Genomic DNA, 114,699 nt, shown 5'->3' with positions numbered 1-114,699 from the left:
GAGCCGTTCGCGGATGTCGTCCGCCGACGGCATCCGGAAGGGGATGTGCGCCGCCTTGATCTTCGCCTTCGCGCGGGTGATCCGTCGCGCCATCGTGGTCTCCGGCACCAGGAAGGCGTGGGCGATCTCTGCGACAGTGAGCCCGCCGAGCAGGCGCAGGGTCAGCGCGACCCGCGCCTCCATGGCGAGGGCAGGATGACAGCAGATGAAGACCAGCCGCAGCCGGTCGTCCTCGACCGGCCCGGTCGGCTCGTGTGGAGTGTCGTCGGACAGCATCTGAGCCGCCTGGTGTTTGCCTTCGCGATGGGACTCGCGACGCAGCCGGTCGATCGCCTTGCGCGTCGCGGTGGTGGTGAGCCATGCGCCGGGGTTGGGCGGTACTCCGTCGCGCGGCCACCGCTCCACCGCGGCGACGAATGCCTCGGCGGCTGCATCCTCGGCGAGATCGAGATCGCCGAAGCGACGGGCGAGACCGGCCACCACCCGCGCCCACTCCTCGTGATGGGCGCGGGCGATGGCCTTCTCGACGCGGGATCCGGTCACGACTCCCGCAGAGCCCGAGCGGATGCCGGGAGCCGCGCCGGACGCGATTCGACAGCACCGAGCTGTACGTCCTCAGCCGGCGCCAACGCGGACTGGATGCAGCGGGTCATCGTCATTCAGCCACGCGCGATTGCCGTTCGATGATCTCCGAGACGTCTGACGGGAATCGGTGCACCTCCTGCGGCCAGTCCAGTGCGACGGCGAGTCGCCCTGCCCAGTAGCGTGCGGCCTCATCGTCCGGCACTTCCACGACGGTGAATCCGCCGAGATGCTCCTTGCTCTCGACGAACGGCCCGTCGGTGAAGACCGGCTTCCCGTCCTTGCTCACGACGCTGCAGACTGCGGTCGAGGCATCGATTCCGCCATCCGCGTAGAGGAAGACGCCCGCCTCCTTCATGTCGTCGAGGAGGGCTCGCGAGGCCTCGCTCTTGGCGCGCAGTTCGTCGGGGGTGTGCTCGGGCACCCACTCGTCGTTGAATGCGATCAGATACTTCGTCACTGCCGTCTCCTCTCATCGGGACGAGAGCCATGTCGTGGCTCCTCGGTCGCGGCGACCCGGACGGGGTCGCACACCTGATCCACGAACGGCGACGCTCGGATACGACACTATCCCCGAGACATTCTCAGGATCGGCACTCCTTGGGTTGCGGCCAGGGGCTTGGTTGAGCGGCAGGTTCGTCCCGGTCAGGCTGGGGTATGGCGAGGGGCGGCGGCTCCGAGAAGCTCAGCGATCGAGACCGCCCACGCGTCGATCGCGTCCCATTCGCGAAAGTCGCCCTCGGGCAGGACGTCGCGAATCGCGGGCATCCACGCGACGATCCGGTCGGCTCCGCGGATCTTGTCGTGGTGGTATGCCCCGCGGAACACCTGCGCGCCCTTCGGGTGGAGAAGGTCCGCGAAGTCGGCGAACTGCTTGGGCTCGGCTCCTTTCAGAACGTCCTTTCCGTCCGCATCGACGGTCTCCGTGCCGAGCGGCCCGCTGCTGAAGAGCCAGGTCGGGCGGGACGAGAGCACGCCGGCATTGCGGGTGACGAACGTGCGGGCAGCCTTCCGCCAATTGAACTCATAGGTCGCCGACCCCACCACGAAGGCGTCGTAGCCCGAGACGTCGGGCACTTCGCTGCAGCGGATGACGTCAGCGTCGAGATCGCATTCGCGCAACGCTTCGCCAATACGCTCCGCGATGCCTTCCGTTGCGCCGTACTTGCTCTCATATGCGACGAGTACCTTCATGGTGAATCTCCTTGACTCGCGTTCTGTGGCTGAAGAGCCGAGGCGGAGCCCGCCTGTCGGGTCCCGTGAGTGCTGTCTGCGGAGAAGGCCCCCCGCGGGCGCGGCCCCGACTCAGCCTGTGCGGCAGGGGCACCGACTGCAGGGCCGAAGGTCCTGCCGTGCGCGATACGACACGACGCGCGCGTTCTCGCTCCGTCATGCTCGTGGGAAAGCACTCTCAGTGTCGTAGGTATGTTCTAGCCTTGGAGCATGTTCACCGATCCCGACATCCCCTACCAGGTGTTTCCGGATGAACTCGATCTGGTCGTCGAGGCAGCCACCATGATGACGGTGCTCGCCGCGCAGCGGCTCGAGCGGATCGATGCGATGCGGCGCGAGGCGCTTCGCGATGCGACGCGCAACGGCCGGGTTCTGACCGAGGTCGTAGAGCGGGGCGTGCGGCTGGAGCTGGCGGCCGCTCTTCGGATCACCGAGCACGCCGCGGGCGAGCTGCTGACCTTCGCCGAGGCGATGGTGCACTCCTACCCGGCGGTGCTGGTCTCGATGGAGCGGGCACAGATCACCGAGGTGCACGCGCAGATCCTTGTCGCCGCGGTCAACGAACTCGAGCCGGAGTTCCGTGCCCAGGTGCTCGAGTCGGGCATCGTGCTGGCGGAGTCGGAGGCGGTCGGCACCTTCCGCCGCAAGCTGCGCACACTGATCGACAAAGTCCGCTCGGCCACCCTCACCGAACGCTACGAGAGGGCTGTGACAAGGCGACGGATCGCGGTCGAGCCCGACGATGGCGGGATGGGATGGCTGCACGTCTACGCACCCATGGTCGCCATCCACGCCGCCGTCTCTCGGGTGACCGCGATGGCGAAAGCCATGAAGGTCCGCGATGGAGAGACGCGCACCCTCGACCAAGTACGCGCCGACGTCGTCCTCGACCTGCTCATCGACGGCGCCACCGAGATCCACCCCGACCACGCCCGCGGTGCGCGGGCGACGGTATTCGTCACCACACCGGTTCTCGCGCTCCTCCACGACTCCGACGCATCCCGCGCCGCGGCGGGGATCGACCCGCCGGTCGTGGAAGGCATCGGACCGATCCCGCTGCCCGTGGCGCGGGAACTCGCGGGCGGTGCATCCGGGTGGACGCGAGTGCTGACCCACCCCGAGACGGGCATGGTGCTCTCCGTCGGCCGCGACCAGTACCGGCCGCCACCCGCACTTCAGAAGCTGGTGAAGTGGCGTGCCGATCGATGCATGGGACCAGGCTGCGGGATGCCGGCCTCCCGGTGCGACGTCGACCACAACGTCGACTGGGCCCTCGGCGGACACACCGAACTCACCAATCTCGCACCGTTGTGCGAAGGCCACCACACCGTCCGACATCACACCGACTGGAGCATCGAACAAGTCCCCGGCTCGGGCGGCGCGATCCGATGGACTTCGCCTTCCGGCCGCCACTACCTCGTCAAGCCGGAGCGCGCGGTCCCCGTGTTCCGCTCCACCGAGAGTTCCGACGCGCCGTTCTGATCGCACGACCGCCGCGCCCCGACCGAGCCAAACGGATGGTCCGGCACGTTCGCTAGCCTGCTGCTGATGAGTTTCGATGTGGAGACGTGCGGCGCGAACGCCGTGACCTGGGCGCTCGCGCGCGAAGGATCGACGGCGTACGCGACGCGTTGCCTTGCGTTCGTCGAGGACGCGATCGAGCGCTCGAACGACCTCGAGTTGTTCGGCGGCGACGACGCGGCCGAATCGGCGCGCCTCTACGCGGCATCGGTGAACACCGGCGAGCCGCCCGTCCACGCCCTGGCGTTCTACGAGAGCGTCGGGGAGATCTTCGGCGAGCGCCGCGACTGGGGACATGTGGGGCTCGGCCTCGGCCACGGCCGGGTCGTGCACGCGTGGGACCGGGTGCGCGTCGACGACTACCGCGATCTCGAAGCGCTGACGCCCGCGCCCGACTGGGAGCCGCTGCGCTGGATCGGCTGGGTGCCGCTCGCCCGCGCACTCGAGGGTGCGCAGCCGCGCGTGTGGGACGAGGATGCCGCCACCGCAGCCATGCGGATGCAGGCGGAGCGGTTCGGCGGCTGAAGAACCTCGGCGCGAGGCATCCGTCGTTCTAGGCGGTTCGCAGGATGCGCTCCGTGACACGCGCCGAGAAGTGCAGCGCGTCGACGGGGACGCGCTCGTCGGCCGCGTGGAACTGGGCGAACACGTCGAAGTCGCGGGGCACCCGCAGCGGCACGAAGCCATAGCCGTGGATGCCGAGCCTCGCGAAGTGCTTGTTGTCGGTGCTCGCCGGCAGCAGGTACGGCACGACGACGCCGTCGGGGTCGTCGTGCGAGATCGCGTCCTGCAGGATGCCGATGATGGGGGCGTCGACGGGCGCCTCGGTCGCCGACCACCAGCGCCCCTCGCGGATCTCGATGCCGTCGCCCACGACCTCTCGCAGCCCGGCACGCAGCGCCTCGTCTTCCCCCGGGAGGATGCGGATGTCGAGGCGCGCCGAGGCCTCGGCCGGGATGATGTTCGTCTTGTCACCCGCGGCGAGCACCGTCGGCGTCGCGGTGTTGCGCGTCGTCGCGCCGACCAGCGACGACACGAACCCGAGGCTCTCCAGGTCGGCGGCGAGCGACTCGTCGGTGAACGCCAGCCCGCGCGCCTCGCCGAACACATCGAGGAACCGCTGCAGCGCGGGAGTGCGCACCACGGGGAACCGATGAGCGCCGACCGCAGCGACCGCCTGGGCGAGGCGCACCACGGCATTGTCGGCGGTCGGCCGAGAGCCGTGCGCGGCATGCCCTCGGGCGCTGAGCGTCGCCCAGGCGACGCCCTTCTCGCTCGTCGCGACGAGGTGCGCGTGCACCAGCAGGGCACCGGCATCCCGATCGCGTCCGGGGATGCGCGCAATGAGCGACCCGCGACCCGGGCGCGATTTCCACGAGCTCGGACGCGATGTCGGCCTCGGCCAGGCGCTCCTGGACGTACTGCGCGGCACGGGTCTCGCCGTCGCCGATGGTCGCGAGCACTCCTGTGTTCACCGTGTCGATTCGGATCAGTTCCTGCACGAACAGCAGCGCCTCGTCCTCCAGCAGCGTCGACACGAGATCATCCTCCAGCTCGGGCGGCGGACGTTCCACCGCGCCCGAGGGTAACCCGACGACGGGCGCCGGTGGCGGCACCCGCGCCACGCCGAGTCACACCGCGACACGACACGACCCGACAGACCCGGATCGGTATGGTGTGCGCATGACGCGTTCTCGGGCATGGGCGACGGTGTGGACGGTGCTGCGGCTGGCGATGGCGGCGGTCACCGTGGCGGCGATCACGGCGCAGCTGTCGAAGTCGATCGGCACGGCGGCCGAGCTCGGCCGCGACGTCACCACGACGATCGCGAACTTCTTCAGCTTCTTCACGATCCTCTCGAACGCCCTCGCGGGGATCGTGCTCGTGTGGGCGGCGGTGTGGTACTTCACCCGCGGACGCAGAGCGATCGCCGAGCCCCGGGCACTGGCCGTCGCGCTCGCCTGCGCGAGCACCTTCATGATTATCACCGGGATCGTCTACAACGCACTGCTGCGGGGCATCGAGCTGCCCCAGGGCAGCGCGCCCATCCCGTGGTCGAACGAGGTGCTGCATCTGATCGGCCCGCTGTTCCTGCTGGCCGACGTCTTCGTGGGCCCGCTGCGCCGGTCGCTGCCGTGGCGCAGCCTGTGGGCGGTGGTCGTCTTCCCGGTCCTCTGGGCCGTGTACACGATGATCCGCGGACCCCTCGTCACCAACCCCGTCTCGGGCGACCCGTTCTGGTACCCGTATCCGTTTCTGAATCCGAACAACCCGGGCGGCTGGCTCTCGGTGATCGTCTACGTCATCGGCATCGCGCTCGCGATCGTCGCGGTCGGGGCCTTCGTCGTGTGGTGGGGCCGCCGGATCGGTATCGCCGACACGGATGCCGATGCCTCGGCGCCGGCGGCGGCATCCGTCCCCTCGCGAGCCCTGTCGGAGTGACGCGCAACGGCCGTCGGGGACTGTTTGTGCGTTCTGTTCTCCATGCGGCGGACACGTTGTAGCCTCCCTCCAACACGCCCGTATCGGCGTGCGCTTCAGCCTGACCGACGCCACCGCGAGCGTGGCCGCACGAGAAGGCGGGGTCGGAGTATCCGGCCCCACCTTCTCGTCACGGTCAGCTCAGCCGACGCCGCCGCATCGCCGCGATCACCAGCACCAGACCGCTCGCGAGAACGGCCAGCCCGGCCGACAGCGCGATCACGACGCCGCGCCCCTCCAGCCCTGTCGGCGGGAGAGGTGCGATGAACGTGTTCGTGAAGACGATCGTCACCTGGCCCGACGCGAGGGTCACCGAGCCCGTGGTTCCGGGCTGCTCCTCACCATCGACGGTGATCGTCGTCTGGTCGGCGTCACCGGCATCCGTCTCGGCGACAGTGCACTCGCTGCCCGCAGGCAGGTCAACGATCTCGGCCGTGAGACCGTCAGGACCGCCGATCTCGTACGACGAGTCGTGCACCACCAGCCCGGGTGCGGGATGCGAGGGGTCGATGAGGACGCAGGTGACGTCCACCGGGAAGGTGCGCGTCACGGTGGAGGCCGCCGTGCCGTCGACGACCTTCGAGATGCGCAGATCAGTCACGCCGAAGGCATTGGCGATCGCCACGGACGTCTGATCCTCGGCATCCGTGTTCGGGAGCAGTGCGAGCGACGCCGTGGTCGCCGCTGCCGGATCACCGGCCTCGCCGCCTTCGGTCACGACGATCGTCGTGGACTCGGCGCCCGCCGTGTCGGTCTCGGTGACGGTGCACTCGGCACCCTCGGGCAGCTCCGTCCACGTCACCGTCTCGCCGTCCGCGATCGTCTGCGTCATCGGCTCGGCGGCAGCGACCTGCTGCTCGTTCCAGAGGCAGTCCAGCGTCACCTCGAACGGGCCGTACGAGATCGGCTCGCCGTCGATGCCCGTCGCCTCGGACTCCACCGTCTTGGTGACGGAGACCTGCGCCAGGTTGAAGGTGTTGCGGACCTGCAGGCTCGGCTGAGGCTGATCGTCGACGCTCAGGATGGTCGGATCGGTCTCGACGGTGAAGGTGTAGCCCTCGCCGTCGCCGGCGATGACATTGCCCTCCGCGTCCAGGATCTCGGTCTCGTTCGCTCCCCCGTCGTCCACCTCGATGAGGCGGCACTCGGCCCCGGTAGGCAGATTCTCCCAGAGCGCCGTCGGCGAGTCCGCGCTGACGACACGGATGCCGCCGTCGGGGATGTCGACGATCTCGCCGTCGCGGACGCAGACCAGACGCAGTTCGTACGCCGCGGTGCCGAACTTCTCGGCGCCGTCGCCGGCGAACGTCTTCGTCACCTCGAGGGAGCCGGTGAGGTACCAGTTGGTGGCGGTCACCGTCACGAGGCCACCGCCCTCCGGGACGATGCCCGTCCCGATCGAGGTGTCTTCACCGTCGTTGGGCTCGATCACCACGGCGTCCGCGCCGTTGAGGTCGTCCTCGACGACGGTGCACTCGGAGCCTGCGACCACGTCGTAGACGGCCGAACTCCAGCCGTTGCCCGCGTTCAGCTCCAGCTGCGCGTCGATCACCGTCTCTCCGGCGTACACGCAGGTGACGGTGAAGGTGAACGTCCGGTCGAGCCCGAACTGGTCGGCGCCCGCTCCCTCGAACTCCTTCACGAGCACCAGCACTGTCGCATCGAACAGGTTCGTGTACGTGACGGTGTTGACGACGGCGGTGCTGTCGGGCTGCAGTTCGGGGATCACCACGGTGCGCGTCTCCTGGTCGATCTGCGGCGCGAGCTCGCCCTCCGCACCCGGTACGCCCGCGGCGGTGACCGTGCCGTCGGCACCGCGATCGTCGGTCTCGGTGACCGTGCATTCGGAGCGCGCCGGGATCTCGGTGATCGTCTCGGTGTCACCCGCGTCGAGCGTGAACGTCTCGTCGACCACGGTCTCGCCCTGGAAGGTGCAGACGACCTGGAACTCGAACTGCGTCGGAACGAACGGGCTCTCGGACTCGACCTCTTTGCCGACCTCGAGGGACGCCCACTCGTAAGTGTTCTCGATGTCGAGCGCGAACGTCTCGCCGGCAGCGGTCACCGTGATCGACGACGGCGTCACCGTCGTGCCGGTCTGACCGAAGTCGTCCTCCTCGACCGTGCAGACCGATCCCACCGGGACGTCGGGGATCACGACCGGGTCCTCGCCGGGGACGATCGTCACGACGCCGTCGTCGGCGAGCGGCACGTCAGCGCCCTGCCACGTGCACGACACGGTCGCCGTGTACTCCGCCGGTACGGGGAAGCCCTCCGGCGCATCCACCGTCTTCGCGACCGACACCGAGCCGTTGTCGAATTCGTTCGTCACCGTGACCACGACCGGCGTCTCGCCGTCACCGACGGTCACTGTCGCGGGTGCGATCGTCTGCTCGGTGGCGAACCCGTCATCCGTCTCGGTCAGGGTGCACTCGGCACCGGTCGGCAGACCCTCGTACAGCGCGGTGCCGGCTCCCGTGATGGTGCGCGTCGCCCCGCCGGGGATCGACACGTCGACGGTCTCGCCGTTGACGACGCGCGTGCACGCGAGGCTCACCTCGTACTCGTACGTCGTCGCCGGGTCCAGAGCGTTGGCGGGAGCGCCTTCGAGCTCCTTCTGCACCTCGAGCGAGCCGACGGTGAACGTGTTGGTGATGTCGGCTGCGACCGGTGCCGCAGGATCGTCGCCGACGACGACCGTGACGCTTCCGGTCGACGAGTTGGCGCCGCCGTCCTCCGTCTCTGTGACGGTGCACTCGGCGCCCGTCGGCAGGTTCTCGACGAGCCACGTCGGATCGTCGGCGCTGAGGGTCGTGGAGTCCTCGAACACGGGGTCGGGCGCGACGCCGTCGAGCGTGCACGACATCTCGACGGTGAAGGTGGCACCGCCCCAGACCTCTCCGCCGGCCCCGGCGATCACCTTGGTGACCTCGACGGCGCCGACGGTGTAGGCGTTCTCGACGGCGACGAGGGTGAGCGCCGTGGTCGAGCCCTCGTCGTACGGAAGGACCGTGAAGGAGGCCTCCGTCGACTCCAGCAGGTCACCCTCGGTGCCGTCCTCGGTGATGACGACGGTCGTTCCTGCGGCACCGGCCGCGTCCGTCTCGGTCACCGTGCACTCCGCGCCGGCGGGGATGTCGGAGAACGTCTTCGACTCCCCGTCGGCGAGCGTGAACTCCAGGTCGGCCTCGGGGATCGTCTCCTGGTCGAGGAACGTGCAGCTCGCCGAGAAGGAGTAGGTGCGTTCGTAGACGATGGGCTCGCCGTCCTGGTTCTCGGCGCCCCCGTTGTCGACGCTCTTCAGTACGGTGAAGCCACCGGTCGCGTACTCGTTCGTGACCTCGATCGAGGCCTGCTCCGGGTCACCGCTGTACGGGTCCCAGACGGACGGCTCCTCGCTCCAGTCCCGGTCGGCGATGACGCCGTCCTCCGGATCGACCGTCACGGTGACGCCGGGGATGAGCGGGTCCTCGACCACGGTGCACGTCGAGAAGAGCGGCAGGTTCACCGGTCCGGTGATGCTGTTGTAGGCGAGGACCGTGCCGTCGGCATCCACCGACGGACGGCTGGCGTCGCTGCCGTCGGCGTGCAGGAGCGTCGCCTCCTGGCCGCCCGAGAGGCAGGTCACGAGCAGCGGATAGCTGTCGGGCAGGTCGACGTCGGTCGCGAAGTCGGGCGCCTCGACGACCTTAGACAGCAGCAGCTGCCCGGTGGCGGCTGCGATACCGACCTTCTGCGGCTCGACCACGAGCGACGGGCGCTCCGGCTGAGTGACCGTGGCGTTCGACCGGGATGCCGTCGCGAACGAGTTGTACGCGATCGGCAGGCCTTCGGGCACCGCCGATTCCGCCGGAAGCAGGTACGGCGTCTGCGTGTCGTAGAGGAGCCGGAGCGTCTCACCCGGGCGCAGGCCCGGAGCGGGCGAGAGCTCGTCGGGGTTCGAGTACTCGAGCACGAGGAGCACGCTGCGGGCGGCCTGCAGCGTCGCGGGAGGCGTGGCGGCGCTCGCGAGCTCCCAGTCGAAGTCGCACGCGGGGTCCGCAGCGGCGTCCTCGGTGAACACCTTGATCGCGTTGTCGTTGCAGCTCTGGCTGAGCTGCACCGGCGACAGGTAGATGCCGTACGACGAGTAGGCGCTGTCGGCGAGGTCCGCGAAGTTGGCCGTCACACCGCCCGTCAGCGTCACGGAGAACTGCGAGCCGCGATCACCGGGCACGATCACACCCTGATCGTTCTGGTCGGGGAGCGTGTCCACGGCGGCGACGACCCGCGCGCTCGTGTTCCCGGTGTTCGTGAAGTCGACGCGCCATTGCTCGGTGCCGCCCGGCCGAGTGACCGGCGCACAGGGATACGAGTAGAAGCCGAGGTTGGTGACACCGGGAAGGCTGGGATCGCACGCGGCCGCATCGCCGTCCACGTTGAGCACGCCGAGGTCCTCGTCGCCGGCGACGTCCGGATCACCCGCGTCCAGACCGCGCACATACTTCTTCGCGGCGATCGTCGCCGAGGCCAACGGGGTGATCTCCGTGTCGGCGGAGCAGTCGGGCACGCCGGGCGGGGTGTTCTCGACGGGCTTCGGAAAGAGGTCACTGCCGTCCTGGACGGTCGTCCCCTGGCACGTCTCGAAGAGGCGGTCCGACGAGACCGTGACCTCGTTGCCGACCGTGGTGTCAGGCGTCACATCGTCACGGAAGAGCAGCGGCGCGTTCACGGTGAGCGTCCACCCGGCATTGAACACGAAGTCGGCGGGCGACTGGATCGTCAGCAGACCGGTCGCCTCGTTGAGGGATGCCGTGAAGCCGGGGTCTTCGCTCGGCGCGCCCGTGCCGCTCAGCGCGAACGTGTAGGCGGTGGGATCGGGTTCGACGAGGAGGGAGCCCTCGGCATCCGTCTCCACCTGGTCGACGACCGTCAGGCCGGTCATGTTCCACTGGCCGGTGTTGGCGACGGTGATGACGTACGGGATGGTGCCGCCGGCGCCGATCAGCGACGACGAGCCGCGGGTCTTCGTGACGCTGACGGCGTTCGGCCGGTGGAGCACGACCGTGGAATCGGCCGCCTCACCCGCCTGCTCGAACTCCTGTACTCCGAACTGGGCGGTGCTGAACGACTGCACGTCATCGCTGATGACGCCCGGCTCCGTCTCGCCGGGGTTCGCCTGCAGGTCGGGGCGCGTGGTCGACACGAGCACGCTCGGATCGCTGCGCAGCGTGTCGCGGCGCATCGTGGTGAGCGAGAACGTCAGCTGCGGGTTGTACGGGCGCTCCCACTGGAGCACGTCTCCCTCGGCATCCACTTCCTGCGCGCGGAAGCGCACGCCGACGACGGTGCCCTCGTCCGTCACTCCGGCGGGCAGGTCGAAGCTGACGATGTCGCCGGCGGCGGCATCCGTCCATTCGCCGTCGACCCAGCATGGCGAGTCGTCGGTCAGCGGCGCGCCGTCGCAGGTGGCCACGAGCTCTCCACTGACAACGGTGTACTCGACATCGCTGCCGGCGTCGTCATCGACCAGGACGTCCATCGCCACCCGGTTCACGGGCGCCGGCACGGTGATCTGCGCGCCGACGTAGTCCATCGTGTTCCAGAACGTCGCAGCGGTGTCGGTCAGGCTGAAGAAGGTGGTGCGAGCGGTGCCGTTCGGACGCCCGCCGAGCTGCGTGACGTAGCTCTTGGACTGGTCCTCGTAGACCGACTCGGGAGTGATCGACTTGGTCGTCTCGATGGCGTAGCTCGCCGCGACGATCTGGAAATCGTCGCTCGCGTCGGCGGCACCGGTGCCGCACTGATTGTCGGCGCAGTCCTCGAGGACTGGGCTCTCCAGCTGGGTGTGCGCATCGTTCTGGATGCTCTCGCCTGCCGGGGTCACCGTCACGGGCGTGCCCGGGTCCGACCGGAGCACGTCGCGCAGCTGCCACGTCAGCGTGAGGCCGCCGGTCGCGCCCGACGCGATCACGGCGCCGCCTTCGTCGTTGCGGAAGGCGACAGAGATGCCGGTCGCGTCCCGCAGCTCCGAGAAGTCCAGATCGAGGGCTTCGGCATATGTATAAGGGACGGCCGCGCCTCCGATCGTCAGGGTGACGGTGGTCTCGGCCTCGGTGATCCCGGACGGCAGCCGGATCGCGTCGATGTCGTAGAGGTTCAGCGTGTCGAATGCCGTCGGATCGGCCTGCGTGGGCGCGGGGTCGGAGATCACCATGCCGGTGACACGGGCTGCCGACGTGTTGGTCGCGACGAGCGTTGCGCTGATGAGCGGATAGTCGGCCGGGTCGACGTCCAGCGCCGGATCCGGCAGGCCGAGCTGCTCCTGGTCGAACTCCTTCGTGAGTGTCGCGTTGATCGGCTCGTCGACGATCAGGATCGTGTCGGCGGCGACGTCGACGCTGTCGACTCCGGTCGCCGCGTTCACGCCGTGGGCACTCGCGGTGTTGTCGACCAAGCCGGCCTGGTCGGTGTTGTAGCCGTACGGGTGGAGGTCTCCGAGCACCCACTGACCGGGGTCGCTGCGCAGCGTGTCCCGCACGCGGAAGTCCAGGTCGAAGGGCCGGCGATCGTACGACGATCCCACCCCTGCGCCCGCCGTCTTCTCGGTGAGCACGACCCGCACAGCGAGCGCGGCGGCACTCTGCTCGGCGGTGAGCTCGTAGCCCCCGAACTGGCCGTCGCAGCCGTTGGCGCACGCCTGGTCCGTGATGTCGGTCCAGCCCTCGCCGTCGAGCCACAGCGAGACCTCGGTGACCACGTCGTTCACGATCAGCGGGTCGGTGGATGCCGTGACGGGATCGATCGCCACGAGGTCGAAGGCGTCGTAGACCGACGCGACGCTGTTCTCCGGGTCCTCGGTCTCCGAGATGTCGGTCAGGGTCATCTCGGTGATGTTGAGGCCGTCGGTCGACCACCACAGCCGCGCCGTGCGGACGTCGCCCGACAGTGCCGGGACATCGTCGTCCGGCGTCCACTCCTTGTCGAGGAAGTCGGGCCCGGGGCCGCCGTCGATCGGCAGCAGGTCGATGTCGTCCGAAGTGCTGTCGGTCTGCTCGCCGCCGGCGTCGGGGTTGTCGACCAGCGATTGGGCGGTGTTGGTGAAGGTCACCTCTTCGTCGTGCGGCTGCGTCACCTCGACGTCGATGTGGGTCACCACCGTGAAGCCCGGCTGCAGCAGCTCGGGGCACCCCTCCGCATCCAGCGGGAGGTACTCGAACTGGATGCCGCCGATGTCGTCCTGCAGGTCGGCGGGGATCGAGTACGACCAGAGGTCCTCGGGACCGGGGATGGCGGTCGCGCCCGGGAAGTCTGTCCAGTCGCCGTTCGTCGACTTCGGCCAGTAGCGCACCGTGAGGGTCGTGCACTCGGGGATATCGGTGTTGTCGATCTGGGTCGCGGTGAAGTTGTCCCAGAACTCGGAGCCGAGGGCGGGGAGCTCCGGGTCCGAGATGACGAGCCGCTCCGAGCCGGCGGTCGACTCGGGCGTCACGTTGCCCGTGAGGGTGACATCCGCATCCGTGCCAGGCACGCCGAAGATCTGCTCGGGGCTGATGGACTTGGTGACGCTGGTGTCGATGGTGAGCGGCTCGATGGTGAACGGCGCCTCGGTGTCGGCCACCCCGGTCTGACCGTTGGTGTTCTCGACGGAGGTGTCGACGACGTTCGTGCTCGCCACCGCCTCTTCGGTGGACAGTGCGGTGACGTCCATAGGGATGGTCGCGTATGCGCCCGAGACGATGTCGTCGCCGGCGGCGGAGTAGACCACGGTGAAGCCCTCCACCGTGCACGCGTCGGTCGGGTCGGGCAGCGTGTCGACCGTCGACGTCGTCGCGGTGCTGTCGGCGCAGTCGCTGTATGTGTAGGTGATCTCGGCCGATGTCGCGGCGACCGGCCACGCGACCCCGGCGCCGAAGCCGTCGAAGCTGAGCCCCTGCTCGGTGAACGTCGAGGTGCCCGCGGACGGCTCGGCGACCGTGAGCGTCTGCACGTCCTGCTCGCCGACCGTCGCCGTGATGCTGGCCGTCGTGCTCTGCCCGCTGACGAGAGTGTTGTCGCCGAACGACTTCGCGATGGCGACGTCGGGCAGCCGCTGCGCGATGGTGATGCCCGCGTCGTCCGTCACCGGGTCGCTTTCGTCGTCGCCCTTGGTGACGAGGGAGGACGCGATGTTCGTCACGGTCGCCTCGGAGCCGTCCGGGATGTCGGTGACGGCGTCGGTGGTCGTGGTGTGCACCACGACCTCGCCGGTGGCCCCGGGCGCGAACGAGCCGGTGAAGGTGACACGGATGCCGCCGGAGGCGGAGATCGGATCGGGTGCGGTGGTCGTCCAGGCGCCGTCCACGTAGTACTCGGTGGTGGTGGCGGTAGTGCCGGCGGGGGCGGTGACGTCGTAGCCCGTCACATCGAGGTAGCCGCCGAAGTCCGTCGGCGGCGTCGCCGGATCCTGCACGACGATGGTGTCGACGTTCTGGTTGGAGCCGTTGCCCGGCGTCACCGTCCAGTCGACCGGCTGCCCGGGGACTGCGGGAAGGGTGCTCGTCGGGCTGACGGCCTTGGTGATGCTGGGCAGCAGCGTGGTGTCGACATCGAGGACGATTTCGGCGGACGCCGACGTGCTCGGCGCGTTGTCGCCGGTGGCGGTCGCGGTGTTGGTGACCGTCGCGCCGTCCCAGGTGCCGTCGGCGGCCGGGTCCACGATGGCGTTCACCGTGATGGTCATGCTGTACCCGGCCGGCCACAGGACGGGATCAGCCGTGAGGTCGAGACCGGGCGCGACGGTGAACGTGTTCGTCGCGGAGTCGATCTGGAGGTCGTAGGTGCCCGCGGGCTGCCCGGCGGGCGGGTTGATCTGAACCGAGACCGGGTCGGTGAAGGCGGGGTTGAAGATGAGGGGCTCGGGGAGCGGGTCGCTCACGAGCGTGTTGTAGCAGCCTGGATCGTTCGTCGACGAGCAGTTGACGGTGATCTGATAGGTCACCGAGTCGCCCGGCCCGAACGGACCGGATTCGACCGCGATCTTCTGGATCGAGAAAGCGGCGACGGCGAAGGCGGGCGACGCGACGCCTACGAAGACGGATGCAGCAGCCAGCGTCAGTGCTGTGATGCCCGCCAGGAAACCTCTACGCCGATTCATATAACCCTCAACCCCCTGAGCGCGCACACGTGACCTCGGCCAGCCTAGGGGCTGATCAGCGGCCGTTTCCAGCCCTTTTTTGGTGTGACGAGAGTGAATTTTGTCGTGTGCGGGACGATCGCAGAGGCGGGGGGATGGCGCGGGCCACGGCATCCCGCCACGCCCTCGGTAAGCTGGACGGCATGTCGAAGGTCCTTCAATCCCTGCCCGTCGGCGAGCGCGTCGGCATCGCCTTCTCAGGGGGCCTTGACACCTCCGTCGCCGTCGCGTGGATGCGCGACAAGGGCGCGATCCCGTGCACCTACACCGGCGACCTCGGCCAGCCCGACGAAGACGACATCGACGCGATCCCGAGCCGCGCGCTCGAATACGGCGCCGAGGTCTCACGGCTGGTGGACTGCAAGCCGGCGCTCGTCGAGGAGGGCTTCGGCGCCCTCGCGTGCGGCGCGTTCCACATCCGCTCCGGCGGCCGCACCTACTTCAACACGACGCCCATCGGCCGCGCCGTGACCGGCACGCTGCTCGTCCGCGCCATGAAGGAGGACGGCGTCGACATCTGGGGCGACGGCTCGACCTACAAGGGCAACGACATCGAGCGGTTCTACCGCTACGGGCTGCTCGCCAACCCCGCCCTGCGCATCTACAAGCCGTGGCTCGACGCCGACTTCGTCACCGAGCTCGGCGGGCGCCAGGAGATGAGCGAGTGGCTCGTCGAGCACGGCTTCCCCTACCGCGACTCGGCCGAGAAGGCCTACTCGACGGACGCCAACATCTGGGGCGCGACGCACGAGGCGAAGACGCTCGAGCACCTGAACGTATCGCTCGAGACCGTCGAGCCGATCATGGGCGTGCGGTTCTGGGACCCGTCGGTCGAGATCGAGACCGAGGACGTCACCGTCACCTTCGAGGCAGGCCGACCGGTCGCCCTCAACGGCGTCGAGATCGCCGACCCGGTCCAGCTCGTCTTCGAGGCCAACCGCATCGGCGGCCGCCACGGCCTGGGCATGAGCGACCAGATCGAGAACCGCATCATCGAGGCGAAGTCTCGCGGCATCTACGAGGCGCCGGGCATGGCGCTGCTCTTCATCGCGTACGAGCGCCTGGTCAACGGCATCCTGAACGAAGACACGCTGGCCACGTACCACGAGCAGGGCCGCCGCCTCGGGCGCCTGATGTACGAGGGCCGCTGGCTCGAGCCGCAGTCGCTCATGCTGCGCGAGTCGATCCAGAAGTGGGTGGGCTCGACGATCACGGGCTCCGTGACCCTGCGCCTGCGTCGCGGCGAGGACTACACGATCCTCGACACGAGCGCCCCGCGCCTGTCGTACCACCCCGACAAGCTGTCGATGGAGCGCGTCGGCGACGCCGCGTTCGGCCCTACCGACCGCATCGGCCAGCTCACCATGCGCAACCTCGACATCGCCGACTCGCGCGTGCGGCTCGAGCACTACGCCGCGGCGGGCATCATCGGCGGAGCGACCGGCGAGCTCGTGGGCCACCTCGCGCAGGGCGAGGCCGGCGAGATCACCGAGCACGCCGAGGAGTACAGCGCCGAGCGCGAAGAACTGGCCGAGGCGACGGATGCCGCGAACGAGGCATCCGCGTTCGACCTGGGAACCGACTGAGCGTCTCTTCGGACCGCGGTCGTTGAGCGAGCGACGAAGGAGCGAGACGAAACGCGCCTGACCTTGCGAAAGGTCTGGCGCGTTTCGTCTTCGGGCGCCAGAGCGCCCTCCGCTCAACGACCGCGCGGATCTAACTTGCACAGTGTTGTGCAAGATAACTATCGTGGAGGCATGACCTCTTCGATTGATGCTGCGCGCCGTCCGCGGCGGGACGCTCTCGAGAACCGCGCCGGCATCCTCGCCGCGGCGCACGTCGCCCTCGCGCACGACCCCCGCGCGTCGGTCGACGCGATCGCCCGGCAGGCGGGCCTCTCGCGACGGGCCCTCTACGGGCACTTCGACGACCGCGACGCGTTGGTGCGCGAACTCGTCGCCCAGGGCGCGGCGAGGTTCAACGCCATCGCGGTCGCGATCGACGATGCCGACCCGCGCGTCGCGCTCGCCCGCCTCGCGGGAGCGCTGTGGAACGAGGCGTCCCACGTGCAGGTGCTCGCCGCGATCGCCCTCGACGAGGCTCACCTCGAGGAGACGGCGACCGCGCTCGCTCCCCTCCGCCGGACCGTCGTGCGCATCGTGCGCGAGGGTCAGGACGCCGACGTGCTGCGCACCGACGTCGCCGCCCCCACGCTCGCCCGGCTCGTCGAAGAGACCGCGCGCACCGTCATCACCCGCATGGACGCCTCGTCGCCGAGCGCGGGCGCCCTCGCCGTGCGGGCCGTGCTCAGCATCGCCGGACTCTCGTGGCGCGAGGCCGCAGCGCTGCTCGAGGATCATCCCGACCTGCTCGCCCCGCCGGCGGCCGCCACCGCCGCCGAGGCGGCGACGGAGTGAAGGTCGAGCTGGATGCCGTCGGCAAGGGCCGCCGCGAGCACGCACTTCCCGTGACCTCGGCCGTCTTCGAGTCGGGCCGCGTCACGCTGGTCGCCGCCGAGACCGAGCAGCGGCCCACCGTGCTGGGCCTCATCGCATCGGGCCGGATGCGGCCCGACACCGGTCGTGTCGCCATCGACGGGCGCTCGGCGGCCGCCCGCCTGCGCCGGCGCGTCGCCCTCGTCGACGCCCCCGAGGTGTCTGAGCCGGAACCGAACGTCACGCTCGCCGGCGTCGCCGCCGAGGAGCTCATGTTCGCGGGCCGCCGGTCGGACCCGATCGCGGTGCGGCGCTGGCTCGACGAGCACGCGCTCGGAGAGGCGGCATCCGTCCCCGTCTCGAACGTGGATCCCGCCGACCGCGTGCGCGCGCTCTGCGAGCTGGCCGTACTGCGCAAGGGCATCGAGGGCCTCGTGCTCGTCTCGCCCGACCGTCATGGCGGTCCGCCCGCCGCGTGGTGGGCGATCGCCGAGGACTTCGCCGCTCGCGGCCTTGCGGTGCTCGTGATCGCCGGCCAGGCCTCGCAGTCGGCGCTCGTCGAGAGAGCGGCGGTCGTTGAGCGAGCTGGCGAGTCGAAACGCAGAGACGAGACGCCCGGGATCGCGGGCAGGCCACGGCTGCGCCGCTTCACCGCGCCGTCGAAGGGTGGCCGGGTATGAAGGTCCCCCAGATGATCCTCGCTGAGCTCCGGCGCCTCGCCTCGACGCGCATGTCGCTCATCGCGCTGATCGCACTGATGGTCGTGCCGATCCTCTACGGCGGCCTCTACCTGTGGGCGAATCGCGACCCCTACAGCCAGCTCGACGAGGTGCCGGTCGCACTCGTGGTCGCCGACACCGGTGCCGAGCTCAACGGCACGGAGCGCAACCTCGGCGACGAGGTCGCCCAGGAGCTCATCGAAGACGGCACGTTCGACTGGCACCTCGCCACCGCCGACGACGCGGACGCGGGCCTCGACGATGGCGCCTACGACTTCGCGATCGAGCTGCCCGCGGACTTCACCGCTGCGATCGCCTCCATCACGACGGGCGAGCCGCGGACGGCCGACATCGTGCTGCACACGAGCGACGCCAACAACTACCTCGCCTCGACGATCGGCACGCAGGCGGTCGAGCGCATCCAGACCACGATCACCGAGAAGGTCGTGGCCGAGGCGGGTCTCACCATGCTCGACGCGCTCGACACCATCCGAATCCAGCTGACGGATGCCGCCACCGGCGCCTCTCAGCTGGTGGACGGTCTCGCGCAGGCCGGCGACGGTGCCGGGCGGCTCTCCGCCGGTGCCGTCCAGCTCGCCGACGGAACTGCGCAGCTGCGCGACGGTGCCACCCAGCTCTCGACGGGTGCGGCTCAGGTCGCGGACGGTGCGAGCCAGGTTGCCGGCGGCACCGCGCAGCTCGACGCGATCGCGGACCGGATCGGCGCGGCATCCTCTGATGCGGTCTCGACACTGCCACAGGTGCGCGACGGCATTGCCGCGACGCTCGCCGAGGCGGGTCTCGACCAGACGCGGATCGAAGAGGTCCTCGCACAGCTGGATCCCGTCGGCGAACGGCTGGACGCGGTCGACGATCGCGTGCAGGGCGCCGTCGCCGAGATCGGCCGGCTGAACGACGGAGCCCAGCAGGTGTCGGCGGGCGCCGCGAGCGTCGCCGCAGGCTCGGCGACCCTGGCCACGGGCGCGGCGACCGCCGCCGACGGCGCCGCGCAGCTGCGCGACGGGGCAACTGCCCTCGACGGCGGCCTGACCCAGCTCGAGGACGGCGCGACGCAGCTGCGCGACGGACTCGCCGACGGTGCCGCCCAGCTTCCCTCGTTCGACGCCGCGACCCGCCAGGCGCAGGCCGGCACGCTGGCCGCGCCCGTCGAGATCGAGCGGTCGTCGCTCACCCGAGCCCAGAACTACGGCGCCGGCCTCGCGCCGTTCTTCGCCGCCCTCGCCGGCTGGATCGGCATCTACGCGCTGTTCCTGATCGTCAAGCCCGTCTCCAAGCGCGCGGTGACGGCCCTGCACTCGCCGATCCGCATCACACTCGCGGGCTGGGCGACCCCCGCCCTTCTCGGCGGCCTGCAGATGGTCGGGCTCTTCGGGGTGCTCGTCCTCGCGCTCGGCTTCTCGTTCGCGCATCCGCTGGCGACGCTCGGCATCCTGGTGCTCGCCAGCGCCACGTACGCGGCGATCGTGCTCGCGCTGAACGTCTGGCTGGGATCGGTCGGGCAGTTCCTCGGGCTGGTGCTGATGGTGCTGCAGCTGGTGACCGCGGGCGGCACGTTCCCCTGGCAGACCCTGCCGGCACCGCTGGCTGCGCTGCACCACGTGCTGCCGATGGGCTACGTCGTCGACGCGATGCGCCAGGTGATGTACGGCGGCAGCGCCGACCGGGTGTGGCTCGACCTCGCCGTGCTGCTCGCATGGCTCGTCGGCGCCGGCGTGATCGCCGCCATCGGCGTCACCCGCATGACGCACTTCCGCACGCTCCGCGACCTGCAGCCGAGCGTCATCGGCTGACGGATACCGGGCGGGCACCCGTCGGATGGTTCGCAACAGCCGATCCCACGGCAAAAGCGAGTGCGATTCGGCGTAGGACGCGGGTCGGGGTTAGCATGCGGAGCGGTGCCTGTGCTACCCGAATGCACAGGGACCGGATGCCGCGGTGCCTGGCACCGCGTTCCCCCCAACCCTCGCTCGGAAAGCCCTTCAATGCCGAAGCCCCAGCCCTCGCCCTACGCCGTCGACGACACCGCTCCCCGTCGATCCGTGGGGCGGACGGTCGGCATCACGCTCTTCAGCATCCTCGCGGGCATCGTCGTGCTCGCCCTCATCGCGGTCGGCTTCGTCGCGTACACGGCGCAGCGCTCGTTCCCGCAGCTGAGCGGCGAGGCGACGGTGCCTGGCCTCGAGGCGGAGGTGACGGTGCAGCGCGACGTGCTCGGCATCCCGACGATCACCGCCGACTCGTCGCACGACCTGTTCTTCGCGCAGGGATACGTGCAGGCGCAGGACCGGTTCTGGGAGATGGACTTCCGCCGGCACGTCACGAGCGGGCGCCTCTCGGAGCTGTTCGGCGAATCGCAGCTGGGCACCGACAAGTTCCTGCGCACGCTCGGCTGGCACGCCACCGCCGAGCAGGAGGTCGAGGCGCTCACCGCTGCCGAGCGCGCGTACTACGAGGCCTACGCCGACGGGGTCAACGCGTACCTCGCCGAGAACCAGGGGGCCGACGCGTCGTTCGAGTACGCGATCCTCGGCCTGCAGAACCCCGACTACCAGATCGAGCCGTGGACGCCGGCCGACTCGGTGGCGTGGCTGAAGGCGATGGCCTGGGACCTCCGCAGCAACATCGAGAACGAGACAGAGCGCGCCGTCCTGGCGGCCGACCTCACCGAGGCGCAGATCGACGGCCTCTATCCCGCCTATCCCTACGACCGGAACCCCGTGATCGTGCCGAAGATCTCGACGGTACCGGCTGTGGGCACGGCACCCGACCTCGCCGCCGAGGGCGAGGACGAGGGTGACGGCGGCGATGCCGAGGGTGACGCCGCGGGGGACGCGGCCCCTGCCGCCGCCGTCGAGTGGAGCGAGGCCGACACCGTGCTCGACGCGGTGAGCGACCTCGTCGGCGACGCGGGCGAGGGCATCGGCTCGAACTCGTGGGTCGTGTCGGGCAGCGTCACCGACACGGGGATGCCGCTGCTCGCGAATGACCCCCACCTCGGGGCATCGCTGCCGAGCGTCTGGCACCAGATCCAGCTGAAGTGCTCCACCGTCACCGAGGAGTGCCCGTTCGACGTCGCAGGCTTCGGCTTCTCGGGACTGCCGGGCGTGGTCATCGGCCACAACGGCCGCGTCGCCTGGGGCTTCACGAACCTCACCACCGATGTCACCGACCTTTACCTCGAGAGGATCGACGGCGACTCGTACTGGTACGACGGCGCGCTGGTGCCCCTCGAGACGCACACCGAGACGTTCAAAGTGGCCGGCGGCGAGGACGTCGAGCTCGAGGTGCGCTCGACCGTGAACGGCCCGATCGTGTCCGGTCTCACGGACGACTTCACGGCGATCGCCGAGAACCCCTACACCGGCACGGCAGGCACGGTCGCCGCGCCGGCTGAGGCGCCGGACGGCGAGTATGCGGTCAGCCTGCGGTGGACCGCGCTGCAGCCCGGGACCACGGCATCCGCCATCTTCGCCCTCAACACGGCGAAGGACTTCGACGATTTCCGCGGCGCGGCCGCCCGCTTCGACGTGCCGGCGCAGAACCTGATCTACGCCGACGTCGACGGCAACATCGGCTACCAGACGCCCGGCAAGCTTCCGATCCGCGGTGCCGGCGACGGCTCGATGCCGCAGCCCGGATGGGACTCGGCGTACACGTGGCAGGGTTACATCCCGTTCGAAGAGCTGCCGGTCTCGTACAACCCCACCGAGGGCTACATCGTCACCGCGAACAACGCGATCGTCGCCGCCGACTACACGTACAGCCTCACGACGGACTGGGACTACGGCTGGCGCGCCGCGCGCATCGACGAGCTGATCCAGCGCGCGATCGCCAAGGGTCCGGTGACCGCGGACGACCTCAACGCCATCCAGGCCGACGACTACTCCTTCATCGGCATGCGGCTGACCGCGGCCTACGCCGAGATCACCACGGGCGATGACGAAACGGATGCCGCGCTCGACCTGCTGCAGGAGTGGGACGCCCAGAACGGCGCCGACTCCGCGGCCGCCGCCTACGCGAACGTGCTGTGGGACACCCTGGTCGAGAACGTGTTCGTCGACGGCCGCGAGAACGCCGCACCGCTCAGCGGCCAGGGCCGGCTGTTCCTGGTCATGGACGCCCTGCTCGACGACGACGCGTCGCCGTGGTGGACCAACGAAGAGCTGGGTGTATCGGGCATGACCGACACACTGAAGCGCGCGGCGATCGACGCGTACGAGCGGCTGGTCGACGAGCAGGGCGACAACCCCTCGCGCTGGAACTGGGGCTCGCTGCACGCGCTGCCCCTGATCAACGACAGCTTCGGCGAATCGGGCATCGCACCCATCGAGTGGCTCTTCAACCGCGGTCCGTACCCGGTCGGCGGCGGCTCGTCCGTCGTCAACGCGACCGGGTGGGACCTCGGCTCGAGCTTCGCGACCGTCACCGTGCCCTCGATGCGCATGATCGTCGACCTCTCGGACTTCGACGCGTCGCGCTGGAACCAGCTCACCGGCGAGAGCGGCCACGCCTTCCACACGAACTACACCGACCAGGTCGAGTCGTGGCAGAAGGCCGAGCTGACGCCCTGGGCGTTCTCTTCGAAGGCGGTCGACGCGGCCACGACCGACACCCTGGTGCTGACGCCCTGACCGGTCTCGACGAGCCGCCCTTCTCCGCAGGGTGCGGGACGTTTCGTCTCGCTCGTTCCTCGCTCGCTCAACGACCGAGCGAAAGGTTCCGGTCGTTGAGCGACCGAGGGAGAGGTTCCGGTCGTTGAGCGACCGAGGGACAGGTTCCGGTCGTTGAGCGAGCGAGCGCCAGCGAGCGAGACGAAACGCCTGAGGCCCGCGGCAAGCGGGGGTGAATCGATCGCGAGGCGCACCGCCGATCGGATCGGACCGCGATAGTAGGGTGCGGATTGCCACCGACGGCGAGGCTGGATGTCGAAGGAGGAACCGTGATCGCGATTCTCAATCAGGTCGTCGGGTACGTCGAGGACCATCTCACCGAGGACGTCGACGTGGCCGACCTGGCGCGGCGTCTCGGCACCACCGAGTACCACACACGCCGGATGTTCTCGTCGCTGGCCGGGATGCCGCTGTCGGAATACATCCGGCGACGCCGGATGTCCGTCGCGGCGGCCGACGTCGTGGGCGGCGATGACCTGCTCGCAATCGCGGTGCGCTACGGCTACGGCTCGACCGAGGCATTCGGTCGAGCGTTCCGGGCCGTGCACGGCGTCGGCCCCGGCGACGTGCGCCGGGACGGCGGTCCCCTTCGTACGCAACCGCAGCTCAGGTTCCGCCTGACCGTAGAAGGGAACACCCCCATGGACACCCGCATCGCAGAACTCTCCGACCTCCGGCTCGTCGGCCACGCCGCCCGCGTGCCGCTCATCCACGAAGGCGTCAACCCGCACATCCAGGCGCACATCGCCTCGCTCCCCGCCGACGAGCACCTGCGCCTCAAGGCGCTGAGCAGCGCCGAGCCCGCAGGGCTGCTGCAGGTGAGCGCCGACCTCGACCCCGACTACACCAAGGGCAGCGAGCTGACCTACCTGCACGGCGTCGCCGTCGGCGAGGCCACGACGGTGCCCGACGACCTCGACGTGATCGAGGTGCCGGCCGGAAACTGGGCGGTGTTCCGCACCTCGGGCCCGTACCCCGCTGCTCTGCAGGCGACGTGGGCCGCGACCGCCGCCGACTGGTTCCCGTCCAACCCCTGGCGGCTGCGACCGGGTCCCTCGATCGTGGCCATCCTCGAGCGCGCCGACGACTTCAGCACCGCGACGTCGGAGCTGTGGCTGCCGGTGGAACGCGCCTAGCCCTTCGCCGACGCGGCGGTCGTACCCTGGGTTCGGATGGTGCTCGGCAGGAGCGCGAGGACACGAGGAGGCGTCGAAGGTGGAGACCCGGCCGGTGCTGAGACGGATGCCGACATGACCTTCGATCCCGACGCCGGCGGGTCGACGCGGACGACGTGCGCCATCGTGGGCGGCGGCCCCGCCGGCCTCGTGCTCGGCCTCCTGCTCGCCCGGGCGGGAGTGAAGGTCACGGTGCTGGAGAAGCACGCCGACTTCCTCCGCGACTTCCGTGGCGACACCGTCCATCCGACCACCCTCGGCCTGCTCGACGACCTCGGCCTCTTCGACCGGTTCGACGCGCTGCCGCACTCGCGGATCAGCCGGGTCGTCCTGCCCGGACCCGCCGGCCAGGACGTGGAGATGGCCGACTTCTCGCGCCTGCGGGTGCGGCATCCGTATATCGCGATGGTGCCGCAATGGGACCTGCTCGACCTCATCGCCGATGCCGCTGCCGCCGAACCGTCGTTCACCCTGCGCACGGAGCACGAGGTGACCGGTGTCATCCGCGACGGCGATCGCGTGGTCGGTGTGGAGTACTCGTCACCGGCAGGTGACGGCCGGCTCCTCGCCGACCTCACGGTCGCGTGCGACGGACGCTGGTCGGTGGTCAGGCGGTCCGTCGGCCTTCCGGCGCGGCAGTTCCGGGTCGGCTTCGACGTCTGGTAGTACCGCGTGAACACCGCGGAGCCGCTCGGCGAGTCCCTGCTGCCGCGCATCGGCAAGGGGCGCGTCGCCATCGCGATCCCCCGCAGGGGCTACGTGCAGGTCGCGGCGCTCGGGCACAAGGGCACCGACACCGCGGTCCGCCGGCGAGGAGTCGAGGCCTTCCGCGCCGACACCGCGCAGCTCCTCCCCGAGCTCGCCGCAGACGTCGACGGCATCGCGTCGATGGACGACGTCAAACACCTCGACGTGCGCCTCGATCGCCTGCGCCGCTGGCACGCGCCCGGTGTGCTGTGCATCGGCGACGCGGCCCACGCGATGTCGCCCGTCGGCGGCGTCGGCATCAACCTCGCCGTGCAGGATGCCGCCGCCGCCGCCCGCATCCTCGCCGATCCGCTGCGTCGCGGCACGTCCCGGGGCTCCGCTCGCGAGGGCGATCGCGTGCTCGCGCGCGTGCAGCGCCGGCGGACGCTGCCTACGGTCGTGATCCAGGCGCTGCAGCGCTTCATCCACGCGCGCCTCATCATGCCTGCGCTCAGCGACGCAGGAGTCACGCCGCCGCGCCGGCTCATCCGACTCCTCGGTCGCCTGCCCGCACTGACCGTCATCCCCGCGTTCATCATCGGCGTCGGCCCTCGGCCCGAGAGGGCGCCGGCCTGGGCGCGCCGCCGCGCGAGCGTCTCGCGCTGACGGCGGCTCGCGCCCGAGGCTGCAGCTGCTGCCTCAGCCGCCGGCGGCCGGCGGCGTGCGCTTGGACTCGGCAAGCTCGTCGACGTGGAGCCCGGTCTCGTCGATCGTGCCGTTGCGATACGCCTGACGCCCCACCATGTGCGCCGACAGCGGCGCCGTCGCGAGCTGGATGAGCACGATCGGCACGAGGAATGCGACCACCGGCCACGACCGCAACGACAGCGCGATCGCCAGGCAGATCAACATCAGGCCGAGAACCTGCGGCTTGGTCGCCGCGTGGAGGCGGCTCGGCACGTCGCGGAAGCGCAGCACGCCGATCGCGGCGGTGAGGCACAGCAGTGCGCCGATGAGGATCAGGACGAGGGCCGCGACATCCAGGATCTCGTTCATCGTCCCTGGTCCCTTCTCGCCACGAACCGCGCGATCGAGATCGACCCGAACACGCCGACCGCGGCGATGATCAGCAGCACCGGAAGCGTCCGGGTGTGATGGTTGATCGCCATCTCGGCGCCCAGCACGCACATCACCTCGGTGAGGAGCACGTCGGACGCCACCGCGCGGTCGAGGATCGACGGCCCGATCACGATCCGCCACAGCGTCACCAGTGCGGCCACGCCGAAGATCACGTAGATCGCGATCATCAGGATGTTCATCGCGCACCCCCTCCGGCGACGGGTCTCGCGGCTCGGATCGCCTGCAGCTGCGCCCGCGAACCGACTGCGCGCACGATGCGCTCCTCCCAGTGGTAGACGCTCGCGCGCTGCCTCTCGACATCGGTGTCGTCGCGCACGCCGATCACGTGCAGGTACAGGATGCGGCGGTCGCGATCGGTCTCGACGATCAGCGAGCCGGGGATGAGGGATGCCGTCACGCCGGTGTGCGTCATGATCAGGTCGTCGTCGGTGCGCAGCTGCACGGCGATGATCGCGGCGCCGGGCTGTCGCCGGAAGTCGAGCACCTGCCACGCCACGATGAGCGAGCCGTGGATCACCGCCACGATGAACTCGGCCACGAACACGAACCCCCACCAGAGGTTCACGCGGCCGGAGAGCTCGACAGGCGGCAGGCGGAAGATGCGCGTCACGATGATCGCCGCGATCAGGCCGGTGAGGAACGCAAGCCCTGTGAACTGCCCCCAGAGGAGCATCCACAGCGCGATGAGCCAGACGAAGAACGGCAGTTGGCGCCAGGTCGTGATGACGGCGCGGTGCAGCCGGTTCTGGGGCAGGTCGGGGCTCACGGCGCCTTCTCCGTTCCCTGCACGTCGTCCTGCAGCTGGGTCAGCGTCACCGGCTGCAGGAGCGCCTCGCCGATGCGGGTGCACACGTCGTAGAGCGGCCCGGCGAAGATCGTCAGCGCGACGGTGATCGCCACCATCCCGGTCGTGGCGGCGGTCATGATCTTCGGGATGACGCGGCGCTCGGTCTCGACGCCGGCTGCCGGGGCCGTGCCGAGGTACGAGATGCGTGCCTCGGTCTCGGCCGAGTCCTCGTCCTCGCGCCAGAACGACAGGTTCCACGCGCGCATGAGGGCGTACAGCGTGAGGAGGCTCGTCAGGATGCCGCCGACCATCAGCACCATCATGATCGGCGTGCCGACCTGGGCCGCCGCGTCGAACAGGGCGAACTTGCCGATGAAGCCCGAGAACGGCGGCAGGCCGCCGAGGTTGACGGCGGGGATGAAGTAGAGCACGGCGATCACCGGCGCCGCCTTCATGAGTCCCTTGACACGCAGGATCGAGGTCGATCCCGCGCGGCGCTCCACGAGTCCGACGGCGAGGAACAGCGTCGTCTGCACCACGATGTGGTGGATCATGTAGTAGATCGTCGCCCCGATGGCCGCCGGCGTCGCGATCGCGAGCCCGAAGATCATGTAGCCGATGTGGCTGACGAGCGTGAACGACAGGATGCGTTTCAGCTCGGCCTGCGCGACCGCGCCGAGCACCCCGACGATCATCGTCGCCAGCGCCACCCACATGAGCAGCTGGTTCACGTCGTTGTAGAGGAACAGCTCGGTCTCGGTGCGGATGATCGCGTACACGCCGACCTTCGTCAGCAGGCCCGCGAACACCGCGGTGACCGGCGCGGGAGCGGTGGGGTACGAGTCGGGCAGCCAGAACGACAGCGGGAAGACGGCGGCCTTGATGCTGAATGCCAGCAGCAGCATAAGATGCAGGATCAGCTGCGTCTCCTGCGGGAGCTCCCCCATCCGCTCGGAGATCTGCACCATGTTCACGGTGCCCAGCGCGCCGTAGATCATCGCGATCGCCGCCAGGAACAGGATCGACGACACCAGCGACACGACGATGTAGACGACGCCGGTGCGGATCCGCGACTCCGTCGAGCCCAGCGTGATGAGGACATACGAGGCTACGAGCAGAATCTCGAAGCCGACGTAGAGGTTGAACAGGTCGCCCGCGATGAACGCATTGAAGATGCCCGCGCCCAGGATGAGGTACGAGGGGTGGAAGATCGAGACCGGTGTGTCGTCGTCGCCGTCGGCCGCGCCCTGGCCGACCGAGAAGAGGAGCACCGCGAGCAGAACGATGCTCGAGACCACGACCAGCAGCGCCGACAGCCGGTCGACGTACAGCACGATCCCGAACGGGATGGGCCAGCCGCCGACCGAGACCGCGATCGGCCGGTCGCCGACGTCGACGACGTAGAGCAGGATCGCGGCGATGACGAGTACCGCAGTGAGCGTCACCACGGAGACGGCGACCTGCGTCTTGCGGTGCCGTCCCGCGATGAGGGCGATGGCGGCGCCGAGCAGGGGAAGCGTGACGAGCAGCGGGACCAGTGCCGGGGCGATCTGCATCATGCGTCATCACCTCGCTCGTTCTCGTCGGCGCGATCCCGCGGGTTCTGCGCGGGCCGGTCGACCGGGGCGTCGTCACGGAGGCCGGCGAAGTCCCGCGTGCCGAGGATCGTGATCGGAGCCGTGTCGGTGCCCACGAAGTCGGTCGTCGCGTCGTCGTCCGTGTGCTCGATCTCGGTCTCCTCGTCCATCGTGTCCTCGTCCTCGGGGCCGCGTTCGCGCACCTCGAGGTCTGCGATGTCGTCGATCACGGTGTCGGCCTGACCGAGCTGCCAGGAGCGGTAGATGAGCGCGAGGAGGAACGCCGAGACGGCGAACGTGATGACGATGGCGGTGAGCGTGAGCGCCTGCGGCAGCGGGTCCGACATCTCTTCGACGGATGCCGCCGCGCCGAAGAACGGCGCGACACCGGGAGCGCCCATCACGATGAGGAGGAGAAGGTTGGTCGCGTTGCCGAGCAGCAGGAACCCGATCAGGACGCGGGTGAGGCTGCGTTCGAGCATGGCGTACACGCCGCAGGCGAAGAGGACCGCCATCACGATGATGAGGATGAGCGAGACGTTCACGAGACGCTCACCCCCTGCTGCTCGCGAAGCTCCTGCGCCTGGCGGTCGACTTCGGCGCCGAGGCTGCGCAGCACGTCGAGTACGAGCCCGATGACGACGAGGTAGACGCCCACGTCGAAGATGGTGGAGGTGACGAACTCGACGTGGCCGAGCACCGGCAGCGTGGTCTCGAAGAAGAAGCTCGACAGCGGCGGGTAGCCGAAGAACACCGGCACCACGGCGCACGCGACCGCGATGGTCATGCCGGTGCCGAGCAGGCGCCCGGCGTCGGTGGGCGCGGCGGCGCCCAGCTCGTAGCGGCCGCCTGCGACGTAGCGCATCACGAGCGCCATGCCCGCCACGAGGCCGCCGGCGAACCCGCCGCCCGGAAGGTTGTGGCCGGCGAACAGCAGGTACAGCGACACGATGATGATCGTGTGGAACAGGATCCGCACGATCACCTCGAGCATGATCGAGCGGTTCTCGGGGCGCACGCGCTGGCCGCCGACGAGCCACGCCATGCGCCCGCTGCCGCGCTCATCGCCGCGCTGCTTGAGGCCGTCCGACGTCTCGACGAGGGGGCGGCGCGCCCGGGTCGCCCCCGAGGGCAGCGGCGCGATGAACCGCGACAGCGTGTCGGCGCGGTGGGTGACGAAGACGAGGGAGGCCACGCCCGTCGCCGCGAGGATCAGCACCGAGAGCTCGCCCATCGTGTCCCACCCGCGCAGGTCGACGAGGGCGACGTTGACCACGTTCTTGCCGTGACCGAGCTGATAGGCCAGCTCGGGGAAGCGCTCTGAGATCGGCTTCTCGACGCGCGCGCCGGTCGCCACGATCGCGACGAGGGCCATGGTGATGCCGACCGCGGCGCCGAGCACGGCGCGCGCGACGGGCCAGACCGACGCGTTGTGCTCGCCGAGTCGCGACGGGATCCGCCGCAGCACGAGGGCGAAGGCGACCAGTGTGACGGTCTCGACGAGGATCTGCGTGAGAGCGAGGTCGGGCGCCCCGCTCGTCGCGAAGAGCAGCACCATGCCGAGTCCGGTCGCCGAGACGAGGACCACACCGGTGTAGCGCTTGCGCGCGCGGATCGCGATGAGTCCCGCCGCGATCATGAGCGGTGCGACGAACAGCTGCGTCGGCGTGTGGAACGCGTCGAGCTGGGCGCGCCACTCGTCGCTCGCGATCAGCGCCGTGCCCTCGGCGGCGACGAAGACGACGAAGATCGTGCCGACGTACACCGGCAGCGAGCCCCGCTGGGTGAGGCTGGTCGTCAGGACGGACAGGCGCGCGATGCCGCGGAGCGCGCCGTTGTACGCCTCGGCCGCCGTGAACGGCAGCAGCCGCGTGACCGGTCGCCAGCCGCGGGTCGCCCAGAACGCGAGGACGCCCACCGCGATGGACGCGAGCGAGATCCACAACGCGGCCTCGAAGCCGTGCCAGACGGCCAGATGTGCGGGGTGCTCGGGAGCGGCCACGCCCGGCGTGGCCGAAGGCGCCTGATCGGCGTACGAGGCGAAGGCCTTGTCGAGCCACGGAGCCGCGACACCGGCGACCACGGTGAGACCGCTCAGCACGATCGGCGCGACGAGGAACCCGATGGGCGGGTCGGGCCATTCCGTGTCGGGCATACGGTCGCCGCTCGGCTGACGCTTGGTCGCGAACGCGCCCCAGACGAAGCGGATGCCGTACCCCGCGGTCAGCACCGACCCGAGCGTGATGCCCACGAGGGCGACGATGCCCCACACTGCTCCGCCGAGCGCCTCGTGCAGGAGGGCGGCGAGCGCCCCCTCCTTGGCGACGAACCCGATGGTCGGGATGATGCCGACCATCGAGGCGACCGCGATGATCGAGAACGTGGCCAGCACGGGCGCCTGCCGGCCGACCCCGGACAGTTCGGTCAGGTCACGCGTGGAGAGCTGACGGTCGATGACGCCCACCACGAGGAACAGCGCCGACTTGAAGAGCGCGTGACTCAGCAGCAGCGCGAGGCCGGCGAGGGCGGCATCCCTCGTTCCATAGCCGAGCACCACGGTCAGCATGCCGAGCTGGCTCACCGTGCCGAACGCGAGCACGCGCTTGAGGTCGGTTTCGCGCAGGGCCTGGAACCCGCCCAGCAGCATCGTGAAGACGCCGAGTCCCACCACGATCGGCCGCCAGGTCGGCGCGATCGCGAACACCGGTGCGAGGCGGGCGATGAGGTAGATGCCGGCCTTCACCATCGCCGCGGCGTGCAGATAGGCGCTCACGGGGGTGGGCGCCGCCATGGCGCCGGGCAGCCAGAAGTGGAACGGGAAGATCGCCGACTTGCTGAGCGCGCCGACGAGGATGAGCACCAGGGCGGCGTCGACGATGGGCCCGGACGGCGCCTCGGCGAGGATCGTCGAGATGCTCGAGGTGCCGGCGTCCACGACCAGCAGCACGACGCCGATCAGCATGACCAGTCCGCCGAGCGTGGTGACCAGGAGCGCCTGCAGTGCGGCGCGGCGGCTCGCCGCGCGTTTGTTGTAGTACCCGATGAGGAGGTACGACAGCACGCTCGTGACCTCCCAGAACATCACGAGCACCACGAGGTCGTCGGTGAGCACGAGGCCGTACATCGCGCCGGCGAAGGCGAGCAGCACAGCGGCGAACTGGCCGAGGTTCTCCTTCTTGCCGCGGAAGTACCAGCGGCAGTAGATCATCACGAGCGCGCCGACGCCCGTCACCACCAGGGTCATGAGCCACGACAGCGTGTCCATGCGCATCGAGAGGTCGATGCCGAGTGGGGGGATCCAGGCGTATGTCTCGAACGGAATGTCACCGGCGATGATGCGCGGCGTGAGCACCACGGCGTACACGAAGCCCGCGAGGGGAAGGATCGCCGCGACGTAGAACGCGCGGGCGCCGATGCGCGCGACGAGCCACGGCAGCAGAATCGGAACGACCGCGAACGCGCCGAGCACGAGGAGCATTCGGGCCTCCTCGGGGTCGTCGGTCGGCGCAGGTCGTCGGAGGACAGCGCGGAGCCAAGGCGATCGGGGTGTCTGAACCATCCTACCCGGCGCATTCCGGGCCTTGAGTCGACCGCACACGACCCCGGTCGTTGAGCGAGGGAGCGCCAGCGACCGAGACGAAACGCCTCGAACCGTTCGACGACGCCGGGTGCGCGCGTCTCGTCTCGCTCGTTCCTCGCTCGCTCACCGACCGGGGTCAGCGCGACGGCCGGGGCGGCGGCGAGGTCAGCGCTCGAGCGACGCCGGGCCTGTCGTGTTGCCCTCGCGGAACATGCACGTGAAGCGGATCGAGGCGGCTGGCGCGCCCTCCAGCATCGCCGCGACGGCGGCGCCTGCGGCCCGGCCCTTGTCGGTCGCCGGCTGCACGAGCGTCGTCAGCTCGTACGGGGCGAGGCCGTCGACCACGATGCCGTCGAAGCCGGTGACGCTGACGTCTTCGGGGACCCGCAGGCCCGCCTCCTCGGCCGCCCGAATCACGCCGGCGGCGAGCAGGTCGCTCTGCGCGATCACCGCGGTCGGGCGACGGTCGGGGTCGGCGAAGATCTCGCGGCCGGCCGCGTGCCCCTCGTCGATGAAGCTGCCGGCGGCGGCGAAGGTCGCGGCATCCGGGAACACGTCCAGGGCGCCGGCGAGGCGTTCGCGCGTGACGTCGACGGCGATCGCGGTGTCGTCGTGGATCCAGCCCCGCTCCCACCCGGCGCGGACGGGAAGCGCGACGACGGCGACGCGGCGGTGTCCGAGGGCGCGGAGGTGGCTGGCAGCCTGGCGCTGCGCCTCGCGGTTGTCGAGTCCGATGCGGGGGACGTCGTCCCCGGCATCCCCTTCGATCACGACGACCGGGATGCCGCGGGCCTTGACGGTCTCGAGCGACTCGCGCAGCAGCCCGCTGCAGCCGATGAGCACCGCCGCGTCGAGCGGCGCGGTGGTGAGCGAGGGTCCGCTGCCGGTGGGCTCGTGGTCGCGCAGCAGGAGAAGTCCCGCGCCGATCGGCGTGACCGCGTCGGCGAGGCCGTCCATCATCAGCGTCTTCACGGGGTCGAGGAACGCGGTGCGCAGGTGCTCCTCGAAGACCACGCCGACGATGCCCGAGCGCCCGCGGCGGAGCGATGCGGCGCGCGGATCGGGACCGGTGTAGCCGAGCGCCGCGGCGGCGTCGAGGACCCTCCGGCGGGTGGCCTCCGACACGGGCGTCTTGCCGCTGAAAACCACCGAGGCGGTCGACGGCGAGACGCCGGCCTCACGGGCGACGTCCGAGATCGTGGCGCGGCGGGTTCCGGCATCCTGACGGCTCATGTCGTGACGATCGTAGCCCGTTGCGGGCCACCGGGCCGAATCGATTCGAGGCAGCCAGTTCCCGGGTTCCAGCGCTGCCGAATCGATTCGGTACAGTGTCCGGATGGATACCGTGCTCACCCGGACGCAACTGGTCGCCTGGCGCACCGCGATCTTCGGCATCTTCTTCGCGACCGGCCTGGGCTTCGCCACGTGGGCCGCACGCGTCCCCTCCGTCAAGGCCAACCTCGGCATCAACGACTTCGAAGTCGGCCTGCTGCTGTTCGCGTCGGGTGCCGCGTCGATCCTCGGCCTCACGCTGGCCAACGTCGTGCTCGCGCGGTGGGGCGCCCGCCGCGGATTGCTGATGGGTCTGGCGACGTTCGCGATCGGCATCGTGCTCGTCGGCTTCGGCGCCGACATGACGGCATCCTTCGCCCTCACCGCCACCGGGCTCGCGGTGATGGGACTCGGCATGGGCGCGACCGACGTGATGATGAACGTCGAGGGCGCGGCGATCGAGCAGGCGAGCGGCAAGACGATCATGCCGCTGTTCCACGCCCTGTTCAGCCTGGGCACGGTCGCCGGCGCCGGGGTCGGCGTGGCGATGACGGCGTGGCAGGTGGGCGTCGCCCCGCACCTCTGGATCGTGGGCTGCCTCGTCGTGGTCGGCGGCGCCGTCGCCGTCACCTTCGTGCCGCGACGAGAGGTGAACGAAGACCCGACCGACGCCGCCGATGCTCCCACCCGGCGCGAGAAGTTCGCCGCCGCGATCGCCGTCTGGCGCGACCCGCGCACGTACGCGATCGGCGCGATCATGCTCGGCATGGCGTTCGCCGAGGGCGGCGCCAACGACTGGCTGCCCCTCAGCGTGGTGGACGGACACGGCGGCACCGAGGCGCAGGGCGCGATCGCGCTCACTGTCTTCTCGGTGGCGATGACCGCCGTGCGGGCGCTCGGCGGCCCGCTCGTCGACCGCTTCGGACGCGTGTGGACGCTCCGCATCCTCGCGATCCTCGCCGGCGGCGGCCTGGTGATCTTCATCCTGGCGCCCTCGATGCCGATCGCCCTGATCGGCGTCGCCCTGTGGGGCATGGGCGCGTCCCTCGGCTTCCCGCTGGGCATGTCGGCCGCGGCCGACGACCCGGCGAAGGCTGCCGCGTCCGTCTCGGCAGCCGCCACCATCGGCTACGTCGCGTTCCTGTGCGGCCCGCCCATCCTCGGCTGGATCAGCCACCAGATCGGGCTGCTGCCGACGCTCTGGATCCTCGTGGCGCTCATCGCCCTCTCGGGCTTCGCCTCGGGCGCGGCCAAGCCGATCGCCGGCTCGCAGGTCGGCGCCGGCCACCACCGCTAGGGCGGGACCACGCCGGGGCATCCGGAGATGTCCCGGCGTGCGTCAGCTCAGAGGCGATCCGCGACGGTGGCGGCCACCGTCAGCCACGCGTCGCGGGTCTCGGGCGCGAGAGCGTCGAAGTCGATGGGGCCGCCGTCGACGAGGGACGGATCGAACGGCGCGTTGACGACCGCAGAGGTCACCTGCTCGAAGTGACGCGTGAGGCGGTCCTCGAGCCGGCGGTCGGGGCGCGACGAGGGCGCGGTGAGCACGGTGACGGCGTCATCGATCTTGTCGCCGAACCCCTTCTCGCGGAGGCCGTCGAGCAGCCACGCGGCGCTGGCGGCGGTGTCTTCGCGCACAGTGGAGACGATCACGAGCTGGTCGGCCGCCGCGACCGACGCCACCCAGTTCGAGGCGCGCATGTTGTTGCCGGTGTCGACGATCATCAGCCGGTAGTAGCGACGCAGGAGCGAGTGGAGCCGGTCGAACGCGGCGGAGTCGATCGTCGAGGATGCCGCGGCGTCCTCGTCCGACGCCAGCACGTCGAAGCGGGCGTCGACCTGCGTGCGCACGTACGTGTCGAGTGCAGCGAGGCTGGAGCCGCTCGGGTTCCAGAACTCGTCGATGTCTTCGAGGAGGTCGACGGCGGTCCGGTGGTGCGGGGCGTTCTGCGCGCGCCAGCCCAGCGTGCCGCGAGTCTCATTGTTGTCCCACGCGAGGGTCGCACCGCCGCGCACCGTCCCGAAGGTGGCGGCCAGCAGCAGCGTGCTCGTCGTCTTGTGCGCGCCGCCCTTCGGGTTGAGCACCACGATCGTCCTCGGCGCGTCGAGCCGGCGCTGCACCCGCTTCTGGCGATCGAGCCGGTCGCGCTCGGCGCGGCCGGGTGCGGGAGAGACGAGGCCGCCGGTCGCCCGGCGGACGGCTCCCTGCCACCCCGACGTCGCGCGCGTGCGGCTGGCGCCGCCTCGCGACTCGAGCAGGTCCTGGACGGTCGGCTTGCCCGCGTCGCGCCGGGCGACGGGCGCGGGCGTCTCGTGCGGCTCCGGGAGCGGCAGCGTCGCCGGATCGCGTCGCTGCAGGGGGACGGATGCCGCCGGCTCGCGCCGCTCCGCCGCCACCGGCGCGGGGGGCGCGGCGTGCGCGGTCGCGGGCGTCGCAGCGGGGACGGCGGGCATCGGGGGAACCGAAGCGACCGCCGGGACGGGCGCAACCGGAGCGGATGCGGACGCCGGGGCGGGAACGGGGTCGGCGGTCGCGGCATCCAGCGACTCCGCCCATGTGCCGTCGGGGTGCACGACCAGCGGCCAGCTCGACGACCCCTCGACGAGGGTGGCGTGCGCGGGCTCGCCCGTCGAGGCCGCCAGCTGCCGGATCTCCTCGACGACGCGGTCGCGCAGGGCCAGGCTGTCGGGAGCGACGACTTCCTCGACATCGGTGCCGACGTGCAGCTCGGCGGTCGTGCTCGTCAGGAAGTGGACGGTCGCATCGGGGCGGCGTGAATTCATCGGTTCTCCTCCGCAGCGGCGGCTTCAGATGCCGGCCGCGGCAGAAGGCGGCGGCCGGTCAGGGCAGGCGAGTGGGCCGGCGAGAGCCCATCGGAGGGCGAGCGCGGGCCTCGGCCACGCTTTCGCCGTGCATGTTCACGCTAGTCGACCGTTCCTGGAAGGCACCGCCGAGACTTCGCGACGAGGCCGCGAGCTACCCTCGTCGGGTACTGACGGCACAACCGCAGGATCGGCTCATCGAGACCTCGCGGTCCGGCCGCAGGCCAGGCTCGTCGGGTCCTGACGACACAACCGCGGGATCGGCTCATCGAGACCTCGCGACGAGGCCGCAGGCAAGGCTCGTCGGGTCCCGACGGCACGACCGCGGGAACGGCTCATCGGATCCTCGCGGCGCGGCCGCGGGCTAGGCTCGTCGGGTGCGTCTCGTCATCGCCCGCTGCTCCGTGGACTACACGGGACGGCTCAATGCCCACCTGCCGCTCGCGACCCGCCTGCTGGTGCACAAGGGCGACGGCTCGCTGCTGGTGCACTCCGACGGCGGCTCGTACAAGCCGCTCAACTGGATGAGCCCGCCCTGCCGCCTGGACGTCGAGATTCCGGATGCAGAATCCGCCGCCGCCGGAGTGCTCGAGCACTGGCGCGTCACCCACGCGAAGAGCGGCGACGCGCTGCTCGTGCGCATCTACGAGGTGCTGCACGACACGTCGCACGAGCTGGGCCTGGACCCGGGCCTGCAGAAGGACGGCGTCGAGGCCGACCTGCAGCGTCTCCTCGCCGAGCAGGTCGACGTCATCGGCGACGGCCTCACCCTGGTCCGCCGCGAGTATCCGACCGCGATCGGTCCCGTCGACCTGCTCCTGCGCGACCCCGAGGGCGGCACGATCGCCGTCGAGGTCAAGCGCCGCGGTGACATCGACGGCGTCGAGCAGCTGACCCGCTACCTCGAACTGCTCGGCCGCGACCCGCATCTCGCCCCGGTCACGGGCGTCTTCGCGGCCCAGGAGATCAAGCCGCAGGCGAAGGTGCTCGCCACCGACCGCGGCATCCGCTGCGTCACCCTCGACTACGAGGGCATGAAGGGCATCGAGTCCGGCGCCCCGCGCCTCTTCTGACGCCCGGGCTGGCCCGTCCGCGATCCTCGGTCCGCGGCTCCGACCGCGAGACCTCAACGGGTCGCCGAGACCGCGGGGAATTCCCACGGTCTCGGCCTTCCAGTGGGGTCTCGCCGATGTGAGCGGCGCGGAAGCGCGATCCCGGCCTTGTATTACGTCATGGCGACAGTACATACTGTCGCGGAGACAGTTTCTTACCCGGATCGCGCGATGACGCTCGACGACTTCCGCCCCGAGCTGCGCTGGTGGCTCGCGGAAGGGCTCCACAGCGATGCGACGCTGCGACGAGAGATCGAGGATGCGCACCGACTCGGCTTCGGCGGCATGGAGTTCCTCGCGATGGACGAGGGCGCGATCGACCACGCGCGCTCTGGCTGGGGCTCGGAGGAGTGGGTGCACGACTCGCAGATCGTGGTCGAGGAGACCACGCGCCGCGGCATGTCGGTGAGCTTCACGTCGGGCACGAACTGGTCCAACGCGAACCTCCCGACGATCGACCCCGACCAGCGCGCCGCTGCGCAGGAGCTCGATGTCGTGCACGAGACGCTCGCGGCCGGTCGATCGCGCACCGGCCCACTTGCGCGCATCGACCTCGCGGCGCCCATCGCCGAGACGACGCTGCCGGGTCATCGCGGCACCATCACGCGGCAGCACCTCGTCGCCGTCGTGGCGGCGCGCGTCGCCGGAGACGGGCTGCTGGATGCGGCATCCGTCGTCGATCTCACCGCCCGTGTCGAGGGCGAGGCGCTCGACTGGACCGCACCGGACGAGCGCGAATGGCGGCTGTTCGCGTACTGGATGCACGGCACCGGGCAGACGGCGTCGCCCTCGGCCAGTGTCAACTACACCGTGAACTACCTCGACTGCGACGGCGTGGACGCCGTCATCGCCTACTGGGACGACGTCCTCCTGACTCCGGCGCTGCGCGCCGAGGTCGCCCGATGGCCCGAGGTGACGTCGACCCCGACACCTCCGCCGATCTGAGTCCCGTCATCGCGGCCGACCCGCTCGACCTGCGCCTGTCGCTCGCATCGATCGTGCACTGGGCGGACAGCACCGGCGTCCGGCGCGACGTCATGGCGAGGGTCGCGTTCCCGATCGACGACATGGGCATGTTCCTCGTCGTGAACCAGCTCTCGTACAACGGCGCGATGAGACCGGTCGACCTGTCGCTCGCGCTCGGCATGACGCCGACCAACATGAGCAAGATCGTCGGGCGGCTCGTGCAGGCCGGCCTCACGCTGCGCGTCGCCGCGCCCGACGACGACCGCGGCGTGCTGGTCGCCCTGACCGACGAGGGGCGCCGCATCGGCGAGCGGATCATGACGACCGCCGAGACGAACATGCAGGCACTGCTCTCGGACTGGTCGCCGGCCGAGATCGAGGAGCTCCGGCGGATGATGGCGCGCCTCGCGCGGGTGCACCGGCGCGATCGCTGAGACGTCCCCGCCAGGGGTCTGCTTCGGAGCGGCGGGCCGCCTCCGCTTAGGCTTGGTCCCATGCCGAGCCGATCGCCGTGGACCTGTGTGCTGTGGGACGTTGACGGAACGATCGTCGACGCATCCGACGGCATCCTCCGCCGCCTCACGATCGCCCTCGAGCACTTCGGCAAGCGTCCGCCGACCCGCGCGGAGCTCGTGCACTGGATCGGTCCGCCGATGTACGAATCGTTCCAGGTGAACGTCGGCATGACGCCGGAGCAGGCGTCCGAGGCCGTCACCTTCTACCGCGGCCTCAACAAGCTCGACGGCTATGCGACAGGCGCCAAGCTGTTCCCCGGCATGGGAGAGCTGATCACGGATGTCGCCGCCGCCGGCATCCCACAGGCCACGGCGAGCTCGAAGCCCGAGGTGCAGGTCGCCGCCCTGATGGACCACTTCGATCTGTCGACCTCGCTGACCGCCATCGTCGGCGCCACAGCGGACGAGCGGACCCTGAGCGCGAAATCCGACATCGTCGCCGAGGCGCTGCGCCGGCTCGGTGCCGCCGGCGTCGACACGAGCCGCCCGGTGCTCGTCGGCGACCGCCATCACGACGTCGAAGGCGGTGCCGCCCAGGATGTGCCGGTGATCTTCGTGCGCTGGGGCTTCAGCTGGCCCCACGAGGCGGAGGGCGCCCAGGCGGTGGTCGACGACGTCGACCAGCTCCGCGCGCTGCTGCTGGTGGGTGAGCCGACGGGTGCCGACGCCGAACCGGCAGACCAGCCCGCAGGCGCGGTGAGCGCCGGGACCGACGGGCGTGCGGCGGGTGCGAGTGAACCCATCGGGGTCGCGGATGCCTGAGTCCGCCGCCTCGATCCTGGGATGGCTGTTGCCGGCCCTGGTCGTGTTCGGCGTGACGGCGATCGCCGTCGCCATGATCGTGTGGGGGGTGCGGCAGGCGCGCCGCTCGCCCCGTGCCCGCGCCGCGGCGGAGCACGCCCGGGCGAAGGCCGGTGCGACGCTCGTCCAGCTCGACGATGAGGTGGGCGAGCTCGAGCTCGAGGTCGGGCTGTCGGGGGCGCTCTACGGCGGCGAGGCGCCGGCGTCGCTCCGGCGAGCGCGCCTCACCGCGCAGCACGCCCGCGACGACGCGTTCGAGGAGTACCGCGCGATCAGCGACGGCTCCGCCTCGCCGGACGAGGTTCGCCGCGTCTCGGCGCGCATCGGCCGACAGACCGGCGAAGCCCTCGCCATCGTGGCGGCCGCCCGCCGCGAGCATGGCGCGTGGGTCACCGCGAACGTGTCGGCCGCCGGTCAGATCGATGCCGCACGCCGCCGTCTCGCGGGGCTGCACGCCTCGATGGGCGATCCGGCGGCACTCGTCGCGGAGCTGTCGTCGCGCTTCGCCGAGGACGAGTGGCGCGAGGCCTCGCAGTCCGCGCACGCGGCGCTGTCGCAGGTTGCTATCGCGCAGCGACACCTGGACGCCGCCGCCGCGCGTGCCGAGGACCCCTCGCTCAGCGCGCTGCCCGATCTCGCCGCCGCCGAACGCGCACTGCGCCAGGCCGAGGCCGATGCGCGCAACCTCGAAGAGACGCACCGCCTGGTCCTGCAGGCGGCGCAGGCCGTTCCCGACGAGATCGCGGCTGCTCGCACGGCGCTGCGCCAGGCCTCCGTCACCCACGAGCACCTCGCCGCGCCCGACGCCGAGCGACTCGGGGCCGAGCTGCACGCGATCGCGCAGGAGCTGAACGACATCGAATCGGATGCCGCGCGCCGCCCCACCCGCACGGTCGACGCCATCGCGCGCCTGCGCGGGCGCCTCGACCTCGCCCTCGGCGACGCCCGCACGGCGCAGCAGCGCCTGCGCGGCGCCCGCACGGCCCTGCCCGGAACCGTCGCCGCCGCGCGCGGCGCCCTGGCACAGGCCGAGGCGTCGGTCTCGCGGTCGCATGCCGGCGCCGACGCGAGATCGCGACTGCTGTCGGCCCAGCGGGAGCTCGCGAGCGCGCGCCAGGCCGGGGACCCGGTCGCCGCCCTCGACGCCGCCCGCCGCGCCCTGCGCGACGCCGAGGACGCCAAGGCCCTCGCCGACTACGCCCGGCTGTCGTCCGCCCGCTGAGCAGCGCCCGGCGTCTGCGCCGGGCGCAGGCGTTTCGTCTCTGCGTTTCGACTCGCAAGCTCGCTCAACGACCGGCAGGAATGGTCCCGGTCGTTGAGCGAGGGAGCGCCAGCGACCGAGACGAAACGCCCCGAGCCGCCCTACCGCGCGGGTGTTGGGCAGCCGCCGCTATCGTGATCGCATGAGCGACGGGGCGACTCGGAGAACCAACCGCGTGCTCGCGGTCATGCGGCGGGTGCCGGCCACGCTGACGATGATCGCGCTGATCCTGGTGGTCGGCGTGGTGTGGCAGGGGCTGTGGCGGCCGTTCGAGGAGTCCGACCTCTACGACGTCGTCGCCTACGGTCTGCCCGCGCTCGAGGCGGGACGGTGGTGGACGCCGGTCACCGGCACCTTCTTCGTCAACCAGCCATGGGTGTACCTCTTCACGATCACCGGGTTCGTCGGCATGGCGTACCTCGAGTTCCGGCGGGGCACGCGGGTCGCCTTGGCGTACTACTGGGTCGGGCAGCTGTTCGCGATCCTCGCGACCGCCCTGCTGCTGTGGGGCTTCTCGCAGCTGCCGTGGGCATGGGCCCAGACCCAGGCGGCAGCGCTCGACGTGGGGGCGTCGGGCGGAACGATGGCGTGCATCGCCGCCGCGGTCGGCCTGTTCCGCAGTCCCTGGCGGGTGCGGGCATGGCTGGTGCTGCTCGGCTTCGTCTTCGTCGCCATGCTGTTCTGGGGCTCGCTCGCCGATCTCGAGCACCTGCTGGCCGTGCTGCTGGTGCTGTTCGTCGACCGGTCGCTGCGCATCCAGCGCACCACGATCCGCGAGCAGCGGCTCATCGCGTTCATCGCGGTGCTGGTGCTCGGCGCGATCCAGGTCGTCACGATCCTCGTCCCGACCGACGGCCCGTTCGGCCCGACCCAGCCGGCGTCGGGCGGCTTCATCGACTTCGCCATCGACACCGTCGTCATCCTCATCGTGGCCAACGGACTGCGACGCGGTAGACGGTGGACCTGGGTGGTGGCCGTCGTCCTCGCCGTCATCAACGTGCTCTTCGCGCTGCTCATCGCCGGGCTCATCGTCCTCGCGAGTGAGGCCAGGGTCGAGGCCACCATCGACGGCGAGACCGAGCTCGCCCTCGCGAGCGGCGCGATGTGGCTGCTGATGCTCGTGTACCTGATCTGGGTGCGCCGCGCCTTCCGCGCCCGCCGGTCGTCGCGGATCGGCCGGCAGCCGGCGCCGGCGGTCGCGGACGTGAAGCGGATGCTGCACGCCGACGGCGGCGGCACGCTGTCGTGGATGACCACGTGGGAGGGCAACAGCTACGCGCGGACCGCCGACGGCATCGTCGCCTACCAGCGGCGAGCGGGCGTGGCCCTGGCCCTCGCCGACCCGCTGGGACCTGCGGCGTCGCGCGCGGCATCCGTTCGGGAGTTCATCCACGATGCCGAACGCGCCGGTCTCGTGCCCTGCTTCTTCAGCTCCGACGAGGCGACACGGGCGGCGGTGCCGTCGTCATGGCGCAGTCTCGTGGTCGCCGACGACACGATCGTCGACCTTCCGGGTCTCGAGTTCACCGGCAAGCAATGGAACTCCGTGCGCTCGTCGCTCAACCGGGCCGGTCGCGAGGAGATGACGTTCCGCATGACCCGCCTGAAGGAGGAATCGTGGGGTGTGCAGCAGCAGCTGCGGGCGATCTCGGAGATGTGGGTCGGCGACAAGGGACTGCCCGAGATGGGCTTCACACTCGGCACGCTCGTCGAGGCAGAGGATCCCGAGGTGCGGCTCGCCCTGGCTATCGCGCCCAACGGCGACGTGGACGGATTCCTCTCGTGGCTGCCGGTGCACGGCGCCGGCGGCACGGTGCGCGGGTGGACGCTCGACCTCATGCGCCGCCGCGAGGGCGGCTTCGGCCCCGTGATGGAGTACCTCATCGGCTCGTCGGCGCGGCTGTTCTCCGAGGAAGGCGCCGAGATCATGTCGCTGTCCGGTGCGCCGCTGGCCCACGACTATCCCGCGGATGCCGGCATGATCGCGGCGCTGAGCGAACGGCTCGCCGACGCCCTCGAGCCCGTCTACGGGTTCCAGTCGCTGCACCGGTTCAAGCAGAAGTTCCACCCGCGCTACGAGACGATGTACCTGCTCTTCCGCGATGAGAGCGACCTCACGCGGATCGGCGGTGCACTCACGCGGGCGTTCCTGCCGGACGCGACGCTGCGTCAGTTCGCGGGGGCGGGCATCGAGCTCGTCCGCGGTGAGCGCGACTGAGGCGGTCGGGCAAGCGACCGAAGCGACCCGGCGCTCATCCCGCGTTCGGCAGGCCGGACTGATGCCGCCAGGCGCGACGAAGCCGCGGCACCCGCTTCAGAGAGGCGGAGTACCGCGGCTTCGACCGCGTGAAGCGATCGGTCCGCCGATCAGATCGGGCGGATGTTCTCGGCCTGGAGACCCTTGGGTCCCTGCGCGATCTCGAACTCGACGCGCTGGTTCTCTTCGAGGGAGCGGTAGCCGCTCGACTCGATGGCGCTGTAGTGCGCGAAGACGTCTGCGCCGCCTTCATCGGGAGCGATGAAGCCGAAGCCCTTCTCCGAGTTGAACCACTTGACGGTGCCCTGCGTGCTCATTACTTGCCGTTCTTCGTTGATCTCCCCGCGATTGCGGCGATTGACTCCAACGTAGTGAAGAGGCAGGCGCGCGGCGAGACCCAATTCGGATGGTGACACAAATGTTGCACACCGCCGCGATCGCAAAGCCGGCCCATCGTACGCCCGGGCTGAGCAAGGCTCGAAAGCCCGGGCGTCGACGGATCCCCCCGGATAGGCCACGTCGGAGACGTGGACAGGGACATCGTACCGATATATCAGCGCAAGAGCGAGGGTCGCGGTCCAAAGGATGAGCGGGATTCCGAAGGCTGCGACCGGGTCGGAATCGGCCCGGATCAGGGGTGTATGCGCGTGAATCGTCCGGCGTACACTGGTGCCACTCATGACTGCCCCCTTCGTCCCGCTCGAGCCGAGCCGAGCCGTCCTCGGAGACGAGGTCTACGAGCATCTGGGCGAAGCGATCCTCGACGGCCGCCTCGCGCCGGGGGAGCGCCTGCGCGACCATGAGCTGGCCGAATGGCTCGGAGTTTCGCGCACGCCGGTGCGTGAAGCGCTGCAGAGACTCGAGCGCGTGGGACTGGTCGAGGTCTCGCCGCACCGCTACACGCGCGTGTCGCAACCGCGGCGGCAGAGCGACACCATCGAACTGGTCGCCTACAACATGGGCATCGCCGTGCGGATGACCTCGGCACGGGCAGACCCGGAGGCGATGGATCTCGCGCTGGAGCGACTGGACGACGTCATCGCGGCATCGCGTGCCGACGATTCCGACGGGCTGGTGGCCGCCAGCCATGCCTTCTTCACGGTCGTCACCCGTGCCAGCGGCAATGCCGCCCTGCTGCAGTTCATCCGCGAGTACGAGATCGCCATCCGGCGCGACATGGTCGGCTGGAAGCCGGTGATCGGGTGCCCGCTCGGCCGTACCGCGGCCTACGAGAACTTCCGCGATGCCTTCCAGGGGCGCGACGGCAACCGCGCCGAGACGCTGCTTCGCAGCATCCACGGCCTGTCCTGAGTCCCGCCGTCTGCACCGCGCTCCCGTCGGCGGTGCGCACTCTTCTCAGTGACGGGTGCCGTGGCTAGCGTGTATCGCGTGAACCACATCGAGCTGCGGGCTCTGGATGACGACGACCTCGACGCGATCTTCGAGATGATGCGCGACCGCGAGGCCATCGCCATGGCCGCCTTCACGGCGGAGGACCCCGACGATCGCGGCGCGTTCGACGCGTGGATCGCGCGCCAGCGCGCCGACCAGGACGTCCTCTCGTTCGTGGTCACCGAGAACGGTGGGTTCGCCGGCACCGCCGCGACATTCACGATCGACGGCGACCGCGAGGTCACCTACTGGATCGCCCGCCACGCCTGGGGCCGGGGCGTGGCGACCGCGGCCCTGCGTCTGCTGATCTCGCGAGAGCCGATCCGCCCGCTCTTCGCCCGCGCCGCCGCGCACAACGCCGGCTCGATCGCGGTGCTGACGAAGGTCGGGTTCACCGAGGTGTCGCGCAACGTCGACTTCGCCCCCGGTCTCGGCCGCGACACCGAAGAGATCGTGTTCACACTCGTGCCTTCGCTGGACGGACTCGGCGGCGGCTGAGACGCCGAAAGCCCCCGGGATACCCGGGGGCTTTCGATGCGCTGTGCGCGAGGGGGGAGTTGAACCCCCACGCCCTTTCGGGCACTGGCACCTGAAGCCAGCGCGTCTGCCTATTCCGCCACTCGCGCGAGTCACGGCATCCGAAGATCCCGCGAAACTCAACTTGCCGAGGATATCATGCGTCGCGGCCTGGTTCTAACTCGCCTGGTCGCCAGCACGATCCATCGTCGGCACAGACTGTGCAATTAGCATGTAGCAACCGGCACCCCCCTCAAGAGGAGCTCCGTGGGACTACTTGACAGCTTCGAGAAAGGTCTCGAACGCGCGGTGAACAGCGCGTTCGCGAAGACCTTTCGCAGCGGCATCCAGCCTGTCGAGATCGCGTCCGCCCTGCGCAGCGAACTCGACAAGAAGGCCGCGGTGGTCAGCCGCGACCGCATCCTCGCACCGAACACCTTCACCGTGCGGCTCTCGCCCGCCGACGACGACCGCATCTCGGCGCTCGGCGACGCGCTCACGCATGAGCTCGACACGCTCGTGCACGCGCACGCCAAGGCCCAGGGCTACTCGTTCGCCGGCCCGGTGACGATCTCGCTGCGACGGGACGACGAACTATCCACCGGCACGCTCCGGGTGGAGTCGACGACGGCCCAGGGCGGCCGCGTCGCGTGGCGTGGCGTGGTGGACGTCGAGGGCCGCCGCATCCCCCTGACGAAGTCGCGCACGGTCATCGGCCGCGGCAGCGACGCCGACATCACGGTCGCCGACTCGGGCACGAGCCGCAAGCACGTCGAGATCCTGTGGGACGGCGAGCGCGCCATGGTCCGCGACCTGGGCTCCACCAACGGCACGCTGCTCGACGGCCGCAAGGTCGGCGAGGCTGCGCTGCCGCCCGACTCGACGGTGCGGATCGGTCGCACCGACATCGTGTTCCGCGTCGTCGCGCAGGCAGCGACCGCGCGACCGGCGGCACCGGTCGACGACGCCACGCGGGTGTTCGACGCGCGCGCCGCGTACGACCCGCAGGAGCGGGGGCCGCTGGCATGAGCGAGCTGACCCTTCTGCTGCTGCGCATCGGCTTCCTGGTGCTGCTGTGGGCGTTCGTCTTCGCGGTCGTGTACTCGCTGCGCGCCGACCTGTTCGGCGTCAAGGTGCGCCGGATGCCGGATGCCGCGACCGCCGCGGCCGGGCCTGCGGCATCCGTTCCCGCCGCGGCCGCCTCGGTCACCGCGCCCGTCGCACCCGTGGCGTCTGCAGCGCCTGCGAAGCCGGGCGGACCGGCGACGACGGCCGCTGTCTCGCGGATCGTGATCACGAGCGGACCCAAGACCGGGCTCGAGCTCCCGCTCGGCAACGAGCCGCTCACCATCGGGCGCTCGAGCGAGTCCGGCCTCGTGGTCCGCGACGACTACACCTCCAGCCACCACGCCCGTCTGGTGCTGTGGGGCGACCAGTGGATGATCCAGGACCTCGACTCGACGAACGGCACCTGGCACGACGGCGCCCGCGTGACTTCTCCCGTCCCCGTGAACATCGGCGCGCCCATCAAGGTCGGCGCGACGACGTTCGAGCTGCGGAAGTAGCGGGCGGACCCCTCCCACATGGTCTTCCAGGGCTCGAGCGCCGCAATCTCGCACACCGGCAAGGTGCGCTCCAACAATCAGGACTCCGGCTATGCCGGCTCGAACCTCTTCGTCGTCGCCGACGGCATGGGCGGCCACGCGGGCGGCGACGTCGCCTCGAGCATCGCGATCACCCGGCTGCAGGTGCTCGACCGCCCCTACGACTCCACGGCCGACGCGGAACGGGCGCTGCGCGACGCGATATCGGATGCCGCGGTCGACCTCGCCGACACCGTCGGCCTCCGGCCGGAGCTCGCCGGCATGGGCACCACCGTCAGCGCGCTCATCATGGTCGACGAGTACGCCGTCATCGCCCATATCGGCGACTCGCGCATCTACCTCTACCGCGACGGCGCGCTCACCCAGATCACCACCGACCACACCTTCGTGCAGCGGCTCGTGGACTCCGGCCGCATCACGCCCGAAGAGGCCCGCTACCACCCGCGCCGTTCCGTGCTCATGCGCGTGCTCGGCGACATGGACACCGACCCCGAGCTCGACACGTTCATCATGCCGACGCAGCCGGGTGACCGCTGGCTGCTCTGCTCGGACGGCCTGTCGGGCGTGGTCGACGACCCGCATACGGCCAAGGCGATGGGTCTCGGACTCGCGCCGGGACGCACCGCCGACAGCCTGCTGAAGCAGGCCCTCGACGGCGGCGCCCCCGACAACGTCACGATCGTCATCGTCGACGTCGGCGGGCAGCATCCGCTCTTCTCCGGCACGCCCACGATCGTGGGCTCCGCGTCCAACCCGACCGGCATCGACGTGCCCGCCGCCCGCCCCGGCCGCACCAGCTGGCTGCACCCCAACCGTCAGTCGGCGAACGAGCCGACGCACTTCGAGCCTGCCGCGGAGTTCCTCGAGGAGCTCATCGAGGAGGACCGGCGGCGCGCCCGCCGCCGGCGCGTCGGGTGGATGGTCGGCGTGGCCCTCGTGCTCGTGCTCCTCGCCGGCGCCGCATGGATCGGCTACCAGTGGACCCAGACGCGCTACTTCGTCGGCGCCGATGAGGACACCGTCGTGATCTATCAGGGCGTGCAGCAGAACATCGGGCCGATCTCGCTGTCGACGCCCTATGAGGACACCGAGATCCCGCTCGATTCGCTGTCCGCCTTCGCCCGTGCGACGGTGGAGGGCACGATCTCGGCCAACTCGCTCTCGCACGCACGGCAGATCGTGTCGGGAATCAGCGACCTGTCGGGAGGAGGCGGATGAGCGCCCCCACGAGCACACCCACCGACGCCGTCTCGACCGACACCGCCGTGGTGCGGGCGCTCAGACGCATCCGCGTGCCGCAGACCCAGCGCAACCGCGAGCTGGCCCTGCTGGTCTTCGCGTTCACGATCAACGGGTCGGCGATCGCCCTCGTCCAGCTGGGCGCGCTCGGCGCGATCGACTGGACGTTCCTGGTCTACTGCGGCGGCCTCACCGCCCTCGTGATCGCGCTGCACATCCTGCTGCGCCTGCGCGCCCGCGACGCCGACCCCTTCGTCGTGCCCATCGCGACGCTCCTCACGGGGCTCGGCCTCGCGATGATCTACCGGCTCGACCTGAACTGGGAGCGCCATGGCTGGGAGGCGTACTCGACGCGGCAGCTGGCGTGGGCGGCGATCGCGCTCATCGCGGCGATCCTCGTGGTGATGTTCCTGCACAACTACCGGGTGCTGTTCCGCTACACGTACATCTTCGGCTTCGTCGGCATCGCCCTGCTGATCCTGCCGGTGATCCCCGGCCTCAGCGGCGGCGGCAACGCCGATGTGTGGGTCGACCTGGGATTCTTCTCGTTCCAGCCGGGTGAGCTCGCCAAGATCGCCCTCGGCATCTTCTTCGCCGGCTACCTGGTGCGCACACGCGAGAGCCTCACCTCCACGGGCACCCGGTTCCTCGGCCTCACCTGGCCGCGCGGACGCGAGCTCGGGCCGCTGCTGGTCATCTGGCTCGTCTCGCTCGGCATCATCGTGCTGCAGCGCGACCTCGGCACCGGCGTGCTGATCTTCGGCATGTTCGTCGCGATGCTCTACGTCGCGACCGGCAAGACCAGCTGGGTCCTCATCGGCGTTGTGCTCGCCGTGTCGGGCGCGTTCCTCGCGTCGCGGATCCTTCCGTACGTGGGCGCGCGGTTCACGAACTGGCTCGACGCGTTCAACCCCGACCTGATGGGCGGATCCAGCTACCAGCTCGTCAACGGCATCTTCGGCATGGCGAACGGCGGGCTCCTGGGCACCGGGCTCGGGCTGGGGCGGCCGTACCTCACGCCGGTCGCCGAGAGCGACTACATCCTGCCGGCGCTGGGCGAAGAGCTCGGCCTGATCGGCGTGTTCGCGATCCTGTGCCTGTACATGGTCTTCACGAGCCGCGGTATCCGCATCGGCCTGGCCGGGCAGGACGACTTCGGCAAGCTGCTCGCCACCGGCCTGTCGTTCACGATCGCGCTGCAGGTCTTCATCATGGTCGGCGGCGTCACCCGCCTCATCCCGCTCACCGGCCTCACGACGCCGTTCCTGGCGGCGGGCGGCTCGTCGCTCGTGGCGAACTGGATCATCGTCGCGCTGCTGCTGCGCATCTCGGATGCCGTCCGCAGCCGGCCCCGGGTGGTGATCGGCTGACATGACCAAAGAACTGCGTCGCCTCAGCGTCCTGATGCTGGTCATGTTCCTCGCGCTGTTCGCGTCGACGAGCTGGATCCAGGTGATCCAGGCCGACGAGCTCGCGGCCAACCCGGAGAACCGTCGCTCGCTCTACGACTCGTACGAGGTGCAGCGCGGGTCGATCATCGCGAGCGGAGCCGCGATCGCCTCGTCGGTGCCGTCCGACGACCTCTACAGCTGGCAGCGCGTGTACACGGATGCCGACATGTGGGCGCCCGTCACCGGCTACATCAACCCGGTTCTGAACTCGGCGACGAACATAGAGCTGGCCATGAACCAAGAGCTCAGCGGCACAGCCGGCTCGCAGTTCTTCTCGCGCGTCGAGCGGATCTTCACCGGACAGCCGCCGCGCGGCTCGAACGTGGTGCTCTCCCTCGACGCCGACGTGCAGCGGGCCGCCTACGAGGCGCTCGGCGACCTGCAGGGCGGCATCGTCGCGATCGAGCCGTCGACCGGGCGCATCCTGGCGCTGGTGACGAGCCCGAGCTACGACACCAACGTCCTCGCATCACACGATACGGACGCGGTGAACGACGCGTACGACGCCCTCGTCGCCGATCCGGGCAAACCGCTGTCGAACCGTGCGATCGCCGGCGACCTGAATCCGCCCGGCTCGACCTTCAAGCTCGTGGTGGCCTCGGCCGCCCTCGCGTCCGGCGACTACACGCCGCAGTCGACGCTCCCGAACCCCGCGACCTACCAGCTGCCGCAGTCCAGCAGCATCGTCCACAACGCCAGCGGCGGCACGTGCGGCGGCGGCGACACGGTCACGCTCGCCGACGCGCTGCGCCTGAGCTGCAACATCCCGTTCGCGGAGCTCGCTGTGGAGCTCGGCGACACCGCCATCCGCGAAGAGGCCGAGAAGTACGGCTTCAACCAGCCGTTCGAGTTGCCGCTCATCTCGACGCCGTCGGGATACCCGCGGACGATCCAGGACGACGCGCAGACGGCGCTGAGCGGGTTCGGCCAGGGTCAGGTGACGGCGACGCCGCTGCAGATGGCGATGGTGTCGGCCGGCATCGCGAACGGCGGCACGGTGATGAACCCCCGCATGGTGGATCGTGTGATCGGCCCGGACCTGTCGGTACAGAAGACCTTCGACGACACGGAGTTCGGGCGGGCTCTCGACGCGGCCCTCGCGGATGAGCTGGTCACGATGATGGTGGCCAATGTCAGTGACGGTGCTGCGTCGGGTGCAAGAATAGACGGGGTCGACGTGGCCGGAAAGACCGGAACCGCGGAGAACACCGGCGACGAGCCATATACCCTCTGGTTCACAGGGTTCGCCCCGGCCCAGAACCCGGAAGTCGCGGTCGCAGTGGTCGTGGAGGACGGCGGCAGGCAAGGACAGTCGGGCAGCGGCAACACCATCGCCGCTCCTATCGCGAAGAAGGTCATGGAGGCGGTGCTGGGCAAATGAGACCGACGCAGGGCGTGACCTTCGGCGGCCGATACGAACTCGATTCGCGCATAGCGATCGGCGGCATGGGCGAGGTCTGGGAAGCGACCGACCACGTCATCGGACGGACCGTCGCCATCAAGATCCTCAAAGACGAATACATGGGAGACCCGGGATTCCTGGAGCGCTTCCGTGCCGAGGCCCGCCATGCGGCCCTCGTGAACCACGAAGGCATCGCGAGCGTGTTCGACTACGGCGAGGAAGCCGGCAGCGCGTTCCTCGTCATGGAACTCGTTCCCGGCGAGGCGCTGTCGACGGTCCTCGAGCGCGACGGATCGCTGTCGACCGACAAGACCCTCGACATCGTGGCGCAGACGTCGGCCGCACTGCAGGCCGCACACGCAGCCGGTCTGGTGCACCGCGACATCAAGCCCGGCAACCTCCTCATCACGCCCGACGGCCGCGTGAAGATCACCGACTTCGGCATCGCGCGCATCGCCGACCAGGTGCCGCTCACCGCCACCGGTCAGGTGATGGGCACGGTGCAGTACCTGTCGCCCGAGCAGGCGTCCGGGCACCCGGCATCGCCGGCCACCGACATCTACTCGCTCGGGATCGTCGCCTACGAGTGCCTCACGGGCAAGCGCCCGTTCACGGGCGAGTCGCAGGTCGCCATCGCGATGGCGCAGATCAACGAGCAGCCGGCGCCTCTGCCGGCCACGGTCGCCGTCCCGGTCCAGAACCTCGTGATGGCGATGATCGCGAAGAAGCCCGAGGAGCGTCCGGCTTCCGCGGCTGCCGTCGCGCGCGCCGCCACCGCGCTGCGCCGAGGCGATGTCGCGGCAGCCGCCGCGGCGGTCCCGGCCATCGCCGGCGTCGCCGCGGGCGATGCGGCGACGCAGCTGCTCGCGGCGGGCTCCGACACGTCGGCCGCGACGCGCATCATGCCCGCGCCCGGTGAAGAGGGCGCCGAAGAGGCGGCGGAGAAGAAGAAGCGCAGCCCCTGGACCTGGCCGCTCATCGCCCTCATCGCTCTGCTCCTCCTGGTGCTCATCGGCACCATCTGGGCGGTCGTGGCGAACCAGGACACGCCCGCGCCCGACCCGACGAAGACCACTTCGACGCCGTCGGTGACGCCGACCGACACGCCGACGCCGACACCCACCACGGCGAACGTCGTCGCGGACGACTACGTGGGGCAGGATTGCGCCGCCGCGTCGACGGCACTCGACGCCCTCGGTCTCGGTGCGAACTGCGTCGAGGGCAACGCGGCGCCCGACGAGGCGAGCGTGGGCAAGGTCTACAGCGTGAGCCCGACCGGCAACGTCCCGAAGGGCACGATCATCGAACTGACCGCGTACGCCGGCCAGACCCCGATGCCGACCCCGAGCTCCCCGACGTTCCAGGGCGCTCCGGCATCCGTCGCGCCCGGGGAGCAGCTCACCGTCATGTGGGACGGCTACACCTGCCCCTCAGGCGCCGGCTCGGTCAGCGCCTACACCTTCACGGTGCAGAACGGCACGATCACGAACGGGCCGAGCTTCCCGCAGAATGCGCGGTCGGCGACCGTGACGGCGGGCGACGCAGCGGGCCAGACGGTCATCGTCACGTACAACGTGACCTGCAGCGGCGGCACCGCGGGCAACCGCACGTCGGGCGAGTCGGGCGAGGCCACCGTGCTGATCCAGGCCGCTCCCACTCCCGGACCCACGGACGAGGCCGACGACGAGTGAGCCTGGCTGAGTGAATCCGCAGAGCGGGTCGCGCGGCACGCGTGACCCGCTCTCGCTCGGCTAGTGTGGCTGATGTTCCAGGCAGGGAGTGACCGTGACAGCTGAGCCGCGTGTGCTTTCGGGGCGCTATCGCATCGATGAGCCCATCGGCCGAGGCGGCATGGCGAGCGTCTACCGCGGGTACGACCTCACACTGGGCCGCGAGGTCGCGATCAAGATCCTCGACCGCGAGCTGGCCGACGACAACGCCTTCCGCACCCGGTTCCGCCTCGAGGCGCAGGCAGCGTCCCGCATGGCTCACCCGACGATCGTGCGGGTGTACGACGCCGGCGAGGACTCCCTGACGTCGCCCGACGGCACCGTCCGCCCGGTCCCGTTCATCGTGATGGAGCTGGTCAAGGGCCGGCTCCTCAAGGAGATCATCGCCGCAGGCCCCGTTCCCGTGACGGATGCCGTCCGCTACGTCGACGGCATCCTCGAGGCTCTTGAGTACTCGCACCGCGCCGGTGTCGTGCACCGCGACATCAAGCCCGGCAACGTCATGGTGACGGATGCCGGTCAGGTGAAGGTGATGGACTTCGGCATCGCCCGCGCGGTGTCGGACAGCTCGTCGACCGTCGCCGAGACCACCCAGATCCTGGGCACCGCCGCGTACTTCTCGCCGGAGCAGGCGAAGGGGGAGCCCGTCGATGCCCGCGCCGACGTGTACTCGACCGGCGTCGTGCTGTACGAGCTGCTCACCGGCCGCCAGCCGTTCCGCGGCGACTCACCGGTGGCGGTGGCCTATCAGCACGTGAGCGAGGCGCCGGTGCCGCCGTCCGAGGTGAACGACACGGTGCCCCGCGCCCTCGACACCGTCGCGCTCCGCGCCCTCGCGAAGGACCCGTTCCAGCGCTACCAGGACGCCGCGGGCTTCCGCGAGGCGCTCGACGCGACCGTGGACGGCCAGCAGCCGTCGAAGCGGCAGGTGGGGGCCCTCACCAGCGAGCTGTACGGCCCCAACCCGCGCCAGGCCGCCGAGACCGCGCGGTCGCTGCGCCAGCTGAGCACCGACACGACGATGAAGCGCACGCAGGCCGGTCCGCCGGTCGCCTGGATCTGGGCGGGCGTCGCCCTGCTGGCGGTGCTCCTCATCTCGCTGCTGTTCTGGGTGCTCACCATCCAGCCGCGCGACGATCTGCCCGACAATGTGCGCGAGGTGCCCGATGTGTCGGGCATGACCTACGAGCGGGCGAACGAAGCACTGGCCGAGGCCGACCTCCGGGCGATCCGCGTCGACGAGGAGAACACCGAGGTCGCCACCGGCAACGTCATCCGCACCGATCCCGAGGCGGGCACGTCGGTGACGCCCGACCAGCAGGTCAGCGTGTACGTCTCGACCGGACAGCAGATGTCGACGGTGCCGACACTGGTCGGACTCGGGCAGGATGCCGCGACAGCCGCCATCACGACCGCCGGGCTGCAGCTGGGCACCGTCACCCCGCAGAACGACAAGGACCTGGCCGCCGGCACGGTGATCTCGAGCGATCCGGTCGACGGGGCGAGTGTCGCCGCCGGCACGATGGTGAACCTCGTCGTGGCTTCCGGCCGGGTCGCGATCGACGACGTGCGGGGCTACACCGTCGACGCGGCCACACGTGAGCTCGAAGAGGTCGGGCTCACCGTGACCGCGCAGGAGGACCCGAACTGCGCCGGCGGCGACCCCGCGACCGTGCAGTCGCAGTCGCTGACCCCCGGCGACGTGCCGGTGCACTCGGAGATCACGCTGATCTACTGCACGGGCCCATAGCCGGACCGCGGGGTTGCCGCGGGCTCAGGCGTCGTCGCACCGCCGGCTCAGGCGTCGCGTCGGGGACTGAGCGTGGCGCCGCGGGCTGCGGCATCCGTGAATCCGACCGATGCGAGCCAGTTGCCCAGCAGGCGGTGTCCGCCCTCGGTCAGCACGCTCTCGGGATGGAACTGCACGCCGACGATGGGCGCGGTGCGGTGGGCGACGCCCATGATGACGCCGCTCGCCGTGCTGCTGGTGACCACGAGCTCGGCCGGCAGCGTCTCGGGCACGATCGCCAGCGAGTGGTAGCGCGTCGCGGTGAACGGGTCGGGGAGCCCGGCGTAGAGCGGCGAGCCGTCGTGCTGCACGAGCGATGTCATGCCGTGCATGAGCTCGGGAGCGTGGTCGACCGTCGCCCCGTAGGCCTCCGCGATCGCCTGGTGGCCCAGGCACACGCCGAGGAGCGGAATGCCGCCCGATGCCGCCGCACGGACGACGGCGATCGACGCGCCGGCGGCTGCGGGGGTGCCCGGTCCGGGTGAGACGAGCACCGCGCGGCGACCCGCGACGACACCGGCGGGATCGTCGATCGCATCGGCCTCGACCATGTCGGTCTCCGCCCCGAGCTCGTGCAGGTAGCCGATCAGGGTGTGGACGAAGCTGTCGTGGTTGTCGACGACGAGGATGCGCCCCGTTGACGGTGCCGCGGTCACGACACCGGCGCACCCGACGGCGCGGCGGGGAGCCCTACGGTGACATCCTGCGGGTTCACGAACTGGCTCACCCAGGGGAAGACGTAGAAGAGCAGCCCGTAGAGCACCGCCGCGATGAGGACGAGCAGGATGAGCACCCGCACCCACCCCGGTCCGGGAAGGACTCGCCACAGCGCCGCGTACATCAGGCCACCGCCTGGAGGGATGCCGGCTCCCCGGCGTCGCGGGGCGTGAACGACTCGAACACGCCGTATGCGACGATGCGCTCGGTCATGGCGTACATGGGGCTGCAGCTCGTCAGGGTGATGTAGGCGGTGCCGGCGGGGACGTCCATTGCCTGGGGTACGGGAAGAAGCACTTCGACCTCGTTCGGGCGGACGTACTGGAGCGTCCGGAAGCGGTAGGTGTACCAGCCGGCCTGCGTCTCCACGACGATCGCGTCACCCACGTGCAGGTCGGCGATGCGGTTGAACGGCTTGCCCCACGTGGTGCGATGGGCGGCGACGGCGAAGTTGCCGGGCTCGCCCGGCATCTTGGTGCCGGGGTAGTGGCCGATGCCGATTGGGTCGAGGGTGCGGGAACGTGTCACACCACCAGCCATCGGCACCGCGTAGTCCGATCCGAAGCGGGGGACGTACATGACGGCGAACTTCTCGCCGTCGCCGGGTTCGGGGAGCACCGGCGGCGGCGCCGTGACCGGAGCGGCCGATGCGGACGGATCCGGCTCCGGCGCGGCGACGACGGGATCCTCGCCCTCGTACTGCTCCGCCCACTCCTGCGAGAGCTGGGTCCCTTCGGCGTTGCGCTCGGCGCCGTAGATCAGATCGCCGACCCACAGCTGCCAGACGACGTAGAGGAGCACGATGACACCGGCGGTGATGAGCACCTCGCCGATGACACCGACGACGGACGTGCGCCGGCGCGGGGTCTGCTGCCTCCGCGCGGCGCGCCCCAGACCGGACACCGCTTCATCCACAGGGGGATTCTCGCACAGCAAGTGTTGGGGTCGGCTGGCAGTTAGACTCTTCCCATGGCACGACCCGGCAAAGACGACGACTCGCTCGTCGAGCGCGCAGAAGGCGAGGCGGCACCCAACCCGGTGTGGTTCAAGCCGATCATGATCGGACTGATGCTCATCGGTCTGGTCTGGATCCTCGTCTTCTACCTGAGCGGCATGGCGTTCCCGATCCCCGACATCGGGGCATGGAACCTGGTGATCGGCTTCGGTATCGCCTTCATCGGCTTCCTCATGACGACGCGCTGGCGATAGCGAGCTCCTGCGAGCGAGAAGCCCCGGTCTATGGCGACCGGGGCTTTTCCGTGCGCGGATACCGTCATCTCGGCGGCAGAACCCGCGTGATGGCCCGCATCCTGAGTTGTTAACAACTCTGTTAACACCTGTGAATTACACCCGTGTCATTCTCCCCAGGCTGTGGATGGGCCTGTGGATAACTCCGGCTCGGCGCGCCTGAAGCCTTACGCGAGGACCACGCCGGGGAAGACCACCGGCACGAAGAGGAGCGCCACGAGTCCGGCACCGACGGCGACCAGCAGGCCGATCTGCAGGCCGCGCTGCCGCACCGCGCGGGTGCGCGTGAAGATGAACGCGACCAGCAGGCCGACCAGCAGGCCGCCGACGTGCGCCTGCCACGATACGTTGAATCCGGGGATGAACCCGATGACGAGGTTGATGCCGAGGACGACGGCGATGCCGGCGATGTTCGCGCCGATGTGGCGCCCGATCACCAGCAGCGCCCCGAACAGGCCGAAGATGGCGCCGGATGCCCCGACGACGGGCGTCGTGAACGAGAGCAGTGTCACCGCCACCGAGCCGCCGATGGCGCTCAGCACGTAGAGGGTGAGGAACCGCCACCGGCCGAGGAGCGGTTCGAGGCTGCGGCCGATCATCCAGAGCGCGAGCATGTTGAGGCCCACATGCCAGATGCCCGCGTGCACGAGTGCGCCGGTGAGCAGACGCCACGGCTCGAAGCGACCGGTCACGTCGGGGTACATCAACGGCGCCCAGTAGAGCAGCGTCTGCTGCACCGCATCGCCGACTCCGCCGGGGATGAGTGTCAGCAGGTACACGAAGGCGGTGAGGCCGATGATCGTGTAGGTGACGATCGGCTGTCCCGACGACGCCGACACCGCGCGCGGACGCGACCAGCGGCGCTCGGCCTTGCGCTGCGCCGGCGACTGCGACTTCTGCTGGTCGCGCAGGCACTCGGGACAGATCACGCCGACGGCGGCGGGGGTCTGGCACTCCGGGCAGATCGTGCGCAGGCATCGCTGGCAGAGCACGAAGCTCTGCCGATCCGGATGCCGGTAGCAGAAGTTCTCGCGGTTGCGCTGGAAGTCGTCGGTGCTCACGCGGCCCCCGTCTGTGGGTTTCGTCGGGTCAGGGCTGCGGCGGACCCGGGCGCGCAGCGGTGTTCCGCTGCACGCCCGGCGCGCGAACCGTCAGGCCGAGACGATGTCGATCGACTCGATGACGACCGGCTCGACCGGGCGGTCGCCGGCGGCCGTCGGAACCTCGGCGATGGTGTCGACGACGGCCTTCGAGGCGTCATCGGCGACCTCGCCGAAGATCGTGTGCTTGCCCTGCAGCCACTCCGGTCCGCGGCCACCCTGGCCGGGGACGGTGATGAAGAACTGCGAGCCGTTGGTGCCCTCGGGCTGACCGGTGATCGCGTTGCGGCGCAGGCCCGCGTTCGCCATGGCGAGCTTGTACGGATCGGTGAAGGTGAGCTCGCCGTTGATCTCGTCGTTGAAGTTGTAGCCCGGTCCGCCCACACCCTGGCCGAGCGGGTCGCCGCCCTGGATCATGAAGCCCGAGATGATGCGGTGGAAGATGACGTCCTTGTACAGCGGGCCCTCGCCCGGCTTGCCGGTCGCCGGGTGCGTCCACGCCTGCGACCCGTCGGAGAGCCCGACGAAGTTCTGCACGGTGCGGGGGGCGTGGTCTCCGAACAGGTTGACGACGATGTCGCCGTAGTTGGTGTGGATCGTTGCGACAGCTGTATGAAGCGGCATTCCTACATTGTCTCAGAGTTCACTGCAACCCCTCCCGTCTCGGCGGGGGTCTGGCAAGATGGGGAGACGACATCCCCACGACAGGGAGGGCAACCGTGAGCGTCAGCCGCAAGCGCAAGAAGGAACTCGAGAAGCTTCAGAAGCAGGCGAACCAGCTGTGGGAGTCGCAGCAGGTGCTGGTCGGTGAGGCCGCATCCGTCGCACGCGAAGCAAGTCGCCAGCTCGGGCACTTCGGCCGCGAACAGGTCAAGCCGCAGATGCAGGCCGGTTACGACAAGTACGCCGCACCGTACGTCGACAAGGGCAAGAAGGTCGTCAACAGCACGGTGATCCCCGCGGCAGGCGCCGTGGTCGGCTCCGCGCTGTCGGTCTGGGATGCGGCGAACGACACGCGCGCGCAGCTCGCCAGCGGCCGTGGATTCGCACTGCCCGACTCGAAGAACTACGGCAAGAAGGCCGACAAGTACGCTCGCGAGGCGAGCCGGTACCTCTCGGCCAAGCTCGAGCGGTCCGCACCGCAGAAGAAGGGGATGGGCGCCGGCGGCGTGATCGCCATCATCCTCGGCGTCGCAGCCGCGGTCGGCGTGCTCTACGCCGCATGGCAGACGCTCCGCGCCGACGACGAGCTCTGGGTCGCGGACGACCCGCTGCGCGCTCCGGATGCCTGAGCCCGCCACGGGCGAGGCACTGACGGGGGTCGACCGCGTTCGCGCGGCGGCCTCCGCGCGCGGTCTGGAGATCGAGATCCGCGAGCGTCCGGCGGCGAACAGCCTGCCCGAGGCGGCCGCGATCCTCGGCATCCCCGCGTCCGGCATCGTGAAGACCCTCGTGGTCAAGCGCAGCGACGACACCTTTCTCTTCGCGCTCGTCCCGGGTGACCGGGCCATCTCGTGGCCGAAGCTGCGGGCCGTCGTCGGCGTGAACAAGCTGCAGCTGCCGGATCCCGCACGCGCGCTGGCCGCCACCGGGTACGAGCGGGGGACGATCGTGCCCCTCGGCAGCACCCACGACTGGCCGATCTACGCCGACAGCGAGATCGTCGGCCAGCGCATCGCGATGGGCGCGGGCGCACACGGCTACAGCATGTTCGTCGACGCCGATGACCTCATCGCCGCCTACGGGGCGACGGTCGCCGACATCACGCAGCCGATCGACTGACGGCTGAGCCCACGCTCACGAGGGCGGCAGCTCGACGGCCGCCATCTCGAGCGCGATGTCGACGAGCTTCACGCGCTGCAGTGCGTTCACCTCCGCGAGCGGGAACCACTCCGCGCGGTCGGTCGAGCCGTTCTTCTCATGGCGCAGGCGGCCACCGGTGACGTGCGCGCGGTAGACGATCCGCAGCGTGTGCAGCGGCAGGTCGGCGCCCGGTTTCAACCGGCGGCCGGGTGGGATGACACGGGAGTGGATGCCGAGCAGCGGACCGATCGTGACGCGATAGCCCGTCTCCTCCCTGACCTCGCGGCGAGCCGCACGCTCAGGATCCTCACCCTCTTCGAGCCCGCCCCCGGGCAGCGTCCACGCGGCGCGGCGACCCTCGTTCCAGTGGGCGAGCAGAAGGCGGTCGTGTTCGTCGATGATCACCGCGTACGCCGCGACACGCAGGTCCATGCTTCACCCTATCCGCGCGAGACTTCCAGAGAACGAAGAAGCCGGCCCCTTGCGGGAACCGGCTTCGTGTGTTTTGTGGAGCCTAGGAGATTCGAACTCCTGACATCCTGCTTGCAAAGCAGGCGCTCTACCAACTGAGCTAAGGCCCCGGGGCTTTCGGTGGGGCTACCAGGACTTGAACCTGGGACCTCTTCATTATCAGTGAAGCGCTCTAACCGCCTGAGCTATAGCCCCGAATGTCTGCGGAACTGCGTCCCGCAACCTCCAAGACTTTACCCGACGAAGCTCGATTTCACGAATCGGACTGGTTGACTGGGCACGTGACCGCGACCTCTCATCCCGGCGAGCCCCACGGCGCCGGACTCGGGCAGAGACTCAACTGGCTGCGTGCCGGTGTACTGGGTGCCAACGACGGCATCGTGTCGGTCGCCGCGCTCGTTGTCGGCGTCGCCGGCGCGACCACCGACACCGGCGCGTTGTTCACCGCGGGCATCGCCGGGCTCGTCGGCGGGGCGATCTCCATGGCACTCGGCGAGTACGTGTCGGTGAGCAGTCAGCGCGACTCGGAGCGCGCGCTGATCGCCAAAGAACGCGGCGAGCTGCGCGACATGCCGGATCAGGAGCTGGAGGAGCTGACGCAGCTGTATCGCGACCGCGGCCTGTCCGAGGCGACGGCGCGCGTGGTCGCTCACGAGCTCACCGCGCACGACGCACTGTCGGCCCACCTCGAGGTGGAGCTGCACATCGACCAGGAGGACCTGGTCAATCCCTGGCACGCGGCGCTCTCATCGGCGATCGCGTTCACCCTCGGTGCACTGCTGCCGCTGCTGGCGATCCTGCTCCCGCCCCCAGAGTGGCGGGTGCCCGTCACCTTCGTCGCCGTGCTGCTCGCCCTCGCGGCGACGGGGACGGTGTCGGCGAGCCTCGGCGGTGCGCCGCGCCTGCGCGCGGCGACACGTCTGGTGATCGGCGGCGCGCTCGCGCTCGTCGTCACCTGGCTCATCGGCACGCTGCTCGGCACGACGGTCGTCTGACCGCATACACGAAGCGCCGGCATCCGCAGATCGACTCCGCGGATGCCGGCGCTCAGGCGCGTGGGCGTCAGTTCGAGGTGAAGCCGACGAGCAGGCCGCCGGTGACCTTGACAGCCAGGTTGTAGATGCCCGCGATCACGGCGCCGAGCACCGTGAAGACCACGAGGTTGAGGATCGCGACGACGGCCGAGAAGGCCAGCACCTGCGGGAAGCTCACGAAGTCCGACAGCAGGATGCTGCCGTCCGAGAAGCTGGAGAAGAACTCATCGGCCTTGTCGATCAGGCCGGTGGTCTGCACCACCAGGAAGACCATCACGAAGGCGACGACGGTCACCACCGCGATCGCGATCGCGGCGAGGAAGGACAGCTTCACCGCGGACCAGAAGTCCACGTACACCAGGCGCAGGCGCACCTGCTTGGCGCTGGTCTTGTGACTCGATTTCTTGGCGAGCTTGTCGGCTACCGTGCTCATGCGTCAGTGCTCTCTTCGGGGGTCTCGGGGGAGGCATCCGACCCGTCGGTGTCTTCTGATGACGGGGTCTCAGGTGACGGTGCCTGTTCGGCTCCGTCGGCGGCGTCCTCGGGTTCTTCGGCAAGGCCGCGTTCACCGTTTCGGGCGATTGCGAGGATGCGGTCGTCATCGCCGGAGCGGGCGAACACGACACCCATCGTGTCTCGACCCTTGGCGGGGACCTCGGCCACGGCAGAGCGTACCACCTTGCCGCTGGCAAGAACCACCAAGACCTCGTCGTCCTCCGAGACGATCAGACCACCCGCGAGATCGCCCCGATCCTCGCTGAGTTTGGCTACCTTGATGCCCAGTCCGCCGCGGTTCTGCACGCGGTACTGGTCCACGGCGGTGCGCTTGGCGTACCCGCCCTCGGTCACCACGAAGACATAGCCGTCGTCGGTGGCGACGGATGCCGAGAGCAGGCTGTCGCCGGCGCGGAAGTCCATCCCCTTCACACCCGACGTCGAACGGCCCATCGGACGCAGCGCCGAATCGGTGGCCGAGAAGCGCAGCGACATGCCGTGCCGGCTGATGAGCAGGATGTCGTCGCCCTCGTCCACGAGCAGGGCGCTGACGACTTCGTCGTCGGGGCCTGCTTCGTCGTCGTCGCCCTCCTCGGGCACCTGACCGCGCAGCTTGATGGCGATGATGCCGCCCTGGCGGTTGGTGTCGTACTCGGTCAGGCGGGTCTTCTTGACGAGGCCGTTGCGTGTGGCCAGCACCAGGTAGGTGGCGACCGAGTAGTCGCGGATGTCGAGTATCTGCGCGATCTCCTCGTCGGGCTGGAGCGCCAGAAGGTTGGCGACGTGCTGTCCCTTGGCGTCGCGGCCGGCCTCCGGCACCTCGTACGCCTTGGACCGGTACACGCGGCCCTTGTTCGTGAAGAACAGGAGCCAGTGGTGGGTCGTCGTGACGAAGAAGTGCTCCACCACGTCGTCGGCGCGCAGCTGCGCGCCCTTGACGCCCTTGCCGCCGCGGTGCTGCTGGCGATAGTTGTCGCTGCGGGTGCGCTTGATGTAGCCGTCGCGCGTGACGGAGATCACCATCTCCTCTTCGGGGATGAGGTCTTCCATCGACATGTCGCCGTCGAACCCGTGGAGGATGTGCGTGCGACGCTCGTCGCCGAACTTGTCGACGATCGCCGTCAGCTCCTCGCGCACGATGTCGCGCTGTCGCTGCGGGGTGGCCAGGATGTCCTGGTAGTCGGCGATCTGGCGCTCGAGCTCGGCGGCCTCGTCGATGATCTTCTGGCGTTCGAGCGCGGCCAGGCGGCGCAACTGCATCTGCAGGATCGCGTCGGCCTGCACGTCGTCGATGTCGAGAAGCTTCTGGAGGCCCTCGTTCGCCTCCTGCACCGTCGGCGACCGGCGGATCAGCGCGATGACCTCGTCGAGCGCGTCGAGCGCCTTGAGGTAGCCGCGCAGGATGTGCATGCGCTCCTCGGCCTTGCGCAGCCGGTAGGTGGTGCGCCGGACGATGACGTCGATCTGGTGGTCCACCCACAGCGCGATGAAGCCGTCGAGGGCGAGCGTGCGGGGCACGTTGTCGACGATCGCGAGCATGTTCGCGCCGAAGTTCTCCTGCAGCTGCGTGTGCTTGTACAGGTTGTTCAGCACGACCTTGGCGACGGCATCCCGCTTGAGGACCACCACGAGACGCTGACCGGTGCGATCGGAGGTCTCGTCGCGGATGTCGGCGATGCCGGTGATCTTGCCGTCGCGGGCGAGATCGCCGATCTTGACCGCGAGGTTGTCGGGGTTCACCTGGTACGGCAGCTCGGTGATGACGAGGCAGGTGCGCCCCTGGATCTCCTCGATCGCGACGACGGCGCGCATCGTGATCGACCCGCGGCCGGTGCGGTACGCCTCGCGGATGCCCTTCGTGCCGAGGATCTGCGCGCCGGTCGGGAAGTCCGGACCGGGGATGCGCTCCATGAGCGCCTCGAGCAGCTCCTCGCGCGAGGCGTCCGGGTGCTCCAGCGCCCACAGTGCGCCAGCGGAGACCTCACGCAGGTTGTGCGGCGGGATGTTGGTCGCCATGCCGACGGCGATGCCGACGGAGCCGTTGACCAGCAGGTTCGGGAAACGCGCCGGCAGAACCGACGGCTCCTGTGTCTGCCCGTCGTAGTTGTCCTGGAAGTCGACGGTCTCTTCCTCGATGTCGCGCACCATCTCGAGCGCGAGCTGAGCCATCTTCGTCTCGGTGTACCGCGGGGCGGCGGCGCCCATGTTGCCGGGCGAGCCGAAGTTGCCCTGCCCCTGCGCCAGCGGGTATCGCAGCGACCACGGCTGCACCAGACGGACGAGGGCGTCGTAGATCGCCGTGTCGCCGTGCGGGTGGTACTGGCCCATGACCTCGCCGACGACGCGGGCGCACTTCGAGAAGGACTTGTCGGGGCGGAACCCGCCGTCGTACATGCCGTAGATCACGCGGCGGTGCACCGGCTTCAGGCCATCGCGAACATCGGGGAGTGCGCGGCCGATGATGACGGCCATCGCGTAGTCGAGATAGCTGCGCTGCATCTCGAGCTGCAGATCGACCTGGTCGATGCGGCCGTGCTCGTGCTCAGGCTCGGGGCGTTCGTCTTCAGCCATGGGCTTCTTTCGTGTCTGTGCGTTTCGTCTCGCTGTGCTCGCTCAATGACCGGGCCTGTGCCCGGTCAGATGTCGAGGAAGCGGACGTCCTTGGCGTTGCGCTGGATGAACGTGCGGCGGGACTCGACGTCCTCGCCCATCAGGACGGAGAAGATCTCGTCGGCGGCGGCCGCGTCGTCGATGGTGACCTGACGCAGCGTCCGGGTCGTGTGGTCCATCGTGGTCTCCCACAGTTCCTTGGCGTTCATCTCGCCGAGGCCCTTGTACCGCTGGATGCCGGAGTCCTTGGGGATCCGCTTGCCGCCTGCGAGCCCGTCCTCGAGCAGCGCGTCGCGCTCCTTGTCGGAGTACACGTACTCGTGCGCCGAGTTGGTCCACTTCAGCCGGTACAGAGGGGGCATCGCGAGGTAGACGAAGCCGGCCTCGATGAGCCCGCGCATGTAGCGGAACAGCAGGGTGAGCAGCAGCGTGGTGATGTGCTGGCCGTCGACATCGGCATCCGCCATCAGCACGATCTTGTGATAGCGGGCCTTGTCGATGTCGAAGTCCTCGCCGATGCCCGTGCCGAAGGCCTGGATCATCGCCTGGACCTCTTTGTTGGCCAGCGCCTTGTCGAGGCGTGCGCGCTCGACGTTGAGGATCTTGCCGCGCAGGGCCAGGATCGCCTGGGTGTGCGGGTCGCGCCCCGATACCGCGGAACCGCCGGCCGAGTCGCCCTCCACGAGGAAGATCTCGCTGATCGAGGGATCCTTGCTGGTGCAGTCCTTGAGCTTGTCGGGCATCGCAGCCGACTCGAAGACGCTCTTGCGACGCGCGGTCTCGCGCGCCTTGCGTGCCGCCATGCGCGCGGTGGCCGCGTCGATCGCCTTCGTGATGACGCGCTTGGCCTGCACCGGGTTGCGCTCGAGCCAGTCGCCGAGCTGGTCGCCCACGACCTTCTGCACGAACGACTTCGCCTCGGTGTTGCCGAGCTTCGTCTTGGTCTGACCCTCGAACTGCGGCTCGGACAGCTTCACCGAGATGACGGCCGTGAGTCCCTCGCGGATGTCGTCGCCGGTGAGGTTGTCGTCCTTCTCCTTGAGGAGGTTCTTGTCGCGCGCGTACTTGTTGACCAGGGTCGTCAGCGCCGCGCGGAAGCCTTCTTCGTGCGTGCCGCCCTCATGCGTGTTGATCGTGTTCGCGAAGGTGAAGACGTTCTCGGTGTAGCTCGTGGTCCACTGCATGGCGAGCTCGAGAGAGATGTGGCGCGTGGTGTCTTCCGACTCGATCTCGATGATCTCGTCGTTGACGACATCGGCGTGCCGCACCTTGTTGAGGTACTCCACGTAGTCGACGAGACCGCGCTCGTAGTAGAAGTCGTCGTAGGGCTGGCGCTCCTCGGACCCGCCGCCCTCGGCGTCGGTGACGTACGCCGACCCGGGACGCTCGTCGGACAGCGTGATGCGCAGTCCCTTGTTCAGGAAGGCCGTCTGCTGGAACCGGGTGCGCAGCGTGTCGTAGTCGTAGTGCACCGACTCGAAGATCGTGTCGTCGGGCCAGAACTCGATGACCGTGCCGGTCTCTTCGGTGGGCTGGCCCTTCGCGAGGGGCGCCTGCGGCTGCCCGCCGTCGCGGTAGGACTGCCGCCACACGTACCCTTCGCGCTTGACCTCGACCTCGAGGCGCGTCGAGAGCGCGTTGACGACCGACGAGCCGACGCCGTGCAGACCGCCCGAGACGGCATACCCGCCGCCGCCGAACTTGCCGCCGGCGTGCAGCACCGTGAGCACCACCTCGACCGTCGACCTGCCCTCGGTGCGGTGGATGCCGACCGGGATGCCGCGGCCGTTGTCGACGCAGCGGATGCCGCCGTCGGGCAGGATCGTGACGTTGATGGTGTCGCAGTAGCCGGCCAGTGCCTCATCGACGGAGTTGTCGACGATCTCGTAGACCAGATGGTGCAGGCCGCGCTCACCGGTCGAGCCGATGTACATGCCCGGGCGCTTTCGCACCGCTTCGAGACCTTCCAGGACCTGGATGTCGTCTGCCCCGTACGCGTTGGGAGCCTTGTCGGGCGTTTCGGGTTCCTCGGAAACGTTATCGGGGGTGTCAGACGTCATCTTCGCGAGGGCTCCAAATCCTTCGATGGGGGCCCTGACAGTCTATCGGGTAACGGCCCGATCACAGCGCTCTACGCCCCTGTAAGGGGATGAAAGATGCTCGGATGACTCCGAACGTGGCTTATCCGTAGGTATCGCGCGGACCGCGGCCTGGAATCGTTCTGGGACCCCATTTCCAGGAGGGGACGTCGGGCCCGATGAAGCGGACCGAGTCGACCTTCGCCTCGGGGAAGCGGCGGACGATCTCCGAGAGGATGTGCGCGCGCATCAGCTGGAGCTGTTTCGCCCAGGCCGTGGAGTCCGCCTGCACCGTCAGCGACCCCTCCGAGAACGCGACAGGGCGGGTGTGCCGTGCGGTGTCCTCGCCGGCGACCTCGGCCCACGCGCGGACGACGTCTTCACGGGCGAGCTGGCCATTCCACCCGGCCTCGCGGGTGAGGTCCGCGATGACGTCACCCACGCCGCGGGGGTCGCGCCCGGGAGCGAAGGGAATGTTCTCGTCGTCGACGGTGCGGCGGCGGCGCTTGCGGAACGACCGCGCCGAGGGCTCGAGTCCACGCAGCCGCAGGTACGTCGCGATGGTCTCGGGCACGTCCGTGCGGTCGGGGACGCCCCCGGCACCGGGGCCGCTGACGGCATCCGGCGACTTCTGGGGCTCGGCGCCCGGGCCGGCCGAAGGATCAGGCATCCGCCGCCTCCGCGTCCGCGGGGTCGAGGATGCGCCCGGCCTCCACCCGGACCATGCGGGCCCGGAGCCCCTCCGGCACGTCGCCCTCCACCGCGGCGGTCACGACCACCTGCTCGTAGCCGGCGGCCAGCTGGGCGAGACGGGACCGGCGGTCGGTGTCGAGCTCGGCGAACACGTCGTCCAGGATGAGCACCGGGTCGCCGAGGCGTGAGTCGGCACGCAGCAGCTCCGCCGACGCGAGGCGCAGCGAAAGAGCAACGGACCAGGACTCGCCGTGCGAGGCATAGCCCTTCACCGGAAGTCCGCGGATGCGCAGCAGCAGGTCATCGCGATGCGGACCCACCAGCGTCAGCCCTCGTTCCAGCTCGGACGTTCGCTTCGCCGCCAGCGCCTGGCGGAAGAGATCCGCGATGCGGTCGGCGGAGGAATCCGCGGGCTCGCCGGGCGCCGCGGACGCTGACACGGCCGATCCGGAGCCGGCGTCGCCGTCCTCATCGCTCGCCGCGCCGGCGACCGAGAGCGCCCACTCGATCTGCGGGTCATGGTCGGCCCCGGCGATCGCGGTGTACGCAGCGGCGAGGGGCGTCGCGAGATCGGTCGCGAGCGCGAGTCGGGCGGCGATGAGCTGCGTGCCGAGCGAGATGAGCTTGTCGTCCCAGACGTCGAGCGTCGACAGCGCGTCGCCCCGGATGCCCCGCGCCTTCGCCGATTTCAGCAGCGCGGTGCGCTGCTTGAGCACACGGTCGTAGTCCGCGAGCACTCCGGCCATGCGCGGAGCGCGCTGCACCAGCAGCTGATCGGCGAAACGCCGGCGCGCCGACGGATCGCCGCGGACGATCTGCAGATCCTCGGGCGCGAACAGCACCACCTGCGCGTACCGGGGCAACTCGGTCGGCTTCACCGACGCACCGTTGACCCGCGCCTTGTTGGAGCCCTGCCGGTTGACCTGGACCTCGAGCTGCACACGACGGTCGCCGTGCGCCAACCGGGCGCGGATGATCGCGGCATCCGCTCCGTCACGCACCATCGGAGCGTCATTCGAGACGCGATGCGACCCCAGTGTCGCGAAGAACGCGATCGCTTCGGCGAGATTCGTCTTGCCCTGACCGTTGCGGCCGACGAAGACGTTCGGCCCGGGCCCGAGCTCGACGTCGGCGGCCGCATAGTTGCGGAAGTCGACCAGACTCAGGTGCTCCACGATCACCGGACAAGCCTAGTGATCGGCGCCGACGCCGGGATGCTGGTCAGCGCAGCAGCAGGTTGGGCTGCAGCAGGTACCGGAACGATTCCGAACCGGCGCGATCGACCGAGGTCTGCGGGGTGATCAGCACCGGGCTGAGCTTGTTCGCGTTCTCGCTCGAGGTGAACGTGATCCGCACGAACTCGCTCTTGACCGCGCCGAGCGACTCGAGCAGGTACTGCGGGTTGAGGCCGAGGGTCACCTCGTCGCCGCCGAGGAGCGTCGCATCGACCGACTCGGTCGCACGCGCCTGCTCGGTTCCCGACGCGTCCATCGAGACGCTGTCGGCCGTGAAAGTGAACCGCAGCGGCGCGGAACGGTCGAGCACCAGCGACACGCGGCGCACCGCTTCGGCGAGCTCTGCCGTGTTGACCACCGCGTGGTGCTCGGTCTGCGCGGGGAAGAGACGCCGGACGGGCGGGAAGTTGCCCTTGATGAGCAGCGACGTCACGGTCTTGTTGCCCGCGGTGAAGGCGATGATCTCGCGATCGCCCGAGCCCGAGAAGGCGATGGAGATGTCGCCGCCGTGCGCGAACGTCTTGCCGACCTCGGTCAGGGTGCGCGCCGGCACGAGCGCCGTCGTCGACTCGTCGGCGGCGGTGCCGCCGCCGTCCCACGGGATCTCGCGGAGTGCAACACGGTAGCGGTCGGTCGCGACCAGGCTGAGGCTCGTGCCCGAGACCTCGAGCTGCACGCCGGTGAGAACAGGGGTCACGTCGTCGCGCGACGCGGCGAACGCCACCTGGGCGATCGCGGTGGCGAAGTCCTCGGAGGGAACGAGGCCGGAGTCGCCGGTGACCTCGGGGATCGCGGGATACTCCTGCACCGGCATCGATGCGAGGGTGAACCGTGCGGAGCCGCAGGTCAGCAGGATGCCGCCGTCGTCGTCGACCTCGATCTGGATCGGGGCGTTCGGCAGACGGCTGGCGATGTCGGAGAGCAGCCGGCCGTGGACGAGGATCGTGCCCGGGTCGTCGACGGTCGCGTCGATGGTGGTGCGGGCCGACGCCTCGTAGTCGAACGCGGCGAGCGAGAGGCCCTCGGCGGATGCCTCGATCAGCACGCCCGCGAGGATCGGCTGCGGATTGCGCTGCGGCAGAAGCTTGACGACGAACGATACGGCTTCGCTGAACACATCGCGATTGACGTGGAACTTCACGAACGCTCCTCTGCAGCGGGCCCACAGGCTACGGGCTCGGGGTTCTCATGCTAGTGCCAGGCTCCGAGATTGCCAGTCCGGCTCCGTCCGGCTCGGAGCTCTCCACCGCAAAGGTGATCGGACGGGTTCATCAAAGAGATTTCTTGTCATGGTGTTAACGACTGTGGAAACTGTGGACAACTTGCGTGTTGCCAGTCGGGACAGGGAAACCACAAGAGTGTGAGTTGTGGAACGGCTGCGGAGGGACGTCGGGAAGACGGATGCCGCGGCCCCGGCATCCGCAATCCATCCACAGGCTTCCCCCGCTCGCTCACAGGGGTTTCCGCAGGCTTGGAGAGTTATCCACAGGTTTTCCACACTGTGCAGAACCGGAATCATGGCCCTGTGCGCGGCACCTGTCAAGAACTTCTTCGGGCATATGCAGAGATGGGCCCGCGCGTCGGAACGCACGGACCCATCGCGGGGTGTAAGCGGATCGTCAGCGACCGTTGCGGCCGAGCTGAGCGGTGATCTCCGTCACCTGGTTGTAGATCGAACGGCGCTCCTTCATGAGCTCGCTGATCTTCTTGTACGCGTACATGACGGTGGTGTGGTCGCGGTTGCCGAACAACTGGCCGATCTTGGGCAGTGACAGGCTCGTGCGCTCGCGACACAGGTACATGGCGATCTGGCGGGCCGTTGCGACGGACTGCGAGCGGCTCGAGCCGTACAGGTCGTCGACGGTGAGCTTGAAGTAGGCGGCCGTGGCCGTGATGATGTCCGTCGGCGAGATGACGTTGGCGTCGTCCTGATCGACGATGTCGCGCAGCACGGTCTGCGCGAGCGACATGTCGAGAGTCGAGCGGTTGAGGCTCGCGAACGCCGAGACGCGGATGAGAGCGCCCTCGAGTTCGCGGATGTTCGACGACACGACGGTCGCGATATACTCCATCACCTCGTCGGGGATGTGGAGGCGCTCGGACTGCGCCTTCTTGCGCAGGATCGCGATGCGCGTCTCGAGGTCGGGCGCCTGCACATCGGTGATGAGGCCCCATTCGAACCGGCTGCGCATGCGGTCCTCGAAGCCCGTCAGGTGCTTCGGCGGCACGTCGCTGGTGATCACGACCTGCTTGTCGTGGTCGTGCAGCTGGTTGAACGTGTGGAAGAACGCCTCCTGCGTCTCGGCGCGCCCCTGCAGGAACTGGATGTCATCGATCAGCAGGATGTCGACATCCCGATACCGCGCCTGGAATGCCGAACCCCGGTTGTTGGCGATCGAGTTGATGAAGTCGTTCGTGAATTCCTCGCTCGACACGTACCGCACGCGGATGCCGGCGTACAGGCTGAGCGCGTAGTCGCCGATGGCGTGGAGGAGGTGGGTCTTGCCGAGCCCGGAGTCGCCGTAGATGAACAGCGGGTTGTACGCCTTCGCCGGCGCCTCGGCGACCGCGACGGCCGCCGCGTGGGCGAATCGGTTGGACTGGCCGATGACGAAGTTGTCGAACGTGTACTTCGGGTTGAGGCGGGTGTCGCTGCGCGAGACGGATGCCGTGTCCGCCGGCTCGTCGAGATGCGGGCGCCCGATGGGCGGCGCCGACGGGATGACCTGCGTGGTCGACTGGATCGGGATCGGCGCGGTGAGATGCGCGTCTGCCAGATCCGGATTGACGACGACACGGAACGTCGACGCCGGGTTCTGCCCGTCCTGCACGACCCGCGTGAGAGCCTCGAGGATCGGCGCGCGCATGCGCTTGGTGAACTGCGCAGCGGTCAGATCGTTGGGAACGTCGAGGTACAGCGTTCCCCCCATGACACCCTGCGGAACGGCCAGGCTGATGAAGCCGTGGAGCTGCGGGGTGATGCGATCGTCGCGCACGAGTTCGTCCAGTACGGCCGTCCAGACCGGAACGTCTGGAACTTCGTGCGGTGTCATGGCCCCCCCGGGTTGTCGATGTTTCCACCGGAAGCCGCGGAAACGTCGGTCCAGGCCTGTGGATAACTGCCGGAGCCACGCTAGTCAGCGGGCGTCGCGTGAGCAAACTCCACTGTAGATCCGCCCTGCGTGTCGGTGCCAGGGTCGAATGCGTCCTCGGTGCATAATGACACGTTCTGCGCTCGGTTTGAGTTATGAGGCGACACGACGTAGCCTTAATCGGTTGACTTATGCCTTCGTGGCAGTCGCCCCTGTACACACGTCCCCGGTCTCGAGCGTCCCGGTGACACCTGATCGGAAGTAGTTCCCATGAGCAAGCGCACCTTCCAGCCCAACAACCGCCGCCGCGCCAAGAAGCACGGCTTCCGCGCCCGCATGCGCACGCGCGCCGGCCGCGGCATCCTCTCGGCTCGTCGCGCCAAGGGGCGCACCGAGCTCTCGGCCTGAGCCGAGCGGTGCTCGGGAGGCGGAACCGACTCACCCGCGGAGCGGAGTACAAGGCCGTCGTCCGTCGGGGCCGTCGGTGTGCCGGAGCGCACACCGTGACATACGTGAACCGCGCCGTGACCGATGGTCCGGCGCGGTTCGGTTTCATCGTCAGCAGGCAGGTCGGTGGCGCCGTCGTGCGCAACACCGTCCGCCGTCGACTCAAAGCCCTCTGCTTCGAGTCGCTCGAGATTGTCGCTGCCGGCGATGACATCGTGATCCGCGCTCTGCCGAGCGCGGCATCCGCGTCGTTCGCCGATCTGCGCCGCGACGTCGAGAAGTGCCTGGCGCGGAGGACCCGATGAGCGTCCTGCCCGGCTACGCCCTCGGCGAGGCCGAGTTCTCGGCATCCGATTCCCTCCGGAGCGTTCCGCTGCTCCCCCGCAACGTCGTTCTGGCGTTGCTGCACGGATACCGTGCCACCATCTCCCACACCTACGGCGATGTCTGCAAGTACTACCCCTCGTGTTCGGCGTACGCCGTCGGCGCGGTGCAGCAGCACGGAGCCGTGAAGGGCGCAGCGCTCACCGCAGCGCGCCTCGCCCGATGCCACCCGTGGGCCGTAGGCGGCGTCGATGACGTGCCGCTCCACAAGCACTTCCGGCACGAACTGACCCGTCATGGGTACGTCGTGCCTGCCCCCACCGGAAAGGACTGATCCTCCACATGGATCTCATGTCAGCCCTGGCCTCGACGCCTTCGCCAACACCCCCACCGACGGGCGGCGGGTTCGATCTCTTCGGGATCATCCTCTGGCCTCTGAAGTGGGCCGTCGAGGCCGTGCTCGTCTTCTGGCACTGGTTCTTCACGGCCATCGGCCTGCCGGCCGCGGACGGCATCACCTGGGTGCTGTCGATCGTGGGCCTCGTCATCGTCGTTCGATCGGCGCTCATCCCGCTCTTCGTGCGCCAGATCAAGAGCCAGCGCAAGATGATGGAAATTGCTCCTGAACTGCGGAAAGTTCAGGAGAAGTACAAGGGTAAGAAGGACCAGCTCTCGCGCGAGGCCATGAGCCGCGAGACGATGGCGCTGTACAAGAAGCACGGCACCACTCCGGTGTCGAGCTGTCTGCCACTGCTCGTGCAGATGCCCGTATTCTTCGCGCTGTACAGCGTGCTGAGTGACGTCACGAAGCACTACAACGCCGGAATCGGTGGCGTCGGCCTGCTGAACGCGGAGCTCACCGCCGAGTTCTACAACGCCAAGCTGTTCGGTGTGGCGTCGCTTCACGAGACGCTGATCGATGCCTTCAACACGGGCAACACCCCCGCGATCATCATCCTGATCACTCTCGTCGTGCTGATGATCGCGTCGCAGTTCTTCACGCAGCTTCAGATCATCTCGAAGAACCTCTCCCCCGAGGCCAAGACCGGCCAGGCGTACCAGATGCAGCGCATCATGCTCTACGTCCTGCCGCTGGGCTTCATCTTCTCGGGCGTCTTCTTCCCGCTCGGCGTCGTCATCTACTGGTTCGTGTCGAACCTGTGGACGATGGGCCAGCAGTTCCTGGTCATCCGCGAGATGCCGACGCCCGGTTCCGACGCGGCCAAGGCCCGCGAGGAGCGTCTGGCGCGCAAGGGCAAGGCGCTCGACGCATCGGGCAAGGTCGTGCCAATGGAGAAGTACCTCGCGGAGCAGCGTCGTCTGTACGAAGAGGCCGAGAAGGCGAAGGCGGCAACGCCCAAGCGCCAGCAGCCGGTCAGCAAGCAGCGCGCCAAGAAGCAGGGGCAGAAGCCTGGCCCGAAGCCCGGCGCTGCGCCCGCTGCGGAAACCGACTCCAGCGGCTCAGCCGGCTCCGGCTCCAGTTCCTGACCCGACGTCACACACGAGGATCATGCCATGACCACGTCCCCTGAGTACGCTTCCGTCGATACGCGCGAGGAGCGAGTTCCCGCCACCGTCGCGCAGCTCGAAGAGGAAGGCGACGTCGCCGCCGACTTCATCGAAGGCCTGCTCGACATCGCCGACATCGACGGTGACCTCGACCTCGACGTCCGTGCCGGCCGCGCCTACGTGTCGGTGGAAGCGCCCGCCGGCGGGTCCGTCGCCCTGATCGCCGCGACCGACACGGTGCAGGCGCTGCAAGAGCTGACCCGTATCGCGGTGCAGAATCGCACAGGCCGATTCTCCCGCCTGATCCTGGATGTCGGCGGGTCGCGCGATGCGCGCCGCGACGAGCTCACCGCGCTCGTCGACCGCGCGATCGCCCGACTGGACGACGGTGCCTCGCAGGCCTCTCTTCCCGCGATGTCCAGCTACGAGCGCAAGGTCGTCCACGACATCGTCGCCGAGCGCGGCTTCGTGTCGGAGTCCTACGGCGACGGCGCCGACCGTCACACCGTGATCCGTCGCGGCTGAGCCGCACGTTTCACGTGAAACATCCGCTGTCGAGTGTGACGGGTCGTCGATGATCGAGATCGAGCAGGAGCCCGCGGCTGCCGCGCAGATCTTCGGCGACCGTATCGAGGTCGCCCGGCGCTTCGCCGCAGCACTTGGCGCGCACGGCGAAGAGCGTGGGCTGATCGGTCCCCTTGAGCCGCCGCGGCTGTGGTCGCGGCACATCCTCAACAGCGCCGTCATTGCGCCGCTGTTCTCGGGTCGCGTCGGTGACGTGGGCTCGGGCGCCGGGCTTCCGGGGCTGGTGCTCGCCATCGCCCGGCCCGACGTGGAGTGGATCCTCATCGAGCCGATGGAGAGACGCGTCGCGTGGCTGTCAGAGCAGGTCGAGACGCTCGGACTCGACAACGTCGAGGTGGTTCGGGCGCGCGCCGAGGACTGGAAGCGCGGGCCGGTTCTGGACGCGGTGACCGCACGCGCCGTGAGCGCGTTGCGCACCCTGGTACCGATCACGGCTCCTCTGGTGCGCGACGGCGGCGAACTCATTCTCCTCAAGGGAACGAGCGCCACAAACGAGATCGACGCTGCGGCGAAGCAGCTGCGCAGCTTCAAGGTGACGAACGCCCGTGTCGAGATCGTCGGCGAGGGTCTGCTGCCCGAGCCGTCCCGGGTCATCCGCGCCACCGTCCGCTGACATTCGCCGCCTCGCCGGTCTACTGGTGAGAACGCGTGCGGATACCGCGCCTCCGGACTCGCGGTCCCTGCGCCCCCTCAAGAGGTGGCAGGTCTGCTCCTCCCGCCCGTCGAGGAGCGAAGAGCGAGAGTGTCGGTGCTCATGGAGCGGATGCGCTGAAGTGGCACACCCCCGGCCTTCGTGAGGCTCCCGCTCCCCCGGCGCGCAACTGCTGTGGCTCTCTTCGATGCACGCGGGATGCACCACAGCCCACGGCAACCGAAGACGCCGCCCCGCGGGCTGACGCCACGTGAAACACCTTGGCGGGGCGGGTGCCGGGCCGTGATGCAACTCGGCTGAGTGAGGGCTGAGCCATCCCGCGACAATGCGTCCAGAGGGCATGCACCGCGTTCGTAGATCCGGCGGCGAGCGAAATGGGCGTGCGCGTCCGTGCCGGCTCTCACGCATCGCACATGACGACGTGGCGATCCCCTGTCTGGTTCCGTCTTACGGTCGCTCGGCGCGCATCTGCCGTTGGCTCTGCTGGCTGAGAGCCGACAACGGCCGCGCAACGCCAGTGGACGGCTGTTTCACGTGAAGCAGCCGCGCATGGCGAGCCGCGCTTCGGGTGCGGCGGATGTTTCACGTGAAACAGCCGTGCGGCGAGCGGCTGCCCGTGATGGAGCTCGGCGGGGTGACGGTTGGCACCGTCCGGGGACAATATGTCGGGAGGACGACAGGCCCGCGCTCGTAGACCGCCCGCTCGGAGCGGAGTGGGTGGTGTGCGCCGGTGTGTCGATGCTGATGGATCGAGTGTGCTGACACCGGGTCCGGCTTGGTTCAAGCTTCCGGTTTCTCTCACGCGCATCGGCCTCTACCCGCCGACCACGACAGCGACCGCAGTGCCGAGGGGCCGAAGGTTGGCGGGCGTGGATCGATGTTTCACGTGAAACACTCCTGTCGTGGCGAGAGCAGCCCAGTCAGCGGCATAGTTCGGCGGGTGGACGGGTACTCCTGTGACCCTTGTCCGCGGGACCGCGCGCCGCGTCGTGCATCAGCGGCACGGGGCGGGGTGTGTGGTGTCCGCCCGTGCCGGTGCTGACGGGTGGGATGGGTGGCGTCCCCCCGGCCTGGTTCAGTCTTGCCGTCGCCACGCGCAGTTGCGTCTGCCTGCGCAGCCAGCCGACAACTCCCACAGGCGTTGCACTGCGGGAGACGGCGCGACAGCAAGTTGTTTCACGTGAAGCAACTCGTCCTGGCAAGAGCAGGCCAGTGGCATTGCTCGGCGGACTGACGGTTGCCCATCCTGTGGCCACTAGTCCGCGGGACATGCGGGCCGTGCATCAGCGGCACGGGGCGGAGTGTGTGGTGTCCGCCCGTGCAGGTGCTGACGGGTGGGATGGGTGGCGTCCCCCCGGCCTGGTTCAGTCTTGCCGTCGCCACGCGCAGCTGCCTCTGCCTGCGCACCCAGCCGACAACTCCCACAGGCGTTGCGCCGCGGGAGACGGGCGCGATAGCGAAATGTTTCAGGTGAAACACCCTGTCCCCGCACGAGCAGGCGACTGGCACAGCCCGGCGGTCTGACGGTTGCCGCTCCTGTGACCACTTGTAAGCGGGGTGCGCCGGTTCGTGCATCAGCGGCGCGGAGCGGGGTGTGTGGTGTCCGCCCGTGCCGGTCCTGATGGGTCGGATGTGTGGCGTCCGCGGGCCTGGTTCAGGCTTGCCGTCCCCCACGCGCATCTGCGTCTCTGTCTGCGCAGCCAACGGACAACTCTCAAAGGCGTTGCGCGGCCGAAGACGGGCGTGGTGGAGAGATGTTTCACGTGAAACACCCTGTCGTGGCGAGAGCGGGCCGGTGGCACAGCTCGGCGGACTGACGGTTGCCGCTTCTGTGAACACTTGTCCGCGGGGTGCGCCGGGTCGTGTATCGGCGGCACGGAGCGGGGTGTGCGCTGTCCGTCGGTGTGTCGGTACTGACGGGTCGGATGCGTGGCATCTCCGGGCGTGGTTCAGTGTTCCCGTCGCCACACTCATCTGCCTCTGCCTGCGCACCCGACCGACAACTCCGTCAGCGTTGCGCGGCGGAAGACGGGCGCGGTGGAGAGATGTTTCACGTGAAACGCCCTGTCGTGGCGAGAGCGGGCCGGTGGCACAGCTCGGCGGACTGGCGGTTGCCGATCCTGTGAACGCTTGTCCGCGGGACGCGCGCCAGGCCGTGTATCAGCGGCAAGGAGCGGAGTGTGGTGGGTCCGTCGGGGGTGACGGGTCGGACGGGTGGCGTCTTCGGGCCTGGTTCAGTCGTGCCGTCCCCCACGCGGATTTGCGTCTGCCGGCGCAATCCACCTCCAACTCCGGCGGCGCTCGCGCGGCCGATGACGCGGTGGCTAGGTGTTTCACGTGAAACACCTGCGCGCGGCGTGAGTCGGCCCGCTAACAGCCCGGCGAACTGGCGACTGTCCCTCCTTTGACCACTTGTCCGGAGACGCGCATCGCATCGTGCGTCAGCGGCAGGGCGCCACGGGTGGTGTGCGGCCGTGTCGGGGCGGATCGGATGTGATCCGCCCCGCGTTCCGTCTTCCGGCCCATCCGATCCGCGGCGCGCATCTACCTCTGCCCGATGCCCACGTTTGCGCGGCCGAAGACGGGCGCGTTGGCTAGATGTCTGACGTGACACACCTACGCGTGACGAGATCGGCCAGTGGCACAGCCGGGCCGACGGACGGTTGTCCCAATCTGCGACCAGTTCTCCGGGTACGCGCGCCGCGTCGTGCATAAGGGCGCGGGTGGCATGCTCCCGTGTCCGTGCTTGACGGGTCGATATCGCGTCCCCGCGCCTGGTTCCGGTCTTCCGGCCCGGCGGTACGCAGCCACCTTGCCTGTTGCGAGCGGACAACTCCCGCAGCGCATGCGCGGCCGAAGGCCGACCCGGGGGCTAGATGTTTCACGTGAAACGCCTGCGCGTGGCGAGAGTCGGCCAGCTCACAGTTGGGCGGAGTGACGGTGATTCCCTCCTGCGACCGCTCGTCCGGGTACGCGCACCGTGTCGTGCATTAGCGGCCGGGCGCGAGACGGGTCGCGTTCGCCTGTGTCGATGCTGACGGGTCGATATGGCGTCCCCGCGCCTGGTTCCGTCTTCTGGTCCGGGAGAGCGCAGCCACCTTGGCTGTTGCCAACTAACAGCTCCCCAAGCGCTTTCGCGGCCGAAACCGACGTGGTGGCCCTGTTTCACGTGAAACACCTGCGCAGGGCGAGAGTCAGCCAGTTCGGCGGACTGGCGGTGGCCCCATTCTGCGACCAATTGTCCGTGGTACGGCCCGCCGCGCCGTGCCGTGACCGCAGGGATCGGACTGGGCGGGGTGCGACGGGTCGGAGCGGATGTCGTCTCCCCGGTTCCGTCTTTCGGTTCGGTTCGGTTCGGTTCGGTCCGGTCCGGTCCGCGGCGCGCAGCTGCGCCTGCCCGCTGCCACCGACGGCTCCGGCAGTGCAGGCGCGGTCGGAGGCGGGCGCGGCGCGTAGATGTTTCACGTGAAACGCTGACGCGTGGCGAGAGTCCGCCAGTGCACAGCGCGGCGGACGGACGATCTGCCTCCATTCTGCGACCAATCGCCGCATCGTGCTTCAGCGGTTGGGAGTGGGGCGCCTTCTGCGCCAGGTTCGTGGGTGATGTGGGGAGGGAGCCTCGGCGGGATCAGAGCTGTGAACCGTGGCAGTTCGCGGGCTCATGAGACTCACGGCGCATCAACGTTGGTGAGCCGGTGTGCCGCCCGCCGACGGGCTAGGGTCTCCCCCTGCGCGGGACACTGGCCCCCGCGCAGTCGGGGCTGCCGGTGGGAGTTGACGGGTACGGCGCATGACGGACCAGCCCGGCTTGCGCGCCGCTGCGTGTGCGCGGGAAGCGTGTATGCGCCCGCCGCAGCTGCTGTGTTGTCGACGGTTGGCCTGCTGCTGTGGCGCTGGTATGTGGTGGTAGACCGGTTCCAATGATGCCGTCGGCGCACTCATGCATCTCTGGGTGTTTCACGTGAAACATCTCGTGCATAACAAACTGACACGCGAAAGCTGCCGCCCCGGTCGGTGAGAGCCCTGATGGTGTGCGCAGCGGTGACCGGTTGCTCTGCGCAGGGCGGCAGTTGTGTCGCGCACCGCAACGCCGTCTCGCCTGCCGCGTCGCTGCCGATTGGTGGGCGGTGCGATCGTGGTGAGGCACCCCTAGACGAGCAAGCGACCTGAGGAGCGGCGGATGCGGCCGCGGTCGGTCGGTCGCGAATCTCGGTGCGATGCGGTGGCGGGTGCGCGCGATGGGTAGCCCCCCGCTCGAAGTGCTCGTACGACGCATCGTGGACCCCGGTCAGGGAGCTTTGGATCTGGTCGGCGGCGCGGATGTCCGCCGCAGCTGTCTCGAATGACGGCGTGAATCGGTGGCCTCCTGCGCGGAGCGGCATTCGTGGCTCGATCTTCGCGTGAGCCAGCCTCGTGCAATGACCGGCGCGGATGCTTGGTACATGACGGTGATGCTCGTGTTGACGTGGATCCGTGTGAGCCGCGTCGACCGGTGCGGATGCCGCAGCTCGGACCCGCGTGCCGACACCCTCCCCGATTGACGTGCGAGCTGTCTGTTGGTGACTGGTGCGATGCGCGGGGCTAACCCGACGACGGAGCGAACCGGTGAAGGAATGGCCCGACGGCGGGAGCGGCCCTCGCTCACCTCTGAGCCCGCTTCTCGCCCGTCGACAGCATTGACCGATGGATCGGCACGACCTGGCGCGGCCGGTAGCGGCCCTGAACGTCAGGGGCGGACCGCTTGCTGCCTGCCCACCGTCCGTGCGGTGACTCGAGTGGCCACCCGAAACGCGATGGCGTTGGTTGGGCACCTGGAATTGATCTGCGGTTCGATCCGGTCGTGGCGGAGTCCTGTGCCCCACGGTCAGAACCGGCGCGGTGGCTGATCGCAGGCGCGAATTGAATGTTTCACGTGAAACAGACGAGCGCTTGAGCTTACGTGCTCGCGACATCCCTCGCGATGGGCGCGGGCGCGCGCGGAGAATCGGTAGCCGACCGTGCGTCGGCGACAGCGAGCCCGGTGCCGGGGATTGACAGCACTCCCGTCAGCGGAGCATTGTCGCCGGCGCCAGAGGTCGTCGGAATGGGAGACCGATCGCTGTGCGAACCGACGGCTGTGGCGCTCTGTGCTGGGGCCTGGCCGATGCTTCACGTGGGACATCTCTTCGCTCGGCGTCTCACTGTTGGGTGGCGATCGAGATTGTCCGCGATCGCTCGGACGAGGGCGTGAACTGCTGATGGTCGCGCCGGTGGGTGCGACTCCACACCTGGCATGAAGCGCCAGCGCACCAGGGTGCACACGCGGTCGACCGTCGGACGTCGTCCGGTCCGGGGACCCGAGCGGTGGCGGTGCGAGCGATCGCTGCTGCGCTGGGGCCGGGGCCTGGCCGATGTTTCACGTGAATCGCCCCGCGCGCGGTGCTGTTCCACCGACGGTCGGGAGTGCCGCGCCGTGGTCGGTGGAACGTTGGACGAACGTGCGAAGTGGTGACGGGTGTGCGGCGATGGGCGGGACCCCAATACGCGGGCGTGAATTCCTTGCCACCCATCCGCGCACTGATCGGCGGTCATGGTTGGAGTGTGCGACCCAGGTCGGCGGTGCGAACTGATCATTGCTTCGCCGGATGCTGGACCGGGGTGCATGTTTCACGTGAAACACCCCTCCCCTGGCCGCTGGAGTGTTGCCGTTGGGTGGCGACGACCCTGTCGGTGACGCGCGGGCGAAGGGGCGAACGGGCGTCGGGTGTTCGCGGGCGCTGGGAGTCGATACGCGGCGTGAATCACCGGCGGCGCCATGTGGGGCCCGGCGGGTGACCCGGCCGTGCGATCTTGGACAAGGAACCGGACGCTACTTGCGCCGATGGCGGTCGCGGTTCGGGTGGGAACGCGAGACCCCGTCGCTCGGTGAGTGTCAACGGAGGGCCGTCGTGCGGGACTCTCGGGGTGCTGGACCACCGGTGAACCCTGTTGCATTGGGGGCGTCACCGGCGACTCGAGTACGCGGCGTGAAACATCCGCTGCGAACAGGCGGCCGAGCTGGGCCGTTAGGGCCGTAGCCGGTTGTTTCACGTGAACGTCTCCATCCCTCATCGGACGCGTACCGAGCGATGACCAGGCATCGTGGTCGGCGGTGCTTGGATCACGGTGCGAGCCGGGTGATGTGGCTGCGGCGGTGGATCGTCTTCGTCGCGTGAACCCCCAGTGCCCCCTTTCTCGGCGGCGGCTGTCTGGGAGACACCGGGCGTACGGCGGCGCCGACCGCGCGGCGAGATGGGCTACCGCGCCGACGCGAACCGTCGGCGCTTCTTATCCAGCCGGCCAGTCGTGGAGAGAGTCGACGTGGCACCCCGCAATCCGAAGCGCAGGCACATGTTTCAAGCAGCCCCGCGCGGGCCCCCGCGGATGCAGGCCGGCCATGCCTGCCGACGGCCGGCAGATGCGCGTCGCTGCCAGCGCGTCCTGTGTGGCTACGGATGGCCGCACCAGTGTTTCACGTGAAACGTACCGTGCATGTTCACGGATGAGCCTCCCTCCGATGGCGGCGCGGCAGCGGGTAGGGGTGAGGCCCGCCGGAGAACGTGTGCATGGCAGGCGCCGCGCATGACGCGGGCTGATCGCGACGTGTCCGTCGCGGCGCATCACCTCACGAACACGTTGATCCGCCGAGCCGATAGATCTTCGGTAGTACACCGGAGCCTGGTCGCCCTCGAGAACAACGTGTCGGCTTGGACACCGGTGTGGTCTGCGATCCGGTGATGGCGCGCGGCGCGGGCGCCGGCGTATGGAAGGTGCTGTCGCGAGCCGTGCGAACGATTTAGGGGAGCGGTCGGTCACGCGGCAGAAGGCGGCGCGGGGACGTCGGTCTCGCGCACTGGCGCCGGTCGCCGGTGGCTGTACCGGGTGATGGGTGCAGTGCCGGCGGTGCCCGCGCGGCGCGAGACGCGCTCCAGGCGTCGCGTCGCGGACGCGGTCTTGGCCAGCGTCGGCCCAGCGGCCCCGGCTTTCGCTCCAGCACGCCGGGACCGGCTGGCTTCGTCACAATCCGGCACCGGGCTTCCCTTGAAGCGGCGGGTTAGCGCCACCGGCGGGGTCAGGCGATGTTGACTAGAGGTGATGGCAGTCCCGCTCGCAACGATAAGGAACGCATGAACAACTGGCTCCGGCGGCTGGGGATGGGGGGAAGGCGGGATAAGGTGGAAGGCGATGTTGAGCGGCCTGCGCAAAGGGGAGAGTTTCACGTGAAACAACCCGACGAGACCGAGGCTCAGGCATCCTTCTCGTCCGATGGCCCACTCACCGCGCTGGCGACAGAGTCTCCGTCAGCCTCCGTGGACGACCGCGTCGAAGCTCCACCAGCAGGGTCCAATGCGACCCAGTCTGGCGGTCCTGAGGTCTCACCTACGGACGCCGCGTTCGAGTCCGCTGCCGAGCCGCAGATGGATGACGGGGACCCCGACATCGCAGATGCGTCCACTGAGAACGTCCACGCAGAGGACTCGTCGACGTCTGCAGATGCGGAGCTCGCGGAAGCCGGGGTCGCTGCGACCGAGGAGGTCGCGCAGGGCGAGGAGGTCGCGCAGGGCGAGGAGGTCGCGCAGGGCGATGACATCACGCCGGGCGAGGACATCACGCCGGGCGGGGAGGTCACGCCGGGCGAGATGCAGGCCGACGCGACCGACGCCGACGCCGATGTCGCGACCGACGAATACGCTGGTCCGGCAGGCGACGTATCACTCGACGTCGCTCCCACCGTCGCCTCGGACGAGAGCACCCCCGCCACGCAGGAAGAGGACTCCCCCATCGCGCAGCACGACGGCTTCAGTATCGGGCATGACGAAGACGATTCGCCGATCGCCCGCGAACTCGCGGATCTGACGGCGCGCCGTAAGGCGCTCGAAGAAGCCGAGGTTCAGCTCACCGGCCGCACGCGCGTGCTCACGGTCTCGAATCAGAAGGGCGGCGTCGGGAAGACGACCACGACGGTCAACCTGGCGGCGGCCCTCGCCGAGCGCGGCGCCCGCGTTCTCGTGATCGATCTGGATCCGCAGGGAAATGCCTCGACGGCGCTGGGCGTGCCGCACACCGCCGACATCCCGAGCGTGTACGACGTGCTCATCGACGAATTCCCCCTCGCTGACATCATCCAGGTCAGTCCCGAGTCCCCCAACCTGCTGTGCGCACCGAGCACCATCCACCTCGCCGGTGCTGAGATCGAGCTGGTGTCGCAGGTCGCGCGGGAGCACCGGCTGCGCGTCGCCGTCGACGACTACCTCGAGAAGCACGAGGGACAGCTGGACTTCATCCTGATCGACTGCCCGCCCTCGCTCGGTCTGCTCACGATCAATGCCTTCACCGCGGCCACCGAACTGCTGATCCCGATCCAGTGCGAGTACTACGCGCTCGAAGGGCTGAGCCAGCTGCTCGGCACCGTGCGCATGATCCAGAAGCACCTCAACCCGCGGCTGCAGCTCTCGACGATCATGCTGACGATGTACGACGGTCGCACGCGTCTTGCGCAGCAGGTCGCCGATGAGGTGCGCGAGCACTTTCCAAAGGAGGTGCTCGACACCGTCGTTCCTAGGTCTGTCCGGGTCTCTGAGGCGCCGAGCTTCGGGCAGTCGGTTCTCGCCTACGATGGACAGTCGGCCGGCGCCATCGCCTACCGCGAAGCGGCTGTCGAGATGATCCGGCGCGACAGCGCCTCGAATGAAAGGGGCGACTGATGGCTGCGAAGCGCACAGGGCTCGGCCGCGGAATCGGCGCATTGATCCCGACCAACGAGCAGGCTGACGACCGCCCCTCCGATGTCTTCTTCCCCCGTGCTGTCGCCGTCGACGAAGCCCCACCAGTCGAAGCGGTCACGGCTGATACCGAGGAGAACCTCGTCGAGGTCCCCGGGGCGCGGCTCGCACATATCGACCCGCACGACATCGTTCCCAACCCGCGTCAGCCGCGCACGAATTTCGACCACGAGCACTTCGCGGAACTCGTGCACAGCGTGCGCGAATTCGGGGTCCTGCAGCCGGTCGTCGTCCGCAGCAACGACAAGGGCGAGTACGAGCTCATCATGGGCGAGCGCCGCACTCGCGCCGCCCGAGAGGCGGGACTCACCTCGATCCCCGCCATCGTGCGCGACACCGCCGATGAGCACCTCCTGCGTGACGCCCTCCTCGAGAACCTCCATCGCTCGGAGCTCAACCCGCTCGAAGAGGCATCGGCGTACCAGCAGCTGCTCGAGGACTTCGGCATCACCCAGGAAGAGCTGGCGACGCGCATCGGCCGTTCACGGCCGCAGATCAGCAACACCATCCGGCTGCTGAAGCTGCCGGTGCCGGTGCAGCAGCGCGTGGCCGCCGGTGTGCTGACGGCCGGCCACGCCCGCGCGATCCTGTCGCTCGAGGACGCCGCGGCAATGCAGCGCCTCGCCGACAAGATCGTCAACGAGGATCTGTCGGTGCGTGCCGCGGAGGCCGCGGCGAAGCTGCCGGATGCTTCGCCCACGCGCGCGGCGAAACCTCAGGCGGGTTCGCGCCGCGCGCACCTCGATGAGGTTGCGGAAAGGCTTGGCGATCGCCTCAACACACGCGTGAAGATCTCACTCACGGCAAGAAAAGGCCAGATCGCAATCGATTTCGCGAGCATCGAGGATCTCAACCGAATCCTGGGAGAGCTGGGAGAGACCGGCTACGGCCCGGCCTGAGGCCGGGGAGTCTTCAACCTGCCGGGTCGGGAGCGCCTTGCGTCAGGGGTGGGGCTGTGCGCGCCGCGGCGCGGAAGACTCCGCTTGCGCTGCCCGACGCCGCAGGAGCGCCGTCTCGGCGTCGTTGCCCGGAAGCGCGGCGGCCTCGAGGAACGCGGCAGCTGCGGCATCCGTGTGCCCGAGGCGCTCGAGCAGCTCGGCCCGGACAGCCGGCAGCGGGCGGAAGCCCGACAGCTCGGACGCGAGCGCGTCGACCTCGACGAGGGCATCTTCTGGGCCCGCTGCCATCGACAGCGCCACCGCACGGTTGAGCCGCACGACAGCCGACGGGGCGAGGGCGTCGAGCGCGTCGTACAGCCGGAGGATGCGCGCCCAGTCGGTCTCGGCGAACGTCGGTGCCACTGCGTGGCATTGCGCTATGGCCGCCTGCAGGCCGTAGTAGCCGAGACCGCGGGAGGCGGCATCCGCTCGCGTCATCGCTTCGTTGCCGCGCGAGATCGCCGAAAGATCCCAGCGGCGGCGGTCCTGCTGTTCCAGGGTGAGAGGCAGACCGTCGGCGTCGATGCGCGCGCGGAACCGGGACGACTGGAACTCCATCAGCGCGATGAGCGACCAGATCTCGGGTTCGCGGGGCATCAACGCCGCGAGCTGACGGCCGAGTCGCACAGCTTCGCGCGCCACATCCGGGCGCAGCAGCCCCTCCCCCTCCGTCGCCGAGTACCCCTCGGTGAAGAGGAGGTAGATCACCTGGAGCACGCTCGCGAGGCGGGCCGGTCGCTCCGTGCGGTCCGGCACCTCGAACGGCACGCCCTCGTCCGCGAGTGAGCGTTTCGCGCGGACGATCCGCTGCTGCACCGTCGGCACCGTCATGAGCAGGGCACGCGCGATCTGCTCGGTGGTGAGGCCGGCGACCGTGCGCAGCGTCAGAGCGAGACGGGCCTGCGCGGGGAGGACGGGGTGGCAGGCGACGAAGACCAGTCGCAGCACGTCGTCGTCGATACGGTCCGGGTCGGCATGGTCGGGCACGGTGTCCAGCGTCTCCGCGTGCAGTGCGTCCGTCACGAAGAGGGGTTCCCGCTGCGTCAGCCGCTCCCGCCTCCGCCATCCATCGATCGCACGCCGCTTGGCCACCGACATGAGCCATGCACCGGGATTGTCAGGGATGCCGCTGACAGGCCAGCTCGCGAGGGCTTCGACGAGTGCCTCCTGCGCGAGATCCTCCGCCCACGAGAAGTCCCCCGTGTGGCGGGTCAGCGCCGAGACGATGCGTGCGGACTCGTCACGCCACACCGCCTCGACGGCGCGCCGGGAGTGCCCGTCGTCGGAGGTCATGCTCTCAGCGTAGGCGGGGTGACCCCCGGTGTCGGAATCGCAACGTACCCTGGATTGGTGGCGAACGAGGAGCACACCCTGCGACGGCGAGCGAGCCTGGAGCTGCTGCGCGCGGAGGCCGCGGACGAGCTCTCGGTGCTGGTGCACGAGCGGCTGCGAGCCGGCGAAGACCCGTGGGAGTTCATGGATGAGCTGCCGACCGTCGATGAGCTCGTCGTGTACCTGCTGCGTGCGGAGAACATCGCCGCCGATGGCGGATCGCGTCCGAACGCCAGTCGTCACTACCGGGTCCTGCGGCAGATCGCGCTGGAGTATCCCCCGTTGACGAAGGCGGTGTGGTCGCTTCTGGGCGATGCCAACACGCACCGCCGGTGGGACCCGACGGTGCGTGCGGAGGCGAGCTGAGGCTCGAGGTCACGAGTTGGCGGCGCGCCACTCCTGCTCCTTGGCGACCCACTCGTCGCTCTGGTCGAAGTCGCTGATCTCGTTCACACGCCGAACCTCGAGCGCCGTCCCCGGACCCAGCGGGCACTTCCGGGCCCAGTGTTCGGCCTCTTCGCGCGAGGCCACCTCGATGATCCAGAAGCCGGTGAACACCTCGCGCGCCTCGGCGAAGGGTCCGTCGGTCACGGCCGGCGGCACCGAATCGAAGTCGACGCGGAAGCCCTCCGCCGCATCTGAGAGTCCCTCGGCGCTGAGGAAGACGCCGGCCTTCTGGAGCTCCTCGTTGTAGGCGCCCATGGCGGCGTACGCCTCGGCCATGTCGTAGGTCTCGGGGTCGAACGCCGCTGCCGCCTCGGCACCGACCTGCATGATGAGCATGTAACGCATGAGGTTTCCCTTCCGTCGGGTCTGGGCCCGGTTTCGAGGGCCCGAGTGGCCCCTTCACTCTGTGCGTCGAACAAGCTTCGCGCAGATCGACATCGATCGACAAGAAAATGCGGCCGGAGTCGGATGCCGTAGGACATACAACGGGAATACCCGATGAGGAGCACAAAACCCCGCCGGTGGTGCCGACGGGGTTTCGTGAAAGGTGGGTGTGGCCTCAGCCGATGTAGGCGGCGAGGTCCTTCTCGAGCGCGAACTTCGGCTTGGCGCCGATGATCGTGGTCTCGACTGCGCCCTTGTTGAACACCTTCATCGCGGGGATCGACGTGATCTGGTACTTCATCGCGAGATCGGGGTTCTCATCCACATTGAGCTTGAGGATGGTGATCTTGTCGGGGTGCTCCGACTGGATCTGGTCGAGGACGGGCGAGACCATGCGACACGGGCCGCACCACTCCGCCCAGAAGTCCACGAGCACCGGACCCTCGGCCTGGAGCACGTCCTGCTCGAACGTGGCGGAGGTGGTCGCCTTGGCGGTCATCTGTGTTTCTCCTTCGATGGAAGTCTGTCGTTTGTGTCAACAGCACCGGCAGGGGGATTGTTCCCGGGCGTGTCGCGACGCCCGCGGAAGGTCAGACCGTGCTCACCTCGGGCAGGCCGGCGATCTGGTCGCCTGCGGCATCCGGCTCGCCCGCCTCACCGAGTCCGGCGAGGTAGTGCTCGAGGTCGAGCGCTGCGACCGTACCGCTTCCCGCGGCGGTGACCGCCTGGCGGTAGGTGGGGTCGATGACGTCGCCGGCGGCGAACACACCCGGGACCGAGGTGCGTGAGGAGCGGCCGTCCACCCACACGGTGCCCTCGGGCGTGAGGTCGAGCTTGTGGTGCACCAGGTGGGTGCGGGGGTCGTAGCCGATGGCGACGAACACGCCGTCCAGCGGGAGCTCGCGGGTCGACCCGTCGACAGTGTCCTTCAGGACGATTCCGGCGACGGCGTCTTCACCGAGGATGTCAATGACCTCGCTGTTCCAGACGAACTCGATCTTCTCGTTCTTGAACGCCCGCTCCTGCATGATCTTCGAGGCGCGCAGCTCGTCGCGGCGGTGGATCACGTACACCTTCGTCGCGAACTTGGTGAGGAACGTCGCCTCCTCCATCGCCGAGTCGCCGCCGCCGACGACCGCGATCACGCGCTCGCGGAAGAAGAAGCCGTCGCAGGTGGCGCAGTACGACACGCCACGACCGGACAGCCGGGACTCGCCCTCGATGCCGATCTTGCGGGGCGCGGAGCCGGTCGCGAACACGATCGCGTCGGCCTCGTGGCTCGCGCCGCTGCCGAGCATGACCTTCTTGACGGGGCCGTCGATGTCGAGCCCGACGACGTCGTCGTAGAGCACCTCGGCGCCGAACCGCTCGGCCTGCTCCTGCATCTTCGCCATCAGATCCGGGCCCATGATCGCCTCAGGGAACCCGGGGAAGTTCTCGACCTCGGTGGTGTTCATCAGCTCACCGCCAGCCTCGACGGAACTCGCCACGACGAGCGGATTCAGGTTCGCCCGAGCGGCATAGATCGCCGCCGTATAACCTGCGGGACCGGAGCCGATGATGATGACCTGACGCACGTGCGCACCTTTCCTCGTGAAGCCTTGCGAAGCGTTCCGCGACGGACGCGATGGCCTTGGATGCCTCAACACATGGTAACCGCGCGGCATTCCGAGCCACGCCCCCTTGCGGGCGCGGCGAGCGGCCGGGTGACGAGCGTCGCGTCCTGCCCGTCCGACGCGAGCCGGGAAGGTCAGCGCCTGCCGGGCAGGAACCGCCGCACGAGTCCCGTGGCGACGGAGAGCTCGGGTGCGCGCAGCAGCGCCAGGAAGCCGACGTAGACCCCGATGGACACCAGCCCGATGATCGCTGCGCCGACAGCGCCGAGGAGCGGGCTGGACGCGGTCCACCCGTCAGCGCCGCCGAACCACAGGAACACCAGCCATCCGACGCCCGCAGCCGGGATGGCGGCGACGATGAAGCGGGCGAGGGACAGCAGCCATGCCCCGATCGCGATGTCGCCGAGGCGGCGCTGGAGCAGCCAGGTGGCAAGAATCACCTGCACGATGCTCGCGAACGACTGCCCGAGCGCGACGCCGGCCGCAAGGAACTCCAGTGAGAGCGTGGCCTGCGCAATGAGCGCCGTCGCGACCACGATGACGCACTGCAGCACGGTGAAGAAGAACGGGGTGCGGGTGTCGTTGTACGCGTAGAAGGTGCGCTGGATCACGAAGAGCACGGCGAGCGGGATGAGGCCGACGAGGAACGCGAGAAGCACCCATGCCGCGGCGACCGCTTGATCGGCCGAATTGGTGAAGATGCGAGACGCGGGTACCGCCGCCGCCGCGAGCGCGAAGGTCGCGATGACGATGAACACGCCGAGGGTGCGGATGCTGCGACCGATGTCGGCGCGCACATCGGCGTCGCGGCCGGCCGACGCGTGCTCGCTGAGCTGTGTGAAGTAGGGGGTCCCGATGGACAGCACGATGATCGAGTACGGCAGCATGAACAGCAGCCAGGCGTTCTGCGATGCGATCGCCGCCGGCCCGTCGCCTGAGGCGCCGGAGAGCACACGCGACTGGACGAGCCCGGCGAGCTGTCCGGCGAGGACCATGAGGAAGGTCCATCCGGCGAGCCGCCCGAGGTGGTTGAGTCCCACGCCGCGCCACCGGAAGTCGGGCCGGAGGTGGAGCCCGGTGCGCCGCCAGAAGAAGAGCAGGATCACGGCCTGCACAACGATGCCCAGCGTCGCGGTCCCTGCGAGAAGCGCGACCATAGAGGGCGTCCACGCGGAGGTGGAGGTGATTGGTCCGCCGAAGAGTGCGATGAAGACGAGGAATCCGGCGATCGACACCGCGTTGTTGACGATCGGCGCCCAGGTGAACGGCCCATAGACGCGGCGTGCGTTGAGGGCCTCGCCGACGAGTGCGTAGAGCCCGTAGAACAAGATCTGCGGCAGGCACCAGTAGGCGAATGCGGTCGTGAGCGCGAGCTGCTGGGGGGTGTAGTCGGGGGCGTAGAGCTGCACCAGCCAGGGCGCGGCGATCGTCGCCAGGGCTGTCGTCCCCACCAGCACGACCGTGCCGAGCGTGAACAGCTTGGAGATGAACGCTTTACCGCCATCGGGATGAGCGCTCGCCTTGACGATCTGCGGCACCACGACCGCGGTGAGCAGGCCCGTGGAGATGATCGCGTAGATGTTGTTCGGCAGCTGGTTGGCCGTGCCGAAGGCGTCGCCGGCACGACTGTTCACCGAGCCGACCGCGGCGACGAGCACGACCGCGCGCAGGAACCCGGTGAGGCGCGAGACGATCGTGCCGGCGCCGATGAGGACGCTCGCGCGCCCGATGCCGCTCATCGACGCGGCCCGTCGCTCGAAGCAGCGTCGGACACCGCAGCCTCTTCACCGGTCACGCCCCCTTCACCGGCTCCATCCCCAGACGCCCCCGTGCGCTTACCCGGGGCACCGGCATCCGTTCCCCGGCGCCGGCGGCGCACGCGCAGCACGGTTCGGACGATGCCGATCACGAGGAGGGCGCCGACGAGCACGGCGAGCGCGGCGATGCCGGCGGCCTCCCAGTCGGCGTAGACGTTGACGTCGACCGACTCCGGCTGGCCGATCGCGACGAACGCGGGGCTGCGCAACTGGAGGGTGAGCGTCACGTCGCCGCGCCCGACCCTCGCCTGCACCGGCACCTCGACCCGCGTGTTGCTCTGGGGCGTCGCGACCACGGAGGTCTCGCTCTGAACGTCCAGGCGGAGGTTGTCGCGTGTGGTGTAGAGCACCAGATTGACCGGGTACCGCAGATCGTTGCGCACCCAGAACCGCAGTGCGGCGCTCGAGCCGTAGAGATCGCTGGGACTGGTCGGCAGCAGCGAGACCGACGTGAGCGTGCGGGCCGTCTCGGTGCGGTGGTCCGCGAGTGCGGTCGGCCACGTGTCGTCGCCGATCCAGGCGACGCCGAGCAGCTGCAGGATGTCGGCGCGCTCGGGCCCCGTGAGCAGCGACGGCTGATCGAGGATCGTCGCGAACCGCGCGATCTCGCCTTCCTCTCCGACGAGAGCGGATGCCGCAGCCGCCCGTTCGGCGGATGCCTCGGTGCCCGCGAGCTCGACCTCACGCGCCTCACTCGCGGCGATCGTGGCGATGGTGCGAGGAGTGACGTTCGGAGCCGACAGGGCGGCCGAGATGGCGGCCCCGAGTTCCACGCGCGAGCGTCCGTCGCCGCGCCCGACCGTCACGAGGAGCGGGCCGTCCGCCTCGGCGGCTGCGAACGCGAGGTACGCGGTGGCGGTCGTCAGCGGCGCTCCGCGGAGCCACGACACGTCGCTCTGCGACGCCGCGTCGAGGGCCGACGAGACGTCGCTGTCGTAGACGAGCACCTCGGCGTCGCCCACCTGACCGTGCGCCGAGACCGTGCGACCGTCGGTGCCGGCCTCGGTCGTGGCCGACGGGAGGACGGTCGCCGTGGGGGCGCCCTCGCTGCCGAGGTCGCCGAGTCGCGTCACGATCTCGGTGTCGGCCGTGCCGTCGGCCGGCCAGTAGACACCCGGGCGGGTGGCCGGTCCGACCGCGAGGAGCGCGTCGGTGCTGGGCAGTGTGTTGCCGGGCCGCGGTGTCGGCGTCGGCGTCGGCGTCGGCGTGCCCGAAGGCGTCGAGGTGGGCGTCGGGGTGGGATTGGGCGCTGCGAAGTTCGACGGCGACATGTAGGCGGACAACGACGTCGGGGCGAGTGGCTGCGGCAGGCCGGCCTGCAGCTGCGCGGTGACATCGGCGTCGCCGAACTGGAGCGCGAACCGGGAATTCTGGATGCCCTCGAGCCGGGTGAGCCACTCGAGTGCGGAATCCGGCGCCGACGTGCCGAGCACGCGGATCGCAGCGGGCACGGCGGGATCCACCGCGAGGATCGCCGACGTGCCGGTGACGGCGTCGAGCTGGTTGGTCAGGTCGCCGTCGGGCGCCGTGAGCTCGGCCAGCTGCTCCGCGGTGAGGAGCCCTTCGTTCAGCGCACCGGCGGTGATCGGCACGATCACGCCGATGCCGACGTCGGTGGCGTCGTCGGCCGGCACGACCATCGCGCTGGTCGAGCTCACCGTGCCGGAGTCGCCCTCGTACGACGCGGCGAGCGGGTATACGCCCGGCGCGAGGCCGCTGAGGGCCGGGTCGTCGGCCGCGACGGTCATGCCCCGCACCTGGAACGAGCCGGGCTCGACGGCACTGAGCGCGTCCGAGGCGATGGGCTCGAGGGCCACGGTCGAGTCCGTGCCGTCGAGCCACGCGTTGAGCGCGTCCCGGTCGGCGAGCGGCGTTCGCCCGAGCGAGAGCGTCACCGTCGACGGCGTGACGGCGGCATCCGTCCCGTTCTGGAGCGAGATCGAGACGCTCAGCGCATCGCCGGGGCGCACGATGCCGTCGGCCTGCGGCGACAGCGTGAACACAGTGGTGCCCACCGGAATGCTGGCGGTGGGGCTCGGTGACGGCTCGGGGCTCGCGGCCATCGCGGCAGCTGGGAGCAGCAGCCCGGCGACCACCGCCACCGCCGCGACGGTGGCGGTCACGAAACGCGGGGCGCGGCGCGCGGGGCGCTGCGGGGCTCGCGGTGGGGTCACGATCATCCTGTCGGGGGTTCGCTCCTGTGCGATGGCCTGACCGCACGATCGACTGCGATTCTACGATGAGCGCCTCCGAGCCCGCCCGACGCCGGGCCGGGCAGGCCGTCGACGCCCGGTCTGCTCCTCGCGGGTGCACCGGCGCGGTTGAATGGACTCGTGCTCCCCGAACCGGATACCCGCCTCTGTCGTGACCTCGCCGGTGATCTGCGCGACGCCGGCTTCACCGCCGAGGCCCTCCGCGACGCGTGGGGCGCTGCGGCGGACGACGCCATTGCGCGCGGGCTGCGGTCCCCGGCGTCGCGCGGCCTCGGCGATCGCGACGACGCCCTCGCCGTGCTGGGCAAACTGCTGGTGCTCGGGATGCCGCAGCCCGCGCCATTCGTCGACCGGGCGCTGGTGCGCGCCGGCGCCGATGGGCTCGCGCGACTAGGCCTGGCGACGGTCGCCGAGGGCGAGGTCCGCCCGCTCGCGGTGGTGCGGCCGCAGTCGTACGCGGACTCCTCCGGATCCGGACAGTGGTGGGTCGCGAGCGACCTCGACGAGGCCGCGCTCGGCGGACCGCTTCCCGAGGACCACGTGCTCGGAGTCGGCGGCGCGTCGCTGACACTCGCCGGCCTGCAGCTGCCGGCGCCCGCCCGGCGCGGGCTCGACATCGGCGCAGGATGCGGGATCCAGGCGCTGCGCGCCCGGGCGCATACGGCGAACGTCGTCGCGACCGACATCTCCGCGCGCGCCCTCGGATTCACCCGGCTGAACGCGCTCCTCAACGGCATCGATGGCATCGAAGTGCGGCTGGGGAGCCTGTTCGAGCCCGTCGCGGGCGAGCAGTTCGACCGGATCGTGTCGAATCCGCCGTTCGTCATCACGCCGCGGGTTGCCGATGTGCCGGCGTACGAATACCGCGACGGCGGCATGGTCGGCGACGACGTCGTGGCCGCGTTCGTCAGTGGCGTGGGCGCGCATCTCGCGCCGGGCGGCGTGGCGCAACTGCTCGGCAACTGGGAGACCCGGGACGGCGTGCCCGGCCTCGAGCGCGTGCGCGGCTGGGTCGCGTCGTCGTCGGTCCCGCTGGATGCCTGGGTGGTCGAACGCGAGAGCCTCGACCCGCTGTCCTATGCCGAGCTGTGGGTGCGCGACGGCGGCACCCTCGCCGGCACGCCGGGATTCGCGCGGCTGGTCGACGCGTGGCTCGACGACTTCGCGGCGCGAGGGGTGACCGAGGTCGGCTTCGGCTACCTGCTGCTGAGGCGTCCGGCCGAGGGCGCGCCCACGCTGTCGCGCTACGAGTCGCTGCACACGGCGCTCGCCGGCGACGGCCTCGGCGCTCACCTGGCCGCCGCCCTCGACGCCCACGACCGCTTGGCCGGCGTCGACGACGCCGGGCTCGCGGCATCCGTCTTCGTCGTGGCACCGGACGTCACGGAGGCGCGGCACCATCTGCCCGGCGCCGAGGACCCCACGATCATCGAGCTCCGGCAGGGCGGCGGCTTCGGCCGTGCCCTGGGCGTGGACCCGGGCCTGTCGGCGCTCGTCGGCGCGTGCGACGGCGACCTGCCGATCGGAGTGCTGGTCGATGCGATCGCCGACCTGCTCGAGGTCGACGCCGCGGCGCTGCGTGCCGATCTGCTTCCCCGCGTCCGCGAGCTCGCTTTCACCGGATTCCTGCGGCTCGCGGAGTGACGCGCGCTTGCTCCCACTGGTCGTTGAGCGAACGAGGAACGAGGAACGAGCGAGACGAAACGCGCATCCGGAGGCAGTGAGCTGGCTCGAGGCGTTTCGTCTCGCTTCGCTCGCTCAACGACCGGGCCGTAGGCTGGAACCCATGCTCAACATGGCCGAGGGCATTGTGCGCCTCGGCGCGCTCGCCGAGTCCCCCGTCGTCGCCACGCTCGCGCGCGCCTTCGCCGACGCCGGGTTCGACCTCGCGATCGTGGGCGGTCCCGTGCGCGATGCACTCCTCGGCCGACCGACGAACGACCTCGACTTCACGACGGATGCCCGCCCCGACGACATCCTCAAGATCGTGAAGCCGGTCTCCACGGCGCAGTGGGACATCGGGCGCGCCTTCGGCACGATCGGCGCCCGCGTCCGCGGCGAGCAGGTCGAGATCACGACGTACCGGGCGGACAGCTACGACGGGGTCACTCGCAAGCCGACGGTCGAATTCGGCGACACCATCGAGGGCGACCTCGTGCGCCGCGACGTCACCGTCAACGCCATGGCGCTGCGGGTGCCGGGGCAGACCCTGGTCGACCCGACCGGCGGCGTCGAAGACCTGGTGCGCGGCATCCTGCGCACGCCCGCGGATCCCGCGGTCAGTTTCGGCGACGACCCGCTGCGCATGCTGCGTGCCGCGCGCTTCGCCGCGCAGTTGGGGTTCGCCGTCGACCCCGCCACCGAGGCGGCCATGGCGGAGCTGCGGCGCACGCTCGAGATCGTGAGCCCCGAGCGGATCCAGGCCGAGCTGGTCAAGCTCCTCAACACCGACGACCCGGTGCGCGGCATCCGTCTGCTGGTCGAGACCGGGCTGATGGGCGAGTTCCTCCCCGAGATCCCTGCGCTTCAGCTCGAGGTCGACGAGCATCACCATCACAAGGACGTGTACGAGCACTCGCTGACGGTGCTGCGCCAGGCCATCGATCTCGAGAAGACGCGGAACCCGGGTGCCGCACCCGACGTGCCGCTGCGGCTCGCCGCGCTGCTGCATGACATCGGCAAACCGGCGACGAGACGGCTCGAGCCGGGCGGCGGGGTGACCTTCTACCATCACGACGTCAAGGGTGCACGCCTCGCCCGCAAGCGGCTGCAGGAGCTGCGCTTCGACTCCGCGGCCATCTCCACGGTCAGCCGGCTGATCGAGCTGCACCTGCGCTTCTTCGGGTACTCCGAGGGCGCCTGGACCGACTCCGCCGTGCGCCGCTACGTGCGGGATGCGGATGCCGAGCTCGAGCGTCTCCACATCCTCACGCGCGCCGACGTGACGACCCGCAACGTCAAGAAGGCCACGCGCCTGGCCCGCGCCTACGACGACATCGAACGCCGCATCACCGAACTCGCCGCCCAGGAGGAGCTGGCCTCGATCCGGCCCGAACTCGACGGCAACCGCATCCAGGAGGTGCTCGGCATCCCACCTGGTCGTGAGGTCGGCGAGGCGTACCGGTTCCTTCTCGATCTGCGCCTCGACGAGGGTGTCCTCGGAGCGGACGAGGCCGAGCGGCGCCTCCGCGACTGGTGGGCGACGCGGGACTGAATCCGCCGTAGGTGCCTAGGCCCCCGAGGTGCGCAGATGCGCACGCACCCGCCCGGCGAAGGCAGGGCAACCGGCTGCGATGAGAGCGCGCGCGAGACGATCGACGGAACCGCGGGTCTCGGCGCCGTCGCGGCGGGCCAGCTCCAGGGCGACGTTGCGGACAGCAGCGCCGGCGAGGTCGTCCACCAGGCAGAGGAATTCGTCGGGTGTAACGAGTTCGAACGGGAGGAGGTCGGCGTCCGGGGTCTCGCGGGCGCGCGACGAGAGCAGGATGTGGGCGCCGCTCATCACGGCGGCATCGTGTGCGGTGGAACCATCCGGGAGGGCGTCGATATCGACATCCACGTCAGCGTCCTCGGCCAGCTCGTCGAGCGTGGCCACGAGGAGCTCACGCGGCCGCCGCGCGGAGGCGCCGCGGGCGGCCGGGTCCCGATCCCGCCAGATCCGGACCGCGTCGGCCACGACCGCGGCGGAGGAGTGCAGCTGAAAAGCATGGGTCTCGTCGCGGACGAGCGCTAGCCATTCGAGGGGAATGCGCGCGGCGAGGACGTCGGCGTCGACGAAAACCCGTTGCAGCACCAGGTCAGGCTACCTGGCGCCGCCTATCGGTCCGCTTCGAACTCCTCATCCAGCTCTCGCAGGGCGTCGAGGGCCGCGCGTCGATCCTGCGCGCGCGTGCGGCGCAGCGCGAGGACATCCTCGGTGCGCAGCCGTGTGTGGCTTCCCACCTGCCGGGCGGGCAGCTCGCCGTTGCGCACCAGCTTCATCAGGGTCGGCCGCGAGACACCGACCAGCTCCGCCGCCACGGTGGTCGTCAGCTCCTCCGGAAGGGTCGTCACCGACACGGATCCGCGGGCGAGTCCTCTCAGCACGTGGACGAGGAATGCGCTCACGTCTGTCGGCACGCCCACACGGGAGCCGTCGCCGGCGACCAGCGCGAAATCGAGTGTGCCCAGGTCTTCCGTGCGCCGCACGAGTTCGGCGGCCTGCCCGCGGAGCCCCTCTTCGACGAAGACGGTTCCGTTGCTCAACAACACAGTCATGAGGCCCCCCGACCCGTGACGCGCCGTCAGATCCAGCGCCGCACGCATCCATGATATGCGGCTGCACTTACAGGTGAATGCTTTGCAGATACATCTGTAACGCGCTAGCGTCGGCCGGTACCGACTGGCCGATGGATGGGACACGACACAGGTGGATGCGGTAGCGCTCAAGCGGACCTGGGCTCAGGTCGCGGCCCACGGGGACGCGGTACCCGGGTACTTCTATGCGCACCTCTTCCTCGCCCACCCCGAGACCCGCGATCTGTTCCCGGTCGCCATGGCCGCCCAGCGCGACCGGCTCGTCAAGGCGCTCGGCCACATGGTCAGCAACGTCGACCACGTCGGCGACGTCGTCGACTACATCGAGGACCTCGGGCGTGATCACCGCAAGTTCGGCACCATCTCCGGCCACTACCCCGCCGTGGGCGCATCGCTGCTCGCGACGCTGAAGCACTTCCTCGGCGCCGCGTGGACCCCTGAGCTCGCTGCCGACTGGGCCGAGGCGTACGGCCTGATCGCGACGACCATGATCACCGCGGCCGAGGCGGTCGAGTCCGAGCCCGCCACCTGGGCCGGCGAGGTGATCGCGACGGAACGGCGGGGGATGGATGTCGGGACCGTGACGATCCGGCCCGATGACAGGTACCGGTTCCAGGCCGGTCAGTCGCTCGCCGTCGAGATCCCGCAACGACCGCGCCAGTGGCGATACCTGTCGCCGACCCACGCGCCCCGCGCCGACGGCACGATGACGTTCCACGTGCAGCTCGTCGCGGGCGGACAGGTCAGCGGAGCGCTGCTGCGCGACGTCAAGCCGGGCGACCGGGTGCGGCTCGGGCCGCCCATCGGCGAGCTGCTGACGCTCCGCTTCGACAGCGAGTGGCCCGACCTGCTGCTGATCGGCGGTGGCACGGGGCTCGCCCCGCTGCTCGCTGTGCTGGATCAGGTGGCCGGACGCCACGCGGCGCGCGGAAGCGGTCCCCGCGTCGCGCTGTACCACGGCGTGCGGCATCCGTGGGGGTTCTACGCGAAACCCGAACTCGAGCGCTACGCCGACGCGCCCTGGCTGAGCATCGGGTACGCGGTGTCGGACGACCCGTCGTTCCCCGGACCTCGGGGATTGATCGGCGACCTGGCCGCCGCGGACGGGCCGTGGGACGACCGCCTCGCGATGGTCTGCGGATCGCCGCGCATGGTCGAGCACACCACCGCCGTCCTGCAGCGTGCCGGACTCGACGCGCATCGCATCCGCAGCGAGAAGTACGAAGACCCGTTCACCCAGCACCCCAGCATCGCCGGCGATGAGGCAGTCCCTCCGGAACTCGTTCAGCCGGGCGTCATGCGGGGAATCCAGTAGAGGGCAGACACGAACATGACCGCGACCGAATCCGTATCTATCACCCCGGAACTGCTCCGCGGAGTCTCTTTCGCGGACGAGCGCAGCGGCTACGCCCGCAGTGAGGTCCACGCGCTGCTGGCGGCCGCGGCCGATGCCCTCGAGGTCGCGTGGCGCGACAACCAGGCGCTGACCGCGAGCGGCGTCACCACCGAGGAGGGCGAGATCTCCAGTCGCGCCGTCCTGCTGCTCAGCAGTGCACAGCGCATCGCCGACGACGCGGTGGCGGAGGCCGAGTCGTACGCGAAGGACCTCATCGAGACGGCCCGCAAGCAGTACCGCGAGATCATCGAGCGGGCGCAGCACGTCGCCCACTCCATCGAGAAGCAGGCCGCAGCGCACCCCGGGCAGATCGCCGCCGCCGCGGCCCCCGAGAGCCCGCGGGCCGCCGAGCCCTGGGCAGCGGATCGCTCGCCGTCGCTCGCGTTCGCGACCGACGACCTCGCCGCCGCCGGCCCGGCATCGCCGGACGACGTGGTGCGGGCCCGCCAATTCGCCCGCATGGCCACCGCCCAGGTGCACTCGCTCCTCGAGTCGATCGAACGCGAGCTCGGCCGACTCGGCGCGACCCCGGCTGCGCCGGCCGCCGCGCCGGCGCCTCCCGCTGTGGCTCCGCGGGCCGCGCCGGACGCGCCCGGGCCCGCCGCCGCCGACGAGCAGCCCCCGAGCGACAGCCGCTGGCGTCCGCGCAGCGCCGGGCGCTGACGACACCCCGCGAGACAGCATCCCCATCCCCTCACGAATCGGAGCACCCGCATGACCGACACCACCGAAGCCACCCTCTACCAGCGACTGGGCGAAGGCGACGGCATCGCCGCCGTCGTCGACAACATGTACCGGCTGATCCTGGGCGACGAGACGCTCGCGCCCTACTTCTCGGGCACTCGGATGGTCGACCAGAAGCGTCACATGGCCCTCTTCCTCGCCGCGGCGGCCGGCGGTCCCAACGGCTACAAGGGCCTCGACATGCGCGCCGCCCACGCCGGACGCGGGATCACCGACGCCGACTTCGACCGGGTCATCGGCCATGCGGCGACGGCGCTCGCCGACGCGGGCGTCGACGAGGCCACGATCGGCCAGGTCGCGGGCGCGCTGATGCCGCTGCGCTCCGAGGTCACCACCGCCGACTGAGCGAGCCGGACTCGATCCACGACGCCGTCCAGGGCGACGCGCGGCCGTCCTACACTGGACGCACGCTCCACCGACGTCGATCGGAGCCGCCGTGTCATCACCCTGGTCGCAGCGCCGCGAGGTGTCGCCCGAGACATCCCGTCTGCTCATCGAGCGCGCGCACGAAGAACTGGTCGCGGGCAATGCCGCCGACGAGCGGCTGAAAGACGTGCGAATGCTCGTGCGGGAGTCCTGGCGCCGTTCGCTCGACAGCCTCGTGGGCGCCGAAGGGCTGCCGCCCCTCGATCTGACCACGGAAGAGCTCGAGGCGTACCGCCGCGCGCACCCGCTCGCCGGCGTCATCGACATGGTGCGCGGACTGCTGCTGCCGGGCGAGGCGTCGGAGTCCGGTGTCGTCGTGGCGGTCGGCGATGCCGCCGGGCGGCTGCTGTGGGTCGAGGGTGACCGGAACGTGCGCCGGCTGACGGGCGACATGGGGTTCGTCGAGGGCGCGAACTGGTCGGAGGACGCCGTCGGCACCGCCGCCCCGGGCACGGCCCTCGCGCTCGGCCGGTCGGTGCAGATCACCGGCGCCGAGCACTTCAACCGTCTGGTCCAGCCGTGGTCCTGCAGCGCCGCCCCGGTGCACGATCCCGAGACGCGCCGCATTCTCGGCGTCATCGACGTGACCGGGGGCCTTGAGGCGGTGACGCCGCAGGCGCAGCTGCTGGTGGACGCCACCGCCCGGGCGATCGAGGGAGAGCTGCTGGTCGCGCGACTCCGTGCCCGCGCCGCCGAGGGAGAGACTCCCGCGCCCGGCGCGGCCCGGCGCCGCTCGCCCACTCGGCGCGCCGAGCCCACTCGTGCGACCCTCCGGGTGCTCGGACGCGACCGTGCCTTGCTCGAGGTCGCCGGCGAGGGCGTCGAGACGGTGTCCGAGCTCGGTCCGCGCCACGCCGAGCTGCTGCTCATGCTCGCCGTGCACCGCCAGGGGCTGTCGGCGGAGCGGCTGGGCGAGCTCGTGTACGGCGAGCCCGCCGATGCCCGCCGCGCGGCGACGGGTGCGACATCCGTCACGCTCCGCGCCGAGATGGTGCGCCTGCGCAAGGCGCTCGCGGCAACCTCTCCCGCTCTCGTGCCCGAGTCCCGGCCCTACCGGCTCGGAGTCGAGATCGAGACCGATGCGCACCAGGTGCTGTCGCTGCTCGACCGGGGCGCGCACCGGGTCGCGCTCGCCGCGTACCGGGGCGACGTGCTGCCGGATTCCGTCGCGCCCGGGGTGGAGGAGTTCCGCGACACCGTCCGCTTCGCGCTGCGCGAGGCGCTCATGACCGAGGCGTCCGTCGATGTCCTGCTGGCGTTCGCCGAGACGGATGCCGGCGCCGACGACGTCGAGCTGCTGCGGCTCTGCCTCTCGATGGTGCCCGCGCGGTCGCCCCGTCGTGCGGGGCTCGTGGCGCGGATCGAGAAGCTCGACGCCGCTCTCTGATCGCGGACCGTTCCTGTCCGCATTCGGCGGGAGGGTGGATCCACGACAGAGCGGAACCGCCATGCTCCGCGGATTCGCCACCATCAGCTACTACGCCGCAGACCTGAACGCCGCTTCGCGTTGGTACGCCGAGGTACTGGGTATCGAGCCCTACTTCGTCACTCCTGCCTACATCGAGTTCCGTGTGGGGGACTACGAGCACGAGCTCGGCATCATCGATGCGCAGTACCGGCCGCCGATGCCCGACGGGCCGGCCGGTGCGGTCATGCAGTGGGCGGTCGATGACGTGCACGCGAGCCTCGCGCGCCTGATCGAGCTCGGCGCCGCCCAGTATCAGCCGGTGATCGAGCGAGGTCACGGTTTCAACACGGCGGCCGTGGTCGACCCCTTCGGCAACATCCTCGGCATCATGGAGAACCCGCACTACCTCGAGATCGTCGAGCGGGACCGCGCTCGACGCTCGCCCTCGGCCGAGTAGCCCGCGTCGCCCACGTTCGGTCTCGCTCGTTCAGCGGGCCTGTCCCGGTCGTTGAGCGAGCGAGGAACGCGGTCGTTGAGCGAGCTTACGAGTCGAAACGCAGAGACGAAACGCCCTGCGCCCGGCGCAGACGATCGGCCGCAACGTTGTGCAACCTCCGCGGGCCTACCTTCGACCCATCGCGACGAGGACCGTCGCACCACGCGTCGAAGGAGACCAGCATGACCATCGTCGAAGAGGGCGTCTCGAGCATCTACGCCGCTCCCGGGCAGCGCGGCTCGATCGCCGACTACCGCCCCCGCTACGGCCACTACATCGGCGGCGAGTTCGTCGAGCCGATCAAGGGCCAGTACTTCGAGAACATCAGCCCCGTCACGGGCAAGCCCTTCACCGAGGTGGGCCGCGGCACGGCGGAAGACATCGACCGCGCAGTGGATGTCGCGTGGCGGGCGTTCGAGTCATGGAAGCGCACCACGCCTGCCGAGCGCGCGCTCATCCTCAACAAGATCGCCGACCGCATCGAGCAGAACCTCGAGAAGATCGCCGTCGCCGAGACGTGGGAGAACGGCAAGCCCGTCCGCGAGACGCTGGCGGCCGACATCCCGCTCGCCGTCGATCACTTCCGTTACTTCGCGGGTGTGCTCCGCGGTCAGGAGGGCTCGCTCAGCCAGATCGACGAAGACACCGTGGCATACCACTTCCACGAGCCGCTCGGCGTGGTCGGGCAGATCATCCCGTGGAACTTCCCCATCCTCATGGCCACGTGGAAGCTCGCCCCGGCGCTCGCCGCCGGCAACTGCGTCGTGCTGAAGCCGGCCGAGCAGACGCCGGCCTCGATCCTGTTCCTCTTCGAGATCATCGGCGACCTCCTGCCGGCGGGCGTCGTCAACATCGTCAACGGGTTCGGCATCGAAGCCGGAGCGCCGCTGGCGCAGCACAAGCGCATCCGCAAGGTCGCGTTCACGGGTGAGACGACCACGGGCCGCCTCATCATGCAGTACGCGTCGCAGAACCTCATCCCGGTGACCCTCGAGCTCGGGGGCAAGAGCGCGAACGTGTTCTTCGAGGACGTCGCCCGCGACACCGGCGACGCCTACTACGACAAGGCCCTCGAGGGCTTCACGCTCTTCGCGCTCAACCAGGGCGAGGTGTGCACGTGCCCCTCGCGCGCGCTCATCCAGCGATCCATCTACGACCGCTTCCTCGGCGACGGGCTCGACCGCGTCGCGAAGATCGTGCAGGGCAACCCGCTCGATCCGGCGACGATGATCGGCGCACAGGCCTCGAACGACCAGCTCGAGAAGATCCTGTCGTACATCGAGATCGGCAAGGCGGGCGGCGCGAAGCTGCTCGCGGGCGGCGAGCGCGTCGACCTCGGCGGCGACCTCTCGGGCGGCTACTACGTCGCGCCGACGGTCTTCGAGGGCTCGAACGATATGCGCATCTTCCAGGAGGAGATCTTCGGCCCCGTCGTCTCGGTGACCTCGTTCGACGACTTCGACGACGCCATCTCGATCGCCAACGATACGCTGTACGGTCTCGGCGCGGGGGTCTGGAGCCGCTCGGGTGACACCGCCTACCGCGCCGGGCGCGCCATCGAGGCCGGGCGCGTCTGGACGAACACCTATCACCAGTACCCCGCGCACGCGGCGTTCGGCGGGTACAAGCAGTCGGGCATCGGCCGGGAGAATCACCTCAAGATGCTCGACCACTACCAGCAGACGAAGAACCTGCTCGTGTCGTACGCCGACGGCGCGATGGGCTTCTTCTGATCCCCTCCCTGGCCCGGGTGGAGCGAGTCGCCAGCCGCTCCGCCCGGGTCGTGTCAGACCCCGGTCGTTGAGCGGAGGGCGCTCTGGCGTCCGAAGACGAAACGCCAGAGCCTTGCGCGAAACCCTCGACGTGTCGTCTGCGTTTCAACTCGCAAGTTCGCTCAACGACCGGTCCTTGTGAAGAGGAGTTCCTGATGGCCCCGACCCGAACCCACGCGCGTGTGGCGGTGACGGATGCCGCGGCATCCCTCCTGCGGCGACTCACGGCCGAGCACGGCCCGCTGATGTTCCACCAGTCCGGCGGGTGCTGCGACGGCAGCGCGCCGATGTGCTTCCCTGTCGGGATGTTCCAGACCGGCCCGTCGGACGTGCAGCTGGGTGAGCTCGAGGTCGGCCTCGCAGAGGCCATCGAGGTCTTTATCTCGGCGGCTCAGTATGAGTACTGGAAGTACACGCACCTTACGATCGACGTCGTTCCCGGCCGCGGCTCCGGGTTCAGCGTCGAGGGGCCGACGGGCAGCCGCTTCATCATCCGCTCGCGCATGCTGACGGATGCCGAGCTCGACCACTTCGGACTGGGGCCGCACGCCTCCGCGGGATGACGTGCGGCCCTCCGTTCAGTGGCCGTCGCGGATGTCGCGCGCGAAGCCCTCGGCGTGCAAGCGGAGCGCCTCGATGCGCCGCTCGCGTGCGGCCATCACGTCGAACCCGAGGTAGGCGGGCGGCATCGGCCGGCGCGCGTTGACGGAGCACTCGAAGTTCTCGCACAGGAGGGTGCCGACGGTGTCGCCGTTGCGGCCGGCCTTGCCGGCGCGCTTGGCGCCGAACAGCACGACGTCGTTTGGGAGTGTGACGTCCTCGCACCATGAGCACTGCGGGCGGGTGCGCGTGCGCTGTTCGGTCTGACGTAGCAGGATGCCGACGGGCTCGTCGTCGACCGGCACGACGATGAAGCCGGCGAGCGGCTGCTTCGGGTCGCGCCAGCCGAAGTAGTCGAGGTTCTGCCAATCGAGCGGGGCCAGGTCAGGGATGACGAGGGCGTTGCGTTCGCGCAGCGAGGCGTTGACGAACGAGGCGCGAAGGTCCTTCTGGGTGTATGCGTGCATGAATCCTTGTTTCACCGGGGATCGTCGCGGCACGACGAGAGATCGGATGCCGCGGGCGGGTGGCCCGCGGAGAGTCGACGGCGTCGCGCTCGGCCGAAGCCCGGGCGACGCGCGCGTCTACCTCCGCTCGGCGCAGGACGCGCCGAGTACCCCCTTACGCCCGCCGGGCGTCGTGAACGTCGAATGCACGCCCGACAGCATACGCTCGTGCGCCTGCGCACCGGCTGCGTCGGCAACGTCGGCGATCAGCGCAGCAGCGCCCCGCCCACCTGCGTGAACAGCCAGTCGACGCGACCGTCGTCCCGGTCGTTGAGCGAGGGAGGAACGACCGAGACGAAACGGCGTTTCGTCTCGCCGGCGCTCGCTCAGCGCGCTGGGGCCGGGCGTCCGGCGGTTACACGGTCACGTCGTCGGGGAGCGGGGTGCCGGCCGTGTGCTCGCGGCACGGCCGACGCATCGACATCGTGGTCTAGGTGTCCGTGGGTGCGGCGCTCACCGGCATCGCGGCGTACGCGGCGAGCCAGGCGTCGGCGATGAGGGCGGCGCCCTGCGCCGTCGGGTGGACGCCGTCGGGTACGATCTCCGCGGCGCCGTGCTCGGCGGCCGCCGCGCCGACGCTGTCGTGCAGCGGCACAAGCGTGGCGTCGAACCGCTCGGCGAGGCGGCGGATGGCGGCCCGCTTGGGGTCGAGGTCCTCGAGCCAGGCGGCCTGGCCCTCGCTCACCGGCACGAAGAACGGCTCCACGAGCACGAAGCGGTCGACGCCCGCTTCGCGGGCGGCCTCAAGGAGTTCCGCGACCGTGGCCTCGAAATCCTCGGCTGAGGTCGGGTCGTCGTTGTCGAAGCGGCGCCACATGTCGTTCACGCCGATGTACACCGTGAGCACGTCAGGCTGCGCCGCGAGCACGTCGTCCCAGCGGGCGGCCAGGTCGACGGCACGGTCGCCGCCGATGCCCTTGTTGACGACGGTCGCGTCGTCGCCGACGGCTCGTGCGATCAGGGCGACGTAGCCATCCCCCAGCGACGTGGCGTCATATCGGTCGTGTCCGGAGTCGGTGATCGAATCGCCGGCGAAGACGAGGGTGGTCGAGAGAGGCATCCGGTGTGATCCAATCGGCGTCGTGCGCGGTTCGTCGGCATCGTCGAGAATCGCTTGATGGGTGGGTCGTGGACGTCCGCGACGGAGCGGGCGTGGAGGTTCACGTGAACATATCGCTTCCCGGGCCGGCGAGCGAGGAGCCGCGGGAATCGGTTCCGGGCAGGATCGAATCACGACGCGAGGAGGCGCCATGACCGATGCCCGCAGGGACCCCGACGATCTCGACGCGCTGCGCGCGGCATCCGACATCCTCGGCACCGCGCAGCGAACCTCGAGTCGGTGTGCACCTACGACGGCCCCGACGAGGTGCACACCCTTATCCTCGGTCAGCACCTCACCGGTCTCGACGCCTTCCGCTGACCGGTGTCGCGACCCCTGGCCGGGGCGGGTTCGGCGTCTGGTCGGCGATCCGGTACCATAGGAGGGTTGTCCGCACGCGTTCTATGCGCGGGAAGTCGGATGACGTGCACACACACCCTCCTGCTGTCGGGAAATGCCCGGCAGCCGTTCTAGTCCGAAGGAGGTGGGTTAGTGACGCACCAGTACGAACTCATGGTCATCCTGAACCCCGAGATCGACGAGCGCCAGGTCGGCGCGAACCTCGACAAGTTCCTGAAGGTCATCACGACCGACGGCGGCACCATCGAGAACATCGACATCTGGGGCAAGCGCCGTCTCGCTTACGAGATCCAGAAGAAGAACGAGGGCATCTACGCCGTCGTCAACTTCACGGCGACCGCCGCGACCACGCAGGAACTCGACCGCCAGCTCAACCTCAACGAGCAGATCATGCGCACCAAGGTGCTGCGTGCCGAAGAGGCCATCGCGATGATCGCGTCGGAGAAGCAGCGCGCCGACGAGCGTGCCGCTCGCAAGAGCGCCAAGGCTGCGAAGGCATAAGGCTGATGGCCGGCGAGACGATCATCACCGTCGTGGGAAACCTCACGGCTGATCCCGAACTGCGCTACACGCAGAACGGCCTCCCCGTCGCGAACTTCACGATCGCGTCGACGCCGCGCAACTTCGACCGTCAGGCGAACGAGTGGAAGGACGGCGAAGCGCTGTTCCTCCGCGCGAGCGTGTGGCGCGAGTTCGCCGAGCACGTGGCCGGCTCGCTGACGAAGGGCATGCGGGTCATCGCGACCGGCCGCCTCAAGCAGCGCAGTTACCAGGACCGCGAGGGCAACAACCGCACCGCGATCGAGCTTGAGGTCGACGAGATCGGCCCGTCGCTGCGATACGCCACTGCACAGGTCACCCGCGCTGCGGGCGGCTCCGGCGGTGCCGGCGGCAGCTTCGGCGGTGGCGGTGGCGGTCAAGCTCGCCCGGCCCAGGTCGCCGACGAGCCGTGGTCGACGCCCGGTTCGGCGAACGGCGGCGCCGCGAGCGGCGACGCCTGGGCAGCTCCCGGCGCCTACGGCGACGACACCCCCTTCTAAGGGTCGATCTCAGAAGCAGATTCCGGATGGCTCGGCACGAGGCATCCGATCAAGAAAACGTAAAGGAACCACCATGGCTGGAAAGGCAACCGGCGACCGCCGGAAGCCGCGGAAGGGCGCGAAGAACGCGGCCCCCGCGAAGGCGATCCGTGTCGGTCTCATCGACTACAAGGACGTCGCGACTCTTCGCAAGTTCATCTCGGAGCGTGGCAAGATCCGCGCCCGTCGTATCACCGGTGTCTCGGTGCAGGAGCAGCGTCTGATCGCCAAGGCGATCAAGAACGCGCGCGAAATGGCGCTCCTGCCCTACGCCGGCGCTGGCCGCTAAGGAGCACCCAATGGCAAAGCTGATTCTCACGAATGAGGTCGCCGGGCTCGGAAGCGCCGGAGACGTTGTCGAGGTCAAGAACGGGTTCGCCCGCAACTACCTCATCCCCCAGGGCTTCGCTGTGGCCTGGACCCGTGGCGGCGAGAAGCAGGTGGCGTCGATCCGCGCCGCCCGCGAGTCCCGCGCGATCCACGACCACGAAGAGGCCGTGGCCCTCAAGAACGCCCTCGAGACCAACAAGGTCAAGCTGACGGTCAAGGCCGGCGCCGAGGGTCGCCTGTTCGGCGCGGTCAAGACGGTCGACGTCGCCGACGCGGTCAAGGCCGCCGGTCTCGGTGACCTGGACAAGCGCAAGATCCACATCACCTCCCCGATCAAGTCGGTGGGCGAGCACGAGGCGACGATCCGCCTGCGTGACGACCTCACCGCCGTGATCACGCTGCAGGTGGTCGCCGCCAAGTAATCCCTCGGGATACGGCGAAACGGATGCCGCGGACCTTTGGGTTCGCGGCATCCGTCGTTTCGGGGACGTCACCCGTCGATCGTGTACCCAACTCAGGAACGGCGCGGTCCGGCTGCCGTGTGGGGCGCGAGATTCCGCGGGCGCGCGGGAGCTGTTGTTGAGTCGTTCCTGAGTTGGGTACGGTGCCCGGGGTCAGAAGATCCAGTTCGCGCCGGCGGCGACCGGCCAGGACCACGCCGCGGATGCCGCGCGCAGGGCCGCCGGTGAGCGGACGTCGACGAGGCCGGCCTGGGCGAGCGACGACAGCGAGATCGCGCCGAGATGCGCGGCGCCGAGCTCGCGGACATCGAGCGCCAGGTCGGCGGCGTCGTCGGTCGGCGCGACCTCCGCGTGGCCCCACGCCTGGGCGCGTACCCGCCAGCGCCCGGCGTTGGCGGGCAGCATCGCGTCGGTCACCTCGAGCACGATTTCGACGTCGCCCGCGTACCGGCGCTGCGCGAGCGCGGTGGGCAGGTCGACGATGCGCAGCCACGAGTTGTCCTGGTAGTCGGGCACGGCGGGCCGGATGTCGACGAGCAGCGACACGATCGGGTCGTCGACGGGCAGGTTCGAGATCTTCACCTGCGAGGTCAGGTCGAGATCGAGCAGCACCGACCACATGCGGTGTCCGGCGGCCGCGGTCAGCGCGACGGCCTCGCGCACATGCACGGTGCCCTCGGCCCCGGCGCGCTCCCACGACATCGTGCGGCGGAATGTCGCGTAGGCGAGCGCGGTGTCGGTCTCATCGCGCACGATCAGGAGCCGGAGCGCCTCCTTGCCGCCGCGGAGTGCCGCGGGGTCGGCTTCACGCGCCGCGCGCTGCTCCGGCGTCTCGCGGGTCGCCCAGCCCGGTCGCCCCAGCCCTTCGGGAAGGCGCGCGTAGTCGCGATGCAGGGCGGCGACGAGGTCGCCGTGGGCCGCGGCATCCCACTCCTCCAGCGCGACGTGGAGCTCGGCGGCGCCCGGCACCGGGCGAAGCGCGGCGCCGCGCGGGATCGTCAGGCTCAGCTGCGTCGACGCCATGCCGTAGCCGAAGCGGCCATAGATGGGTGTCTCCGCCGCCATCAGGCCCGAGATCGCCTCACCGTTCGCGAGGCAGTCCGCGAAGTGGTGCTCGATCATCCCTCGCAGGATGCCGCGACGCCGGTGACCGGGGTGCACGCCGACCCACGTCAGCCAGCCGCATGCCACCTCCGCGCCGGGGACGGGGTAGGCGCGCAGCGGGTACGCGCCGTGGAATCCGGCGAGCAGCTCGTCGTCGCCGACCTGCGCGACGCCGTACGTGCGGTGCCAGCTCAGCGGGCTCGGCAGCTCGCGCAGCGTCTCGATGGAGCGCTCGGTCGGGAACGCCCAGACGTCCAGACGCAGGACGTCGTCGCGCCGGTCGGATCCGACGGGGGTGAGGCGGTAGGAGTCGGGGAGAGGCACCCCCCTACTCTGGCGAGCGCGCGAGGGGCGCGCAATGCAGGCGGCGGTCCCTCGGCTGCACCCGGGGGCGTGACGAAGCGGATGCCGCGAGCCCCCCGGGTCGCGGCATCCACTCCTGTCATCTCCGCTGCGTCGCCCGCTCCAGGCATGGCCGGACGACGCAGGCGGAGAAGGATCGTGCACCCCCGATCGAGAGGCGGGTCCAGGCAAGAGCCGGCCATCGCGATCGGGGGCGGTTCAAGGGCGGGAGGGCCGCTGGGGACGGCCCTCCCGCCGTGCTCTCACGCGAGTCGGGGCGAGGGGCGCCTGGGGAACGTCGACTTGCCCCGTCGACTCACGCGGAGCGCCGCCGCGACACGCGCGCGATGGCACCCGCTGCGAGCAGCGAGAGCCCCAGCAGCAGGAACGGCATCGCGCCCGCTCCTCCTGTCGTGGCGAGCTGGGTGGCCTCACCGGACGTTGCCGCCGAGCCGGTGACCGCGGCCGAGCCGCCGTCACCGGGCGTCCCGTTGTCCCCCGGGTTGGTGGGTTCGGTCGGGTTCGTCGGGTCCGTCGGATCGGTCGGGTCCGTCGGGTCCGTCGGGTCCGTCGGGTCCGTCGGATCGGTCGGATCGGTCGGGTCCGTCGGGTCCGTCGGCACCACGGCGTCGACCGTGGTGCTGTCGCCGATCACCGAGATGGCGTTGCCGCCGATGGTGATGGGCAGCGAGATCGGCGCCAGGATCTGCGTGCCGCCGAGGATCGAGTCCAGGCCGCCGGTGGTGCCGGTGGTGCCGCCGTTGCCGGTGCCCGGCGCTGAGACCGCACCCGTCGAGGTGCTGTCGCCGACGCCCGAGACGGCGTTGCCGGCGAGCGTGACCGGCACGGCGATCGGCGCGAGCACCTGGGTGCCGCCGAGGATGCCGTCCTCGCCGCCGGTGGTGCCGGCGGTGCCGTTGCCGGTCGGGCCGGTCGAGGGTGCCGTGGCGGCGTCCTCGCTCGAGCTGTCGCCGATGACGGAGATCGCGTTGCCGACCGCGGTGATCGGGGCGGTGACGGGCGCGAGCACCTGGGTGCCGCCGAGGATGCCGTCCGTGCCGTCGGTGGCCCCCATCGAACCGGTCGAGGGCGTACCTGAGCCGGCGGTCGTGGTGGCGTCGGTGGACTCGCTGTCTCCGACGAGGGAGATCGCGTTGCCCGAGACGGTGACCGGGGCGGTCACCGGCGCGACCACCTGGCTGCCGCCGAGGACTGAGTCCTCGCCGTCCGTCCAGGCATCGGCGCCGGCGGCGCCGCCCGAGCCGGCGGGCGCCGTGGTGGCGTCCTCGCTCGCGCTGTCGCCGACGACCGAGATCGCATTGCCCGAGACGGTCACCGGAGCGGCGATCGAGACGATCCCCTGGGTTCCGGAGAGCAGGCCGTCCTGGCCCGAGGTCTCGGCCGGTGCGGTGGCCGGTGCGGTGGCGGGCGCGGGCGCCGTAGTCGCGGCATCCGTCGACGAGGAGTCGCCGACGACCGAGACCGCGTTGCCCGAGACCGTGATCGGCACGTTCACCGACACGAGGCCCTGCGTGCCCGAGCCGATGCCGTCGGAGCCGCTGGTCGTCGCCTCTGCGGGAGCCGGAGCGGGCGCCGGCGCCGCAGTGGTGGCGCCGCTGCTCGACGAGTCGCCCAGCACCGAGAGCGACGTGCCGCTGATGTTGATCGGAAGGGTGACGTCGACGATCGCCTGGCTGCCCGAGAGCAGCCCGTCATCGCCCGTCGTCTCGGCCGCATTGGCGACCGTCGCGCCGAGCAGCGTGATGCCGCCGGCGAGGAGCGTGCCCCAGAGGGCGCGCTTGTAGAAAGTACGCATGGTGTTCCCCTTAGTGAATTGATCGGTTCGCAGCGCACGGAGAGGCGCTGCTCAGCGCGTGAGGGCGCGCTGGTTCCTCTGCCGCCCGCGCTCGATTGAGCAAGGCGGCGGGGAACCGATCAGTCGGGGGAGACGTCGGTGGAACCGGCGGGCGCCGGCGGCGCGTGCTCGTCCTCCGGACCTGCTCGACGCACCCAGGCACGGTGTGCGGCGAGAGGAAGGAGGGCAGCGAGCGCCCAGGCACCGAGACCCGCACCACCGGGTCCCGCGGAAGAAGTGGGCAGACAGAGTCCGCATGCAGAGTTGAGGGGTCCGCTCAGCGCGAGCGCGGCGGACGAGACGACGACTGTGACGGCACCGCCGACGTGCGAGACGGATGCTGCCGCCCACTGGCCGATCGAGCGGGCGGTCGTCGAGAAGAGGGCGGCCGCGGCTTCCGTCTGCGAGGCGAGCGCAGCGATCGCGTCGTCCGCACTGAGGGTGCCGGACAGCCCCGGAAGGCCCGGAATCGCGGGGATGCCGGGAAGTAGAGGTACCTCGCCGGCGCCGCCCGCGGGCGGGAGTCCGACGGTCGCGCCGGTCTCGTCGACCGCGCCGATGACGCCGGTGAGCGTCTCGTCGACGGTGCCGCCGAGATCGTTCACCGCGTCGTCGAGCCCGATGCCCGTGACGACGCCGCCCACGATCGGCACCGCGGTCACGAGGTCGACGACGGGAGCGGTGATGCCGCTCACAACGCCGCCGGAGACGACGTCGGAGACCGGCTGAGTGACGGTCGTGACGACGGTGCCGATGGTCTGGACCACCTGGCTGACCGGCTGCTGGACCGGCGTTGGAGCGGCGGCGACCGCGGTGTTGACAGTGTCGGTGACGTCCGTGGCCACCGTTGAGACGGTGGTCGTGACGGTCGTCGCGGTCGTGTCGACCAGCGAGGTCACGGCACCGAGAGCACCCCCGAGCAGTCCTCCGTCTTCGGTCTCGTCGGCGTGCGCCTGTCCGAGGCCGAGGCCGAGGACCAGCGAGACGACGATCCAGGCGAACGCGGTTGCGACCCCGATGAGGGCCAGCCGCACGATCCTCGGCAGCGAGGTTGCGATCTCCACGTTCACCTCCCACGACGAAAGAGCCGCACGTTCCGGACGGATCGTGCGTAGGGGTGCCTGGACTTGGGAGCATACCGCCTGCGGAATCGCCATGTCCAGACCCCCTTTCGCCGCGAACACGATCGCGCCTCCTCGCGCGCGCACGGTGTTCTGTATCCCCGGAATTGTGCACAGGGCGCGATGCACAGCTCAACCTTCAACCCTGACTTCAACCACATCCTCCTCCACAGGCTGTGGAATACGCAACGGCCGGTCAGGAGCGGTTTCTGCGAAGACCGTGCTCGAAAAGCAGCGAGTTCTCCACAGCGGTTGTTCACAGGCGTGTCGGCGTTTCACGCAGGCTCTCCACAGAGTTATCCACAGGTCGTGTTGCGTGTGTCGGAGGCCGTCCTTAGCGTGGGGTGCGGCCCACTCGTGGCGCGCGCCTCCGTGCTGGACACAACGGCGTGGCAGCAGCAGGGGATCGCACGCGGGGGTTCGGCGGGGAGCGGGATGCTGCGGCATCCCGCAATCAGGTCGTGCACGCTGACGCGCGCCCGGCGAGCCGCACCGGCTCACGCCGTGACAACTCGGGAACGAACGATAGGGAGGACTCGCAGCCTATGTCGATCGCCGACATCTCCGATGAGCGCATGGGGGGTCCCCGTGACTTCGAGCGCACTCCCCCGCACGACCTCCTCGCCGAGCAGAGCGCGCTCGGTGGCATGCTGCTCTCGAAGGATGCCGTCGCCGACGTCATCGAGACCCTCCGCGGCGCCGACTTCTACGTGCCCAAGCACGAGCTCATCTTCGAGGCGATCCTCACCCTCTACTCGCACGGCGAGCCCACCGATGTCGTCGCCGTCACCGACGAGCTCATCAAGACGGGTGAGCTGCAGCGCGCCGGCGGTGCGGACTACCTGCACACGCTGACATCGATCGTGCCGACGGCGGCCAACGCCGGCTACTACGCGTCGATCGTCTCGGAGCGAGCGCTGCTGCGCCGCCTGGTCGACGCCGGCACCCGCATCGTGCAGATGGGCTACTCGGGTCAGGGCGAGGCTCTCGACCTCGTCAACAACGCCCAGGCCGAGATCTACTCGGTGACGGGTGCCGAGGCGGCCGAGGACTACGTGCCACTCACGATCGCGGTGGATGCCGCGGTGGAAGAGATCGAGGCCGCGCGAGGTCGCGACGGCCAGATGACCGGCATCCCGACCGGCTTCTCGGGACTGGACGCCCTGACCAACGGCCTGCACCCGGGTCAGATGATCATCATCGCGGCGCGACCCGCGATGGGTAAGTCGACGCTCGCGCTGGACTTCGCGCGGTCGGCCGCCGTCAAGCACGACATGCCCACGATCTTCTTCTCCCTCGAGATGGGGCGCAGCGAGATCGCGATGCGCCTGCTGAGCGCGGAGGGCGCGATCCCCCTGCAGTCCATGCGCAAGGGCACGCTCGACTCGCGCGACTGGACGACCGTCGCTGCGACGCGCGGGCGCATCAACGACGCTCCGCTCTACATCGACGACAGCCCCAACATGACGCTCGTCGAGATCCGCGCCAAGTGCCGGCGGCTCAAGCAGCGCGCGGGCCTGAAGCTCGTCGTCATCGACTACCTCCAGCTCATGACCTCGGGCAAGCGCGTCGAGTCGCGTCAGCAGGAGGTGTCGGAGTTCTCACGAGCGCTCAAGCTGCTCGCGAAGGAGCTCGGCGTCCCGGTCATCGCCCTCTCGCAGCTGAACCGTGGTGCCGAGCAGCGTGCCGACAAGAAGCCGGCGCTCTCCGACCTGCGTGAGTCGGGCTCGATCGAGCAGGACGCCGACATGGTCGTGCTCCTGCACCGCGAAGCCGCCTACGAGAAGGACTCGCCGCGGGCCGGCGAAGCCGACCTCATCGTCGCCAAGCACCGCAACGGCCCGACCGACACGATCACCGTCGCGTTCCAGGGCCACTTCTCCCGCTTCACCGACATGGCACCGGGCGACTTCGGGTAGCAGTTGTAGGGTCCGCTCGGAGCTGTCTGTCTCGTGGTTGAGATGTCCACGTGGTGTCCATCTGGACGTCTCGACTTCGCTACGGAGCTGATCCGGGACCGTGCGGCGCAGCGTGGACAAGTGCTCAGTGCAGGCCCCGACGACAGCGTAGGCATCCGCCCTATCCGATACCATGGCCGCCAACGAGTCCCGGATGCCGCTCCGAGCCATGAGACAGCTGATGGCATGGCTCGCGGGTCTGCTTGCGTTCGGTGCCGGAGCTGCCGTCTACACCCTCGTGCGAATGGTGCGCGAACGCCGCAAGCGGTCGTAGCGATCGCCTGAACCACCTGCGCGAGCCGATGCGGCAGCTCTTGCAGTGACGAACCAGCTCGCCGGCCGACGGCAACGGCCGGACAGTCCGCGGCGGCGGGCTTCACGCCGTAGACCTCTGCCGGGATACCTACTGTCGGAGGCCCTGTCGCAGGTCGGTCGTCGCGGGACCGGCCGGGACGGCGGGAGTACGCGGCCAAGTCCAGGCGGAGCGCAGGATGAAGGCCAGGAGCAGCACCTCGATTCCGATGGAGAGGCCGTAGAAGAAGGCCCACTCCCAGGTCGCCCCGGCCGCGTTGAACGCGGAGTATGGGATGTAGAGCGACGCCACGATGAGGTTCGTGGCGCGGTTCACCCGGGCGGGCAGCGTCAGGGAGAGCATCACCATCAGGGCGGGGATCGCCACGGATGCGAGCATGATGGTCAACAACGTCGAGCTGACGTCGAACCTCCAGACCAGGCCATTCAGGATGCCGTCGACGACGCCGGGCTTGTAGAGGTTGAAGAAGTCGACGTAGATGTAGAGGAACATGAAGCTGGTCCATGCGGCGGCAAGCTTGGCCTGCACGGCGATCGGCGGGGTGTCGAGCAGGTTCGGGGTGTTCGTTCGGATAGTCATCGGTTCTTCTTTCGAGAGGAGCGGTCCGTCCGCCGCAGTGGCGGCAGGTATGGGCGTGCGTGCGCACGGTCGGGTCGTTCTCGTCGGTGCTGTCCTCAAACGGTGACGACGACCTTCCCTCGTGTGTGACCGGCCCCGACGTAGCGCTGCTTCGTACACCGTACGTCGTACACCGTACTATGCGGCGTACACTGTACGATTGTCAAGCCGTTCGAGCGAGCGAGGAGACCCATGCCTGCGAGGGAACAACGCCAGGTCGCGTCGGACGCGGGCCTGAGCAAGCAGCGGGTGGTGATCGAGGCGGTCCGGATCGCAGACCACGAGGGCGTCGACGGGCTGAGCATGCGCCGGCTGGCCGGCGCGCTCGGTGCGGGCGCGATGTCGCTCTACCACTACGTGGCGAGCAAGGATGAGCTGCTGGACGCGATGACGGACATCGTGTTCGAGGAGATCGAACTCCCACCCGTAGAGACCGACTGGCAGTCGGCGATGCGACGGCGGGCGGTATCCGCCCGACAGGTTCTCGCACGCCACCCGTGGGCGATCGTCCTGATGGAGTCGCGGACGTCGCCGGGGCCCGCGAACCTCCGCCACCACGAAGCGGTCACCGCCTGCCTGCGGAGAGCTGGCTTCCCGGTCTTGATGGCGACGCATGCCAACTGGTTGCTCGACAGTTACGTCTACGGCTTCGCACTGCAGGAAGCCAGCCTGCCGTTCGGCACCGCCGATGAGTTCGCGGACATGGCCGAGGACGTCTACCTGCCGCAGCTTCCTCCTGACGAGTTCCCCTACCTCAACGAGTCCGCGGCGGCGCTCGTCGCCGCCGGCTTCGACCCTGCGGAGCAGTTCACCTTCGGCCTCGACCTCATCCTCGCCGCCCTCGAGCCCCTGAGAGCCTCCGCCTAGCGGCGCTCGGCGGCG

General features: G+C 69.6%; 95 protein-coding genes, 3 tRNA genes and 1 pseudogene (1 of these 99 only partly in view). 55 read left to right on the top strand and 44 right to left on the bottom strand.

All coding sequences use genetic code 11. The features are described 5' to 3' along the window. From MRBLWS13_RS12955 to MRBLWS13_RS12945, 3 genes are all read right to left on the bottom strand, one after another. A protein-coding gene (locus MRBLWS13_RS12955; protein ID WP_349425764.1) for a sigma-70 family RNA polymerase sigma factor crosses the window boundary here: on the bottom strand, positions 1–543 show its 5' portion. 702 nt of this gene lie to the left of the window's left edge; the window shows 543 of its 1,245 coding nt (coding positions 1–543); the start codon lies at positions 541–543; the stop codon falls past the left edge of the window. Positions 544–655: 112 nt separating this feature from the next. Beyond that, entirely contained in the window at positions 656–1,042 is a 387-nt protein-coding gene (locus tag MRBLWS13_RS12950; protein WP_349425763.1) for a YciI family protein, read from the bottom strand. 185 nt (positions 1,043–1,227) lie between these two features. Next, positions 1,228–1,776, bottom strand: coding sequence for a flavodoxin domain-containing protein (locus MRBLWS13_RS12945; RefSeq protein ID WP_349425762.1), 549 nt, complete (start codon positions 1,774–1,776; stop codon positions 1,228–1,230). 249 nt (positions 1,777–2,025) lie between these two features. Between MRBLWS13_RS12945 and MRBLWS13_RS12940 the strand changes: the two genes are divergently transcribed. Continuing rightward, positions 2,026–3,297 (top strand): DUF222 domain-containing protein, encoded by a 1,272-nt coding sequence (locus MRBLWS13_RS12940; protein WP_349425761.1) that lies wholly within the window; start codon positions 2,026–2,028, stop codon positions 3,295–3,297. A gap of 66 nt (positions 3,298–3,363) precedes the next feature. Continuing rightward, on the top strand, positions 3,364–3,861 hold the full coding sequence (locus tag MRBLWS13_RS12935; protein WP_349425760.1) for a hypothetical protein: 498 nt from the start codon (positions 3,364–3,366) through the stop codon (positions 3,859–3,861). A 28-nt stretch (positions 3,862–3,889) separates the two neighbouring features. On the opposite strand, the gene MRBLWS13_RS12930 is transcribed toward MRBLWS13_RS12935, so the two are convergent. Further along, a complete protein-coding gene (locus MRBLWS13_RS12930; protein ID WP_349425759.1) occupies positions 3,890–4,636 on the bottom strand; it encodes a peptidase dimerization domain-containing protein in 747 nt (248 codons plus the stop codon). Positions 4,637–4,679: 43 nt separating this feature from the next. On the opposite strand from MRBLWS13_RS12930, the gene MRBLWS13_RS12925 reads away from it, so the two are divergent. Then, positions 4,680–4,925 carry a hypothetical protein gene (locus MRBLWS13_RS12925; RefSeq protein WP_349425758.1) on the top strand — a complete coding sequence of 82 codons (246 nt, stop codon included), beginning with the start codon at positions 4,680–4,682 and terminating at the stop codon, positions 4,923–4,925. A gap of 94 nt (positions 4,926–5,019) precedes the next feature. Continuing rightward, positions 5,020–5,778 carry a Pr6Pr family membrane protein gene (locus MRBLWS13_RS12920; protein WP_349425757.1) on the top strand — a complete coding sequence of 253 codons (759 nt, stop codon included), beginning with the start codon at positions 5,020–5,022 and terminating at the stop codon, positions 5,776–5,778. Positions 5,779–5,953: 175 nt separating this feature from the next. On the opposite strand, the gene MRBLWS13_RS12915 is transcribed toward MRBLWS13_RS12920, so the two are convergent. Next, positions 5,954–14,932, bottom strand: coding sequence for a DUF5979 domain-containing protein (locus MRBLWS13_RS12915; RefSeq protein WP_349425756.1), 8,979 nt, complete (start codon positions 14,930–14,932; stop codon positions 5,954–5,956). 182 nt (positions 14,933–15,114) lie between these two features. Between MRBLWS13_RS12915 and argG the strand changes: the two genes are divergently transcribed. The 7 genes and pseudogenes from argG (at position 15,115) to MRBLWS13_RS12880 (ending at position 25,344) form a co-directional block, all read left to right on the top strand. Beyond that, a complete protein-coding gene (gene argG / locus MRBLWS13_RS12910; RefSeq protein ID WP_349425755.1) occupies positions 15,115–16,557 on the top strand; it encodes an argininosuccinate synthase in 1,443 nt (480 codons plus the stop codon). Positions 16,558–16,728: 171 nt separating this feature from the next. Continuing rightward, complete coding sequence (locus tag MRBLWS13_RS12905; protein ID WP_349425754.1) at positions 16,729–17,388, top strand: helix-turn-helix domain-containing protein; 660 nt, start codon at positions 16,729–16,731, stop codon at positions 17,386–17,388. Continuing rightward, positions 17,385–18,086 carry a hypothetical protein gene (locus tag MRBLWS13_RS12900; RefSeq protein ID WP_349425753.1) on the top strand — a complete coding sequence of 234 codons (702 nt, stop codon included), beginning with the start codon at positions 17,385–17,387 and terminating at the stop codon, positions 18,084–18,086. Before MRBLWS13_RS12905 ends, MRBLWS13_RS12900 begins: the two co-directional genes overlap by 4 nt. Beyond that, positions 18,083–19,936 (top strand): YhgE/Pip domain-containing protein, encoded by a 1,854-nt coding sequence (locus tag MRBLWS13_RS12895; protein WP_349425752.1) that lies wholly within the window; start codon positions 18,083–18,085, stop codon positions 19,934–19,936. The genes MRBLWS13_RS12900 and MRBLWS13_RS12895 overlap by 4 nt, the downstream gene beginning before the upstream one ends. Positions 19,937–20,128: 192 nt before the next feature. After that, positions 20,129–22,777 carry a penicillin acylase family protein gene (locus MRBLWS13_RS12890; protein WP_349425751.1) on the top strand — a complete coding sequence of 883 codons (2,649 nt, stop codon included), beginning with the start codon at positions 20,129–20,131 and terminating at the stop codon, positions 22,775–22,777. A gap of 308 nt (positions 22,778–23,085) precedes the next feature. Next, positions 23,086–23,952 (top strand): AraC family transcriptional regulator, encoded by an 867-nt coding sequence (locus MRBLWS13_RS12885; protein ID WP_349425750.1) that lies wholly within the window; start codon positions 23,086–23,088, stop codon positions 23,950–23,952. Between the two features lie 36 nt (positions 23,953–23,988). Continuing rightward, positions 23,989–25,344: pseudogene (locus tag MRBLWS13_RS12880) on the top strand (FAD-dependent oxidoreductase). Positions 25,345–25,377: 33 nt separating this feature from the next. Here the strand turns inward: MRBLWS13_RS12880 and mnhG are convergent. From mnhG to MRBLWS13_RS12845, 7 genes are all read right to left on the bottom strand, one after another. Further along, the gene (gene mnhG / locus MRBLWS13_RS12875) at positions 25,378–25,734 is read right to left on the bottom strand and encodes a monovalent cation/H(+) antiporter subunit G (RefSeq protein WP_308866290.1); all 357 of its coding nucleotides are present in this window, start codon (positions 25,732–25,734) and stop codon (positions 25,378–25,380) included. After that, positions 25,731–25,997: a monovalent cation/H+ antiporter complex subunit F gene (locus tag MRBLWS13_RS12870; protein WP_349425749.1), complete on the bottom strand. Its 267-nt coding sequence runs from the start codon at positions 25,995–25,997 to the stop codon at positions 25,731–25,733. Before MRBLWS13_RS12870 ends, mnhG begins: the two co-directional genes overlap by 4 nt. Further along, on the bottom strand, positions 25,994–26,584 hold the full coding sequence (locus MRBLWS13_RS12865; RefSeq protein ID WP_349425748.1) for a Na+/H+ antiporter subunit E: 591 nt from the start codon (positions 26,582–26,584) through the stop codon (positions 25,994–25,996). The genes MRBLWS13_RS12870 and MRBLWS13_RS12865 overlap by 4 nt, the downstream gene beginning before the upstream one ends. After that, complete coding sequence (locus tag MRBLWS13_RS12860; RefSeq protein ID WP_349425747.1) at positions 26,581–28,164, bottom strand: Na+/H+ antiporter subunit D; 1,584 nt, start codon at positions 28,162–28,164, stop codon at positions 26,581–26,583. Before MRBLWS13_RS12860 ends, MRBLWS13_RS12865 begins: the two co-directional genes overlap by 4 nt. Next, on the bottom strand, positions 28,161–28,727 hold the full coding sequence (locus MRBLWS13_RS12855) for a Na(+)/H(+) antiporter subunit C (RefSeq protein ID WP_349425746.1): 567 nt from the start codon (positions 28,725–28,727) through the stop codon (positions 28,161–28,163). Before MRBLWS13_RS12855 ends, MRBLWS13_RS12860 begins: the two co-directional genes overlap by 4 nt. Then, entirely contained in the window at positions 28,724–31,660 is a 2,937-nt protein-coding gene (locus tag MRBLWS13_RS12850) for a Na+/H+ antiporter subunit A (protein WP_349425745.1), read from the bottom strand. The genes MRBLWS13_RS12855 and MRBLWS13_RS12850 overlap by 4 nt, the downstream gene beginning before the upstream one ends. 267 nt (positions 31,661–31,927) lie before the next feature. Continuing rightward, positions 31,928–32,995 (bottom strand): LacI family DNA-binding transcriptional regulator, encoded by a 1,068-nt coding sequence (locus tag MRBLWS13_RS12845; RefSeq protein ID WP_349425744.1) that lies wholly within the window; start codon positions 32,993–32,995, stop codon positions 31,928–31,930. A 103-nt stretch (positions 32,996–33,098) separates the two neighbouring features. Between MRBLWS13_RS12845 and MRBLWS13_RS12840 the strand changes: the two genes are divergently transcribed. After that, complete coding sequence (locus tag MRBLWS13_RS12840; protein ID WP_349425743.1) at positions 33,099–34,331, top strand: MFS transporter; 1,233 nt, start codon at positions 33,099–33,101, stop codon at positions 34,329–34,331. A gap of 47 nt (positions 34,332–34,378) precedes the next feature. Here the strand turns inward: MRBLWS13_RS12840 and MRBLWS13_RS12835 are convergent, their stop codons facing one another. Beyond that, a complete protein-coding gene (locus MRBLWS13_RS12835; RefSeq protein ID WP_349425742.1) occupies positions 34,379–35,818 on the bottom strand; it encodes a chromosome partitioning protein in 1,440 nt (479 codons plus the stop codon). A gap of 416 nt (positions 35,819–36,234) precedes the next feature. Here MRBLWS13_RS12835 and nucS point away from each other — a divergent pair, with 416 nt between their 5' ends. The 6 genes from nucS to MRBLWS13_RS12805 all read left to right on the top strand — a co-directional run bounded on the left by nucS (position 36,235) and on the right by MRBLWS13_RS12805 (position 42,730). Continuing rightward, on the top strand, positions 36,235–36,930 hold the full coding sequence (gene nucS / locus MRBLWS13_RS12830) for an endonuclease NucS (RefSeq protein WP_308866300.1): 696 nt from the start codon (positions 36,235–36,237) through the stop codon (positions 36,928–36,930). A gap of 210 nt (positions 36,931–37,140) precedes the next feature. Beyond that, the gene (locus MRBLWS13_RS12825; RefSeq protein ID WP_349425741.1) at positions 37,141–37,914 is read left to right on the top strand and encodes a hypothetical protein; all 774 of its coding nucleotides are present in this window, start codon (positions 37,141–37,143) and stop codon (positions 37,912–37,914) included. Next, entirely contained in the window at positions 37,872–38,369 is a 498-nt protein-coding gene (locus tag MRBLWS13_RS12820) for a MarR family transcriptional regulator (RefSeq protein WP_349425740.1), read from the top strand. The genes MRBLWS13_RS12825 and MRBLWS13_RS12820 overlap by 43 nt, the downstream gene beginning before the upstream one ends. Positions 38,370–38,429: 60 nt before the next feature. Beyond that, complete coding sequence (locus MRBLWS13_RS12815; protein ID WP_349425739.1) at positions 38,430–39,212, top strand: HAD hydrolase-like protein; 783 nt, start codon at positions 38,430–38,432, stop codon at positions 39,210–39,212. After that, positions 39,205–40,473: a hypothetical protein gene (locus tag MRBLWS13_RS12810; protein ID WP_349425738.1), complete on the top strand. Its 1,269-nt coding sequence runs from the start codon at positions 39,205–39,207 to the stop codon at positions 40,471–40,473. Before MRBLWS13_RS12815 ends, MRBLWS13_RS12810 begins: the two co-directional genes overlap by 8 nt. 181 nt (positions 40,474–40,654) lie before the next feature. Further along, positions 40,655–42,730 carry a DUF2156 domain-containing protein gene (locus tag MRBLWS13_RS12805; RefSeq protein ID WP_349425737.1) on the top strand — a complete coding sequence of 692 codons (2,076 nt, stop codon included), beginning with the start codon at positions 40,655–40,657 and terminating at the stop codon, positions 42,728–42,730. Positions 42,731–42,879: 149 nt separating this feature from the next. Here the strand turns inward: MRBLWS13_RS12805 and MRBLWS13_RS12800 are convergent, their stop codons facing one another. After that, positions 42,880–43,086 carry a cold-shock protein gene (locus tag MRBLWS13_RS12800; RefSeq protein WP_137845695.1) on the bottom strand — a complete coding sequence of 69 codons (207 nt, stop codon included), beginning with the start codon at positions 43,084–43,086 and terminating at the stop codon, positions 42,880–42,882. A 361-nt stretch (positions 43,087–43,447) separates the two neighbouring features. On the opposite strand from MRBLWS13_RS12800, the gene MRBLWS13_RS12795 reads away from it, so the two are divergent. After that, positions 43,448–44,080: a GntR family transcriptional regulator gene (locus MRBLWS13_RS12795; protein WP_349425736.1), complete on the top strand. Its 633-nt coding sequence runs from the start codon at positions 43,448–43,450 to the stop codon at positions 44,078–44,080. Positions 44,081–44,158: 78 nt separating this feature from the next. Further along, on the top strand, positions 44,159–44,659 hold the full coding sequence (locus tag MRBLWS13_RS12790) for a GNAT family N-acetyltransferase (RefSeq protein ID WP_349425735.1): 501 nt from the start codon (positions 44,159–44,161) through the stop codon (positions 44,657–44,659). A 44-nt stretch (positions 44,660–44,703) separates the two neighbouring features. Here the strand turns inward: MRBLWS13_RS12790 and MRBLWS13_RS12785 are convergent. Then, positions 44,704–44,787: transfer RNA gene (locus MRBLWS13_RS12785), tRNA-Leu, on the bottom strand. Between the two features lie 157 nt (positions 44,788–44,944). Between MRBLWS13_RS12785 and MRBLWS13_RS12780 the strand changes: the two genes are divergently transcribed. The 7 genes from MRBLWS13_RS12780 to pknB all read left to right on the top strand — a co-directional run bounded on the left by MRBLWS13_RS12780 (position 44,945) and on the right by pknB (position 53,853). Continuing rightward, positions 44,945–45,706 (top strand): DUF3662 and FHA domain-containing protein, encoded by a 762-nt coding sequence (locus MRBLWS13_RS12780; RefSeq protein WP_349425734.1) that lies wholly within the window; start codon positions 44,945–44,947, stop codon positions 45,704–45,706. Then, complete coding sequence (locus MRBLWS13_RS12775) at positions 45,703–46,242, top strand: FHA domain-containing protein (protein ID WP_349425733.1); 540 nt, start codon at positions 45,703–45,705, stop codon at positions 46,240–46,242. Before MRBLWS13_RS12780 ends, MRBLWS13_RS12775 begins: the two co-directional genes overlap by 4 nt. Before the next feature lie 18 nt (positions 46,243–46,260). Next, positions 46,261–47,499: a PP2C family serine/threonine-protein phosphatase gene (locus MRBLWS13_RS12770; protein WP_349425732.1), complete on the top strand. Its 1,239-nt coding sequence runs from the start codon at positions 46,261–46,263 to the stop codon at positions 47,497–47,499. Next, a complete protein-coding gene (locus MRBLWS13_RS12765; protein ID WP_349425731.1) occupies positions 47,496–48,890 on the top strand; it encodes an FtsW/RodA/SpoVE family cell cycle protein in 1,395 nt (464 codons plus the stop codon). Before MRBLWS13_RS12770 ends, MRBLWS13_RS12765 begins: the two co-directional genes overlap by 4 nt. Before the next feature lies 1 nt (position 48,891). After that, a complete protein-coding gene (locus tag MRBLWS13_RS12760) occupies positions 48,892–50,352 on the top strand; it encodes a penicillin-binding transpeptidase domain-containing protein (RefSeq protein WP_349425730.1) in 1,461 nt (486 codons plus the stop codon). Next, entirely contained in the window at positions 50,349–52,064 is a 1,716-nt protein-coding gene (locus MRBLWS13_RS12755) for a protein kinase (RefSeq protein WP_349425729.1), read from the top strand. The genes MRBLWS13_RS12760 and MRBLWS13_RS12755 overlap by 4 nt, the downstream gene beginning before the upstream one ends. 160 nt (positions 52,065–52,224) lie before the next feature. Beyond that, positions 52,225–53,853: a Stk1 family PASTA domain-containing Ser/Thr kinase gene (gene pknB / locus MRBLWS13_RS12750; protein WP_349429055.1), complete on the top strand. Its 1,629-nt coding sequence runs from the start codon at positions 52,225–52,227 to the stop codon at positions 53,851–53,853. 47 nt (positions 53,854–53,900) lie between these two features. On the opposite strand, the gene MRBLWS13_RS12745 is transcribed toward pknB, so the two are convergent. Genes MRBLWS13_RS12745 through MRBLWS13_RS12735 form a run of 3 tightly spaced genes read right to left on the bottom strand, consistent with a single transcriptional unit; the run spans position 53,901 to position 55,524 of the window. Beyond that, positions 53,901–54,548 carry a gamma-glutamyl-gamma-aminobutyrate hydrolase family protein gene (locus MRBLWS13_RS12745; protein WP_349425728.1) on the bottom strand — a complete coding sequence of 216 codons (648 nt, stop codon included), beginning with the start codon at positions 54,546–54,548 and terminating at the stop codon, positions 53,901–53,903. Further along, entirely contained in the window at positions 54,545–54,733 is a 189-nt protein-coding gene (locus tag MRBLWS13_RS12740) for a hypothetical protein (RefSeq protein WP_349425727.1), read from the bottom strand. Before MRBLWS13_RS12740 ends, MRBLWS13_RS12745 begins: the two co-directional genes overlap by 4 nt. Continuing rightward, positions 54,733–55,524 carry a class E sortase gene (locus MRBLWS13_RS12735; protein ID WP_349425726.1) on the bottom strand — a complete coding sequence of 264 codons (792 nt, stop codon included), beginning with the start codon at positions 55,522–55,524 and terminating at the stop codon, positions 54,733–54,735. The genes MRBLWS13_RS12740 and MRBLWS13_RS12735 overlap by 1 nt, the downstream gene beginning before the upstream one ends. Positions 55,525–55,578: 54 nt before the next feature. Between MRBLWS13_RS12735 and MRBLWS13_RS12730 the strand changes: the two genes are divergently transcribed. Further along, positions 55,579–55,818 carry a cell division protein CrgA gene (locus tag MRBLWS13_RS12730; protein ID WP_045301992.1) on the top strand — a complete coding sequence of 80 codons (240 nt, stop codon included), beginning with the start codon at positions 55,579–55,581 and terminating at the stop codon, positions 55,816–55,818. Between the two features lie 206 nt (positions 55,819–56,024). Here MRBLWS13_RS12730 and MRBLWS13_RS12725 read toward each other — a convergent pair whose 3' ends face one another. Both MRBLWS13_RS12725 and MRBLWS13_RS12720 read right to left on the bottom strand, forming a co-directional pair. After that, complete coding sequence (locus MRBLWS13_RS12725) at positions 56,025–56,918, bottom strand: rhomboid family intramembrane serine protease (RefSeq protein ID WP_349425725.1); 894 nt, start codon at positions 56,916–56,918, stop codon at positions 56,025–56,027. Between the two features lie 90 nt (positions 56,919–57,008). Next, positions 57,009–57,581: a peptidylprolyl isomerase gene (locus MRBLWS13_RS12720; protein WP_349425724.1), complete on the bottom strand. Its 573-nt coding sequence runs from the start codon at positions 57,579–57,581 to the stop codon at positions 57,009–57,011. Between the two features lie 95 nt (positions 57,582–57,676). Between MRBLWS13_RS12720 and MRBLWS13_RS12715 the strand changes: the two genes are divergently transcribed. Together MRBLWS13_RS12715 and MRBLWS13_RS12710 are read left to right on the top strand one after the other, a co-directional pair. Then, positions 57,677–58,249, top strand: a complete 573-nt coding sequence (locus MRBLWS13_RS12715) for a DNA helicase (RefSeq protein ID WP_349425723.1) — start codon at positions 57,677–57,679, stop codon at positions 58,247–58,249. Next, a complete protein-coding gene (locus tag MRBLWS13_RS12710) occupies positions 58,242–58,739 on the top strand; it encodes a YbaK/EbsC family protein (protein ID WP_349425722.1) in 498 nt (165 codons plus the stop codon). Before MRBLWS13_RS12715 ends, MRBLWS13_RS12710 begins: the two co-directional genes overlap by 8 nt. Positions 58,740–58,754: 15 nt before the next feature. Here MRBLWS13_RS12710 and MRBLWS13_RS12705 read toward each other — a convergent pair whose 3' ends face one another. The 3 genes from MRBLWS13_RS12705 to MRBLWS13_RS12695 form a co-directional block, all read right to left on the bottom strand. Further along, positions 58,755–59,192: an NUDIX hydrolase gene (locus MRBLWS13_RS12705; RefSeq protein WP_349425721.1), complete on the bottom strand. Its 438-nt coding sequence runs from the start codon at positions 59,190–59,192 to the stop codon at positions 58,755–58,757. A gap of 76 nt (positions 59,193–59,268) precedes the next feature. Further along, positions 59,269–59,341 (bottom strand) — tRNA-Ala (locus tag MRBLWS13_RS12700). Positions 59,342–59,352: 11 nt separating this feature from the next. Then, positions 59,353–59,426: transfer RNA gene (locus tag MRBLWS13_RS12695), tRNA-Ile, on the bottom strand. A gap of 86 nt (positions 59,427–59,512) precedes the next feature. On the opposite strand from MRBLWS13_RS12695, the gene MRBLWS13_RS12690 reads away from it, so the two are divergent. Further along, positions 59,513–60,226, top strand: coding sequence for a VIT family protein (locus tag MRBLWS13_RS12690; RefSeq protein ID WP_349425720.1), 714 nt, complete (start codon positions 59,513–59,515; stop codon positions 60,224–60,226). Between the two features lie 67 nt (positions 60,227–60,293). On the opposite strand, the gene MRBLWS13_RS12685 is transcribed toward MRBLWS13_RS12690, so the two are convergent. The 7 genes from MRBLWS13_RS12685 to dnaA form a co-directional block, all read right to left on the bottom strand. Further along, positions 60,294–60,698 (bottom strand): DUF3566 domain-containing protein, encoded by a 405-nt coding sequence (locus MRBLWS13_RS12685; protein WP_331906620.1) that lies wholly within the window; start codon positions 60,696–60,698, stop codon positions 60,294–60,296. Beyond that, positions 60,695–63,331, bottom strand: coding sequence for a DNA gyrase subunit A (gene gyrA / locus MRBLWS13_RS12680; RefSeq protein WP_349425719.1), 2,637 nt, complete (start codon positions 63,329–63,331; stop codon positions 60,695–60,697). The genes MRBLWS13_RS12685 and gyrA overlap by 4 nt, the downstream gene beginning before the upstream one ends. A 65-nt stretch (positions 63,332–63,396) precedes the next feature. After that, the gene (gyrB, locus tag MRBLWS13_RS12675; protein ID WP_349425718.1) at positions 63,397–65,430 is read right to left on the bottom strand and encodes a DNA topoisomerase (ATP-hydrolyzing) subunit B; all 2,034 of its coding nucleotides are present in this window, start codon (positions 65,428–65,430) and stop codon (positions 63,397–63,399) included. A gap of 121 nt (positions 65,431–65,551) precedes the next feature. Further along, positions 65,552–66,118 (bottom strand): DciA family protein, encoded by a 567-nt coding sequence (locus MRBLWS13_RS12670; RefSeq protein ID WP_349425717.1) that lies wholly within the window; start codon positions 66,116–66,118, stop codon positions 65,552–65,554. Further along, a complete protein-coding gene (gene recF, locus MRBLWS13_RS12665; RefSeq protein ID WP_349425716.1) occupies positions 66,111–67,322 on the bottom strand; it encodes a DNA replication/repair protein RecF in 1,212 nt (403 codons plus the stop codon). Before recF ends, MRBLWS13_RS12670 begins: the two co-directional genes overlap by 8 nt. A 40-nt stretch (positions 67,323–67,362) precedes the next feature. Beyond that, entirely contained in the window at positions 67,363–68,517 is a 1,155-nt protein-coding gene (dnaN, locus tag MRBLWS13_RS12660) for a DNA polymerase III subunit beta (protein ID WP_349425715.1), read from the bottom strand. A 478-nt stretch (positions 68,518–68,995) separates the two neighbouring features. After that, positions 68,996–70,429: a chromosomal replication initiator protein DnaA gene (gene dnaA, locus MRBLWS13_RS12655; protein ID WP_349425714.1), complete on the bottom strand. Its 1,434-nt coding sequence runs from the start codon at positions 70,427–70,429 to the stop codon at positions 68,996–68,998. 309 nt (positions 70,430–70,738) lie between these two features. Between dnaA and rpmH the strand changes: the two genes are divergently transcribed. From rpmH to MRBLWS13_RS12615, 8 genes are all read left to right on the top strand, one after another. Further along, positions 70,739–70,876 (top strand): 50S ribosomal protein L34, encoded by a 138-nt coding sequence (gene rpmH, locus MRBLWS13_RS12650; protein WP_055952712.1) that lies wholly within the window; start codon positions 70,739–70,741, stop codon positions 70,874–70,876. 8 nt (positions 70,877–70,884) lie between these two features. Beyond that, a complete protein-coding gene (rnpA, locus tag MRBLWS13_RS12645; protein WP_349425713.1) occupies positions 70,885–71,220 on the top strand; it encodes a ribonuclease P protein component in 336 nt (111 codons plus the stop codon). Beyond that, positions 71,217–71,573 (top strand): membrane protein insertion efficiency factor YidD, encoded by a 357-nt coding sequence (gene yidD / locus MRBLWS13_RS12640; RefSeq protein WP_349425712.1) that lies wholly within the window; start codon positions 71,217–71,219, stop codon positions 71,571–71,573. Before rnpA ends, yidD begins: the two co-directional genes overlap by 4 nt. A gap of 8 nt (positions 71,574–71,581) precedes the next feature. After that, positions 71,582–72,727 carry a membrane protein insertase YidC gene (gene yidC / locus MRBLWS13_RS12635; RefSeq protein WP_349425711.1) on the top strand — a complete coding sequence of 382 codons (1,146 nt, stop codon included), beginning with the start codon at positions 71,582–71,584 and terminating at the stop codon, positions 72,725–72,727. Positions 72,728–72,754: 27 nt separating this feature from the next. Beyond that, the gene (locus tag MRBLWS13_RS12630) at positions 72,755–73,273 is read left to right on the top strand and encodes a R3H domain-containing nucleic acid-binding protein (RefSeq protein ID WP_349425710.1); all 519 of its coding nucleotides are present in this window, start codon (positions 72,755–72,757) and stop codon (positions 73,271–73,273) included. Positions 73,274–73,322: 49 nt separating this feature from the next. Beyond that, the gene (rsmG, locus tag MRBLWS13_RS12625) at positions 73,323–73,946 is read left to right on the top strand and encodes a 16S rRNA (guanine(527)-N(7))-methyltransferase RsmG (RefSeq protein WP_349425709.1); all 624 of its coding nucleotides are present in this window, start codon (positions 73,323–73,325) and stop codon (positions 73,944–73,946) included. Between the two features lie 7,838 nt (positions 73,947–81,784). Beyond that, complete coding sequence (locus MRBLWS13_RS12620; protein ID WP_349429054.1) at positions 81,785–82,708, top strand: ParA family protein; 924 nt, start codon at positions 81,785–81,787, stop codon at positions 82,706–82,708. Beyond that, positions 82,708–83,685 carry a ParB/RepB/Spo0J family partition protein gene (locus tag MRBLWS13_RS12615; RefSeq protein WP_349425708.1) on the top strand — a complete coding sequence of 326 codons (978 nt, stop codon included), beginning with the start codon at positions 82,708–82,710 and terminating at the stop codon, positions 83,683–83,685. The genes MRBLWS13_RS12620 and MRBLWS13_RS12615 overlap by 1 nt, the downstream gene beginning before the upstream one ends. Before the next feature lie 42 nt (positions 83,686–83,727). Here the strand turns inward: MRBLWS13_RS12615 and MRBLWS13_RS12610 are convergent, their stop codons facing one another. Beyond that, entirely contained in the window at positions 83,728–85,017 is a 1,290-nt protein-coding gene (locus MRBLWS13_RS12610; RefSeq protein ID WP_349425707.1) for a sigma-70 family RNA polymerase sigma factor, read from the bottom strand. A 54-nt stretch (positions 85,018–85,071) separates the two neighbouring features. Between MRBLWS13_RS12610 and MRBLWS13_RS12605 the strand changes: the two genes are divergently transcribed. Beyond that, a complete protein-coding gene (locus tag MRBLWS13_RS12605) occupies positions 85,072–85,422 on the top strand; it encodes a tryptophan synthase subunit alpha (protein ID WP_308866344.1) in 351 nt (116 codons plus the stop codon). Between the two features lie 9 nt (positions 85,423–85,431). Here MRBLWS13_RS12605 and MRBLWS13_RS12600 read toward each other — a convergent pair whose 3' ends face one another. The 5 genes from MRBLWS13_RS12600 to MRBLWS13_RS12580 all read right to left on the bottom strand — a co-directional run bounded on the left by MRBLWS13_RS12600 (position 85,432) and on the right by MRBLWS13_RS12580 (position 91,494). After that, the gene (locus tag MRBLWS13_RS12600) at positions 85,432–85,848 is read right to left on the bottom strand and encodes a YciI family protein (RefSeq protein WP_349425706.1); all 417 of its coding nucleotides are present in this window, start codon (positions 85,846–85,848) and stop codon (positions 85,432–85,434) included. A gap of 214 nt (positions 85,849–86,062) precedes the next feature. Next, on the bottom strand, positions 86,063–86,386 hold the full coding sequence (gene trxA, locus MRBLWS13_RS12595; RefSeq protein WP_163616257.1) for a thioredoxin: 324 nt from the start codon (positions 86,384–86,386) through the stop codon (positions 86,063–86,065). Positions 86,387–86,477: 91 nt separating this feature from the next. Continuing rightward, positions 86,478–87,464 (bottom strand): thioredoxin-disulfide reductase, encoded by a 987-nt coding sequence (gene trxB, locus MRBLWS13_RS12590; RefSeq protein ID WP_349425705.1) that lies wholly within the window; start codon positions 87,462–87,464, stop codon positions 86,478–86,480. Between the two features lie 173 nt (positions 87,465–87,637). Then, positions 87,638–89,242, bottom strand: a complete 1,605-nt coding sequence (gene murJ / locus MRBLWS13_RS12585) for a murein biosynthesis integral membrane protein MurJ (RefSeq protein ID WP_349425704.1) — start codon at positions 89,240–89,242, stop codon at positions 87,638–87,640. Next, positions 89,239–91,494 (bottom strand): DUF6049 family protein, encoded by a 2,256-nt coding sequence (locus MRBLWS13_RS12580; protein WP_349425703.1) that lies wholly within the window; start codon positions 91,492–91,494, stop codon positions 89,239–89,241. The genes murJ and MRBLWS13_RS12580 overlap by 4 nt, the downstream gene beginning before the upstream one ends. Before the next feature lie 159 nt (positions 91,495–91,653). Here MRBLWS13_RS12580 and MRBLWS13_RS12575 point away from each other — a divergent pair, with 159 nt between their 5' ends. Further along, entirely contained in the window at positions 91,654–93,177 is a 1,524-nt protein-coding gene (locus MRBLWS13_RS12575; protein ID WP_349425702.1) for a methyltransferase, read from the top strand. Positions 93,178–93,319: 142 nt separating this feature from the next. After that, positions 93,320–94,747, top strand: coding sequence for a CCA tRNA nucleotidyltransferase (locus tag MRBLWS13_RS12570; protein WP_349425701.1), 1,428 nt, complete (start codon positions 93,320–93,322; stop codon positions 94,745–94,747). 15 nt (positions 94,748–94,762) lie between these two features. Here the strand turns inward: MRBLWS13_RS12570 and MRBLWS13_RS12565 are convergent, their stop codons facing one another. Beyond that, positions 94,763–95,326 carry a hypothetical protein gene (locus tag MRBLWS13_RS12565; protein WP_349425700.1) on the bottom strand — a complete coding sequence of 188 codons (564 nt, stop codon included), beginning with the start codon at positions 95,324–95,326 and terminating at the stop codon, positions 94,763–94,765. Positions 95,327–95,349: 23 nt separating this feature from the next. Next, entirely contained in the window at positions 95,350–95,778 is a 429-nt protein-coding gene (locus MRBLWS13_RS12560; protein ID WP_349425699.1) for a helix-turn-helix domain-containing protein, read from the bottom strand. Between the two features lie 163 nt (positions 95,779–95,941). Here MRBLWS13_RS12560 and MRBLWS13_RS12555 point away from each other — a divergent pair, with 163 nt between their 5' ends. From MRBLWS13_RS12555 to MRBLWS13_RS12525, 7 genes are all read left to right on the top strand, one after another. Beyond that, positions 95,942–97,144: a globin domain-containing protein gene (locus MRBLWS13_RS12555; protein ID WP_349425698.1), complete on the top strand. Its 1,203-nt coding sequence runs from the start codon at positions 95,942–95,944 to the stop codon at positions 97,142–97,144. A 15-nt stretch (positions 97,145–97,159) separates the two neighbouring features. Next, positions 97,160–97,888, top strand: coding sequence for a DivIVA domain-containing protein (locus tag MRBLWS13_RS12550; protein WP_349425697.1), 729 nt, complete (start codon positions 97,160–97,162; stop codon positions 97,886–97,888). 51 nt (positions 97,889–97,939) lie between these two features. Beyond that, entirely contained in the window at positions 97,940–98,314 is a 375-nt protein-coding gene (locus MRBLWS13_RS12545) for a group 1 truncated hemoglobin (RefSeq protein ID WP_349425696.1), read from the top strand. A 91-nt stretch (positions 98,315–98,405) separates the two neighbouring features. Further along, positions 98,406–99,782 carry a transcriptional regulator gene (locus MRBLWS13_RS12540; RefSeq protein WP_349425695.1) on the top strand — a complete coding sequence of 459 codons (1,377 nt, stop codon included), beginning with the start codon at positions 98,406–98,408 and terminating at the stop codon, positions 99,780–99,782. Between the two features lie 61 nt (positions 99,783–99,843). Continuing rightward, positions 99,844–100,260, top strand: coding sequence for a VOC family protein (locus MRBLWS13_RS12535; protein ID WP_349425694.1), 417 nt, complete (start codon positions 99,844–99,846; stop codon positions 100,258–100,260). Between the two features lie 221 nt (positions 100,261–100,481). Further along, positions 100,482–102,032: an aldehyde dehydrogenase family protein gene (locus tag MRBLWS13_RS12530; protein ID WP_349425693.1), complete on the top strand. Its 1,551-nt coding sequence runs from the start codon at positions 100,482–100,484 to the stop codon at positions 102,030–102,032. Positions 102,033–102,226: 194 nt separating this feature from the next. Continuing rightward, positions 102,227–102,634 (top strand): DUF779 domain-containing protein, encoded by a 408-nt coding sequence (locus MRBLWS13_RS12525; RefSeq protein WP_349425692.1) that lies wholly within the window; start codon positions 102,227–102,229, stop codon positions 102,632–102,634. Positions 102,635–102,649: 15 nt separating this feature from the next. Here the strand turns inward: MRBLWS13_RS12525 and MRBLWS13_RS12520 are convergent, their stop codons facing one another. After that, entirely contained in the window at positions 102,650–103,138 is a 489-nt protein-coding gene (locus MRBLWS13_RS12520; protein WP_349425691.1) for an FBP domain-containing protein, read from the bottom strand. 469 nt (positions 103,139–103,607) lie between these two features. Then, on the bottom strand, positions 103,608–104,237 hold the full coding sequence (locus MRBLWS13_RS12515) for a GDSL-type esterase/lipase family protein (RefSeq protein WP_349425690.1): 630 nt from the start codon (positions 104,235–104,237) through the stop codon (positions 103,608–103,610). Between the two features lie 531 nt (positions 104,238–104,768). Here MRBLWS13_RS12515 and rpsF point away from each other — a divergent pair. From rpsF to rplI, 4 genes are all read left to right on the top strand, one after another. Then, a complete protein-coding gene (gene rpsF / locus MRBLWS13_RS12510; protein WP_163616223.1) occupies positions 104,769–105,137 on the top strand; it encodes a 30S ribosomal protein S6 in 369 nt (122 codons plus the stop codon). Positions 105,138–105,142: 5 nt separating this feature from the next. Continuing rightward, positions 105,143–105,676 carry a single-stranded DNA-binding protein gene (locus MRBLWS13_RS12505; RefSeq protein WP_349425689.1) on the top strand — a complete coding sequence of 178 codons (534 nt, stop codon included), beginning with the start codon at positions 105,143–105,145 and terminating at the stop codon, positions 105,674–105,676. Between the two features lie 73 nt (positions 105,677–105,749). Continuing rightward, positions 105,750–106,004: a 30S ribosomal protein S18 gene (gene rpsR / locus MRBLWS13_RS12500; RefSeq protein ID WP_045301896.1), complete on the top strand. Its 255-nt coding sequence runs from the start codon at positions 105,750–105,752 to the stop codon at positions 106,002–106,004. 10 nt (positions 106,005–106,014) lie between these two features. Continuing rightward, positions 106,015–106,467 carry a 50S ribosomal protein L9 gene (rplI, locus tag MRBLWS13_RS12495; protein WP_349425688.1) on the top strand — a complete coding sequence of 151 codons (453 nt, stop codon included), beginning with the start codon at positions 106,015–106,017 and terminating at the stop codon, positions 106,465–106,467. Between the two features lie 192 nt (positions 106,468–106,659). Here rplI and MRBLWS13_RS12490 read toward each other — a convergent pair whose 3' ends face one another. The 3 genes from MRBLWS13_RS12490 to MRBLWS13_RS12480 all read right to left on the bottom strand — a co-directional run bounded on the left by MRBLWS13_RS12490 (position 106,660) and on the right by MRBLWS13_RS12480 (position 110,871). After that, positions 106,660–107,934: a GNAT family N-acetyltransferase gene (locus tag MRBLWS13_RS12490; protein ID WP_349425687.1), complete on the bottom strand. Its 1,275-nt coding sequence runs from the start codon at positions 107,932–107,934 to the stop codon at positions 106,660–106,662. A 334-nt stretch (positions 107,935–108,268) separates the two neighbouring features. Further along, complete coding sequence (locus tag MRBLWS13_RS12485) at positions 108,269–109,768, bottom strand: chaplin family protein (RefSeq protein WP_349425686.1); 1,500 nt, start codon at positions 109,766–109,768, stop codon at positions 108,269–108,271. A 119-nt stretch (positions 109,769–109,887) separates the two neighbouring features. Next, the gene (locus MRBLWS13_RS12480) at positions 109,888–110,871 is read right to left on the bottom strand and encodes a hypothetical protein (RefSeq protein WP_349425685.1); all 984 of its coding nucleotides are present in this window, start codon (positions 110,869–110,871) and stop codon (positions 109,888–109,890) included. Positions 110,872–111,473: 602 nt separating this feature from the next. On the opposite strand from MRBLWS13_RS12480, the gene dnaB reads away from it, so the two are divergent. Then, on the top strand, positions 111,474–112,847 hold the full coding sequence (gene dnaB, locus MRBLWS13_RS12475; RefSeq protein ID WP_349429053.1) for a replicative DNA helicase: 1,374 nt from the start codon (positions 111,474–111,476) through the stop codon (positions 112,845–112,847). Positions 112,848–113,289: 442 nt separating this feature from the next. Here dnaB and MRBLWS13_RS12470 read toward each other — a convergent pair whose 3' ends face one another. Further along, complete coding sequence (locus MRBLWS13_RS12470) at positions 113,290–113,778, bottom strand: DUF6326 family protein (RefSeq protein WP_349425684.1); 489 nt, start codon at positions 113,776–113,778, stop codon at positions 113,290–113,292. A gap of 231 nt (positions 113,779–114,009) precedes the next feature. On the opposite strand from MRBLWS13_RS12470, the gene MRBLWS13_RS12465 reads away from it, so the two are divergent. Then, entirely contained in the window at positions 114,010–114,684 is a 675-nt protein-coding gene (locus tag MRBLWS13_RS12465) for a TetR/AcrR family transcriptional regulator (RefSeq protein ID WP_349425683.1), read from the top strand. Positions 114,685–114,699: the final 15 nt, after the last annotated feature.

The sequence above is a fragment of the Microbacterium sp. LWS13-1.2 genome (genome assembly GCF_040144835.1).
Taxonomy (GTDB): Bacteria; Actinomycetota; Actinomycetes; order Actinomycetales; family Microbacteriaceae; genus Microbacterium.
The sequence above is the reverse complement of the archived record's forward strand: the minus strand, read 5'-3'. Positions and strand labels throughout refer to the sequence as shown.

What these genes read in the sequence shown, in the direction of transcription:
- MRBLWS13_RS12770 (WP_349425732.1), top strand. Translation starts at nt 46,261, where the DNA reads ATGGTCTTCCAGGGCTCGAGCGCCGCAATCTCGCACACCGGCAAGGTG.
- MRBLWS13_RS12720 (WP_349425724.1), bottom strand. Translation starts at nt 57,581, where the DNA reads ATGCCGCTTCATACAGCTGTCGCAACGATCCACACCAACTACGGCGAC.
- MRBLWS13_RS12815 (WP_349425739.1), top strand. Translation starts at nt 38,430, where the DNA reads ATGCCGAGCCGATCGCCGTGGACCTGTGTGCTGTGGGACGTTGACGGA.
- rpmH (WP_055952712.1), top strand. Translation starts at nt 70,739, where the DNA reads ATGAGCAAGCGCACCTTCCAGCCCAACAACCGCCGCCGCGCCAAGAAG.
- MRBLWS13_RS12935 (WP_349425760.1), top strand. Translation starts at nt 3,364, where the DNA reads ATGAGTTTCGATGTGGAGACGTGCGGCGCGAACGCCGTGACCTGGGCG.
- MRBLWS13_RS12610 (WP_349425707.1), bottom strand. Translation starts at nt 85,017, where the DNA reads ATGACCTCCGACGACGGGCACTCCCGGCGCGCCGTCGAGGCGGTGTGG.
- MRBLWS13_RS12845 (WP_349425744.1), bottom strand. Translation starts at nt 32,995, where the DNA reads ATGAGCCGTCAGGATGCCGGAACCCGCCGCGCCACGATCTCGGACGTC.
- yidD (WP_349425712.1), top strand. Translation starts at nt 71,217, where the DNA reads ATGAGCGTCCTGCCCGGCTACGCCCTCGGCGAGGCCGAGTTCTCGGCA.
- MRBLWS13_RS12890 (WP_349425751.1), top strand. Translation starts at nt 20,129, where the DNA reads ATGCCGAAGCCCCAGCCCTCGCCCTACGCCGTCGACGACACCGCTCCC.
- MRBLWS13_RS12765 (WP_349425731.1), top strand. Translation starts at nt 47,496, where the DNA reads ATGAGCGCCCCCACGAGCACACCCACCGACGCCGTCTCGACCGACACC.
- MRBLWS13_RS12485 (WP_349425686.1), bottom strand. Translation starts at nt 109,768, where the DNA reads ATGCGTACTTTCTACAAGCGCGCCCTCTGGGGCACGCTCCTCGCCGGC.
- MRBLWS13_RS12820 (WP_349425740.1), top strand. Translation starts at nt 37,872, where the DNA reads ATGGCCCGAGGTGACGTCGACCCCGACACCTCCGCCGATCTGAGTCCC.
- MRBLWS13_RS12730 (WP_045301992.1), top strand. Translation starts at nt 55,579, where the DNA reads ATGGCACGACCCGGCAAAGACGACGACTCGCTCGTCGAGCGCGCAGAA.
- trxA (WP_163616257.1), bottom strand. Translation starts at nt 86,386, where the DNA reads ATGACCGCCAAGGCGACCACCTCCGCCACGTTCGAGCAGGACGTGCTC.
- MRBLWS13_RS12810 (WP_349425738.1), top strand. Translation starts at nt 39,205, where the DNA reads ATGCCTGAGTCCGCCGCCTCGATCCTGGGATGGCTGTTGCCGGCCCTG.
- rsmG (WP_349425709.1), top strand. Translation starts at nt 73,323, where the DNA reads ATGATCGAGATCGAGCAGGAGCCCGCGGCTGCCGCGCAGATCTTCGGC.
- MRBLWS13_RS12755 (WP_349425729.1), top strand. Translation starts at nt 50,349, where the DNA reads ATGAGACCGACGCAGGGCGTGACCTTCGGCGGCCGATACGAACTCGAT.
- murJ (WP_349425704.1), bottom strand. Translation starts at nt 89,242, where the DNA reads ATGAGCGGCATCGGGCGCGCGAGCGTCCTCATCGGCGCCGGCACGATC.
- MRBLWS13_RS12800 (WP_137845695.1), bottom strand. Translation starts at nt 43,086, where the DNA reads ATGAGCACGCAGGGCACCGTCAAGTGGTTCAACTCGGAGAAGGGCTTC.
- MRBLWS13_RS12710 (WP_349425722.1), top strand. Translation starts at nt 58,242, where the DNA reads ATGCCTGAGCCCGCCACGGGCGAGGCACTGACGGGGGTCGACCGCGTT.
- mnhG (WP_308866290.1), bottom strand. Translation starts at nt 25,734, where the DNA reads ATGAACGAGATCCTGGATGTCGCGGCCCTCGTCCTGATCCTCATCGGC.
- MRBLWS13_RS12670 (WP_349425717.1), bottom strand. Translation starts at nt 66,118, where the DNA reads ATGCCTGATCCTTCGGCCGGCCCGGGCGCCGAGCCCCAGAAGTCGCCG.
- MRBLWS13_RS12840 (WP_349425743.1), top strand. Translation starts at nt 33,099, where the DNA reads ATGGATACCGTGCTCACCCGGACGCAACTGGTCGCCTGGCGCACCGCG.
- MRBLWS13_RS12825 (WP_349425741.1), top strand. Translation starts at nt 37,141, where the DNA reads ATGACGCTCGACGACTTCCGCCCCGAGCTGCGCTGGTGGCTCGCGGAA.
- MRBLWS13_RS12515 (WP_349425690.1), bottom strand. Translation starts at nt 104,237, where the DNA reads ATGCCTCTCTCGACCACCCTCGTCTTCGCCGGCGATTCGATCACCGAC.
- MRBLWS13_RS12550 (WP_349425697.1), top strand. Translation starts at nt 97,160, where the DNA reads ATGACCGCGACCGAATCCGTATCTATCACCCCGGAACTGCTCCGCGGA.
- MRBLWS13_RS12905 (WP_349425754.1), top strand. Translation starts at nt 16,729, where the DNA reads ATGACCTCTTCGATTGATGCTGCGCGCCGTCCGCGGCGGGACGCTCTC.
- MRBLWS13_RS12860 (WP_349425747.1), bottom strand. Translation starts at nt 28,164, where the DNA reads ATGATGCAGATCGCCCCGGCACTGGTCCCGCTGCTCGTCACGCTTCCC.
- MRBLWS13_RS12850 (WP_349425745.1), bottom strand. Translation starts at nt 31,660, where the DNA reads ATGCTCCTCGTGCTCGGCGCGTTCGCGGTCGTTCCGATTCTGCTGCCG.
- MRBLWS13_RS12525 (WP_349425692.1), top strand. Translation starts at nt 102,227, where the DNA reads ATGGCCCCGACCCGAACCCACGCGCGTGTGGCGGTGACGGATGCCGCG.
- MRBLWS13_RS12945 (WP_349425762.1), bottom strand. Translation starts at nt 1,776, where the DNA reads ATGAAGGTACTCGTCGCATATGAGAGCAAGTACGGCGCAACGGAAGGC.
- MRBLWS13_RS12600 (WP_349425706.1), bottom strand. Translation starts at nt 85,848, where the DNA reads ATGCGTTACATGCTCATCATGCAGGTCGGTGCCGAGGCGGCAGCGGCG.
- MRBLWS13_RS12570 (WP_349425701.1), top strand. Translation starts at nt 93,320, where the DNA reads ATGCTCAACATGGCCGAGGGCATTGTGCGCCTCGGCGCGCTCGCCGAG.
- dnaA (WP_349425714.1), bottom strand. Translation starts at nt 70,429, where the DNA reads ATGACACCGCACGAAGTTCCAGACGTTCCGGTCTGGACGGCCGTACTG.
- MRBLWS13_RS12740 (WP_349425727.1), bottom strand. Translation starts at nt 54,733, where the DNA reads ATGTACGCGGCGCTGTGGCGAGTCCTTCCCGGACCGGGGTGGGTGCGG.
- MRBLWS13_RS12795 (WP_349425736.1), top strand. Translation starts at nt 43,448, where the DNA reads ATGACTGCCCCCTTCGTCCCGCTCGAGCCGAGCCGAGCCGTCCTCGGA.
- pknB (WP_349429055.1), top strand. Translation starts at nt 52,225, where the DNA reads ATGGCGAGCGTCTACCGCGGGTACGACCTCACACTGGGCCGCGAGGTC.
- MRBLWS13_RS12775 (WP_349425733.1), top strand. Translation starts at nt 45,703, where the DNA reads ATGAGCGAGCTGACCCTTCTGCTGCTGCGCATCGGCTTCCTGGTGCTG.
- argG (WP_349425755.1), top strand. Translation starts at nt 15,115, where the DNA reads ATGTCGAAGGTCCTTCAATCCCTGCCCGTCGGCGAGCGCGTCGGCATC.
- MRBLWS13_RS12895 (WP_349425752.1), top strand. Translation starts at nt 18,083, where the DNA reads ATGAAGGTCCCCCAGATGATCCTCGCTGAGCTCCGGCGCCTCGCCTCG.
- MRBLWS13_RS12465 (WP_349425683.1), top strand. Translation starts at nt 114,010, where the DNA reads ATGCCTGCGAGGGAACAACGCCAGGTCGCGTCGGACGCGGGCCTGAGC.
- MRBLWS13_RS12535 (WP_349425694.1), top strand. Translation starts at nt 99,844, where the DNA reads ATGCTCCGCGGATTCGCCACCATCAGCTACTACGCCGCAGACCTGAAC.
- MRBLWS13_RS12760 (WP_349425730.1), top strand. Translation starts at nt 48,892, where the DNA reads ATGACCAAAGAACTGCGTCGCCTCAGCGTCCTGATGCTGGTCATGTTC.
- gyrA (WP_349425719.1), bottom strand. Translation starts at nt 63,331, where the DNA reads ATGGCTGAAGACGAACGCCCCGAGCCTGAGCACGAGCACGGCCGCATC.
- MRBLWS13_RS12470 (WP_349425684.1), bottom strand. Translation starts at nt 113,778, where the DNA reads ATGACTATCCGAACGAACACCCCGAACCTGCTCGACACCCCGCCGATC.
- MRBLWS13_RS12915 (WP_349425756.1), bottom strand. Translation starts at nt 14,932, where the DNA reads ATGAATCGGCGTAGAGGTTTCCTGGCGGGCATCACAGCACTGACGCTG.
- rpsR (WP_045301896.1), top strand. Translation starts at nt 105,750, where the DNA reads ATGGCTGGAAAGGCAACCGGCGACCGCCGGAAGCCGCGGAAGGGCGCG.
- dnaB (WP_349429053.1), top strand. Translation starts at nt 111,474, where the DNA reads ATGTCGATCGCCGACATCTCCGATGAGCGCATGGGGGGTCCCCGTGAC.
- MRBLWS13_RS12705 (WP_349425721.1), bottom strand. Translation starts at nt 59,192, where the DNA reads ATGGACCTGCGTGTCGCGGCGTACGCGGTGATCATCGACGAACACGAC.
- MRBLWS13_RS12805 (WP_349425737.1), top strand. Translation starts at nt 40,655, where the DNA reads ATGAGCGACGGGGCGACTCGGAGAACCAACCGCGTGCTCGCGGTCATG.
- MRBLWS13_RS12545 (WP_349425696.1), top strand. Translation starts at nt 97,940, where the DNA reads ATGACCGACACCACCGAAGCCACCCTCTACCAGCGACTGGGCGAAGGC.
- MRBLWS13_RS12925 (WP_349425758.1), top strand. Translation starts at nt 4,680, where the DNA reads ATGAGCGACCCGCGACCCGGGCGCGATTTCCACGAGCTCGGACGCGAT.
- MRBLWS13_RS12685 (WP_331906620.1), bottom strand. Translation starts at nt 60,698, where the DNA reads ATGAGCACGGTAGCCGACAAGCTCGCCAAGAAATCGAGTCACAAGACC.
- MRBLWS13_RS12630 (WP_349425710.1), top strand. Translation starts at nt 72,755, where the DNA reads ATGACCACGTCCCCTGAGTACGCTTCCGTCGATACGCGCGAGGAGCGA.
- MRBLWS13_RS12615 (WP_349425708.1), top strand. Translation starts at nt 82,708, where the DNA reads ATGGCTGCGAAGCGCACAGGGCTCGGCCGCGGAATCGGCGCATTGATC.
- yidC (WP_349425711.1), top strand. Translation starts at nt 71,582, where the DNA reads ATGGATCTCATGTCAGCCCTGGCCTCGACGCCTTCGCCAACACCCCCA.
- MRBLWS13_RS12505 (WP_349425689.1), top strand. Translation starts at nt 105,143, where the DNA reads ATGGCCGGCGAGACGATCATCACCGTCGTGGGAAACCTCACGGCTGAT.
- rplI (WP_349425688.1), top strand. Translation starts at nt 106,015, where the DNA reads ATGGCAAAGCTGATTCTCACGAATGAGGTCGCCGGGCTCGGAAGCGCC.
- MRBLWS13_RS12870 (WP_349425749.1), bottom strand. Translation starts at nt 25,997, where the DNA reads ATGAACATCCTGATGATCGCGATCTACGTGATCTTCGGCGTGGCCGCA.
- gyrB (WP_349425718.1), bottom strand. Translation starts at nt 65,430, where the DNA reads ATGACGTCTGACACCCCCGATAACGTTTCCGAGGAACCCGAAACGCCC.
- MRBLWS13_RS12940 (WP_349425761.1), top strand. Translation starts at nt 2,026, where the DNA reads ATGTTCACCGATCCCGACATCCCCTACCAGGTGTTTCCGGATGAACTC.
- MRBLWS13_RS12835 (WP_349425742.1), bottom strand. Translation starts at nt 35,818, where the DNA reads ATGAATTCACGCCGCCCCGATGCGACCGTCCACTTCCTGACGAGCACG.
- MRBLWS13_RS12520 (WP_349425691.1), bottom strand. Translation starts at nt 103,138, where the DNA reads ATGCACGCATACACCCAGAAGGACCTTCGCGCCTCGTTCGTCAACGCC.
- MRBLWS13_RS12920 (WP_349425757.1), top strand. Translation starts at nt 5,020, where the DNA reads ATGACGCGTTCTCGGGCATGGGCGACGGTGTGGACGGTGCTGCGGCTG.
- MRBLWS13_RS12530 (WP_349425693.1), top strand. Translation starts at nt 100,482, where the DNA reads ATGACCATCGTCGAAGAGGGCGTCTCGAGCATCTACGCCGCTCCCGGG.